The following is a 111,947-nucleotide window of genomic DNA, read 5'->3' as shown; positions in this document are numbered from 1 at the left end:
TGGACGCCGACCCCTCGTATCTCGTCGATCCAGGAGCGAAAGACTTCCTCGCTGGGCGCCCCCCAGTCGAGGCCGCCGTCCGGGTCGGCGATGTAGCCGTCAAGTGAGACGTTCATCGAATAGGTCACGTTGCGCACCAGAAGTCCTCCTCGGTAACGGGTTCGACAGTACGACCGCCGGACGCCGCAGAACTCATCGCGGCTCGCGGGATCTCTCAGTGCGTGTTCGAGAAGGAGCCGCTGCTGCCGGCTGCGAGCACCGGTGGCCGTCCGGAGAAACATCTGCGGCGCGAGATCGTGGACGCGGTGCTGTACGTGGTGCGCACCGGGTGTGCGTGGCGGCAGCTGCCCGCCGATTTCCCGCCGTGGCAGACGGTGTACTGGTACTTCGTGCGGTGGGAGAAGCAGCGGGTCACGCTGCGCATGCTGGATGTCCTGCGCCAGCAGGTGCGGCAGATCGAGGGCCGTGACGCCGAGCCGACCGCAGGCATCATCGCCTCCAGAGCGTGCGAGCCGCCGACACCGTCGGCCGCGACTCGCGCGGGTACGACGCGGGCAAGAAGGTGGCGGGCGGCAAGCGGTTCATCGTCACCGACACGCTCGGCCTGCTCATCACAGTGACGGTGTGTGCGGCCGGTGTCCAGGACCACGACGGCGCCAAGGGTGCGCTGCTAGGCCCGGCGCCCGGCCCGCGATTATGAACGCCACGTCGCCACCAGCGAGGCCATGATCCGCTGGGCCCGCGATCGGCCTCATGACCCGCGGCGGACGCCCTGCCACCCGTCAAGGCGCACGCCCCCTCACCTGCGAATAACCAAGATCGTTCTCAGTCGTACCTGGACTACGCCGAGCTCGGCCTCGTTGGTTAGGCTTCGCCCATGCAGATCATCGAAGGTGCGGGGGTGTGGACGCCGTCGGCCGGGATGGCCGACGACTGGGTAGAGCACCTGAGGACTCCGGACCTGTCGGTGGGCACCTACTGCATCCCGGCTGGCGGGCTCGACAGTCAGAACCCTCACACCGAGGACGAGATCTACGTGGTCACCGCAGGGCGGGCCAAGATCGTAACGCCGGACGGTACGACCGCGGTAGGCCCCGGCTCGGTGATCTTCGTGCCGGCGGGCGAGGAGCACCGGTTCGACGAGGTGACTGAGGACCTGGCGCTGGTGGTGGTGTTCGGCCCGGCGTATGGCTCGCGCAAGGTCACGTAGCACCGACCGAGATCAACTTCTCGAACAAGCACTCAGATTTCCCCGCCCCACGCGAAGATATCTAACACCGCCGGTTCGGGCGGGCTGGGCCGTTTCAGGTGGGGTTGGCCCCAGGGGCGCTGTGCGGGCATCCCGAGCGGGTTCCGGGGTGATCACCTCAGTGCGTCCAGGCCTGGGTGGCTCCTAGTTTCACTGCAATGACCGAGAATGACGCGAAGTGGGGCCGCGGCGTACGCAGGGCGGTCGCGTTGGTCGCGGCGGGGGCCGTGATCGGGGGGACGGCCGCGGTCCCCGCGCGGGCCGCGGGGACGCAGGGCTGCGGTGACCGCGCGGCGACCCGGCAGGTGCTGGATCGCATCACCGGCGTTCACGGGCTGACCGGGGCGGCGGTGCGGGTGGATGATCCGCGGTGCGGGACGTGGACGGCGGCGAGCGGGCTCGCCGACCGGCGGACCGGGCGGCCCATGGGAGTCGGCATGCGGGGCCGGATCGGCAGCATCACCAAGACGTTCACCGCGACGACGGTGCTCGCGCTCGCGGGTGAGGGCCGGATCTCGCTGGACGCGCCGGTCAGCCGGTACCTGCCCGGCCTGATCGGCCGGAACGGCTACGACGGGCGGAAGATCACGGTGCGGAGCCTTCTGCGGCACACCAGCGGGCTTCCCGATCACATGGACACCTTCGCGTCCACCGAGGAGTTCCGGTTCCGCCACTTCGAGCCCGAGGAACTGGTCGAGCGGGCCCTGTCCCTGCCGGCGCCGGAGGCGGACTGGGAGTACTCCACCACCAACTACGTCATCGCGGGGCTCGTCATCGAGAAGGTGACCGGGCACCGCGCGGAGGATGAGATCCGGCGCCGGATCATCGCCCCGCTGCGGCTGCGTGACACCTACTGGCCCGGCGACGAGGTCCGGATCAGAGGCCCGCACCCGCGCGGTTACGTCCGGCAGGGAGACGGCGGAGCCGTTCGGTGGGCCGACTACACGGAGATGAACTCCACGGTGGCCTGGACCGGAGGCGCGCTTATCTCCAGCCCGCGGGACGTGAGCGTGTTCCTCGGCGCGCTGCTCGGTGGGCGCCTGCTGCCGCCGAGGCTGCTGGCGGAGATGAAGCAGACCGTCGCGCTGGACCCCGACCGTGTCTGGGACGGCGCGCGGTACGGACTCGGGCTGATCGGGACGCCGCTGCGCTGCGGCGGAACCTGGTGGGGGCATGCCGGTGACATCGACGGCTTCACCGCGATCGCGGGCGTCGCGCCGTCCGGGCGCCGCGTGTCCATCGCCTTCAACGAGAACCCCTCGACCAAGGAAGCGTTCGACGACGAACTGAACCTCGTCCAGACCGCCCTGTGCGACCGGCGATGAACGGAGCGATCATGAACAGGACCCGAAGGGCGGCGGTGCTGGCGGCCGGTGCCGCGGCTGCCGTCGCGGGGGCGGTGTCGGTGCTGCCTTCATCGGCCGCGGCCACGACATCAGGCGATCTCGGCCGGTTCTACCAGCAGCGTCTTGACTGGAAGGCGTGCACGCTGGGCCCGGGCGACGAGGTCGGCAAGGAGCTGGACGACGCCGGCGCCAGGTGCGCGGACGTGAGCGTGCCGCTGGACTACGCCGACCCGGACGGCCGCACCATCACCGTCGCGATCTCGCGGTTGGAGGCGTCCGGTACCGCGCCGCGGCTCGGCACGATGCTCCTCAACGGCGGCGGGCCCGGCCCGGCCATCGATCTGCCGCCGTACATGCGGCGGCTGATGGGGAAGGCCGGTCAGCGCTACGACCTGGTCGGCATGGACCCGCGGTCGCTGGGGCGCAGCGCCGGCGTCGACTGCGGCTGGCCCAGCGCCACCTGGATCAAGGGCCCGGGTGCGACCCGCAGCTCGTTCGAGAGCTCGGTGCGGTTCGCCAAGCACCTGGCGGACCGGTGCGCGCGGACGAACGCGAGCCTGCTGCCCCACATCAGCACCCGTAACATCGCCCGCGACATGGACGTCATCCGGGGCGCGCTCGGCGAGCGGAAGATGTCCTACAACGGCGCGTCCTACGGCACCTACCTCGGCTCGGTGTACGCGACGATGTTCCCCGGCCGGCTCGACCGCGTCGTCCTGGACAGTTCGCAGGACCCCTACAGCTGGGGGCCGCGCCTGATGGCCGGCACCGAGGACGCCAACGAACGAGCGCTCTCCGACTGGGCCGGATGGGCGGCCGAGCGCGACGACGAGTACGGCCTCGGAGACACCCGGGACGAGGTCCTCGGGCTGGTGGACCGCATCCTCGCGGCGTCCGCCCGCGCACCCCTCGCGATCGGCCCGTACCGGCTGGACACCTCGATGCTGCCGGTCGTGCTGGTCGACAACCTCGGCACCGACGAGGACCCGGCACGCGCCAGCCTCGCCGAGTCCGTGCGGGTGCTGCGGGAGGCGGCGGCAGGGCGTCCCGCCCAGCCGACCCCGGACCTGGCCAGCGAACTGGCCTACCTGCTGACCGGTGCGGATTCGCGTGACGGCAGCGGCCAGGCCGCCCTCATCTGCGGGGACGTGGCCGCACCCCGCGACCCCGAGGGCTACTGGCGCGACGTCCAGGAGCACCGTCGTACCGCACCGGTCTTCGGAGCGCTCGCCCACAACATCGGCCCCTGCGCCTTCTGGCCGGTGCGGCCCGCCGAGCCTCCGACGAAGGTCGGCGCGGACCTGCCCGCGCTGATGGTGGCCGCGACAGGCGACACGCGGACCACCTACCGGCGAAACCAGATCGTCCACCGCCTCTTGCGCGGCACCCGGATGATCACGTTGGACGCCAATGTCCACGCGCCCTACCAGCGCGGATACCCCAACACCTGCGTCCGCGACCGCGTCAACGACTACCTGCTGTCCGGCCAGCTCCCGCCCCGCGACCTCACCTGCCCCCCGGAAGGATGAGAGCACACTTCCGCCGCTCTAGCCTCGCGCTTTCGCCTGGGGCGGGCGGGGACTGACCGTTGACATGAGAAAAGTGCCTCTGGCCTGGAAGGATCGAGATTGCGAAGTCACGATTCAGTCCATGCCGGAAGGCACTTTTCACGTGAACACTACAGGCCGGAAGCCCAAGATCGTTGTTTCATCTGATGGAGCGGGGATCGTCTGTCAGGCCGGTGGCCTGTTGCTGATGGAGACGCTGCGGGTCAGCGGGCTGGGCCGCGGCCTGGCCGGGGCGTTGGCGGGATGGCGGCGGCCTCGTTCGGTTCACGATCCAGCGAAGATCGTGACGGATCTGGCGGTGACACTGGCGTTGGGCGGGGACTGCCTGGCCGACGTGGCGGTGCTGCGGAACTCGCCGGAGCTGTTCGGGCCGGTGGCATCCGATCCGAGCGTGTCTCGGCTGGTCACCGCGCTGGCCGGGGCGGGCCCCAAGGCGTTGCGGTCGATCCGCAAAGCACGCGCGGTGGCGCGTGAGCGGGTGTGGGCCCTGGCCGGTGAGCACGCTCCGGGCGCCGGCGGGCGCCTGATCCCGGTCGACCTGGACGCGACCGTCGTGATCGCGCACTCGGAGAAGGAACATGCCGCCCCGACGTGGAAACGCACCTTCGGGCACCATCCGATGACCGCGTTCATCGACCACGGTGAAGGCGCGGGCGGCGAGGCCGCCGTGCTGCTGCTGCGGCCGGGCAACGCCGGGTCCAACACCGCCGCCGATCACATCACCGCGGGTCGGCTCGCCCTCAACCAGATCCCCGCCCACCTGCACAAGCAAGTGCTGATCCGGACCGATTCGGGCGGCGGCACCCACGGGTTCCTGGACTGGATCGCCGCCCGCCGGCTGAAGTACTCCATCGGGTTTAACCTGACCGACGACATCTGCGCCGCGATCCTCGCGCTGCCCGAGAGCATCTGGGAGGTCGCCTACGACGCCGACCGGCAACCACGGGACGGTGCGTGGGTCGCCGAACTCACCGCAATGCTCGACCTGTCGCCCTGGCCCAAGGGCATGCGCGTCATCGTCCGCCGTGAACGCCCGCACCCCGGTGCGCAGCTGCGGTTCACCGATATCGACGGGCACCGATTCACCTGTTTCGTCACCGGCACCCGGCCCGGCGGCGGCCGTGGCCAACTCGCTGACCTGGAACTACGCCACCGCCGCCGGGCCCGCTGCGAAGACCGCATCCGGTGCGCCAAGGACACCGGCCTGCGCAACCTGCCGCTCCACGGCGCCGCCCAGAACCAGATCTGGCTTGAACTCGTCGCCCTGGCATGCGAGCTGACCGCCTGGACCCAGATGCTCGCCTTCGCCGATCACCCGGCCCGCCGCTGGGAACCCAAACGGCTACGCCTGCGCGTGTTCTCGGTGGCCGGACGCCTGGTCAAAGGCGGCAGACGCCTCCGACTCCGCCTGGCCCACCACTGGCGGTGGGCCGACCTGATCGCCACCGCGATCACCCGCCTGCAGATGCTCCCGGCGCCCTGACCAGCCAGAACCGTCCCGTCAACCCCAGGAAGGAGACCAGCCGGGCCCGTGGAACCCCGCCCACCCGACGCGACAGTCGGGCCCAACGGCTGACCCACCACTCAAAACAAGGAGCCGGTCGGGACACCGAGCACCCCAACAAGCCTCACGAAAGATCGAGGCTAGGGGCGTGAGGTGGCGTTGCTCAACGATTGAAGAATGCGGGCGGCTTCCGTCCAGAGGACGGCGCCGCCGATTCCTTCGACCACGTGGCGCCGGGCGTGGGGGATTCGGGACGCGAGTGTTGCGCCATTGTCTGGTGAATGGCTCGTGTCCAGCTCCCCGTACCAGAGGTCAACGGGAACGTTGATCTGGCCGAGGTCGAAGGACCACCTCCCCATGGCGAGTGTGGTGTCGCGGGCATAGCCGTCCGGTCCCTGCGCGAACGCCTCGTCCAGTGCCCGCCGGTATGCCGCCGCGAACGCCGGGTCTTGGTACACCCGCAGGTCCGGCTTCGGGCTCGCGTCCATGACCATCTTCCTCATCGCCTCGGCGCTGAATCCTGCCAGGCGAGGGGGACGAAACGCCGAGCCCTGGCCGATCCACGGAAACAATGCGCACTCCCAGGGAACGGACGACGTTCTCACCGAAACCGAGCCATCTGCTTATGGCCGCCCCTGGGCAGAGCAGAACCGGCACGCCGTCGTCCGCGCCCCACTCAGCCCAGCCGAGCACCCGGCCGTCGGACAGCGTGGTCTCCCCGAGCCGCTCGGGCTCCGCGACGAACACCATGATCCGAATGATGGTGTCCACGACGTCAGGGCCGCACGCGATCTACCCGGCAGATCGATGATGAGATCGTCACCGACGGCGGACGTATCGATTGGAGCCTCCATGCCGCAAGAACCAGATCCAGCCGCCTTGTACCCGGAAGTCGCTGCGCAGGGCGGCCTGGCCGCAGCGCTCCACACCGCCGCCGCTGATCAAGGCATCTCCCTCACCATGGTGGCCGGCCCCTCCGATCCGCTGCGTTATGCGACGGGGACTACACCATCAGGGAATGGTGGAACGGCCCGGCCCTGACCCAGGTGACCACCCCCGCTGAAGCAGTCGTCATCGCCGTAGGCCGCATCCCGGGCCATCTCCTGCAGCAGTCCCCCGACGCCTGAACCGCTTGGTCTACGAACGATCTGCCGCGGTGTCCGCGTCCGCTCGGGGGACGTCCGCGTGGAAGGGGGTGACCTCGGGCAGGGCGGCCTCCCACCAGGGCACGCCCTCTACCCCTGAGATCCGCCATCCTCGCCGGGTGCGGGCGGCGTTGAGGTGGTAGCGCTCGGCGAACAGCCGTCCCCGCCCTTCGGGCTGGCCGACGAATACGGCGAGCAGGTTGGCGGCGATCGTGGCGGTGTCGCCGTCCACCTCGATGAGGGGGTTGGTGATGAAGCTCTGGGTGAACACGCCGGCCGGGCGGATTCTGCGAGCCTTCTCGACGAGGGCGTCGATTCCCTGCACCAACGTTGGCACCGCCAACATAATGGATCGTGGGTGGCCCCAACAAGTCAGGGGTCAGGTGTGGCAGATGCCGCCGCGGCAGCCGCGGAGTTCGTTGAGCCTGCTTTGCAGTTCTTCAAGGCGCTGCGGGGAGAGCTGCTCGATGGTGTTGTCGAGTTCGGTCGGGTCGTTCTTGAGCGCGTAGTACTCCCGCCGGCCGTCGGCGTACTCGACGTAGAGTTCGCCGGCCGTGCGCAGGGCCTCGTAGCCGGGCGGGTTGCCGGCGGCGCGGCCCTGCCGGTCGGGGTCGTCCGGCCGGTCGTTCGGGCCGTGGTGTTCGATGAGCACCGCCTCGCGCCTCGGCGTCGGGTCGCCCTTCAGGGCTGGGACGAGGGAGCGGCCGTCCACCGACGCGGGTACGGGCACGCCGCCGAGTTCCTCGAAGGTCGGGCAGAGATCGGTGTTCTGCGTCAGCCCGCGGTGGGTGGACCCGGCGGGCACACCCGGCCCGGTCACCATGAGCGGCACCCTGATGTCGGTGTCGAAGGCGGTCTGCTTTCCCTGCGCCAGGCGGTGCTCACCCAGGTGGAACCCGTTGTCGGACGAGAAGACCAGGTAGGTGTCGCGGTCGGTGCCGGTCGCCTTGAGCGTCGCCTGGAGACGTCCGATCAGGTCGTCGACCGCCTGGACGGACCGGGCCCGCTTGCGGTACACCGTGTCGATCTTGCGGATCTGTTCCGGCCGGAGGCGCGGGTGGCCCTGGAGCCAGCCCGGCTTGTCGGAGATGTCGGCCTCGTTGAAGGCGGGTCCGCGCGGGGCGAGGAGGCCGGGGAACAGGCCGGCGTCGCGCGGAGCCGGGGTGGCGGGACCGTGCGGGGCGAAGGTCGCGATCTCCATCATGAACGGCCGGCGGTCCTTGGCCGCCTGGGTGACGAAGCCCGCCCCCTTGCCCGCCAGGACGTCGGTCAGATAGTCCTCCGGCCGGTTCCCGTACCGGACCTGGCGCCCATTCTCGTTCAGCGTGTAATTGAACTCCGGGTAGCCGTTACCGGCGACGTCCCATTCGTCCCAGCCCGGAGGAACCGGATCGTTCGGCTGATAGCCGTTGAGGTATTTCCCCATCATCGCCGTGCGGTATCCGGACTTCCGCAGTGCCGTGGCGAAGGTGGCCTGCTCGTTGCCACGGCCCCTGAACGTCCGATAGCCGCCGTCCGCGCCCTGATTCGTGAACACACCTGTGTTGTGCGGGTACTTGCCGGTGAAGATGGTGGATCGCGAGGGGCAGCACAGCGAGTCGGTGACGTAATAGTCGCTGAACGTCATTCCCCGCTGTTGCATCTGCTTGACATGCGGCATGTACTGCACCAGGTTCGACGCGAGGTCGTCGGTGAGCACGAAGATGATGTTCGGACTTTCAGGTGCCCGCACCTGCGATTCCACCTCCTGGCAGGCGGCCAGGGGCAGCGAGGCGAGGGCCGACAGGGCGGCGGCCGCCGGCGCGATCAGCCGGACCGGTCGTCTCATGGGAGCCTCTTCCGTCGACGGCGAAGACCAGTGGACCATCCTCGGAAAACCCTCTGGGAGATTCCGAGTCACCGCCTGAGAAGGTCCTGGGACCGCCGGAAGAATCCCTTAGCCGAGCGCGTCCTGGGACGCTTGGTCTTCGGGGGGCGTTTCGTCCTTTGCGGGGGCTCCCAGCCAGGCCCTGACGGTGGTGATCTCGTCGTCGGAGAGCCCCTCGTCATCGGCCCGGCCGACGACGTTCTTCGTGAAGGCCATGCCGATCTCCGCCGGGGTGGGCGGCGGCTGCCGGTACAGCGGGCAGCCGCCGTACGAGGTGCCCTGCGCGACGAAGGTGACGCTTCCGCGGCTGATGGGGAACCCCTGCTCACGGAGCCGGTCCCGGGACCACCGCGTGCATTCGGTCAGGTTGAACTCGTTGGTGCGGGCGTAGTCGGAGAGGGTCTGGTAGATCAGCGGCCACCATTCCTGCGGGAGCCGGGGCAGATTGAGCAGGTCCACCATGCGCTCGACGGGCTCCGGGAGGGTGATGCGCGGCGGGGCGGCACCGGTGTCCTCGGGCGGAGCATGACGGCTCTGGTCCCACATCCGATGCTGTGACATCTGCAGATCGGGCAATCTCAAACTGCCCACCGCGCGCGCGAAGCTGCCGAAACCGAACCATCGGGTCCTGCTGATCGCGTCGTCCAGTTCGTCGCGCACCTGCTGCGCCACGGTGGCCATGTTCAGGGGTTCGGACGCGTTCTCGTACTCCGTGACGACCATGGACCGGAACGACTCGTACGCGTTCTTCTGGTCGACCGGGACGACACCGCCGACGGCATCGCCGAACGCGGAGGCCGCGGCGTCGTCGGCGTCATCGTCGACGTCGACCGGCTCGCCCTGGATCAGTGCCAGTAACCCCTGGTTGCCGAGCGTCCGGTCGGCGATCGAGGTGAACGCCTCCGCCGTGTCCGCGGGTGACACGATCATGGTCCGCCGGTCCGCGCGGCGCAGCCGCTGCAGCAGCGGCGTCATGTCGGAGTCGCCGGAGGCGATCACGAACTCCTCGTAGCAGGGGTCGGCCGACAGGGCATCGACGGCGTCCACGACGATCCTGATGTCGGCGCCATTCTTCGTGGCGTTGTAGCGAGGGCAGTCGATCACCTCGAAACCGGCGCGGACGAACGACGTCCGGAACTTGGAGAAGAACAGCCGCGTCGGCTCCCCCGAAGGGTCGCGGTGGCCCACCCATCCGCTCGGATTGAGGTAGCAGCGCAGGATCAGCCAGCGCCGCTCGGCATCGTCCGTCAGCGCCGTCGACAAGTGGCGGAGCCACGTCCCGGGATCGCGCGCGAACCGGATGGCGACCTCCGGGTCCAGCTTGAAAAGCCCGATGAAGACATTGTCGAAGTCGAGATAGAGCGCCGTGCGGACATACCCCATGAGCGCAACGTATCAGCAGATCAACGAACAAAGGCGGGGCTGTGCACAAAACGGCATAAGCGGTCCGGGGAACAGCGCGGCCCGGCCGCCCCGAAGTCCCTGTCCTCCACGGTCGCGCCCGGCGCCGTCCGACCCGGCGGGGACGGCGCCGCCGAGGATGCGGGCCCGCTCCCCCGGGACGACCGCATCCCACACGACCGGCCCCGGCAGCCGCGCCAATCAATGGCGAGAATGAAGCCTTTCTGAATTCGCCGCAACCGCGAGAGGGCGGCGCAATTAATTGCAAAAAATGGACAAGACAGAAAAGACGATCTATGCTCAAAGTCGCAGCAGGATGGGCGGGTGGCGACATGGTGACGACACAAGGCGGCCTGCCCCGGCGCTCATCGGCGCCGCGGGCCTCCGGCGGACGGTGATCGGCGGGATGCTCGCACGCGTCCTCCGCCGGCGGTGGTTCTGGCCGGTGGTCGCGGCGGCGGCGATCCTGCTCATCTCCGGGTTCGTGCTGGCCGAGCCGAAGGCGGACGGCGACGGCACGGTCCGCGTGATGACCTACAACCTCCGCGGCGTCAACGACCCGTCGCCCAGGGACTGGAAGACCCGGTTGCCGCTGGTCGAGCGGCTGCTGAACCGGCACGACCCGGACCTGCTGGGCGTGCAGGAGGCGCGGTGGCACCAGGTCCGCGACCTCGCCCGCGCGCTGCCGGACCACGGCTGGATCGGCCTCGGCAGCCAGGGCGGCACCCGCGACCAATTCCTGGCGATCTTCTACCGCAAGTCACGGTTCGAGGTCCTGGACTTCGATCACTTCTGGCTCTCCGACACCCCCGCCGTGATCGGCTCGGCCACCTGGGGCAACCGGTACGTCCGGATGGTGACGTGGGCCAAGTTCCGCGACCGCCGCACCGGCACCGTGATGTACCAGGCCAACACGCATCTGGACAACATGTCGGCGACCTCCCGGGTGAAGAGCGCCGGGCTGATCCTGGACCGCGTCCGCAAGTTCCAGGCGGGCGTGCCCGTCGTCCTCACCGGGGACTTCAACGCCGCGGCCGGCGCCTCGCCCGCGTACACGATCCTCACCGGGCCCGACGCGTTCCGGGACACGTGGACGACGGCCGACCGGCACGGCCCGCAGTACCGCACCGAGAACCACTGGCTGCCCCCGGAACAGGACGGCAAGCGGATCGACTGGATTCTGGCGCGCGGCGCGGTCCGCACGGTCTGGACCGAGATCGACCCGTACCGCGCCCGCGGGATCTACCCGTCCGACCACGATCCCGTGATCGCTCACGTTAAGATCTCCGGATGATCGGCGAGGAGCGGCTCTGCTGGATGAGAGTGGCGAGCTTCCGGGAGGTGCCCGGCTTCGGTGACCTCCCGCAGGGCTGGGTGCAGGCCGGTCACCTTCCGCGGGGCGCCCGGGCACGGCTGCTGCGCGGCGGGGTCCTGATCGCCGAGGACCTCCGTGCCGGGGCCCTGATCAGGGAGAAGATCATCGGGACGCGACTGGAGCCCAGGGAGAAGATCGGCGAGTTCCGCCGGGTCGCGGTGGCCACCGGGCACGGCGAGGTCCGCACGGACGATCACATCGAGGTCTACACACGAGCGGAGCCCGCGGAAGCCGATCGGCACCGCGCCGAGGAACACCCCCTGGGACGCGCGACCGTGCGCGAGACGACCGAAGATCCGCTGGCGGGGCCGGGCGCGCGGGTCGACGCGGCCGAGGGAAGGCTGCGAGCGGGCGACCGCGTCCGGATCGTGCGCGGCGGCCGGCCGGTGGCCGGGGCGCTGCGGCTGCTGCTCCTGGCCGACGAGGCCGGGGCGCCGGCGGGCGAGCTGGCAGCGGGCGGACGCGGGTCGCTGTACCTGGGCCATCCCGATCTGCGCCCCGGAGACACCGTCCTGGCCTACGGCGTTCCGGCACCGGAGCGGACGGAGGCGCGAACCCCCACGCTCAGCGTCACCGACATCGAGTCCGCAGGTGAGGTGGCCCGCGCCGTCGTCCTCCCGATCAGGAGTTACGTGCTGTCGCCGGACCCGGTCGAAGGGCTGGCGGCCGGGCATCGCGCCCGCGTGCTGCGCGACAAGACCGTCATCGCCGACGGCCTGACCATCGGCGGCGTTTCCGCGATGGGCTTGCTGGAGCAGTCGATCAGAGTCAATGCCGACAACAAGCTGAGAGTCGGCATCGACTTTCCCGACCTGCGGAAAGGCGACTGGATCGAGCCCTACCGGGTTCTGCCCGCGCGGGAGTGACCGCACGCGAAAGCCCGCCGCGAGGAGGGCGGCGGGCTTTCGTGCGGAACGTCAGGCGAGGCCGGACTTCTTGAGCCAGTCCTCGGCGACCTTCTCCTGGTCGTCCTTGTCGATGGAGATGCGCTTCATCATGTCGAGGAGGTCCTGGGTGGTGAGCTTGGCGGAGACCGCGTTCAGGGCCGCCTTCGCCTTGTCGTCCACCGCGGACTTGTTGACGAGCGGCGTGACGTTCTGGGCGCTGAAGACGTGCTCCGGGTCCTCCAGGACGACCAGCTTGTTCTGCTGGATCGTCGGGTCGGTCGTGAACAGGTCCGCCGCCTGGATCTTGTTCTCGGTGAGCAGCTTCACCAGGGTGGCCTGGGCGCCCGCGTCGAACGGCTGGAACTTCTTGAAGTCCAGGCCGTAGACCTTCTTGAGGCCGACGAGCCCCTGCTGGCGGGTCTTGAACTCCGACGGCCCGGCGATCGTGAGGTCCTTGGCGACCGGCTTCAGGTCGGCGATGGACTTCAGGCTGTACTTGGCGGCCGTCTGCGGGTTGACGGTGACGGAGTCCTTGTCCTCGGCCTGCGCGGAGTTCAGGATCTCGACGCCGGCCGGCAGCTTCGCCTTGAGCGCGGCGTTGATCTCATCGGTGGTCGCGGCGGTGCTGGTCTTGTCGACCGACGTGGTGAGCAGTGCGCCGTTGTACTCGGGGATCACGCTGATGCCGCCCTTGACGATCTGGTCGTAGTAGATCTCGCGGGCGCCGATGTTGAACTTGCGGGTGACCTTGATCCCCTTGGCCTCGAGGGCCTGCGCGTACAGCTCGCCGAGCAGGTTGCTCTCGGGGAAGTTGGCGCCGCCGACGGTGACGGTGCCGTTGCCGCCGCCGCCGGAGAGGGGGTTCGAGTCGTCGCCGGAGTCTCCGCTGCCGCAGGCGGACAGCGTCAGGGCGGCCACGAGGCCGACGACCGCGCCACTGATGAGTCTGTTCATTGTCCTTGTCCTTAGTTCAGGAGGATCGGGCGGAGCCGAGGAGGCCCGGTGAGATGACGAGGCGGCGCAGCGCCGCGAAGACCAGCTGGACGATCAGTGCCAGCAGCACCACCAGGACGGTGCCTCCGACGACGAGCTGGTAGTCGTTGCGCGCCAGCCCGTCGATGATGTAGCGGCCGAGGCCGCCGAACCCCGGGTAGGCGGCGATGGTGGCGGTGGCGACGACCTGGATCGCGGACGTGCGGAGCCCGAGCAGGATCAGCGGCAGCGCCATCGGCAGCTCGACCCGCCACAGGACGCCCCAGCCGGTCATCCCCATGCCGCGCGCCGCGTCCTTGGCGTCCGCGTCGACCCCGCGGAGGCCCTCGAAGGTGTTGACGAGGATCGGCGGCACCGCCAGCGCCACCAGCGCGACGATGACCGGGGTGATGCTGTACTCGATCACCACGACGAACAGCACCAGCCCGAAGGTCGGGACGGCGCGCGCGATGTTCGCCAGGCTGATCGCGAGGAAGCCGCCCCGGCCGGTGTGCCCGACGACGAGCCCCAGCGCCAGCCCGATGACCGCGGCGCAGAGCAGGGACACGCCGCTGTAGTAGACGTGCTGGAGCAGCCGGTGCGGGATGCCGTCGCCGCCGTGCCACTGCGACGACGCGGTCAGCCACGTCCAGAACAGGTCGATCTGGTTCCACAGGTCGTTCATGCGGTCCCCCGGGCTCGGGCCCACGGGGTGAGCAGGCGTTGGACGGTGACCAGGATCGCGTCCGTGACCAGGGCCAGCAGGACGATCAGGACGGTGGCGGCGATGATCTGCGTCTGGAACTGCAGCTGGTAGCCGCGGATGATGTCGTACCCGAGCCCGCCCTGCCCGATCAGCTGCCCGACGGCGACGAGGCTGATGGACGAGACGGCGGCGACGCGGGTACCGGCGATGACGATGGGCACGGCGATCGGCAGCTCGACCTGCATGAGCCGCCGCAGCGGCCCGAAGCCCATCGCCGTCGCCGCCTGCCGGACGGGTTCGGACACCGACGCGAGGCCGTCCACCACGTTCGGCACCAGCACCGACAGGCTGTACAGGGTCAGCGGGATCATGACCGTGGACGCCGTCAGCCCGGTGTACTGGATGAAGATCATGAACAGCGCGAGCGACGGGATCGCGTACATGACGTTCGAGATCGTCAGCGTCGGCGGGTAGAGCCAGCCCCAGCGACGGCACAGCACGCCGAGCGGCAGCGAGATGACCAGGCCGGACACCACCGGCAGCAGCGCGAGCCGCAGATGGATGAGGGCGTGCTCGGTGAGGGTGTCGGTGTGTTCGCCGATCCAGCCCCAGTCGATGTCCATCAGCCACCGTCCTTCGAGAGGGACGGGGCGTCGTCTTCCGCGTCCGCGCTCTCCGCGTCCGGGCCGTCTGTGTCCGTGCCGTCCGCGTCCCGGGTGCCGTGGGTGGGGACGGCGAGCAGGTCGGTGCCGGCGGCGGTGCCGACCACGGCGCCGGTGCCGTCGACGCCGACCGCCAGGCCGGACGGGGACAGGACCGCCGCGTCCAGCGCGACCCGCACCGAGTCGGTCCCGACCAGGAAGGTGGGGCCGACCGGGCGGAGGCTCGCCTCCCCCAGCGGCCCGGTGACCTGCGCCGGGCGGGCCCAGCCGAGCGGGTGCCGATCGTCGCCGACGACGAGCACCCACTCCTGTCCGGCGGCGTCCGAGGCGTCGGCGCTCGCCGGGCGGACCGCGTCGTCGCTCAGCCGCAGCCCGCCCGTTCCCGCGAAGGACAGCGTGCGGATTCCGCGGTTCTGCCCGATGAAGCCGGCGACGAAGTCGTCGGCGGGGTGGGCGAGGAGGTTCTCGGGGCTGTCGAGCTGGACGAGCCTGCCGCCGGTCTGGAACACCGCGATCCGGTCGCCGAGCTTGATGGCCTCGTCGATGTCGTGGGTGACGAACACGATCGTCTTGTGCAGCTCGTCCTGGAGGCGGAGGAACTCGTCCTGCAGTTCGGCGCGGACGACGGGGTCGACGGCGCTGAACGGCTCGTCCATCAGCATGACCGGCGGGTCGGCGGCGAGGGCGCGCGCGACGCCGACGCGCTGCTGCTGGCCGCCGGACAGCTGGAACGGGTAGCGCTTCCCCATCGACGGGTCGAGCCCGACCCGTTCCATGAGTTCCGCCGCCCGCTCCCGCGCCTTCTTCTTGTTCCAGGACAGCAGGTACGGGACGGTGGCGATGTTGTCGAGGATGGTGCGGTGCGGGAACAGCCCGGCGTGCTGGATGACGTAGCCGATGCCGCGCCGCAGCTCCGCGGGCTTGCGCTCGCGGACGTCCTGCCCGTCGATGAGCACGCGCCCGGACGTGGGCTCCACCATCCGGTTGATGGTCCGCAGCGCGGTGGTCTTGCCGCCCCCCGAGGTTCCGACGAACACGGTGATGCGGCCTGTGGGGCATTCGAGGCTGACGTCGTCGAGCGCGACGGTGCCTCCGGGATAGCGCTTGGTGACGCCCTCAAAGGTGATCAACGATTCACGTCCTCGCCGGGCGCCCGCGACGCCGATGATCGATTTCGGCCTTCTACCCAACCGTAATAAGTGGGTACCGTCATTTCAGTGCCCCGGCGTGTCCGGAACTTCGGATCTTGAGGATATCTACCGGGAATCTCGGGAAAGTACCGTTGCGGCGTGGAGAACAGCCGAATCGTTATCGATGGGACGAATCTCACCTGCGCGCAGGTGGTCCGCGCCGCCCGCGAGGATGTGACGATCGTCATGGCGCCGGACGGCGTCGAGCGGGCGAGCGACGCGTGGCGGGTCGCCCGCGACGTCGCCGGGTCGCAGCCGGTGTACGGGCGGACGACCGGCGTCGGCGCCAACCGCGTGGTGGACGTCGAGTGGGAGGACGCCGACGCGCACGGCCTGCGGCTGCTCCGCAGCCACGCGGCCGGGGCCGGGCCGCTGGTCGCGGCGGAGATCGTCCGGGCGATGCTGACCGTCCGGCTGAACCAGATCGCGGCGGGCGGATCGGGCGTGGAACCGGGCGCGCTGCAGGCCCTGGCGGACGTTCTCAACCTGGGCCTCCTTCCTCCGGTGCCGGTCTACGGGGCGATCGGCACGGGCGACCTGACGGCGCTGGCGTCGACCGCGCTGTGCCTGCTGGGCGAGCGGTCGTGGCTCGCGGGGCCGGACGGCCTCCAGGAGCGGGGCCCCGGCTACCGGCTCCGCTCCGCCGACGCGCTGGCCTTCATCAGCTCCAACGCGGCCACGCTCGGCGAGGCGGCCCTCGCCGTCGCCGACCTGCGGGAGATGCTCCGCGCGTCGACGGTCGTCGCCGCGCTGTCGCATTTCGCCGTCCGAGGCTCGGAGGAGCCGTACGCGCAGCCGGTGCAGGACGCCTGCCCGCATCCGGGCCAGCAGGAGGCCGCGGCCGCGATGCGCGGACTGCTCGCCTTCGACCAGCCGGCCCCGATGCGCATCCAGGACCCGTACGGGTACCGGGCGTTCCCGCAGGTGCACGGCCCGGCGCTGGAGGCGGCCCGCTATGCCGAGCAGGTCGTCACCCGCGAGATCAACGCCGCCGCCGAGAACCCCCTCGTCGACGTCCCGGCCCGGACGGTCTGGCACAACGGCAACTTCCACACCGCCTACGTCGGGCTCGCCCTGGACGCGGCCCGCGCCGCCCTGTTCCAGACGATGGCGCTCGCCGCCGCCCGCCTCGGAACGCTCGCCGAGCCGTCGTTCACCGGCCTCTACGCGTTCCAGGGCGAGACCGAGGCGTCCTCCGGGATCATGATCCTCGAGTACGTGGCGCATTCGTGCCTCGCGGACGTCCGGCGCCTCGCGACCCCGGCGGCGCTCGGGAGCGCGGTGCTGTCGCGCGGCGTCGAGGAGCACGCGGGCTTCTCCACCCAGTCGGCCCGCGCGACGACCGACGCCGTCGCCGCCTACCGGCTCGGGCTCGGCTGCGAGCTGGTCGCGGCCGTCCGGGCACTGCGGATGCAGGGGCGGGCGCCGTCCGGCGGACCGCTCAGGTCGGCGTCCGACATGACCGCCGCCGTCCTCGACCCGCGCATCGAGGACCGGCCGCTGGACACCGACATCGCCGCCGCCGCGGACCTCCTGCCCGACCTGGCCCGTCTCCACCCCTGACTCCCGGGGGCCCCGCATACGGTCAGCCCGCCGGGACCGTCTCGCCGGTCGAGGCGCGGACGCGCAGGGACGGCTCGCGGACGACGCGGCGCTTGCGGGGCTTGCCGTCGATGACGTCCACGATCAGCCGGACGGCGGAGTGCACGATGCCGTCGATGTCCCAGTCGACGCTGGTGAGCGGAGGGGTGAGCAGCGCCGACATCGGATGGTTGTCGTACCCGCAGACGGCGACGTCGCCGGGAACGGCCAGGCCCAGCTCGCGGGTGGCGGCGTAGACGCCGTAGGCGATCGAGTCGGCGAAGCAGAACACGGCCGAAGGGCGGTCGGGGCCGGCGAGCACCCGCATGGCGACCTCGGTGGACTCGGCGAGCGACTGCGGCACGGCGACCACGTCCACCCGCAGGCCCAGCCGCACGGCCTCGGCGTTGACGTGCACGTCGGCGGGGCGGTCCGGGGTGCTGGAGAGGGTCGGGGTGAACACGGTGACGCGCTGGTGCCCCAGATCGCGTAGATGTTCGAGGGCCAGCGTGACCCCGCGCCGGTTGTCGAACACGACCTCGCCCTGCGCCTGGCCGCCGTGCAGCGCGTCGCCGATGGAGACGACGGGGATCGCCGCGGCCAGCTCCGACCACAGGGCGGCGGACGGGTCGAGCGGCTGGACGATCAGGCCGTCCACCCGCTGGTCGCGCAGCCGGCGGGCGAGGGCCTGCTCCCGCTCGGGATCGCCGCCCGCGTCCACGATCAGGGCGTACCGGTCGCGGGCGAGCAGCGCCCGGCCGATGCCGACCGCCAGGGACTGCTGCCAGTAGTCCTCCAGCGAGCCGCACAGCAGCCCGACCTGGTCGGTGCGGCCGCTGGCGAGCGCGCGGGCGATCGGATGGGCCTCGTAGCCGAGCTCCTCCGCCGCCGCGCGGACCCGTTCCTGGGTCTCCTCGGAGGTCTGGATACCGCGCAGCGCGTACGACACCGCCGCGGGCGACAGCCCCGTCGCCTGCGCCACTTCCCGGATGGTCGCGCGCTTGCGCTTCTCCGACATCCCTCCAACCCTAGAGGCCGCCGCCGACAAAGCACGGACCGAACTTGACGAACCGGCTTCTGAAGCGGTTCACTGAAACGGTTAACTGATGCGGTTCAGTAGCCTGGCCAGTGGATTCACGCCGAGTTCCGGGTTCAGTGGGCCGCGCGCGACGACAGTTTCGGAGAGGAGCGAACCCGTGTCTTCCGAGGTCCTGCCCCGTGCCGCCGGCTTCGAGAGCCTGCCCGGCCATCCCCTCGACAAGCGGGAACTGCGGGAACTGGTCGACGACCTGGCCACGCGGCCGGGACTCTGGCGGCAGCACGTCGCCTTCCCGGAGGGAGAGCGCCACTACGCGTCCCTCTACCGGGACGAGCACGTGGACGTCTGGCTGCTCTGCTGGACGCCCGAGAACGACACCGGCTGGCACGACCACGACGTCTCCTCGGGAGCCGTGCGCGTCGTCGCCGGGTCCATCGAGGAGAACAACCCGCGCATGGGCGGCGAGCCTCTGCGGACCGTCGTCGGGGAGGGGCACTCGTTCTGCTTCGGCCCGGACCACATCCACCGGCTCACCGGGGTGGACGACGCCAGCGTCTCCATCCACGCCTACTCGCCGCCGCTGCAGCGTCTCGGCCAGTACTCCGTCGACGAGTCGGGCCTGATGCGCCGCCTGACGGTCGACTACACCGAGGAGCTCCAGCCGCCGGAGGAGCCGGCCTGAGGGTGGTGCCTCCGGCGGGCCCGCCCGGGGGCGGCGGGCTCGCCGGAGGGGGCGCGTCCGATCGAAGCCCGCTCACATCGACCGGACGCCCACATTTCCTTCAGCGCACCCCACCCCAGATGTGTCACACCGGCCCAAATCCCGTCACTCCGGAAGCCGGCGGTCGGTCACGGCGCACACGGTGATGACGACGGCGAAGCAGGTCGCGGCGCCTCTCAGGAGGCCCGCTTCGTAGTAGGTGTCCGTCACCAGGCTGACCGCGGCGTACCCCGTGACCGCCCCAGCGAGGAGCGCCACCGCCGCTTGGACGGCCCAAAGGCCGATCCGCATCGGTTCCAGACCGGCGAGGACGTCCCGCAGAGCGCACGCGACGGCCACCAGACAGACGAACGATCCGGCGGCCACCGCTATGAGCGGGGTACCGAAATTGACGCCGTACCGGACGGCCAGTGCGGGGACGAAAAAGAGGAGCAAGGCCCAGCGCAACCCACCGGCGACGGACGAGAGCGCCACCCCCGCTTCTCCAGGGCTCAGCCGTCCTGAGAACCAGCGCGCACCCACGAGAGCGCATGCGGCGACGATCGCACCTGGCAGGCGCCCGCTCAGATGACCGAGGTTGTACAGAAGCGCGGTGTCGTACACGGTCAACACCAGTTGCCCCAAGGCCCAGACGGACACGGCGAACAGAAGCATCTGTGTGAACGACAGGCGGTCTGGGGCAGGGCCCTCCTGCCTGGCCAGCCAGCGGAGCAGCAGCGGGGTGACCACAGCCGAGATGGATCGGATCACGATGTCGTCCACTGTGTAGGGGTTGTGCAGGTCCCACTCGACCGTGCAGAAGACGAAGGTGTAGGAGACCGATGCGGCCCACACCAGCCACGAGTTCACGAGACACCGATACAGATCGCGCGCCAACCATCGCAGCACCGTGACATAGGCCAGGAGGACGAGGGGCAGCTCAAGGAACGCCTGCACCCGCAGGACTGACGGCGCGAGCAGCTCCGGCATCGGGAAATGGCTTGCCGCGGCGCGCATCGCTGAGCCGTCCGCCAGTGCGAACCAGCCCTCTGGCAGGTACTTCGCAATGAACGAGGCATCGCCGTCATGTACGCGGAGCACGTACACGGTGAAGAGCACCTGGTTCAGGTATACGAGCCCGACGACCAGTCCCAGGAACACTTCTGGACGCGCCCAGGCCCGCGAAGACCCGGGCAAGGAGTCAGGTGCGCGCCGCCTCAACCGGGGCGCGATCGCGAGGCTCACTGCCGTCGAGGTCAGTACCGCCCCGTCCACCCCGATCGCCATGGGCGACCAACGTAGACGGTTCCGCAGGCTGCCGCATCGGCTTCAACGACGCCTTGAGGCGGGCGCGCAGCCACGCCGCGCCCGGACGTTCGACCAGCCGGTGCACGGCATAGGCGGCGAGCAGCGAGGCTCCGACGACCGCAGCCAGCGCCGCCCACCTGTCGAGCCCCGGGTACACCGCGTCCAGCAGCGGCAGCGCGACCTGAGAGTGGACGAGGTACAGCGGATACGTCAGCGCCCCGAGGACGGTCAGCCCGTGCCAGCGCAGCCGGTGCAGGCGGCCCGTCGCGACGAGGATCATCACCGCGAAGATCCCCGTGATGACGGCGCTGACGACGATCTCGTCGGCACCCCGGAAGACGTGCTCCGCCCGCCAGGCGCCCCAGTGCAGCGCCAGGAGGTACGACGCCGCCACGTATCCCCAGAGCAGCAGCGTCGGCCCGAACCGGTGGATCATGTAGAGCGCCATGCCCGCGATGAAGTAGCAACTCCAGGTCGGGATCAGCATCACCTGGAGCAGGTCGCTGTCCGCCTCGTCGGCGAAGACACCGCCGAGCATCCAGGCCGCCATGAAGATGAGGCAGGACCGATAGGTGATTCCGACACCCGCGAGGACGGCGGCGAGCACGTAGAAGTGCAGTTCGACCCAGAGCGTCCAGTAGACGGCGTCCACGTTCTCCAGGCCGAGCCCGCCCTGCAGCATGGTCAGGTTCGGGATGACCAGGCCGGGAACGCCGTGCCCCATCCGGAACAGCCCGTACACGAAGGCGCCCAGCAGCACGCTTACCCAATACGCGGGCATCAGCCTGACCAGCCGCGAGACTCCGAACTCCCCCGGGCTACGGCCCCACGCGCTCATCAGGATCACGAATCCGCTGATGACGAAGAACAGGTCGACGCCGAGATAGCCGAACCGGGTGACCGGGGCGATCTCGGGGAACACGTCCCTGGAGGGCGCGGGCCACGGCCCGGCCCCGCCGAACCCCGTGAAGTGGTACAGCACCACCGCCGTCGCCGCCGCGAAGCGCAGCAGGTCGAGTTCGCGCAACCGTTCCCGTCGTGTCACCGCGGAACCTTCCCGTCGCGAGGTTTCCCGTCCAGAGCCGCGAGGTGAACGCCGGATGGAGGAAAGGCCGCGATTGAACATTGCGGGGGCCACGTCGAACATTGCCCGGGCACGGTCTCGGAGTGCCCACGGCGGGGGCGGCGGGTCAGTAAGATGCCGGGTGCGTCTCCCGAACAATTGGTGGTTCTCCATGACATCTCGCCGCGCCCGTCGCGGCGCGGCGACTCTGATGCTGTGCCTGAGCCTGGTGGCGGTCGTGACGCTCACCGGTTGTTCCGTGCTCGCGGGTTCGTTGCACAAGCCGGCCGCGGCGGACGGGCCGGCGAAGAACGACGAGCCTCGCGGCGCCCCGCCCGTGGTGATGTTCCTCGGCGACAGCTACACGGTCGGCGACCGGGGCGTCGAGGCGGAGTCCACCTACGCCTCCGCCACCGCACGGCTGCTCGGCTGGCAGGTCGTCGTCGGCGGCCGGTCCGGCACCGGGTACGTCGTGAAGGGCCGCGGGCCGCACGCGTTCCTCGGCCTGTTCGAGAGCCAGCTCGGCTGGCGTCCGGCACCGGACATGCTGATCGTCTCCGGCGGCCACAACGACTTCCGGATTCCGCCGGCGCAGGTCGCGGCGGCGGCGCACGTGCTGCTCGAACGCGCCCGGCAGCGCTGGCCCGGCACCCGCCTCGTGGTGCTCGGCCCGCTCTGGGGGACGGGGACGCCGGTGCCCGGCGTGCTCGCCGTCCGGGACGCGCTGAAGAACCTGGCCGGCCAGCTCGGCATCCCGTTCGTCGACCCGATCGGCGAACAGTGGATCACCGGTGACCTGCTGACCGGCCAGGGCAACGCGCCCCGGCTCATCAAGCAGGACCGCACCCATCCGACGCCGGCGGGCCACCTGTACGTGGCGACCCGCCTGGCGGCGGACCTGAAGCGGCTGGGCCTGTCGCACCCCGTCCGGAAGGCCTGAGCGTCAGCCGGACGAGGGCCGTGCGAGGGTGAGGGAGAAGTCGCCCGCCTCGTCCGTCCAGAACTCGGCGAGCTCCATCCCGGCGGCGCCGAGTTCGGCCTCCAGCCGCTCCCGCCGGAACTTGGCGGAGATCTCGGTGCGCATCTCCTCCCCGGCGGCGAACGACACGTCCAGGTCGAGCCCGCCGACGCGGACGTCCTGGGCGCGGACGGATCGCAGCCGCATCTCGATCCACTCCTCGGCCTCGTTCCAGACCGCGACGTGCTCGAACGCGTCCGGGTCGAAGTCCGCGTCCAGCTCCCGGTCGATGACGCGCAGGACGTTGCGGTTGAATTCGGCGGTGACGCCGGCCGCGTCGTCGTAGGCGTGGACCAGCCGCCCGGCGTCCTTGACGAGGTCGGCGCCGAGCAGCAGGAAGTCGCCATCGGTCATGGTGGCGCGCACGCCGCCGAGGAACCCGATGCGCTCGGCGGGCGGCATGTTGCCGATCGTCCCGCCGAGGAAGGCGATGAGGCGCCGTTCGCCGCCGGGCAGCAGGTGCAGGTGCTGCTCGTAGTCGGCGACGACGGTCCGGACGGTCAGCCCGGGATGGTCGGCGGCGATCCCGGCCGCGGCGTCCTCCAGGAAGTCTCCGCTGACGTCCACCGGCACGTAGGAGCGCAGCGTGCCGGACAGCGCGTCGAGGAGCAGCCTGGTCTTCTCCCCTGACCCGGCGCCGAGTTCGAGCAGGGTCCGGGCGCCGGTGGCGGCGGCGATGTCGGGCGCCCGCGCGGTGAGGATCTCCCGCTCGCGCCGGGTCGGGTAGTACTCCTCCAGTTTGGTGATCTCCTCGAAGAGCGCGCTGCCGCGCTCGTCGTAGAACCACTTGGGCGGCAGGGTCTTGGGCGTGCCGGTGAGCCCCTCCCGGACGTCCCGGCGGAGCGTCTTGGCGAGGTCGTCGGCGGTCAGGAACCGGTCCACGTGGTTCTCCTTCAGAGCGGGTCGATGCGGACGCCGGACGCGAGGCCGGCGGTGACGAGCGAACGGTCCGGGACGCGGCGCCAGCCGGCGTCGTCGTCGAGCGGTTCGGACGCGATCCGGATCGCGTCCCCGTCCTCGCGGACGAACAGGGAGTCGCCCCAGGTCGTTGCGGCCAGGGACGTCCCGTCGGAGGCGAGCAGGTTGTAGCGGCCGGGCGCGAGCGCGGTGATCGCGGCCAGGGCCGCGGCCAGGCCGTCGCCGAGCGGCGCGCCCTCCCGCCAGTGCCGGACCGCGAGGGCGAACAGCGGCGCCGAGTCGACGGGTGCACGGGCGTCGGGCACGTCGGCGACGTCTCCGGCCAGCTCACGGAGCCTGGACTCGACGCCGCCGTAGCCCTCGATCTTCCCGTTGTGGCTGAACAGCCACGGCCCGGCGCGGAACGGCTGGGCGCACGACTCGTCCACGGGGAACCCTGCCGTCGCCGACCGGATCGCCGCGACCGCGCAGGAAGCCCTGACGGCCCCGGCGACCTCGCGGAACGACTGGTCCGTCCAGATGGGCTGGGCGCGGCGGAACCTCACCGGTGCGCCGTCCTGGTACCAGCCGACGCCGTACCCGTCGGCGTTGAGGAGGTTCCCCTGGGTCATGCGCGGCGCGTAGGCCTGGGTCTCCAGGGAGTACTGCCCGTCGTAGACGAGCGAGTGCAACGTCCGCTCCGGCCCCAGGTAGCCGAGATGGCGGCACATTCAGCGAACCTCCCCCGGGGTGCGGGCACAGCGGAACCCGGAGAAGATCTGCCTCCTGATGGGGTAGTCCCAGTTGCGGAACGATCCGCGTATGGCGAGCGGATGCGTCGCCCAGGAGCCGCCCCTCAGCACCTTGTAGTCGGGCCCGAAGAAGACTTCCGAGTACTCCTTGTAGGGGAACGAACGGAAGCCGGGGTATCCGTGGAAGTCCGACGACGTCCACTCCCACACGTCCCCGAGGAGACGCCTCACCCCGTACGCCGAAGCACCGGACGCGTAGGAGCCGGTGTCGGACGGATGGAGCGTCCGCTGGCCGAGGTTGGCGCGTCCCTCTTCGTAAACGTCGCCCCAGGGGTAACGGCGTGACCGCTCGGTGGCCGGGTCCCAGCGGGCGGCCTTCTCCCACTCGGCCTCGGTCGGCAGCCGTTTCCCGGCCCAGCGCGCGTAGGCGTCGGCTTCGTACCAGCACACGTGCTGGACGGGCTCGCCGGGCGGAACGGGTTCGGTCCGCCCGAACCGGCGCCGCACCCACTGTCCGCCTTCCCGGTCCCAGAAGGCAGGGGTGCGCTTGCCACTGCTGTTGCGCCACTTCCATCCGGCGGAGTCCCACCAACGCGGGTCGTCGTATCCACCGGCTTCGATGAACGCGATGTAGGACGCGTTGGTGACCGGTTCCACGTCGATGTAGTAGGCGGGCAGGTCGACGATGTGCACGGGACGTTCGTTGTCGTACGCCCATGGCTCGTCCGAGGTGCCCATCTGGAACGGCCCGGCCTCGATGAGCACCTCGTCCACGCCGGAGCCCTCACCAGGCTTCTGCAGAGGCTCCGCCAAGGGGTCGAGCAGGGCGGGGGTGCCGCGGCGCAACTGGTGCGTGGCCAGCATCGTCTCGTCGTGCATGTGCTCGTGCTGGACGACCATCCCGTACACGAACCCACCCGACGTGAGCGGATCCGGGGTGTCGAACCGCACCGACGACAACGAGTCGAGCACCTTGGACCGGACCGTGCCGATGTAGGCGCGGGCCTCGTCCGGCGACAGGAGCGGCAGGGTCGGCCGTTCGGCACGCGGATGCTCGAACGCGTCGTACAGGTCGTCGATCTCCGGACGCATCGCCTCCTGCCCGCCCGCCGTACGCAGCAGCCACAGTTCCTCGTAGTTGCCGACGTGCGCGAGGTCCCACACGAGCGGCGACATCAGCGGCGACACCTGAGCCGTGAGGCCGTCCCCGGCGAGGACGTCGGTGGTGAGGCCGAAACTGCGGTCCCGCACGGCGCCCAGCTCGTCGGCGATCAGTTCCTTCAGCGCGGCCTCGTCCGCGAACGGGACGCTCATGTCCGATCCTCCAGTGCGAAGTGTGGGGAGTCGTCGGCGGGGCTGCGTCCTCGCTCGACGTACCGGTGGGCGTAGTCCTCGACGAGCGGGACCAGGCAGGACGCGCCGAGCCGCGGCAGCGCGTCCAGCGCCGCCGTGAAGCACGCGCGCGCGGCGGCGGCCAGTGACGCGTCGGACAGCCCGCACCGGGCCGCCTCCGCCCACCGGTGCGCCACCGGTTCGGCCGCGGCCTCGGCGGCGCGCGACGCGGCCGGGTCGTCCAGCAGGGCGGTGGCGACGGCGACGGGGACCGGCCAGTACGGGCCCGGCAGCGCGTCGATCATGCGCAGTTCCAGCCAGCCGCGCGGCCGGACGGGCGGGAACAGCGTGGACAGGTGGTAGGTCAGGTCGTCCTCAGCGGGCTCGCCTTTGTTGAGCCACTCCAGGAACGACATGCCCGGATCGGACACCCACTCGCCCTCCGCCGTGTGGACGAGCATGACCTGGGCGTCGAGCGCGTACCGCGTCCACGCCTCGGCCGGGTCGCCGTCCGCGCCGTCCCGCAGGACGGGCAGGGTGCGGCACGGGTCCAGCTCGGTCCAGATGCCCTGCCGGGACGAGCGCAGCCCGGTGCGGCGGCCGGCCCTCAGCGGCGAGTTGGCGAACGCGGCGACCAGCACCGGCCCGAGCGCGTGCGCGAGCCGCCAGCGGCGGGACGCGTCCGGGGCGTCGGCGCCGATGTCCAGGTTCACCTGGACGGACGCCGTCGAGCACATCATCGCCAGCCCCGCGTCGCGGAAGCCGCCCGCGTGGAAGTAGTCGCGCATGCAGGCGTAGCGGGGATGGTCGGCCTGGAACCGGGGGCGCCGGACGGGGTCGACGCCGTGCCCGTCGAGCGCGAGCCCGTCCGGCGCGAGCACGTCCCGCACGTGGTCGACATCCCGACCGAGCGCTGTGTAAAGGCCGTCCAGCGTGTCGAACGGGGCGGAGCTGAGCTCCAGCTGCCCGCCCGGCTCGTAGGTGACCTTGCTGCCGCCGGGCGGAGGCCCGGCCCGGTCCACGAGGGCGCGCACCCGCTCGCCGGAGACATGCGCCACGGGATCGGCGGCGTCGACGACGAGCCACTCCGTCTCCGCGCCGACCGTCCCGGGCGGGCCGGTCTTGAAGCAGACCCCGCGTATGTGCTGGTAGACGTCGTCCACGGTCAGCCGGGTCACCGTTGACTCCTCAAGTAAGTCGATAACAGGTTCGAATCCTTCCCTGCTGAACCGGATCAGGAATCCGCTAATTTTCGTGAACTTCCTTAAATCTCCGTGAACGTCACTGTCCGCATGCGCACCAGCTACCTTCCGTGCCGTTCGGCGTCACGTGCGGCCCCGGACTTCGCACGGGTTGACAGAAGGCGCTAGAGTCCCGTCAACCAGCGATATGCACGATTTGTCGGAAGTTGGACGACCGGACGGGGAGGTCACATGGGCGGGGACCTGGGCTCTCTCTACGACGTGCACGCCGACCGCCTGTACGCGTACTGCTGGTCGCTCGTCGGCGACCGGCTCGCGGCGGCGGCCCTCGCCGACACCTTCAGCGCGGCCGTGCACCAGCCGCCGCGCGGTGACAGCGTGCTCTGGCTCTACTCGCTCTCCCGGACGGCGTGCGCCGAGCACGGCGCGTTCACCGGCGAGCTCGGCGGGCGGGGCGAGCCCCTGTTCACCGGCTCCGACCCGCTGCTGCGCGCGGCCGCGGGGCTGCGCTCCGACCACCGCGAGGTGCTGCTGCTGTGGGCGGGCGAGTGGCTCGAAACCCACGACATCGCCCGCGTCCTCGGCCTCGCCCCGGACACCGTCGCACAGCTGCTCAACGCGGCGCGGACGCGGCTGGAACGGGGCGTCCTCGACGTGCTGATGCGCGGGAGCACCGAGCCGCAGCTGGAGCTCATCTCGGCGTTCGAGAAGGGGCGGCTGCCGCGGCTCCTCGCCAAGCGGGCGCCCTCGCGCGCACCCCGCGAGCTGCGCGACCCGGTCCTCGCCGCGTGCCAGGAGGAGGCGGACCGGCCGCTGCCGACCGTCGCCGCACCCAGCCCGCTGGTCGTGATCGGCCCGGAGCGGAAGGAACGTCCGAAGCGCGGGCTGTCCGGCGGTGTCTCCAAGGGACTCGGCGCGGCCGCCGGCGTCGCCGCGTCCGCGGCGGCCGTCATCGGGCTGCTGGTGTCCTGGCCGGCGGCCAAGGGCGGCGGCGCCGCCTCGCTGGTCCCGACGGCGAGCAAAGGCCAGACTCACCCGGTGTCCACGACCAGTGGCGGCGCCCCGCGGGATCCGGCGCCCGGCCTGACCGGCTCCGAACGCGTGGACGGGTCGCCCGGCGCGTCGCAGAACCCGGTCACGAGCGCCAACGGCACTCCGCAGCAGGCGGGCGGCGCCCAGGGCGGCGGTACGGCCCCGGCGTCCTCGCCCAGCGGGCCCGCGCGGAAGAAGCCGCCGTCGTCGAGCACCCCGGCGAAACCGGAGCAGCCGTCGACGCCGCCGGACCAGACCACCACTCCCCCGCAGACGCCGTCGGACCCGGCCACCCCGCCGGACGGCGGGTCCACCGACCCGACGACGCCGCCGACGGGCACCCCGTCCGACCCGCCGCCGGACTCGGGGACGCCGAGCCCGACCCCCACGACCAACCCGACCCCGGAGCCGGGGCAGGGCTGACCGGCCTGGTTCAGGCCTACGCGGGCTCGGTGACCGCCGGCTCGGCCCCCGGCGCCGGGACCGGCCCGTCTTCTGTGGAGGGGCGACCCCCCACACCCCCCGGAAGAGCAGGCCTGCGTTCGAGCAGCAGGAGCAGCCCGCCGACCAGCGCGCCGGTGAGCATGGCCACCAGGTGCCCGACGGCGGCGATCTCCAGGGTGAACAGGCCGTCCAGCAGCACCGGCACGAGCGCGCACCACCCGGCGAGCGCGAGCAGGCGGCGGACCCGCCCGCGCCCGTACAGGAAGGCGGCGACGAGCGCCGCGCACAGCACATAGGACGGCCCGACGTCGGGGATCGTGCGGATCGAGTCCGACAGCAGGCCCGCCTCCAGCCTCACCAGCGCGATCCCCTGGCTGACGAGGGTGCCGAGCACGTGCGAGGCGGCGACGAGGACCACGGCCCGCAGGTTGCCGAACCGCCGGGTGATGGGGAACAGCCCGATCGCCGCCGCGACGAGCAGCACGCCCTGCGACCCCTCGGCGACGAACGCCGACGCGATCATCGTCCCGACCGGGTTGACCGCGAGGTTGGCCAGGTTGGTGCTGGCCCACGCGATCACCGCGTGCCGGCCGCCCGGCGGCAGGATCAGGACCTGCACCGCCCACATGGCCGCGAACAGCCCGAGGAACGTCAGCGGCATCGGGTACGACCGGAGGATCCGGCGCAGCCCCGCGGACCACGACCTCGCGCAACCCATCACACCGGCAGCCTAACCGCGGCCCTACGCGGCGGCCGCGCCCTCGACCGGGGAGCTGCCGCGCCGCACCAGCAGCGCCGCGAGGATCGCGACGAGCGCGACCGCCCCGGCCACGGTCAGGGACGTCTGGAAGCCGTCCATGAACGCGAGGTGGCTTCCGGTCGTGATGGCGTCCGCGGCCGGTTTCGGCGTGCCGGGCGGGACGGGCGCCACGCCCTGCGAGACGAGCCCGCCCTGGCCTTCGAGCTGGTGCGCGGCGGTGCCGGGCAGCCCGGCGTCGGTCAGCCGCCCGAACAGCACGTCCCCGACCCTGGTGGACAGCAGCACCCCCAGCACGGACGTGCCGAGCACGCCGCCGACCTGCGCGGCGGTCTGCTGGAGCCCGCCCGCGACACCCGCGAGGTGGGCGGGCGCGTTGCCGACGATCGCCTCCGTGCCGGCGACGATCACCATGCCGAAGGCCAGCCCGACCAGCACGAACCAGGGCCACAGCTGGACGTACGGGGCGTCCACCCCGATTCGCGACAGGCCGAACATCGCGGTCGCGGTGAACGCCATCCCGAGGACGAGCGGCACCCGCGGCCCGAACCGGCTGGTCAGCGCGCCCGCCACCGGGGAGGCGACGATGAACACGGCGGTCATCGGCAGCATCCGGACGCCGGCGTCCACCGGGCTCATGCCGTGCACCTGCTGAAGGTAGAGGGTGATGAAGAAGATCGTCCCGAACATCCCGAAGAAGCCGAGGACGATGAGGCCGGTCGCCGCCGACAGCGACACCGAACGGAACAGGCTCAGCGGCAGGAGCGGACGCTCCACCCGCAGCTCGTTCCAGACGAACGCGGCGAACAGCACGACGGACACGGCGAACGACACGAGCGGCACGGCGTCGCCGAACCCGTTCTCGCCGGCCTTGATGAGCCCCCAGACCAGTGCGAACAGCGCACCGGTGAGCAGCGCGACGCCGGGGAGGTCGAACGAGCCGGTCGCCTCCTCGTCCCGCGACTCGCGGATCACCCACAGACCCACCAGCAGCGCGACCACGCCGAGCGGGGCGTTCAGGAAGAACACCGATTCCCAGTTGACGTTCTCGACGAGCAGGCCGGCCACGATCGGGCCGCCCGCGATGGAGATGCCGACCGTGGAGCCCCAGATGCCGATCGCGGCGTTGAGCCGCTCGGCCGGGAAGGTGTTGCGCAGGATGGCGAGGCTCGCCGGCTGCAGGAGCGCCCCCGCGAAGCCCTGCACGACCCGCCAGAAGATCACCATGCCGAGCCCGCCGGACAACCCGATGAGCAGCGACGACACGGCGAACCCGATGACGCCGGCGAGGAAGGTCCGCTTGCGCCCGAACCGGTCGGCGATCTTCCCGGCCGGGATCAGCGTGACGGCGAGCGCCAGCAGGTAGGCGTTGGTGACCCACTGGAGACCGGACAGGCTCGCGCCGAGGTCCTTGGCGATCGCGGGGTTGGCGATGGACACGACGGTCGCGTCCAGGCCCACCATCATCACGCCCAGCGCGACCGCGACGAGCGTGAGCCAGGGATGCCCGTGTCCCGGTCTTGCGGGACGTCCGCGCGCCTGGCCGCGCGGCGGGATTCGGACGGCGCCGTGTTCGAGCGTCTCGGCGCCCTGGGAATGAGTCATCGTCGACCTCCGGCTTGACATGCCCTCAAAGTGTCACAGCATGACACTTGTCGTCAACTGCCTAGGGTCGCAACGCGACATGTTTCACATTACGCCATCTCCCGCTCGACGGACGATCGCCGGACGATTACACTTCGCCCATGACCGCGACCGCCCCCGAGACCGGCTCGCCCGGCCCCGGATCCCAGCCCCCGGGCAGGCGCGAACGCAAGAAGCAGCGCACCCGCGAGGCGCTCGTCGACGCGGCGTTCACCCTCTTCGCCGAGAAGGGGTTCGACGCCACCACCGTCGAGGAGATCGCCGACGCCGTGGACGTCTCGTCCCGCACGTTCTTCCGCTACTTCTCCTCGAAAGAGGACGTCGCGCTCACCTTCCAGGAGGAGCAGATCCGCGCCGTCGTGGCCGCGCTGGCCGAGCGTCCCCCGGACGAGCCGATCATGACTGCGCTGCGGCGCACCGTGGTGGAGATCGCACGTGCCTGCGAGGCCGGCGAACTGGGATTCGACCCCGACCGCTTCGAGTGCATGCTGACGATGACCAGCGAAAGCCCGGCGCTCCTGGCGGGCAGCCTGGAGCACGCGCAGAAGAAGCAGGCGCTGCTCACCGAGATCGTCGCCGGGCGGATGGGCCTGGACCTGGCCACCGACCTGCGCCCGCACGTCGTCGCCGCCGCGACGAGCTGCGCCTTCCAGGCCGCCGCCGACGTCACCCGCCGCCTCGGCGGGACGTTCGGCACGCTGTCGGAGACGGTCGACCAGGCGTTCGCCATCCTGGAGAGCGGCCTCAACGAACCCGCGCCGCCGGCCGAGTGACCCGGCGCTGACCTGCGCCGGCGCCGCACCCTCCCGGTGTGGGAGGGGGCGCGGCGGGTACTCCGTGCGGAGCCGGGGGGACGTCCCGTCCCCGCGCGGAGGAGGGCGGCGACTTGGCCTTGAAGCATCCCCGCGGCGCCGATCGCGGCCGCCGCGACCTGCGGATCAACCCGATCTTCAGCCGCGAGCCGCTGACCATCCCCCGGTACGCGCTGCCCGCCGGGGAGCTGGACCCGGGCACCGCCTACCAGGTGGTCCACGACGAGCTGATGCTGGACGGCAACGCGCGGCTGAACCTCGCGACGTTCGTGTCCACGTGGGCGGAGCCGGAGGCGCTGCGGCTGATGGCCGAGTGCGCCGAGAAGAACATGATCGACAAGGACGAGTACCCGCGCACCGCCGAGCTGGAGCTGCGCTGCGTGCACATGCTCGCCCGGCTGTGGCACGCCGAGAACCCGCGCCGGACGGTGGGCTGCTCGACCACCGGATCGAGCGAGGCCGCCATGCTCGGCGGGCTCGCGCTCAAGCGCCGCTGGCGGAAACGGCGGCGGGACGCGGGCGAGCCGGCGGACCGGCCGAACGTCGTCATGGGCGTGAACGTGCAGATCTGCTGGGAGAAGTTCGCGGACTACTTCGAGGTCGAGCCCCGGTACGTGCCGATGGAGGCGACCGGTACCACCTCGGCGCCCGGGAGGCGGCCGAGCTGTGCGACGAGAACACCATCGGGGTCGTCGCCGTCCTCGGGTCCACGTTCGACGGAAGCTACGAACCCGTCGCGGAGATCGCGTCCGCGCTCGACGACCTGCAGACCAGGACCGGGCTGGACGTCCCGATCCACGTGGACGGCGCCTCCGGCGCGATGATCGCGCCGTTCCTCGACCCGGACCTGCCATGGGACTTCCGGCTGCCGCGCGTGGCGTCGATCAACACGTCCGGCCACAAGTACGGCCTGGTCATGCCGGGCGTGGGCTGGGCACTGTGGCGGGACGAGGACGCCCTGCCGGACGAGCTGGTCTTCCACGTCAACTACCTCGGCGGGGACATGCCGACGTTCGCGCTGAACTTCTCCAGGCCCGGCGCGCAGGTCGTCGCGCAGTACTACACCTTCCTGCGGCTCGGCTTCGAGGGATACCGCCGCGTCCAGCAGACCTGCCGGGACGTCGCCACCCGGCTGGCCGACGAGATCGGCCGGCTCGGGCAGTTCGAGACGCTCACCGGCGGCGGCGACCTCCCGGTGTTCGCCTTCCGGGTCCGGGAGGACATCGGCAACTTCACGGTCTTCGACGTCTCCGCCGCCCTGCGCGAGTCCGGCTGGCTGGTGCCCGCCTACACCTTCCCCGAGAACCGCACCGACCTCGCCGTCCTGCGCGTCGTCGTGCGCAACGGGTTCGGGCACGACCTCGCCGAGCTGTTCCTGGACGACCTGCGCCGCGTCGTGCCCCGGCTGCGCTCCCAGAGAGAACCCCAGCGCGACCCCGGCGAGGCGACCGGCTTCGCCCACGGCGCCGAACCCAAGAAAGCACGCGCCGGAAAGGTCTGAGGATCCGGACAGGTCACCCGGTACTAGCGCGGGGCCCGGGGCAGGCCGAGGCCGATCATGGCGATGAGTTCCCGCTGGATCTCGTTGACGCCGCCGCCGAAGGTCAGCACGAGCGCGCCCTTCGCCAGCCGGTCGAGCGCCGCCGTGAACCGGGCCGTCTCCGGGTCGCCGGGGTCGCCGTACCGGGCGAGGACGTCGCCGACGATCCGGCCGACCTCCTGCATCCGCTCCGAAGAGTAGATCTTGGTGGCGGACGCGTCCGCCGCGCCGAGCCAGCCGAGGTCCTGGTTCGCGGCGACCTGCCAGTTCAGGATCTCGTTGACGCGCAGGTAGGCGTAGACCTGGGCGAGCGCGCGGCGGACGGCGGGCGCCTCGATGAGCGGACGCCCGTCCGGCCCCGCGGTGGTGCGGGCCCAGCGCTCGAAGCGGATGCAGGTGTGCCCGATGTTGCCGGCCGGGCCGAGCGTGACCCGCTCGTGGTTGAGCTGGTTGACGATGAGGTCCCAGCCCTTGTTCTCCTCGCCGATCAGCATGTCGGCGGGGACGCGGATGTCCTGGAAGTACGTCGAGTTCGTGTGGTGGGCGCCGTCCATCGTGATGATCGGCGTCCAGGAGAAGCCCGGGTCCTTGCAGTCCACGATGAGCATCGAGATGCCCTTGTGCTTCTTGGCGTCCGGGTCGGTGCGGGCCGCGAGCCAGACGTAGTCGGCGTGGTGCGCACCGGAGGTGAAGATCTTCTGGCCGTTGACGACGTAGTGGTCGCCGTCGCGCACGGCGGTGGTGCGCAGGGCCGCGAGGTCGGTGCCCGCGCCCGGTTCGCTGTAGCCGATCGCGAAGTGGCACTCGCCGGCGAGGATGCGCGGGATGAAGAACTCCTTGTGGGCGTCCGACCCGTACTGCAGGATCGTCGGCGCCACGGAGTTCAGCGTGATGAGCGGGTAGGTGACCTCGGCGCGGGCGATCTCGGTGGCGAAGATCGTCTGCTCGACCGGGCCGTAGCCGCGGCCGCCGTACTCCTTCGGCAGCGCGACGCCGAGCATCCCGTCGCGTCCGAGGCGCCTGCAGTGCTCCATGTAGGCGGGGCCGAACGGGTCGGCGAGGATGGCGGCGCGCTGCTCCGCGGTGAGGCAGTTCTCGAAGTACTCGCGCAGTTCGGCGCGGAGCTTCTTCTGCTCGTCGGTCAGGTCGATGAACACTTAAGCCTCCTGTGCGACGAGGGCGCCGAGTGCGTCGAGACGGTCTTCCCCGCCGCCGAGCAGGTGCCCGCAGTGCTTGCCCCAGGCGAAGTAGCGGTGCAGCGGGTAGGTGACGTCCAGGCCGATGCCGCCGTGCAGGTGCTGGCAGGTGTAGAGCGCCTTCATGACGGGATCGCACGTGTTGTAGGCGGCGATGGTCAGGATCTCCTCGGCGTCGGCCGCGCCTTGCGCGAGGCGCCACACGCCCGCCCAGACGGCCACGTCCAGCGCGCGCTTGGCGATGTAGACGTCGCTGATCTGCATCGTGACCGCCTGGAACTGCGCGAGGGCGCGATCGAACTGCTCGCGTGTCCTGGTGTACTCCTTGGTCAGCTCCAGCGCGCCCTCGATGACGCCGGACGCGATGGCGACCGCGCCCGCGACGGCGGATCGGCGCAGGGTGTCCCAGGCGGCGCCGTCCGCGGTGCCGCCGAGGAGGGCGTCCGCGCCGACCCGGGCGTCGTCCAGGGCGACGCGCGAGAGGGGCTCGCTCGTCGCCGACGGCTGCCCGGTGATCGTCACGGCGGAGGGCTCGACGAGGAAGACCCCGACGCCCTCGCCCTCGACGCGCGCCGGTATCAGGATGCGCGCCGCCTCCCGGGCATAGGGGACGAACGTCTTCACGCCGTTGAGGACGTATCCGCCGCCTTCCCTGCGCGCGGTCGTGGCGATCTCTCCTGCCGGACCGACCTCGCGGTACGCGCCTGTCAACACCGTCCCGCCCTCGGTGAGCGGGGTCAGCAGGCCGCGCTGCTCAGCGGTGCCGTGCACCCCGATCGGGACGGCCGCCAGCGCCAGCGACGCGTACACCGGGACGGGCGCGACGCGGACGCCGACCTCCCGCAGGATCACCGCGAGCTCGACCGGGCCGAGCCCGGCGCCGCCCACGTCTTCCGGCAGGACGATCCCGAGCAGTCCCGCCTGCGCGAGCGCCTTCCACGTGACGGCGTCGTAGGGGGCCTCGCTCTTCTCGAACGCCTCCAGCCGCTCCTGTGCGGCCTCACGGGCCAGCACGTCCGCGGCGAGCCCTCTGATCTCTTGCTGGGTCTCGTCGAGGTTGAAGTCCACTCATCCGCTCCCTTCCAGGAGGTGCAGCCGGCCGCACCGCTCGAACTCGGCCCGCAGCCCGGCCGCGTCCCGCTCGGTCATCGGGCGGTAGGCGAGGTCCCGGCCGGGCCGCCACCACACCGGGTCGTCTGTTCGCCAGCCGTCCTCGACCAGCCGGCGTTTGAGGATCTTGTTGGAGGCGGTCGCGGGCAGCTCCCGCGCCACCCGGACGTACCGCGGGATCCATTTCGGGCCCAGGTCGGCCCGTCCGCGCAGGTAGGCGGCGAACGCCTCGGGGTCGAAGGCGTCGGCGGCGACGGCCAGCATCACCTGGTCGCCGGACGCCGCGTCCGGCACCCCGTAGACGGCGAGCTGCCGGACGCCGGTTAGCTCCGCCAGAACGCGTTCCACCTGGACGGCGCCGAAGTTCTCGCCGTCCACGCGGAGTCTGTCGGCGCTGCGCCCGGCGAAGAAGACGTAGCCGTCCGCGTCGGCGTAGGCGAGGTCGCCGCTCCAGAACATGCCGCCGCGCAGCCGGTCCGGGGCGTCCTCCTTGTAGTAGCCGTCGAACAGGCCGAGGTCGCCGGTCTTGACGAGTTCGCCGATGGCCTCGTCACCGTTCACCACGCGTCCGGCGCCGTCGAAGGCGGCGGGCGGGCAGGGCCGGCCGGTCGCCGGGTCGAGGATCGCGACGCCTTCGGCGAGTCTCCCGAGCGCGCCCTGCGGGCCGAACGGGTCGGGCGCCAGCGAGATCGCGGTCTCGGTCGAGCCGTAGCCGTCGATGACGAAGCAGCCGAACCGCTCCCCGAAGGTCTTCTGCTCCAGCGGCGCCGCCTCGTTCCCGAACGCGAACTGCACCGGGTTGTCCGCGTCGTCCACCTTGGCCGGGGTGGCCAGCACATACGACAGCGCCTTTCCGACATAGTGCAGATAGGTGCAGCCGTGGGCGCGCACGTCGGGCAGGACGGCGGACGCCGAGAACCGGCCGCGCAGCACCAGTTCGGCGCCGGCGGCCAGCGCGGGCGCGTAGGCCGCCATGACCGCGCCGGAGTGGAACAGCGGCATCGGGCAGTAGACGACCGACTCCGGGGACAGCATGCGCTCGGCGAGCATCTCCCCCGGCACGACCATCTTCCGGTGGGTGACGCGGACGGCGCGCGGCCGTCCCGACGTCCCGGAAGTGAAGATCAGCATGAGCAGGGTGGCGGGCCCGATGGCCGAGGTGTCCGGAAGTGGGGACCCGTCGAAGGGGGCGAGCGAATCACGGAAGGCGTCCACGTCCTGGACGGGAAGCCCGAGAGCGGCGGCCTGCTCGGCGTGGCGCGGCTGGGTGAGAACGAGATCACAGTCGGCGCGTTCGGCGTCACCCGCCAGCTCGGCCGCGCTCCGGGTGGGGTTCAGCGCGACCACCACCGCACCCGACAGTGCCGCACCGCCGAGGAGGAACACGATCTCAGGGAGGTTGTCGAGCAGCACGCCCACGTGGAGCGGACGTTCCTTGCCCGCCTTGCTCCGCATCCAGGCCGCGCGGACCGCGCATTCGGCGACGACCTCCCGCCACGTCCAGGCCCGGCCGTCGTCGGCGGACCGCAACCCGGGACGGTCGTCGTCCGCCCTCGCCTCCAGCAGTGCCGCGACGCTCACGGGCCCACCTCCCTGCTCCACCCCACGGCGAAAAAGTAGAACAGATTCTAGTCTGTGTCCAGAGGTCTGATCGTCCACGTTCACGCCCCTATTCGCCTGGCATGTCAGCATGGATCGGGTGCGCGGCGACGGCCCGCCAGTGGACGGCGATCGGACGATCAGATAACACGTTCTCGTGAGAGCGGTACGCTGGGCGGGACACGTCGGGCGTCCGAGCCCGCACAGAAGGGATGACGACCGTGACCGCAGAGCCGACAGTGACCGGGGACGAGGCCCGGGGCCAGGCGGCCGGCCAGGGCGCGCGCTCCCGCAGCCAGCACCAGCGGCGCAAGCGTATCGTCCAGGCCGCCGCGGCGCTCGCATCGCGCGGCGGCATCGAGGCGATGCAGATGCGCACCGTCTCCGAACGCGCCGGGGTCGCCCTCGGCACCCTCTACCGCTACTTCCCGTCCAAGATGGACCTGGTCGTCGCCGTCGTCAGCGAGGAGCTCGACCTCCTCGAAGGCAGCATCGAGCGCCGTCCCCCGCGCGCCGGCGCGGCCCCGGAGCGGGCCGTGGAGGTGCTGATGCGCGCCACCCGCGGGCTGATGCGCGAGCCGGAGCTCGCCGAGGCGCTGATCCGGTCGCTGCTGCTGTCGGACGTCAAGACCGACTTCGGCGACCGGATGAGCGAGCTGCTGCTGCGTGCCGCGTCCGGCCCGCCGGAGGACATCCCCGCCGACGACCCGCGCCGTCTCGCGGCCCGTGCACTGTCCGGCATCTGGACGATGGAGATGATCGAGATGCTGCGCGGCAACGCGACCGCCGAGGAGATCCAGGCCCGGCTGGAGATCACCGCCGCCCGCCTGCTCATCGACGGCTGACGAGGGCGGCCGTCCCCGGCCGCCCTCCGCCTCGCGTCAGGGCCGCTGCCCCGCCTTGTCCACGATGCCCGCCCGGAGGCGGACGGTGAGGTTCTGCAGCTCGCCCTTCTTCACCGACACGCTGCCGTCCAGGCCGCGGCTCGTGTGGTCCTTCAGCGCGACCGACCGTTCGCCGAGGTAGGCGTAGGTGGCCGGATCCAGGAGCAGTTCCTCATGGAGCCAGCCCTCGGCGACGCGCCCGAGCCCCAGTGCCGGACGTCCGGCCGCGTCCACCCGTCCCTTGACGAGCGTCACGCCGGGGATCTGCTCGATCGCCCTGAACACGGCCGCCTCTGTCTTCGGCGGCAGGACGTTGTCCCGCAGGATGGCGCCGAGCATCGCGTACGCGGTCGAGTAGCGCCCTTCCGCGGTGCCGCCGAGCCCGCCCATGTCCTTGTAGATCCGCCGCAGCAGCGCGGTCGGGTCGGTCGGCAGCGCGGCCAGGGACGCGTAGTCGGACGGCGGTGTCGTCGGCATCGTTCCGGAGAACACGAGCTTGCCCTTCTCCAGACCCGCGACCTGCGTGCCGTCGGCGCGCTTCCACTCGCGCGTCACCACGGTGTCGCGGGGATCCGTGGACAGCGAGCCGTTCGGATGGGGGCCGGTTCGCATCCGCTTCTCGACGTAGATCCACTGGTCGGGCCGGGGCGGCGTGAACGGCCGCGTCTCCGCGGCGCGGGCGGCCCGTTCGAGCGCCTGCGACGCGTTGGCCACCGGCCCCGCCGGAACCCCCGGCACCACCGGACGGGGCCGCCCGTGCTCGTCGGTGCCGCCACCCGTCTGCACGACGGTCACGCCCACCGCGACGGCGGCGGCGAGCGCGCCCACCACCGCGAGCCGCACACCGAACCGCGGCAGCCGGACGGCCTTCTTCCGCACGGAGCCGCCGCCGGACGCGCGCTCCAGCAGAGCCGTCCGGGCGGCGGCGCGCGACGTGTCCGCGGGCGCCTCGGGCTCGGCCCAGGCGTCGCGCAGGATGTCGAGGTCGTTCATGTGTCGTCTCCCAGGGTGGTCGGGTCGGTCTCGCCCAGCACGGCGCGGATCTTCTTGCGGGCCCGGTGCAGCCGGGACCGCGCCGTCCCGGCCGGTATGCCGAGCGCCGCGGCCGCCTCCTGGAGGCTGAGCTGCGCCCACGCGACGAGCAGCAGGACGTCCCGGTCGCCGCGCGCCAGCCCGCCGAGCGCCGCCGCCAGCGGGCCCCGCGCCGCCTGCGCGTCGATGCGCCCGGCGACGGCGTCGGCGTGCCCTTCGGCGGTCCCGGACGTCCCGGTCCTGGCGAGCGCCCGGTACTGGCGCACCTCGGCGCGGTGATGCCGGGCGATGAGGTTGGACGCGATCCCGTACAGCCAGGGCCGCGCGTCGTCCCGCGACACGTCGTAGCGCTCGCGGCGGTCGAAGGCGATCAGGAACGTCTCGGCGGCGACGTCGTCGGCGAGCCCCCGGCCGAGCCGCCGCGCCGCGTACCCGTGGATCACCGGGTAGTGCCGGTCGAAGAGCGCGGCGAAGCACTCGGGCTCGTACCGGGACCGCCGGACGATCTCGGCGTCCCCGGCGGTCACCGCGACCATGCCGGTCTTTCTCGGGTCATGTCGTGCCTTTCGGAGTGCGGGTCGTCACTCCTGCTTCACCGATCCCCCGCCGCGCGTTCGCGCGGGACGCGTTCCCGTGTGCCGGACGCGGCATCACTACTAGCCTTGGCCTCGACAGGAGCCAGGACGAAGAAGGTGTGCCAGTGACCGAGCAGGAACCGATCCTCAGCGACGGGGTCATCATCGAGTTCATCGATGGAAAGGACGTCCCCGTCCAGCACAAGGACTTCGGTGAGCGGGCCGTCGTCATGCGCGACGCCAAGAACCCCAAGGGCCCGATCCTCTACTTCACCGAGGCCGAGTGGGACGCCTTCATCGCCGGCGTCAAGGACGGCGAGTTCGACGACCTCCTGGAAGACCCCACCGAGGCCCCCTGACCCGAACCACGAACGCCCCCGGCCGCAGCCGGGGGCGTTCGCACGCTCCGCCCCACCCGGACACGGTGGATCGCGGTCCGCTATGGGCGGGCCGGCTGCACTGTCAGCGGGTTCGGACGGTAGCGGAGGAAGGCGGAAGCGTCCAGGGAGAGGGACTCCGCCTTCTCGTTCAGAGCCTTCGCCGTGGTGTCGGGCCAGTGGCCGGTCTTGACGCGCTTTTCCAGGGTCTGGAGGCTGGCCACGTATTCGGATGCCGTGAAGTTGCAGTGGCCGATGCGGTGGACGTAGGCCTGGCGCAGCAGGCGCGTGCGGCCTGCGGCGCGAACCGCCCTGGCGTACTCGTTCTCGTGTTCCACGGGGACGAGCTGGTCGGAGATCGTGTGAATGTTCAGCGTCGGGACGTTGATGCGTCCGGTGGGTTCGGACGTACGGGTCATCCAGGCGAGCGGCGACGGCTCGACCTGCTTGGCGGCCTTCGTGGTGAGGGCGGCGAGGTCGGTCTTCAGGTTCAGTCCGGCGGCGCGGTAGAGGGCCTTCACCTGGCGGACGTTCGCCGACCCGGTGAGCAGGCGTGAGTAGTTCAGGCCCTTGTTCCACGCGCTGTCACCGCCGGCGGCCTGGTCGATGGAGTAGCGGCCGCCGAAGATGAAGGTGAGGACACCCGAGGTGAGCCACTGGTACTGCTGGCGTTCCTGTTCGGCGTAGTCGCGGCGGGGCGGTTCGGTGTCGCCGGAGAACCAGGACGACTGGTTGAGGAACGCGGACGCGAGGGCGATGCGGGCGCGGCCGGCGGGGGTGGCCTGGGCGTCCTTGACGGCCTGGGTGAGCTGGGCTCCGGTCACGGCTCCCTCGACGGGCGAGGTGTAGTCGGTGAGCTTGATCCGCTGGGACGGGGCGAGCAGCGCGGCGATCGTGTGGCCCGCGTTGAGCTGGTAGTTGTTGAGGTCGACGCCGCCGCCGACGATGCCGCAGGTGCTGAGCACCCCGTCCACGGCGCGGGTCTCGGCGATCTTGGCACTGACGAGGCCGCCCATGGACTGGCCGAGGGCGAGGGTGGAGCGGGGACGGCCGATGATCTTCGAGATCGCCTCCTTGGCGGCGACCTGGTCCGCCACCGCGCTGCCGAGCGCCCACAAGGAGCCGTCCGGGTCGTAGGACGAGCCGGCGAGCGCGTAGCCGCGGTCGAGGAGGGCCTTTCCCGCGGCGTCGCTCGGGCGGTCGGCGGCGGTGAGGGGGCCGAATCCGTGGCTGAACAGGACGAGCGTCCCGTTCCAGCCCGCCGGCACGTCGGCGATCCAGGTGGCGCCGTCGGGAAGGGTCCCGGTGTAGTGGGCGGGGTCGGCGGACGCGTGGGCGACGGTCGGCGTCAGGGCCGCGGGCACCGCCAGGACGGCGGCGAGGGCACCTGCCCGTAGTCGTTTCATGGGTGATCCTCTGGACTCGGATGCCACGAACGTCATGATTTTGTCGAATGTTGGTCGCCACGGAGGCCCGGGACCAGCGTGCCGAGTGGTCAGAATGTAGGCAGATTTCTAGCGACCGTCAATACTTTGCCTAATGTTTGGTGTACTCGTCCCAGCGGGCGACGAGGTCCTTCTCGGTGTCCGGGCTCAGGTCGCCGAGGAGGCGGAGGCGCGCGATTCCGCCGTCCGGGTAGATGTCGAGGCGGACGCTGGTGACCTCGGGCGACGAGAGCCGGAAGCGGTGGCGCGTGTCCGGCTGGAGCGGGGTGCGCGGGATGAGGCGCCAGGAGGACGCCCGGTTGTCCGGAGGACGGCGGTCGTCGATGCCGGTCAGCGCGAATTCGGCGGGCGCGTTGAACTTGAGGTTCGTCGTGTCGATCTCGACGAGCCTGATGACGCCGGGGGCGGCGAGGTGGACGAGGGCCCAGTCGTGGCCGTCGTCGCGGCGGCGGGCGGTCTCCCAGCCCTCGGCCTGGGTGCGGGCGGGACCGGGGAACAGCATGTTGTCGGGCGACGAGTAGAACCGGTTGGAGCAGTCGGCGACGCGGCCGCCGTTCTCCAGGGCGGCGAGGTCGACGGTCATGCTGGTGAGGAAGGCCGGGTTGGGGACGACGTGGCCGTGCACGCGGAGCCGCGCGATGCCGCCGTCCGGGAACATGTTGAGCCTGACGTGGGTGAACACGCGGCCCGGCTCGGCGGCGGCGAAGGCGTGCGCGGAGTCGCCCTTGAGCGCGCTCTTCGGGACGATCTCTACCCAGTCGGCGTCCGCCAGCTCGGCGGGCGAGGGGTGGCCGTCCACGAAGCATGCCTCCACGGAGGCGTGCGGCGGGAAGTTGCCCGTGAACCAGGCGGTGTCGATGACGACGCCGAAGATCCGGCCCGGGAGGCCGAGGCGCACCAGCGCCCAGTCGTGGCCGGGTCCCCGGCGGCGGGCGGTCTCCCAGCCGTCGTAGATCTGCCCCTTCGGCCCGAAGGTCTCGGGTGTGAAGGCCGGTTTCCACGGGTTGAGGAGGTTCTCCTTCTCCGCGAACGACTCGTCGCTCGCGGCGATGACCGCGCCGCCGAGCGTTCGGAGGGCCAGGTCCGGCAGCGAGGTGAAGTCGGTCATCGCGTCTCCGATCGGCTGAGCAGGCGTCCGGCCGGAGCGTCCGCGACGAGCGTGCCGCGCAGCCAGGTGGCCTGGACGACACCGGTCAGCGTCCTGCCTTCGTAGGGGGTGACGGGGTGGCGGTGGTGCAGCGCCGCGGGGTCGACCGTGAACGTCTCGTCCGGGGCGAACGCGACGAGGTCGGCGTCGTTGCCGACGACGATGCCGCCCTTACGCGGGACGGCGGCCAGGCCGGCGGGCGCCTCGGACATCCAGCGCACGACGGACGACAGGCCGTGGCCGCGTTCGCGCGCCGCCGTCCAGACGGCGGGCAACCCGAGTTGCAGGGACGAGACGCCGCCCCACGCGGTCGCGAAGTCGCCGCGCTTCAGCTCGGGTGTGCAGGGTGAGTGGTCGGTGACGACGCAGGAGATGACCCCGGAGGCGAGGCCCTGCCAGAGCAGGTCCCGATTGGCCTCGTCGCGGATGGGCGGGCAGCACTTGAAAGCGGTCGCCGGTGAGCGCGGCTCGGTGGCGTCGGCCGCGCACAGCGTCAGGTAGTGGGGGCAGGTCTCGGCGGTCACGGGCAGGCCGTCGGCCTGGGCCTTCACCAGGACGTCCAGGCAGTCCGCGGCGGACAGGTGCAGGATGTGGGCGCGCACCCCCGTCTCCTCCGCCAGCCGGACGACCCGCTCGACCGCCGCGCGTTCGGCGGACGGGGGCCGCGACGCCAGGAAGGCCGGGTAGTCGCCGGCGGACGGCGGGGCCAGCGACGCGGGATCCTCGGCGTGCACGATGACCAGCCCGCCGAACGAGGCGATCTCCCGGAAGGCCGCCCGCATCTCCTCGACCGTCAGCGGCGGGAACTCCGGGACGCCCGAGTCCGACGTGAAGCACTTGAACCCGAAGACGCCGAGGTCGTGCAGTGGGCGCAGCGAAGGCACGTTGCCCGGGACGGCCCCTCCCCAGAACCCGACGTCCACGGCGCACACGCCCTCGGCGGCCCGGCGTTTCGCCGCCAGCGCGGCCGGGTCGACGGTGGGCGGAAGCGAGTTGAGCGGCATGTCGACGAGGGTGGTCACGCCGCCCGCCGCGGCGGCACGGGTCGCGGTGGCGAACCCCTCCCACTCGGCGCGTCCCGGCTCGTTGATGTGGACGTGCGTGTCGACGAGACCGGGCAGCAGGGCGACATCGCCGAGATCCACCGAGGCGGCGGCCCGGGCGGCGGCGTCATGGGCCGAGATCGCGGTGATCCGGCCGTCCCGGACGGAGACGGCCGCGGGGCGCTCACCGTCCGGCAGAACCGCCCGCCGCGACCGGATCAGGAGGTCATCCACCGGAACTCCTCCGGCGAGGGCCCCTGCGGCGCGTACCCCAGCGAGATCCGTCCGGCGTAGCCGATGTCGTCCAGGACGGCGAACACGCGGCCGAAGTCGATCCGGCCGGTGCCGGGACGTCCCCGGCCCGGCGCGTCGGCGATCTGGACATGTCCGATGTCGGCGGCGTGCTCCCGCGCGACCCGCTCAAGGTCGTCGCCGTTCGTCGCCAGATGGAACGTGTCGAACAGGAACCGGACGTTCTCCGCGCCCGCCGCCCGGACGCGCTCCACGACGGCGACGGCGTCCGCCGCCGTCTCCAGCGGGTAGGCGCCGTTGAGCCCGCGCGCCAGCGGCTCGATCAGGAGCGTCCCGCCGAACCCGCCCACCGCGCCGGCGGCGTGGACGAGGTTCCGTGTGGCGGCCCGGTCCTGCTCGGACGCGTCGACGCCGTCGAGCCGCTGCCCGTAGAGCGCGTTGAACGACCGGACGCCCGTCCGCCCGGCGATCCGCTCCACCACCGCCAGGCTCGCCCGGAACTCCTCGGCGCGGGACGGGTCGGACAGCACGCCGCGCTCCCCCGCCGGCATGTCGCCCGCGTACAGGTTGAGCGCGATGAGCCGCACGCCGGCGTCCTCGATCGCCGCGCAGAAGGCGTCCACGTCCGCCGCGGGCGGCACGGGCCGCCCCGGCCACGGCCACCAGAACTCGACCGCGCCGAACCCGGCCGCCCGCTCCGCGGCGGGCCGGCCGAGCGGCGGGAAATCGGTGAACAGGATCGAGCAGTTGACCGCGAACCGCCGCGTCATGGGCCTCCTTGGACGATGTGCTCCGGCCGCACCGGCACCCGCGTGAGCGGCCGGCCCGTCGCGTCCCGGATCGCCGCGACGATGGCGGGCGTGGACGACAGCGTCGGCGGCTCCCCCGCTCCGCGCAACCCGTACGGCGCCTCCGGGTCAGGATTTTCAAGGATCTCCAGCCGCATCGGCGGCATGTCGAGAATGGTGGGGATCAGGTAGTCGGTGAAGGACGGGTTGCGGACCAGCCCGTCCGACACGACGATCTCCTCCATCACGGCGAGGCCGAGGCCCTGCGCGGACCCGCCGTGGATCTGCCCCTCGACCCCGGACCGGTTGATGATCTTCCCGACGTCCTGGACTGCGGCCAGCTCGACGACCTTGACGAGCCCGAGGTCCACGTCCACGTCGACCACGGCGCGGTGCACGCAGAGCGCGAGCTGGGTGTGGCTGCGGCCCTGCCCGGTGACCGGGTCCATCCGGGCCGTGGGCCGGTGGTGGTACTCGCGGGTCTCCTCGATGACGGCGTCCCCGAGGACGTCCTCGATGGTGCCGAGCACGCCGTCCGCCCGCGACATGATCTTCCCGCCGACCACGGCCAGGTCGGCGCGCCCGGTGCGGCGCGCGGCGAGCGCGAGGAGTTCGGCCCGGACCGCCTCGCACGCCGTCTTCACCGCGCCGCCCGACATGTACGACTGGCGGGACGCGCTGGACGACCCGGCGTCGCCGACCTGGTTGTCGGCCGGCGCGATCGTGACCTTCTGGACGCCCAGCTCCGTCCGCGCGATCTGCGCCTGGATCGTGACGAGGCCCTGCCCGACCTCCGCCGCGGCGGTGTGCACGAGCGCGGTCGCCTCCCCGCCGATGACCTCCAGCCGGACACGGGCCGTGGACAGGTCGTCGAAGCCCTCGGAGAAGCAGATGTTCTTGAGCCCGACGCCGTAGCCGACGCCCCGCACAACGCCCTCGCCGTGCGTCGTCTGCGACACCCCGCCCGGCAGGTTCCGGAGGTCGGACCCGTCCGGACCGGCCGGCAGCGGCATGGCCTCCAGCCGCGTGAGCATCTCGGCGAGGGGTGCCGGCGATTCGATGACCTGCCCCGTCGCGAGCTTCGACCCCTGCGTGACGGCGTTGCGGCGGCGGATCTCGACCGGGTCGAGTCCGCACGCGGCGCCGAGCCTGTCCATCATCGACTCGTAGGCGAAGCACGCCTGCACGGCCCCGAATCCGCGCATCGCGCCGCAGGGCGGGTTGTTCGTGTAGACGCCGTACGCGTCGATCCGGATGTTGGGGATCTCGTACGGCCCGACTCCCAGCGAGGCCGCGTTGCCGACCACGTTCGTCGTGGACGAGGTGTACGCGCCGCCGTCCAGCACGATCTCGACGTCGGCGTACAGGAGCCGCCCGTCGGCGGTGGCGCCGTACTCGTACCGCATCTGCGCGGGATGCCGGTGGACGTGCCCGAAGAACGACTCGTAGCGGTTGTACGACATCTTGACGGGCCTGCCGGTGTGCAGGGCGAGCATCCCGGCGTGGATCTGCATCGAGAGGTCCTCGCGCCCGCCGAACGCGCCGCCGACGCCCGCGAGCGTCATGTGGACCTGGTCCTCGCGGAGGCCGAGGCAGGGTGCGATCTGCCTGAGGTCGTTGTGGATCCACTGCGTCGACACGTACAGGTCGATCCCGCCGTCCTCGGACGGGACGGCCAGGCCGGACTCCGGTCCGAGGAACGCCTGGTCCTGGATGCCGACCTCGTACTCGCCCGACACGACGACGCCGGCCCCGGCCTTGGCGGCGTCCACGTCCCCGACCCGGACGGGCTGGTACCGGGTGATGCCGCCGCGCTCCTGGACCTTCTGCCCCTCCGGGTCGGCGATCACGGCGCGCGGATCCGTGATCGGCTCCAGCACCTCGTACCCGACGGCGATCTTCTCCAGCGCGCGCCGGGCCGTCTCCGGGTGGTCGGCGGCGACCAGCGCGACCGGCTCGCCCTGGTGCCTGACCTGGTCGATCGCGAGGACCGGCTGATCATCGGTGTGGTCGATGCCGAACGTCCCGCGGCCCGGCACGTCCTCGTGCGTGAGGACGGCCCGGACGCCGGGCAGCGCGAGCGCCGGCCCGATGTCGAGCGACCGGATCCGCGCCCTGGGATGCGGGCTGCGGAGCGTCGCGCCCCACAGCATCCCGTCCATCCACAGGTCGGACGCGTAGGCGAACTCGCCGGCGACCTTGAGCGTGCCGTCCGGCCGCAGCGGGCTCTCGCCGACCCCGCCGATGCCGGGCGCTGCGACATGACCTGGGCTTTTCACCGGGGACGCCATTCAGAGCACCTCCTCCGCGAGCCGCATGAGACGGCGGTGGGCGTCGGCGCCGCGCCGTCCGGCCTCGTCCTGCGGGACGGTGACGAGCGTGTCGCCGTCCACGACGGTGCGCCCGCCGACGAGGAGACGCCGCAGCGGCGGCGTCGGCCCGAACGCGAACGCGACGACGGGGTCGTCGACCGCCGCCTGGAAGCCGTCCACCCGCCAGAGCGCGATGTCGGCGAGCTTGCCCGGTTCGAGGGAGCCGATCTCGTCGTCGCGGCCGAGGCAGCGGGCCCCGCCGAGCGTCGCCATCTCCAGGGCCTGCCGGGCCGTCAGCGCCGTCGGACCGTACCGGGCGCGCTGCATGTAGATCGCCTGCCGCAGTTCCCCCGCCAGCGGGACGAGTTCCGCCGACGCCGAGCCGTCCACGCCGAGTCCGACCGTCGCGCCCTCTTCCAGCAGATGCGACACGCGGGCGATCCCGGCGCCGAGACGTGCGTTCGAGCTCGGGCAGTGGGCCGTTCCGGTGCCCGTCTCGGCGAGCCGCTTGATGTCGGTGTCGTGCAGGTGGACGCAGTGCGCCAGCCACACATCCGGGCCGAGCCAGTCGATCGAGTTCATGTACTCGGTCGGCGTCATGCCGAACTGTTCGGTCGTGTGCTCTTCCTCGTCCAGCGTCTCGGCGAGGTGCGTGTGCAGCCGGACGCCCTTCTCCCGCGCCAGTCGCGCCGACTCGACCAGCAGTTCCCGGGTGACGGAGAAGGGGGAGCAGGGCGCGACGGCGACGCGCAGCATGGAACCGGGCGACGGGTCGTGGTAGCGGTCGATCGCGGTCTCGGTCTCGGCGAGGATCGTGTCGAGGTCCTCGACGACCTCGTCGGGCGGCAGCCCGCCCTGCGACTCGCCCCGGTCCATCGATCCGCGGCACGGGTGGAACCGGACGCCGATCTCCCGCGCCGCCTCCACCTCGGCCGCGAACAGGTCGCCGCGTCCCTTCGGGAACAGGTAGTGGTGGTCGGTGGACGTCGTGCAACCCGACTTGGCCAGCCAGCCGAGCCCGGCCGTCGCCGCGCCCGCCACGACCTCGGCGTCCATCTTCGACCACGGCTTGTAGAGCGTCGTCAGCCACTCGAACAGGGTGCTGTCGGTGGCCAGTCCCTGGCTCGCCCACTGGTAGAGGTGGTGATGGGTGTTGATCAGGCCGGGCGTTGCGAGGCAGCCCGTTCCGTCAATGCGCTCGGCCTCGCCGCCTGGCCCGGCGCCGGGGCCGACGGCCGTGATCCGGTCGCCGTCGACGACGATGTGGCCGTCCGGGTACTCGTCCCCGGAGACGGTGACGACGTGCGCGTGCTCGATGATGCGCCTCACTTCGCGACCGCCTTCCGCTCCGCCGCGAGGCGCACCGCGTCGAGGATCTTCTCGTAGCCGGTGCAGCGGCACAGGTTCCCCGCGAGCGCCTCGCGGATCTCGGCGTCGGACGGCACGGGGTTCCGCTCGATCAGGTCGTGCGCCTGGACGATCAGCCCCGGCGTGCAGAACCCGCACTGGACCGCGCCCGCCTCCACGAACGCCTCCTGGACGGGGTCGAGCCGCTCGCCGCCGGGCGGGCCCTCCGACAGGCCCTCCACGGTGCGGACCTCCCGTCCCTCCGCCTGCCCCGCCGCGACCAGGCACGCGCAGACCGGCACACCGTCCAGGTAGACCGTGCACGAGCCGCATTCGCCCTGTTCGCAGGCGTTCTTCGAGCCCGGCAGGCCCATCCGCTCGCGGAGCATGTAGAGCAGGCTCTCGCCTTCCCAGACGTCGTCCACGGTCTCTCCCGAGCCGTTGACGGTCAGGTTCACGCGCATCAGGACCCCTCCCTTCCCGTGGTCGCCGTTCGGTGGTCGTTCCATGCCCAGGTCAGCGTCCGGCGTGCCAGCACCGCCAAGGCGTGCCTGCGGTAGTCGCCCGTCCCGCGGACATCGTCGATCGGCGACGCCGCGTCGCGCACCAGCTCACCGAACCGCTGCGCCGCCGCCGCGGGGAGCGGGCCCCGGCCGTCCCAGTCCAGCTCGCGGGAGATGAAGGCCTCCGCCTCGGTGGCGCGGCGGGGCGTCGGCGCGGCCGAGCCGAGCCCCGTCCCGACGCGGCGCTCCCCCGGATGCAGGGCGATCGCGAAGGAGCAGACCGCGATCACCATCGCGTTCCGGGTGCCGATCTTGGAGAAGTACTGCGGGCCGGACGCGGGGGCCGTCCAGAACGCGCGGATCAGCTCGTCCGGCTCCAGCGCGTTCTCCTTCACGCCGGTGAAGAACTCCGCAGCCGGGATCATCCGGGTGCCGCGCGCCGCCGACTCGGCCTCGATGACGGCGTCCCCGGCCAGCAGCGGCGGATGGGCGTCCCCGGCGGGCGAGGCGGCGCCGAGGTTGCCGCCGGCGGTGCCCCGGTTCCGGATCTGCGGCGACCCGACCGTCCGGGACGCCTGCGCGAGGCCGGGCAGCCGGCCGCCCAGCTCGGTGATCAGCCGCGTGTAGGTGACGCCGGCGCCGACGCGGAGCCGCCCGTCCGCCGTGTCCCATTCGGCGAGGTCGCGGACGCGGGTCAGGTCGAGCAGCGCCTCGGGCCGGTGCACGTCGAAGTTGATCTCGACCATCACGTCGGTGCCGCCCTGGACGGGCCGCGCGCCCGGCCGCTCCGCCTTGGCGGCGAGCGCGTCCTCCCAGGTCACCGGTCGCAGGAAGTCCATGTCTCCAGAATCCCTCAGTTCCAGGCGGACGGGGCGTCCGGCGCGTCGTCGGTCAGCACCGTGCCCTCGATGAGCCCGTACGGGCGGTCCGCGGCGAAGTAGACCTCGTTGTCGTTGTCCATGCCGAACGGCTCCAGGTCGACCAGGAAGTGATGCTTGTTGGGCATCGACAGCCTGACCTCGCAGAGCTCCGCGCGCTCGGCCAGGACACGGCGTCCCATCTCGTAGAGCGTCTGCTGGAGCGACAGGCTGTGCGTCTCGGCGAACGCGCGCAGCAGGCGGTCGCGGGCGGCGGCGTGGGAGTCGTCCCAGGAGGCGTCCGTGTCCCGGTGCCGCCATCGGGCGGTCACGGCGGTCGCCAGGATGCGGTCATCGGTCGGCGCGAGCGTCGTGTACTCGTCCTGGACGAAGCCGTGGAACTCGCTGCCCGTCGAGTTGAGGACGACCAGGTCGGTGAGCCCGGAGACCACCGACTCCGTCTCGGCGTCACTGTGGATCAGCGCCGTCCGCACCTCGCCGCCGTCCCGGACGAACGAGTGCCCGCCGGTGATGCGCCGCCACCCGTACTCGTGGATCTCCACCCGGGCGTGCGTGATCGACGGCTGGGAGCCGACGAAGTGGCGCGCGAGCAGCAGGCCGAAGTCCTCGATCGCGTCGATGCCGTGCTTCTTCGCGAACGCGAACACGGTGTTCTTCTGGCTGTCGGTGGGCAGGACGGCCGCGTTGTCGCCGGTCAGGTGGACGTCGTCCATCTCGCCGGAGAGGGCGACGCTGACGTTGAGATCCTTGATCCGGTGCGTGCCGCCGTCCCGCGTCACGCGGACGACGCGCGTCTCCGCCTTGCCGTAGCGGTTGGGCCCGAGCACGATCCCCATCAGAAGCCCCTCATGAGGGCTCCCACGCCCGCGGGTATGGGAGGAGACACTCTCCAGGTGTCGGTGTAAAGCGCCGCCCGGCCCGTCTGAGCACTGTGGTGCATTGTTAGACCTGTCCCACTAGTATATTGATCGTTGTGTCTGTGACGCGGAAGGTTCGACGTTTCTCAGGGGGCGTGTACGACCTGGGGTACCACGTAGTGTGGTGCGCCAAGTACCGCCGCCCGGTTCTTGATGGCCGCGTCGCGATACGACTGGAAGAGCTGATCAGGTCCAAGGCCATCGAGAAGGACTGGGAGATCATCGCCTTGGAGGTGATGCCCGACCACGTCCGCCTGTTCGTCAGAGCTCATCCGAGGGACTCCCCCTCGCACATCGCGAACCAGTTCAAGGGGTTCACCTCCCGTGTCCTGCGCGGTGAGTTCCCGCATCTGCGGTCCCGGCTGCCCACGCTGTGGTCGTCGTCATACCTCGTCTCGTCGGTCGGCGCGGTCTCGGACGACACCGTCCAGCGGTACATCGACACCCAGTGGGAACGGCCCTGGAAGAAGGAGCCCAGGGGTGCGTAGGTCCTACAAGTTCCTCCTGCGCCCGACCTCGCGGCAGGCCGGGTCGCTGGCGGCGATGCTGGCCGACCACTGCACCCTGTACAACGCGGCACTTCAAGAGCGGCGGGACGCCTACGCCCACCCCTCTCAAACGAAGATCCGGTCCCGGTCCCGGTTCGACACCGTGGAGTTCCCCAAGGACGGCGACGGCTGCCGGTGGGAAAGCGTCCCGCACGACCGGCAGACCCGCGTCCGCTTGCAAGGCGTCGGTCACGTGCGTGTGCACCAGCACCGCCCTATCGCCGGGACGGTGAAGACGATCAGCGTCAAGTGGGAAGGTAACCGCTGGTACGTGATCCTCTCGTGCGACGACGTCCCTGCCGAACCACTGCCTGCCACCGGCCGCGTGGTCGGCATCGACATGGGCGTGACCCACTTCCTGGTCACCTCGGCCGACGAGTACGTCACCAACCCGCGTCCCACGCGCAGCACGGCGGACCGATTGGCCGCCGCACAGCGTGCACTTGACGCTTTCCCCAAGAAGGTCAGAGCCACCAACCGGACCAGGAAGCATCGTTTGGCCGCCCGCAAGGTCGCCCGCCTGAATGCCAAGGTGCGCCGTGAGCGACTGGACCACGCGCACAAGGCCGCCAACTTCCTTGTGCGCAGCGCGGACGTGATCGCGCACGAGAACCTTGCCGTGGTCAACATGGTCCGCCGCCCCAAGCCCCGCCAAAGCCTGGACGGTACCTATGCGCCCAACGGCGCCGCCGCCAAAGCCGGGCTGAACCGTTCGATCCTGGATGCGGGCTGGGGGGTGTTCCTGGAAATACTCACGCACAAGGCAGAATGCGCCGGTCGTAAGCTGATCTCGGTGAACCCCGCCCAGACCTCCCGCGCCTGCCCCGCATGCGGGCATGTGGCCAAGGAGAACCGCGATCGAGAGATCTTCGAGTGCACCGCCTGCGGGCACCGCGACCACGCCGATCATGTCGCAGCACTCAACATCGCACAAAGGGCCGGGCTGGCCCTCCGAGCCGTCGCTTAGCCGACGGCGCGGGAAGCCCGCGCGTTCACGCGTGGGTGGAGTCACCTAGCTCCCCCGGTAGGTCGAGTACGCGAACGGGCTGATCAGCAGCGGGACGTGGTAGTGCCGTCCCGGATCGTCGATCGTGAACGCCACCGTGACCTCGGGGTAGAAGTCCGACAGTCCCTCGGTCGCGAACGTCAGCCGGTGCACCCCTTCCTGCGGGTGGACGCCCCACTCCTTGATCCGGCCGTCGGCGTCGGTGCGGGCCTCGGCGAGCGTCGTCCAGCCGCCGTCCGGGTCACGCCGGTCGAGCCGGACCGCCACCCCGGCGGCGGGCAGCCCCTTCGCCGCGTCCAGCACGTGCGTCGACAAGCTCATGTCCGCTCCTCCACCAGCTTGGCCAGCCGGAGATCGACGATCTTCGCGAGTTCCCGGCGGACGACGTCCCGCTCGGTCTCGACGTCATTCCCCAGCCTTTCGAGCAGGTCACCGAGCATCTCCAAGGCCGGGAGCCCGGACGCGCAGATCAGGAACACGTGCCCGAACCGCCGCTCGTAGGCCCGGTTTCCCTCGATCAGGGCGGCCTGAACATCGGCCGCCGCTCCGTCCATCCCGGACTGCTCGCCCCGCGACCAGCCGGCCTCGCGCGTAGCGGCCTCGACCCGCTCCCCGATCCGGGGATGGGCGGCGAGGGCCTCCTCGACGTCGGCCCATTCGAGGTCGTCCAACGCGCGCTCCGAGGCCGCCCGCAGCGCGCCGAGATCCGCGTACGACCGTCCGGCGATCGCCCCGACCCATCGGCGGGACGCGCAGCACGCCGCCAGCTCCTCGCTGCCTGGTTCCAGCACGCTTGCAGTACACACAGCCGCCCCGAGGCGGGTCGAGTGACAGGACGTCCTAACTGTGCGCCCGACAGGACGGCTCCTTTTGTAGGTTGCTACATATGCTGCTGCGTTCCCTGCTCGCCATGGCGGAGCTCCGGTTGGAGCTCGTCACCGGGGAGGACGAGCTGGACCGGCCGATCCGCTGGGTCGTCACCACCGACCTGCTCGACCCCGGCCGCTACCTGCGCGGGCGGGAACTCGTCCTCACCGGGCTCGTCTGGCGCACCGGGCCCGCCGACTCGGAGACCTTCGTCCGCGCTCTCGCCGGCGCGGGCGTCTCCGGCCTGGCCGCCTGGGACCTCAGGCTCGGCACCATCCCCGAGGACCTCGTCGAGGCGTGCCGCAGGCATCGGCTTCCGCTGTTCAAGGTCCCCGAGGACGTCGCGTTCGCGACCGTGACCGAGGAGGTCGTCCGGCACCTGTCCGGCGCCCGCGCCGCCGACCTGACCGCCGTCCTGGACCGGCACCGCCGGCTGGTCGAGGGCACGGGCCTCGGCGCCGTCGTCGACCTGGTCGGCCACTGCCACGTGCTCTCGCCGACCGGGCGCGTCGTCGCGGGGCCGCCGCCGCCCGACCCCGCCGCGCTGGCCCGGGCCTTTCTCACCGCGTCCCGGCTGCCGCACCACGTCCCCGCCCTGGACGCGTCGATCTTCCCGGTCGGCCCGGACGACACGCCCCGCGCCGCCGACTGGTTCATCGCGCTCGACGGCGACTTCGCCGGCTGGCCGCCCGAGCGCCACACACTCGCCGGGGAACTCGCCGCGATCGTCGCCCTCGAACGGGCCCGGCTGCGCGCCGAGGACCGCTCATCGCAGGAGGTCGTCACCGCCGCCTTCGCCGGGGAGGTCGCGGAGCCGGAAGGTCTACCGTTCCCGGTCGTCGCCGTCGCGGCCTCCTCGCAGGGGGCATTGCGTCCGGGCGAGCTGCGCACGGTCCTTTCCGAGGCCGTGGCCGGCGCGCACCCGGTGGTCGGGATGCTGGACGACGAGGCGATCGCGCTCGTCCCGTTCACAGGGCAGGACGTCGCCGCCGCGGTCCAGGACGCCCTCGACTTCCTGTCCCCCGGCCTGCCGGGCGGCCGCATCGCCGTCGGGGTCGGCGACACCGCCATGGCGACCGGGCTGCGCGGCGCCATCGAGGAGGCCCGCTACGCCCGCCGTCTCGCCGCCACCCGCACCGCCCCGGTCTGCGTCGTCCGGCACGACGAACTCGCCACGCACGTGCTGCTGCTCGCCAGCGTCCCCGACGACGTCCGCCAGATGTTCAAGGTGCGCCTGCTGGACCCGCTGCACGCCTACGACGAGGTCCACGGCGCCGACCTCGTCCGCACGCTGGAGACGTTCCTGCACAACTCCGGGTCCTGGACGCGCTGCGCCGAACAACTCCACCTTCACGTCAACTCGGTCCGCTATCGCATTCAGCGCATCCAGGACCTCACCGGCCGCGACCTGTCCCGGCTCGAAGACCGGGTCGACTTCTTCCTGGCCCTCCTGGTCTGAGCCCGCGTCAGGACGTCTGGCGGAGGATCGCGGGGACGACCGTGTCCCAGGTCCGCCGGGGCAGTTCGCTGCCCGTGGCCGGCAGGGTCAGGAGTTCGGCGCCCGGGATCTCGGCGGCCAGCGCCCGGCCGTTGCCCAGCGGGAAGAAGAGGTCGTCCTCGCCGTGGACGACGAGCGTCGGCGCGACGATGCCCGGGAGACGTTCGCGCCAGCGCTCGCCGCAGTCCAGTGCCGCGAAGACGGTCCCCATCTGGTTCGCCCGGTGCGCCTTGCCCGGGTCCGCGCCCGTCGGCGTCCGGTCGTAGATCAGTTCGATGTTCGCGCGGGCCTCGGCCTCGTCGAACGCCGGGCCCGCGAGGTGCCGCGCGTTCTCCACCATGAACGCGACCACGGACTCGCGGTCCGTCCAGTCGACCTTCGGCATGTTCATGAAGTGGGTCATGAGTTCGGGCGCGTGTTCGGGCAGGTCCGGGTCGCTGGGCCCGGGCGCCGTGGGCCTGGTGGCGATCAGGGTGAGGGTCGTGACGCGGCCGGGGTCGTCAAGGGCGAGGAGCTGGGCGATCCAGCCGCCGGGCCCGAAACCGGCGACGTGCGCGGACGGCAGGTCGTGGGCGTCGAGGACGCCCGCCGCGTCGGCGACCAGATCACGCAGCGTGTAGCCGGGGGCCTCCGGGTCGGCGGACGTGGACCGGCCCGTGTCGCGCAGGTCGTAGCGGATGACGAACCTCCGCAGGGCGGCGAGCCGCGCGCAGAGGTCGCCGGGCCATGTGAGCATCGAGTTGCCGATCAGCAGGATCGGCGCGTCGGCGGCGTCGCCGAAGGTCTCGGCGCACAGTTCCACGTCGCCGGCCTTGATGATTCTCTCCATGACGAGGTGGACCGCGCCCGGCCCCGAATCTCATCGGTCAGCCGCCCTCCGGCCGGGCGGTGATGGCGGCCAGGGCCTCGGCGACGGACGCCTCGGCGGCCGCCTTCTGGACGCCGGACTCCGACAGGGCGCCCGTGCCGTTCTCGAATTCCAGGAGGGCGAGGAGGAGGTGCTCGGTGCCGATGTAGTTGTGGCCGAGGCGGAGGGCCTCGCGGAACGTCAGTTCGAAGGCCTTCTTGGCGTCCTGGTCGAAGGGGATGAGCTCGGGGACTTCGTCGGCCGAGGGCGGGAGGGCGGCGGTCGCGGCCTGGCGGACGGTGTCCAGCAGGACGTCCTGGGCGACGATCGCCTTGGCGGCGAGCGCGTCCGGCTGCGCGAGCAGGCCGAGGACGAGGTGGGCAGGCGTGACCTGGGCGTTTCCGGCGGCGCGGGCCTCGCTCATCGACTGCACGACCACCTTGCGCGCGCGCTCGGTGTAGCGGGAGAAGGCCTGGGACGGGTCGATGTCGGATCCCGATCCCTTCGGCACGAACCGCTTCTGGGCCGCCTGCTTGGTGACGCCCATGCTGTTGCCGATGTCGGTCCAGGAGGCGCCTGAGCGCCGGGCCTGGTCGACGAAGTGGCCGATGAGGTGGTCGGCGACCTCGCCGAGGTGCTCGGCGGCGAGGACCGCGCTGGACAGCTGCTCCAGCGCGTCGGTGTGGACGTTCTTGATGGCGGTGATCAGGTCGTCCAGGCGGACCTGGTCGACCGGCTGGGTGGGTTCGGTCATACGTCAACCATAGGTTGACGATCGGAGGTCGTCAACCCTGGGTTGACGATCACCAGTCGGCGGCCCCGGCGAAGGAGGTCGCGGCCGGGTCGTAGCCGAGGACCTCCCGGGCGGCGGTGATGTCGAGGGTGCGTTCCAGCGCGAGGTGACTGATCGCGTAGCGGGTGATGCGCGGGGGTTCGGGGCGGCGGGCCAGGAGGAACAGCCCCTCCGCGAGGGCGGCGAGCGGATGGGCGACGTGAGCCGGGATGTAGACGGGACGCGCCCGGATCCCGCGCTCGCGGAGGATCTCCCGGAACGCGTCGTCGATCGTGACCGGCGCGGCGTCCGCGATGTTGAAGACGCCCGAGGTCACCGGGCCGGTCGCGGCCAGGACACAGGCCCGGACGAGGTTGCCGATCGATGTGAGGCTGACGCGCTGACGCCCCGTCCCGACGGCGGGCAGGACTGGGCCGCGCACAGCCGACAGGATGCGCGGGAGGAGCGTCGTGTCGCCGGGCCCGTAGACGGCGTGCGGTCGCAGGATGATCGCGTCGCGGGCGGCGGCGGCGCGTTCGGCGGCGGCCTTCGAAGCACCGTAGGCGTTCATGTAGCGATCCACCGGGGCCTCGTCCTCGCGGGCCATGACGCTCGGGCGAAACGGGTCGTACACGCTGGCCGTGCTCACGTGCACGAACCGGGCACCACGGAAGGTCGCGAGGGCATTGCGGGTGCCGATGAGGTTGGCGGCGAACAGCTCGGCGGCCGGTCCCCAGTCGGTGACGCTGCCCGCGCAGTGGACGACCGCGTCGACGCCCGGCGGGTCCGGGAGCGGGCCGCACGCGAGATCCCACGGCCGGTAGACCGCGCCGCCCAGGTGCCCAGGAGTCACGGCCCGACGGCGGCCGAACGCGAACGTCGTGACGTCCGCCGCGGTGAGCGCCCGGCACACCGCTCCGCCGACGAACCCCGAGGCGCCCGTCACCGCGATCCTCACGGCATCACCAGTTCGCGGAGCCGGTCGCGGTCGAGCTTGCGCGTGCGGCCGGAGCGCGGCAGTTCGTCCAGGACGACGATGCGATCGGGCAGGGCGTCGTGGTCGATGACGTCCGGAAGCGCGCGGCGGAGCCTGGCAGGAAGATCACCAGGCCCGACGACCGCGAGGACGACCTCCTCGTCGCCGGTGCGCGGGTCGGGGACGCCCACGATGGCGGCTTCGGACACGTCCGGGAGGGCGGCGATCGACGGCTCGTACAAGCCGGGGTAGAGGTTGAACTTGCCGCGGATCAGCATGTCCTTCTTGCGGCCGACGAGGACGAGCCGGCCGTCGTCCAGGCGCGCGAGGTCGCCGGTGGGCAGCTCGGTGAGCGGGTCCGCGCCGAGGTGGCCGCGGCAGAGGTTGGGCCCGGAGAGGAGCAGTTCGCCGTCGTCCGCGATCCGGGTGCCGACGCCGGGCAGCGGCGCGCCGAGCAGGTCGCCGGGCGCGGTGTGCGCGAGCTTCTCCTCCGCCGACGCGATCGCCACCGGCAGGATCTCCGTCATCGCGTACACGGACAGGACCTCGGCGGACGGGGCGGCGTCCACCGCGCGCCGGAGGATCGCCGGGGGCGCCGGCGCGGCTCCGAGCAGCACGTACCGGACGGACGGCGGCAGCTCGCCGCATTCGTCCAGGATCTCGGCCAGGTGGACGGGGACGCAGAACGTGTGCGTGGCCCGGCGCTCCCGCATGAGCCGGGCGAAGTCGGCGGGTGAGCAGAACAGCGGCGGCATCGACCAGCGGGCGCCCGCGATCAGCGTCGGCAGGCCGAGCATGAGCTGGTCGGTGTGGACGACGTCGCCCGGGCCCAGCGGCAGCCGGGATCGGAAGAGATCGAGCGCCGCCGCCAGCGAAGCCTGCGTGTGCACGACCGCACGCGGGTTCGCGGTCGTCCCCGAGGTGAAGATGACGGCGGCGGGAGCGTCCGGGTCGGTGTCGTCGCCGGGTTCCGGGGCGTCCCCGCCGATCAGCCGCGTGAACGACAGCGCGTGCCTCGGCACACCGGGCAGCCGGCGGCCGACGTGGATGTGCCGCATCGGGCCCTCGCCCGGAATCTGCAGGTCGGCGAGGTTCGGCAGAAGCAGCCCGCGCCGCCGCGCATAGGCCCGGACGGGCCGCAGCCGGCTCCCCGCGTACAGGATCGACTCGGCGGCCGACCAGCGCGGACGGGCCAGCCGCAGCCGCGCGGTGAACATCTCCGGCCCGGCCCCCGGATCGGCGAAGACGACCACTCCCCCGGCGGCGACCACGCCCAGCGCGAGCACGAGCGATTCCGGCGACGGCCGCACCGAGAACAGCACGCCGTCACCCACCGCGAGACCGCCGGACAGCAGCCCGTGCCGGACGGCGAGGACCTGCCGCCGCAGCTCGCCGTAGGTGAGTTCCGCCCCGTCCCCGGCGACCAGCGCGACGGCTCCGGGCGTCCGGGCGGCCTGGTCGAGGAGTCGCCGCACGAGCGTCACGACGCCTCCCCCGCGCGGACGGCCAGGTGGCGATACGTCGGGATCAGGACGTTCCGGGCGGCCGCCCGGCGAGTGATCGTCAGGGGCCCGGCGCCGAGGAGCGTCCGGGCGACCAGGCGGATCTGCGCCATGGCCAGCGGATATCCGATGCAGAAATGCGGTCCCGCGCCGAACCAGAGGCGGCGCAGCTCGGGCGGGTGCGCGCGGTCCAGGTCGAACGGGCCGTACGCGCGGCAGCAGTTGTGCGTGGCGATCAGGACCCGCTCCCCGGGGCGGATGCCGACGCCCCCGACCGTGGCCTGACGATGCACGCTGCGCAGCATCACCGGCGTGGGCGTGGTGACCCGCATCGCCTCCTCGACGGCGCGGTCGAGCAGCGGGAGGTCGGCGGCGACGCGGCGGATCTGGCCGTGGTCGGAGAGGAGCGCGATCAGCCGGGGCACCAGGGTGGCGACGGTCTCGGTGCCGGTCAGGAAGAACGCTCCGGCGGCACCCCGCGCCTCGTCCTCGGACAGGCCGAGGGCCCGCATCCGGCCCATGACCGTCGACTCGTCCCCCGCCAGGTAGGACTTCGCCGCGATGTCGCCGAGCGGGTCGAGGACCTCGCGGGCCCACCGCACCTGGGACGGCGACAGCCGCCGCGTCCGCAGCGACACCATCGAGACGATGCGCTCCCCCTGCTCGAACAGGTCCCGGTAGACGGCCTCGGTTCCGCCTTCGAGGCCGATCACCTCGCCGATCACCGTTCCGGCCATGACCCGCGCCGCGTCGACCAGGTCGATCGTCGCACCGCGGCGGAGGCGGCCGGTCAGCCGCTCCAGCGGTCCGGCCAGCACGCGCGCGCACAGCGCCTCGGTATAGGACGGGACGAACAGGTCGGTGAGCCTGCGGCGAAGGGCCCGGTGCGCGTCCCCCTCCATGTTGAGCAGGACGGACGGCCCGAGAACGGGCGTCCAGAGCTCGCCGGGCGAGCCGGGCCCGTCCTTGCGGAACGTCTGCCCGTCCATCAGGACCGCACGCGCCACCGAGGCGTCGTTCACGACCACCCCGACCCCCGGCACCCGCACGACCGGTCCGCGCCGCGCGACCCCGCGCAGAAGCGGGTAGGCGACCGGGTGCGCGGTCAGGTAGAGCCGCTCCTCCCAGTTCACCGGATGTCCACGATGTCGGGCTTGTAGCGGTGGTCGGCGTACCAGCCGAGCGTCCGCACCAGGCCGAACGCGCGCAGCCGCCGCACCGACCCGTACACGACGACGTCCTCGCGCAGCCCGTAGGCGTCGGTGACGTACCGGACGCGGTTGACGAGCGCCCTGTCCTCGTGGACGTCCTCGATGCGCGTGCGCGGGAAGCCGCCCGACCGCTCGTACAGGCCGGCGGTGATCGCGACGTTGCAGCCCGGCATCATCACGTAGGGGCCGAGGAACAGCGGATCCTGGTTGCCGGGACGGAACCGCCCGAACAGCGCGGCGACGTCGATGACGGCCGGCAGCAGGCGCCGCTCCCAGAACTTCAGCGGGAACTCGTCGGTGCGCGGCAGCAGCGGCCCGGACACCATCTCCAGCCCGTCGCCGAACGCGCGCTTCACCGCCGCGACCCAGCCGCGGTGCGGCAGGCAGTCGGCGTCGGTGCGGGCGATGTGCGTGGCGCCCGCGGCGATGGCGTGCCGGACGCCGGTGTCGGCGGCGGCCCCGGTCCCCTTCTCCGGCTCGTGGACGATCCGGACGTCGAACGCCGTCGTCTCCGCGGCGAACTCCTTGACGACCCGCGCCGTCCCGTCCGTGCTCCCGTTGTCCACGACCACCAGCGAGAACGCGGTGTCGGTCTGCTCGGCGAGACGGCGCAGCGTCGCGCCGACCGACCGCTCCTCGTCGAAGGCGGGGATGACGACCCAGAGGCGCATCGTCAAAGCTCCGCGAACATGACGCCGAGGCTGATGCCGCCGGCGAGGCCGATCAGCGCGATGCGGTCGCCGGGGCCGCAGCGTCCCTCGGCGAGGGCGGTGGCGATCTGCAGCGGGAGGCTCGCGGACGCGACGTTGCCGTGGTCCGGCAGCGTGACGACCAGCCGGCCGGGCGGGATGCCGAGGATCGAGCGGAGCACCTCCAGGTACGGCAGCGTCACCTGGTGGACGGCGATGACCGCGAAGTCGTCCCAGGTCAGCCCGGTCTTGGCGAGCGCGGTGGTGAAGATCTCCGGGCCGCCCGCGACGAACGCGTCCTTCAGCCGGCGTCCGTCCCCGCTGAAGTAGGTGAACTCGGGGTCGCGCGGGTGCATCGAGCCGCCGCCCGGGAGCGTCCCGATCCGCCAGGCACTGGAGACGGCGGCGAAGTCCCGGTAGAAGATCCCGCCGTCCGGGTCGGCCTCGACGAGCATCGCGGCGCCGCCGTCGGAGAGCGTGTAGCCGGCGAACGCGTCGACGAACTGGGCGCGGTCGCGGACGCTCCAGCGGATCGCCCGGGACGGGCTCTCCCCCGTGCAGACCAGGACGCGCTCGTGCTGCCCGGTGCGGATCAGCGCGTCCGCCATCTGGAGCCCGTTCAGGAAGCCGTTGCAGGCGTTCTTGACGTCGAAGACCGGGCAGGACGCGCCGAGCTTGGCGGCGACGATGTGCGCGGTCGCCGGCTCGACGAGGTCCTGCGACGCCGACCCGAAGATCAGGAGGTCGACGCCCGCCGGCTCGACGGCGCGGTCGGCGAGGACGCGGCGGGCGGCGGCGACGGCCAGATCGGACGCCTGCTCGTCGTCGCGCATGACGTGCCGGGCGCGGATCCCGGTCATCCGCTCCACGATCGTCGGACGCGGCCGGTATCCGGCGCTCTCGGCGGCGACGCGGGCCTCGACCTCGGCGCTGGTGACCGTCCGCTCCGGCAGGTGCGCGGCGACGGCGGTGATGCGGGCTCTCATGGGCTGGGGTCCCCCGGTTCCTCGGGCTCGGTGTGCGGCCAGCCTCGCCGCCCCCGGGCGCTCCCGGTCAGAGAGACCCTACGCATCCGCAGGTGTGCGTTGTACCCGATTCGCCGTGAGTACCAGCACTTAGCCCATTTGAGCAGTACCGCGTTTTCGTCCGGATTCACCGGCCGTCAGAATCACCGGGTGACCAGCACGAAGACCAACGACGCGGCCCGGCACGAGGCACGGCTGCTGTGGGCCGCGAACCCCGGCCTGTTCGCCCTGCTGGAGGCCGCGCGCCGCACGGGGCCGATCGCGCGCGTCCCCAGGCTCGGGTGGGTGGTGACCGATCCCGTCCTGGCCCGGCACGTCCTCAACGACCACGCCCGGTTCGGCATGAACGGCGAGGGCGGCGTCGGCCACCTGTGGACGCAGCTGTTCGGGGACGAGATGGCGCAGTTCTTCGGCGGCGCGAGGCACGCCGAGATCCGCACCCGCGCCCGCGACCTGTTCACCGAGGACGCCGCCCGGGCCCTTGTGGAGCGTTCCCAGGGACGGACCCATACCGCCCTCGCGGCCCGCCTCGCCGCCGGGGCGGACGTGGACGTCGCCGACGCGGCCCGTGTCCTGAGCGGGCGGATGGTCGCCGATCTGCTGGGACTGCCCGCCGCCCGCTCAGACGGCGACCACCGGGAGCTCTTCGCCGCCGGGGAACGGCTCGCCCGGCTGGCGATGGGCACCACCGCGTCCACCGGCCTCGACCCGGCGGTGATCGCGAAGGCCCGCACGATCGTGGAGGAGATCACGGCCGCCGTCCCGCACGCCTACCGGACCGCCGGCACGGACACCCTCCTCGGCCGGTGCCGCCAGATGGACCTCGGGCTGCCGCTCAGCCGCGGTCTGGCGACCCTGCTCGTGATCGCCGGGACGGAGACGGGCGCCACGGGGACCGTCCGCACCGCGGCGCTGCTGCACGACACCGGCTCCCATCAGGCGCTGCTGGACGACGCGTCCCTCATGGGCAACGCGGTGCGCGAGGGCCTGCGCGTCGCCACCCCGGCGCCGGTGATCGGACGGCACGTGTCGCACGACGCGACGGTCGGCGGGCGGCGGCTGCGCGCGGGAGACCGGGTCCTGCTGCTGACCTACCGCGCCACCAACGACGCCGGGCCGTTCGACGTCCACCGCGACTACGTGCCCGAGACCCGGCAGCTGTGGTTCGGGGGCGGCCGCCACCTCTGCCTCGGCGCCGCCGTCGCGCGGGTCCAGGTGGCCCGGATGCTGGAGACGCTGCTGTCCGGCGGCCGGCCGTACCGGATCGTGTCCCGGCGCGCGGCCCGCCGGGTGCTCGTCCCGGCGTACGCCGAACTGCGGGTCCGGCTCGGCTAGACGGCGCGGCTAGACCTCGGGGACCCCGGTCGGCGGCGCTTGCGTCTTCGGGGTCGCCGGGGTCGGGGCGGGGGCCGGGGAGTTCGTCACGGTCGGGCCGACCGGGCGCGCCGGCTCCCTGTCGCGGGGTGCGGAGTTCCACCACCAGAGCGCGAAGGAGATCGCGAGCAGCAGCAGCACGGCGCCGATCACCTGGAACACCGCCATGCGGTGGCTGGGCTCGCGGTACCGGGCGAACCGGCCGCCTCCGGCCCGCCGGGCCCGGCGGGAGGCACGGCGCGCGTCCCCGCGCGACCGGCGCCGTTCGCGCCGGCTCGGGGGGCGGGCCCGCTCGCGCGCTGACGGCTCGGTGAAGACGGCGCTCTTGACGAAGTCCTCGTCGAAAACGGGTTCGTCGAAATCTGCGGCCATGGGCACTCCGGCGCGGGGGATCGTCGTGCGCCCAGGCTAGTCGACGTACGCCGCCGGGCCCGATCCCTCTCACCGGGACCGCCCGTTTCCGGGAAAGTTAGAACACGTTACAGTCAAAGGCGAATCGTGTTCTAGAAGGAGACCGCATGGGTACCCCGGTGATCGTCGAGGCGGTGCGCACGCCGCTCGGGAAGCGCAACGGCTGGCTGGCCGGCCTGAAGCCGATGGCCGTCCTCGCGCACGCCCTGAACGCCGCCGTCGAACGCTCCGGCATCGACGCCGCCGAGGTGGAACAGGTCTTCGCGGGCTGCGTCACGCAGGCGGGCGAGCAGGGCTCGCACATCGGCCGCTACTCCTGGCTCTACGCCGGGCTGCCCTGGCAGGCCGGCGTCACCACGATCGACGCGCAGTGCGGGTCGTCGCAGCAGGCCGTCCACCTCGCCGCGTCCCAGATCGCCGCCGGCGTCGTGGACGTCGCGGTCGGCTGCGGCGTCGAGGTGATGAGCCGCGCGCCGCTCGGCAGCAACGTGCTGCCCGCCGATCCGCGGCCGGACGACTGGTCGATCGACATGCCGAACCAGTTCGAGGCCGCCGAGCGGATCGCCGCCCGCCGCGGCCTCACCCGCGCCGACCTGGACGCGTTCGGCGCGCGCTCGCAGCAGCTCGCCGCCAAGGCGTGGGCGGACGGCCGCTTCGACCGCGAGATCGCCCCCATTACCGCGCCGGTGCTGGACGCCGAGGGCAACGTCACCGGCGAGACCCGCGAGGTCACGCGCGACCAGGGCCTCCGCGAGACGACGGCCGCCGGGCTCGCCAAGCTCACGCCGGTCCTCGGGCCCGAGGGCCTGCACACCGCGGGCACCTCGTCCCAGATCTCCGACGGCGCCGCCGCCGTGCTGCTGATGTCGGAGGAGAAGGCGAACGCCCTCGGCCTCCGGCCGCGCGCCCGGATCAGGACGCAGGCCCTCGTCGGCGGCGAGCCGTACTACCACCTGGACGGGCCGGTCCAGTCGACCGAGCGCGTCCTGCGGCGGTCCGGCATGACGATGAACGACATCGACATCACCGAGATCAACGAGGCGTTCGCGTCGATCGTGCTGTCCTGGGCGTCGGTCCACAAGCCGGACATGGACCGGGTCAACGTCAACGGCGGCGCCATCGCCGTCGGCCACCCCGTCGGCGCCACCGGCGCGCGGCTGGTCACGACCGCGCTGCACGAGCTGGAGCGCCGCGACGCCGGGACGGCCCTCGTCACGATGTGCGCGGGCGGCGCGCTCTCCACCGCCACGATCCTCGAACGGATCTGACAGGCATCCTGGACACGGGCCCCGGTCGTCCGGCCGGGGCCTCCGACCTTGACAGGCGCGAAAGGCGGTCTCGGTGCAGCCGGAACCTGAGGACCTCGGCGGCGGGCTGTGGAGCGTTCCCGTGCCCATCCCGGACAACCCCCTGGCGTACACGCTCGTCTACGCGCTGGAGAGCCCGCGGGGGCCCGTCCTGATCGACGCGGGCTGGCAGCACGAGGACGCCTGGGCCGCCCTCCGCGACGGCCTCGGCACGTTCGGGATCGACGTGCGGGACGTCCGCGGCGTGGTGGTGACGCACTTCCATCCCGACCACTCGGGCCTCGCCGGCCGCGTCCGCGAGGAGTCCGGCGCCTGGATCGCCATGCACCACGCGGACGCCGACATCGTCCGGCTCTTCCACCAGGTCGGCCACGGCGGCCGCCGTGCGTTCGAGCTGACCGCCCTGCGCCGCGCCGGCGCGGCCGACTCGGACCTGACCGGGCCGGCCCAGCAGACCCGGGTGTCGCCGCCCGCGATCCCGGACCGCGAGCTGTCCGACGGCGACCTCGTCGACCTGCCCGGCCGCCGGCTCCGCGCCGTCTGGACGCCCGGCCACTCCCCGGGCCACATCTGCCTGCACCTGGAGGACGGCGACCGCATCTTCACCGGCGACCACGTCCTGCCCCGCATCACGCCGCACATCGGCCTCTACCCGTACGACACCCCGGACATCGACCCGCTCAGCGACTTCCTCGGCTCCCTCGACAAGGTGTCCGCGATGTCGGCGGACGAGGTCCTGCCGGCGCACCAGTTCCGCTTCAACGGCCTCTCCGCCCGCGCCCGCGAGATCATCGCCCACCACGAGGACCGCCTGGCCGAGGTGGCGGCGCTCCTGTCGTCCAGCCCGATCACCCTGTGGGACCTGACGGCCGGCCTGACCTGGCGGCACCCGTGGGCCGACATGTCCCAGCAGGCCCGCCGTATGGCCGCCGCCGAGGCCGCGGCCCACCTGCGCACCCTCGAAACGCGGGGCACGGCCCGCCGCGACGGCACCGACGACCCCCTCCGCTACGTCCTGCGCTGACGATTCCGGCCTCCCGCCCGGTGTCGTCCGGGAGCGCTAGCCTGTCAGCCTCCGATCGGGAGGGGTGGGCGTTCCAGAGGGGAGGCCGACGGGATCAGGGGGTGTGAATGTCCGAGGCATGGCCCGGGCTGGACGAGGCCGTGGCGCGAGCGGCGGACGACCCGCAGGGTGCGCGCGCGGAGGTGCTCGCCCTGGCGGGGACGCTCGCCGAACCATCGGCGCCGGAGTTCCTGGATCACGCGGCGCGCGTCTTCGCGGCGAACGGCCTGCCGGACGAGGCGGGCCACCTCTTCGGGCGGGCGCGTGAGATGGAGGACGCCCAGGCGCGGTCCCTCGGGCTGCCCGCGGACGCCGCACGGGCGCAGCGGACGCTGGTGGAGCTCGTCCCGTCGGGGGCCATCGGTGAATCGAGGCTGCGCGACCATCTGCAGCGGCTGGTGAAGCATCCGGAACCCGGGGAGGCGCACCGGTGGGCGCGCGAGGCGGTGTGCGCGTTCTTCGACGCGGGCACCGTCCCGGAGTACGTCGTGCCCGAGCTGGTGCGGGTCGCGGTGGCGGCCCGGCTCGGTGCGGACGCCGAGAGACGGTTCGCCGCCGAGCGGCTGCTGCGAGGCGGGCTCCTGCCGCGCGCGCCGATCCCGGTGTGGGGGGACCTGGACATCCCGCTGCGCGAGCTCGCCAAGGACGAGGAACTCCTCGACCTGCTGATAGCGGCGCGTCCCGATCCCGGCCTCTACGACGTCCCGGCGCTACAGGCCGCACATCACCGCCGATGGCGGCTGCTCGTCGGGCGGGCCGACGGGGGGCGGCGGCTGCCGCGTGAGTGGTACCGGAACGTGGGCCCGCTGCAGCTGGACGACATGATGGGGCTGGCGTTCGAGGCCGGCGACCGGATGTTCCCGCCGCCGGGCCCCTGGTTCGAACCGGACACCGACCCGGTCGCCTGCGCCGCGACCGCCCGACCGCACCCGCTGGCGCCGGCCGACGGTCCGGGAACTCCGTCCTGGAGGTCGGACACCGACTTCCTGCGGCTCGCGGCGGAGATAGAGGAAGACCACGAGGCGCGCCGTGACCTTGACGCTTTCGTCCGCGGCTTCGGCAAGGCCGACAACATCGACTATCCCTCCCTCGTACGCATGATGCTGAAGCCCGCGCCGATCCGCAGAGTGCTGGGCGAGCAGTTCGCGGCGTGGCGGGAGGAGTGCGCTGCGGGCGACCTAGAGGGCCTGGAGTCGTCGCTCCCGCGGTTGGTACCGATGGCCGAGGCCGTCGAGGGCTCCCGGCGGCTCCCGATGGCCGCGGACGCCATGGGCGCCGGGCTCGTCGACGGCGTCGGCATCACCGACCCGGTGGACGCGGCGTGGCGGGCGCTGCGCGCCGGGCTCCCCGAGGAGCTGCAGTGCCCGCAGGGCTGGGACGCCGCGACGAGCGCCGTCCTGCACGGCGATCTCCTCACCCTCGGCATGGCCCACAAGCGCGTCGTAGTGCACGGGCCCGGCGGGATCGTGCACGAAGACGATCTGCCCTTCTTCGACACGCAGCACCGCTGGTTCACGGGCCCCGGCAGGCTTCTGCCATGGTTCGACGGCACGAACACCTTCCTGTCGCGTCTTCACGGCGGGCGTCCGGAGACCTATCGTCTCGCCGGCGACGGCGGGCTGGAGGTGCCGGACGGCGAGCAACTGCCCTGGCCGCGGAGCGCGACATCCGTTCCGGTGACGTTTCCCGGCGCCACCGAACCGGTGCGGGTGGTTCTCGACGGGGGCGTCCTCCGCATGATCGCGGACGGGCGGACCGTCGCGCGGCGGCGGCCGTACACGGGCGTCCCGCCCGGCTTCTGGCCGCACCTCGCGCCCGTCGACCCGGACGGCTCGGCGGCGCTGCGCCGACTGGAGCACGGCACCGTCGTAGGTCTTCTCGACGCCGCGCTGCCCGGCGGGCGGGAGCTGCACCGCGAACTCGACCGAGCCCTGCCGGAGATCACCGACGCGGGGCTCCGCGACACAGTCCGGACGCTCCTGGAGCGAGCCGCCGGTCACCTGCAGCACGCGCTGCGGCTGTGCGACGCGCTCGGCCGGAAGCGCCCCTCCAGGCTGCCCGGCCGGATCCGGAGCGTGAGCGGCCTGCGGGCCGGCCGGCACATCGGGCAGGTGCCGGCCGTCCGCAGGCTCGCGGAGGTTCTGGGCGAGGCGGCCGAGTCCGGCCCCGCCGGCGACACCCCGCGTCCGCTCGGCCGCGTCGAGCCGCCTCGGCCGAACCATCTTGAGTTCGGCAAACTGGGCGGCACGGCGCTGCTGGCCGCGCTTGCGTGGACGCCGGAGTACCAGCGCGCGAAGGCCCGCGACTGGCTGGGCGCGCTGGGCGACACGCCGTGGGGCGACGGCAGCGGCCGGTGGCGGCGCCTGCGGTTCGATTCGCCGACCGGACAGTCCCCCGCCGGAGAGATCTGGCGGACCCCGGGCGGGGCGTTGGTGATGCTGTCGGGTGTCGCGATCGAGTACTCCCCGACCGGGGAGTTCCACGACTTCGTCATGCCGGGGCGGGAGAGGAGAGACCCGCCGGGGTCGCAGGGCTGGGGCGGAGCCGACCGCATCGCCCGGTTCCTGCGCCTGCTGGACGAACGCGGCCCCGCCCCCCATGACATCTCGGCGGTCCACCGGCTCGCCGGGCGCACCGGACTGCCGGTGCACACCGCCGCGTCCGCCGCCTACGGATACCCGTTCACGGCGGGGCGTGAGCACGAGGCGGCACTGCTGCCGCCCGAGGTCGCCGCGCTCTACGACGATCCCGATACCGGCGAGCGCGCGCCACACGAGTCGTGGCAGCTCGACGCGGTGCTGCGCGAGCCGCTGATGCCGGACGACCCGGAGGACCTGTGGGTCACGGGCCTCGACGTCGGCAAGGCCGTCGCGTGGTGGGACGCCGTGGGGCGCGATCTGGAGCTCTGACGCCCGGACCGGGGTGCGACGCGGGTCACTCTCACGGGTGGGACTCTTGATGAGACTGGAGTCTCATGTTAGAACGTGTTCTAGGTGCGTGCACCAAGCAAGCGCTCAAACGGCCTGCTCGCCTCGTGTGGTCTCCACCCCGGCACGAAGGATCATCCATGGCACTCGCGACGTCCCCCGTCTCCGCCCACCGGGCCTTCCGAGCTCCCGAGATCGACATCATCGATCCCGGCGTGTACGAGCGCGGGGGCATCCCGCACCGGCAGTTCCAGTGGCTGCGCGACAACGATCCCGTCCACTGGCACCAGGACCCGAACGACGGTGTCCCGGGGTTCTGGGCGGTCACCCGGCACGAGGACGTGGTGGCGGTGTCGCGGCGCGCCGACCCGTACTCCTCGCGCGAGCGGTCGGCGATGTTCGAGGAGTTCTCCGACGAGGACATCGCCCTGTACGGGCAGATGATGCTGTTCCAGGACCCGCCGGATCACACGCGGCTGCGGTCCATGGTGAACAAGGGCTTCACCCCGCGGATGATCGGGCGACTGCAGGACCACATCCGGCGGATCTGCAACGAGCTGATCGACGAGGCCGCGCCGCTGGGCGAGTGCGACTTCGTCGAGAGGTTCGCGGCGCCATTGCCCCTGTACACGATCTGCGAGCTGCTGGGCGCCCCGCTGGAGGACCGGGAGAAGATCTTCCACTGGTCGAACAAGCTCGTCGCGTTCAACGACCCCGAGTTCATCGAGGGCCGTGAGGAGTCGACGCTGTGCGCCGCGGAGTTCGCCGAGTGGGGCGGGCAGCTGGCCGCGGCCCGCCAGTCCACGCCGCGCGACGACATCGTGACGAAGCTCCTGCAGCCCGACGCGGACGGCAGCAGGATCACCCTGGAGGAGTTCCAGCTGTTCGTCATCATGCTGTCGATCGCCGGGAACGAGACGACGCGGACGGCCACCGCCGGCGGCATGATCGCCTTCTTCGAGCGTCCCGACCAGTGGGCCCGGCTGCGGGAGGACCGGAGCCTGGTGCCGAAGGCCGTCGAGGAGATCGTCCGCTGGGTCAGCCCGATCAACCAGTTCCGCCGGACGGCCCTCGTCGACACCGAGCTCGGCGGCAAGGAGATCAAGGCGGGCGACAAGGTCGTGCTGTTCTACGGCTCCGCCAACATGGACGAGCGGGTGTTCGAGAACCCGTTCGCCTTCGACGTGGGACGCGACCCGAACCCGCACATCGGCTTCGGCGGCGGAGGCCCGCACTACTGCCTCGGCACCCACCTCGCCCGGATGAACCTGCGGATCATCTTCGAGACGATCCTGGAGCGGATGCCCGACATCCGCCTGGCCGGCGAGCCGCGCCGGCTGCGGTCCAACTTCGTCAACGGCTACAAGGAGATCCCGGTGAGCTTCACGCCCTCGGCTCCCCTGAGAGGCTGACGGCGCCCATCACTCCGGACGAGGAGGTCCGCGGCGATGACCACCACCCCCGACATCGAACTGGTCGACCCCGGCGCGTACGAGCGCGGCGGCGTCCCGCACGAGCAGCTGGCGTGGCTCCGGGAGCACGAACCCGTGCACCGGCACCACGGCGATCCGGAGCGGGACTACCCGCCCTTCTGGGCGGTCACGCGGCACGAGGACGTCGTGCACGTCTCGCGGCATCCGGAGATCTTCTCGTCCTGGCGGCGGCTCGCCCTGTTCGACGAGCCGCCGGAGGAGCACCTCGTCCTGCAGCGGATGATGATGCTCAACCAGGACCCGCCGGAGCACTCGCGCAAACGGAGCATCGTCAACCGCGGCTTCACGCCGCGGGCGATCGGGGCGCTGGAGGCGCACATCCGCGACATCTGCCGGAAGCTCGTGGACGAGACCCTCCAAAGGGGCGAGGAGGCCGACTTCGTCCGGGATCTGGCGGCGCCGCTGCCGCTGTACGTGATCTGCGAGCTGCTCGGCGCCCCGCCGGAGGACCGCGAGAAGATCTTCACCTGGTCGAACACGCTGATCGGCGGGGACGACCCGGAGTTCCAGCGGACGCCCGAGGAGGGCCAGGCGGCGGCGACGGAGCTGTACGCCTACGCCAACGTCCTGGCCGCCGACCGGCGGGAGAACCCGCGCGAGGACATCGTCACCAAGCTGCTCCAGCCGGACGCCGGCGGCGAGGTCCTGACCGGGGACGAGTTCGAGCTGTTCGTGATGCTGCTGTCGGTCGCCGGCAACGAGACCACCCGGAACGCGGCGACCGGCGGCATGCTGGCGCTGCTGGAGCACCCCGGGCAGTGGGAGCGGCTGAAGGCCGGCCGGTCCGTGGTGCGGACCGCGGCCGACGAGATCGTCCGCTGGGTCACCCCGGTCAACCTGTTCCGCCGGACGGCGGTCCGGGACACCGAGCTCGGCGGCCGGAAGATCAAGGAGGGGGACAAGGTCGTCGTGTTCTACGCGTCCGCGAACCGCGACGAGGCGGTCTTCGCCGACCCGTACGCCTTCGACGTGGGCCGGGACCCGAACCCGCACCTGGGCTTCGGCGGCGGCGGGCCGCACTTCTGCCTGGGCTCCCATCTCGCCCGACTTGAGCTGAGTGTGCTTTTCGAAACACTTTTGGACGCGATGCCCAATATTGAACTCAGCGGTAACGTACGCAGGCTAAGGTCTTGTTTCATCAACGGCATAAAGGAGATGCCGGTGCTCGTGCGGCCGGCGTCCCTCGACTGACGGGAGTGGTGCGTGGGCAGGGAACGGCGTGGGTGAGGCAGGCGAGACGGGCGGCCCGCTGCGGGTGGCCCTGCTCTCGTACCGGAGCAAGCCGCACTGCGGCGGGCAGGGCGTCTACCTCAGGCATCTGAGCCGGGAGCTGGTCGACCTCGGCCACACGGTGGAGGTCATCTCGGGCCAGCCGTACCCGGAGCTGGACCGCGAGGAGATCACCCTCACCAAGCTCCCGAGCCTCGACCTGTACCGGGACGAGGACCCGTTCCGCACCCCCTCCCTCGGCGAGTTCCGCGACTGGCTCGACGTCCTGGAGTTCGCGCACATGAAGACGGGCGGCTTCCCCGAGCCGCTGACGTTCAGCCTGCGCGCGCTGCGGCTGCTGCGCGGGCGCCGCCGCGACTTCGACGTCGTGCACGACAACCAGGTCCTCGGCCTCGGCAACCTCGGCATCTCCCGGCTCGGGCTGCCCCTGGTCACGAGCATCCACCACCCGATCAGCGTCGACCGCCGGATCGACATCGAGGCGGCGCGCGGGATCAAGCAGAAGCTCGGCAAGCACCGCTGGTACGGGTTCGTCGGCATGCAGTCGCAGGTGTCACGGCGGATCGGCCCGGTGCTGACGGTGTCGGAGTCCTCCAAGGTCGACATCGTCAAGGACTTCAAGGTCGACCCGCGCGACATCGAGATCCTTCCGCTCGGCGTCGACACCCGGATCTTCCACCCGCGCGGCGAGCGGGTCCCCGGCCGGATCGTCGCGATGGCCAGCGCGGACGCGCCGATCAAGGGCGTGGACGTGCTGCTGCGCGCGGTCGCCAAGGTGGCCACCGAGCGCGACGTGCACGTGATCGTCGTCAGCAGGCCGCGGAAGGACGGCCCGACCGAGAAGCTCGTGCGCGAGCTGGCCCTCGGCGAGCGCGTCCGGTTCGTCAGCGGCATCGGCGACGAGGAGCTGGGCGAGCTGCTCGCGTCCGCGGAGATCGCCGTCGTGCCCTCCCGCTACGAGGGGTTCTCGCTGCCCGCCGTCGAGCACATGGCGTCCGGGACGCCGCTGGTCGCCAGCCGCGCCGGCGCACTGCCCGAGGTGGCAGGCGACGCCGGGATCCTCGTGCAGCCCGGGGACGTGGAGGAACTCGCCGCGACCCTGCACCGCCTGCACGACTCCGCGGAGGAGCGGGCGAAGGCCGGTGCCGCCGGGCTCGCGCGCGTCCAGGAGCGGTTCGCCTGGCCGGCCGTGGCGCAGGCCACCGTCGCGCACTACAGGGCCGCCATCACCCAGCAGAACTACCGGCGTCTGGCCGCCCGCAAGGGCAAGTGAGGGCACGTCCTCTGGACTCCCCCGTACGGAAGGAGCACGACCCTGCTGACCGTGGATTTCCAGCGGTTCCGCGTCACCCCCGGAGACCGCGTCCTGGACATGGGATGCGGCGCCGGACGGCATGCCTTCGAGCTGTACCGCCGGGGTGCGCACGTCGTGGCCTTCGACCAGGACGCCGGCGAGCTGGCCGGCGTGGAGACGATGTTCGGGGCGATGCGCCTCGAAGGCGAGGTGCCCGCGGACGCGACCGCCGAGACCGTGCAGGGTGACGCGCTCGACCTGCCGTTCCCCGACGACCACTTCGACGCGATCGTCGCGTCCGAGGTGCTGGAGCACATCCCCGACGACATGCGGGCGATGCGCGAGCTGCTGCGCGTCCTCAAGCCGGGCGGGAGGCTGGCGGTCACGGTGCCGAGCTGGCTGCCCGAGCGGGTGTGCTGGGCGCTGTCGGAGGACTACCACACCGCCCCCGGCGGGCACGTGCGCATCTACACCCGCGCCGAGCTGGAGGCCAAGCTGAAGTCGGTCGGCTTCAGGGTGGGCGGCCACCACCACGCGCACGGCCTGCACGCGCCCTACTGGTGGATCAAGTGCGCGGTGGGGGTGGACAACGACGGCAACCCGCTCGCCAAGGCGTACCACCAGATCCTCGTGTGGGACATCATGAAGCGGCCGCTCGCGACCCGGCTGGCGGAGCGCGTGATGAACCCGCTGATCGGCAAGAGCGTCGTCGTCTACTTCGCCAAGCCAGCGGCGCCGGGAACGCCGTCGGCCCCGGCCAAGGAGACGGCGGATGCGGTCTGAGACCGCGCCGCCCGCAGTTCCCGGAGTCCTCACGTCGGACGACATCGTCGCGACGGCGCTGAGCATCGCCGCGCAGCAGGAGTCGTCCGGCGCGATCCCGTGGTTCTCGCCGGTGGCGGGCGTGCCCGGCCACGTGGACGCCTGGAACCACATCGAGGCGGCGATGGCGCTGTCGGTCGCGGGGCTCGGCGAGGAGGCCAGGCGCGCGTACGAATGGCTGCGCGGCGTCCAGCGGCCGGACGGGTCGTGGCCCGCGAAGTGGGTGCTTGGCGAGGTCACCGAGCCGGGCGGCGAGTCCAACCACGCCGCCTACGTCGCGGTGGGCGTCTGGCACGAGCTGCTCACCACCGGGGACGCCGGCTTCGCCCGGCACATGTGGCCGGCGGTCCGGCGGGCGATCGACTTCACGCTCGGGCTGCAGACCCGGCGCGGGGAGATCATCTGGATCCGGCACGAGGGCGGCGAGCCGTCCGACCACGCGCTGCTCACCGGCTGCTCGTCGATCTACCAGTCGCTGCGCTGCGCGGTCGCGCTGGCCGAGCACCTCGGCGAGCACCAGCCGGACTGGGAGCTGGCGGCCGACCAGCTCGGGCACGTGGTGGCCGCGCACCCGGAGGCGTTCGCCGACAAGAGCCGCTGGTCGATGGACTGGTACTACCCGGTGCTCGGCGGCCCGGTCCGCGGCGCGGACGCGGAGCGCCGGTTCGACGCGGGCTGGGACACGTTCGTCGTGCCGGGCCTCGGCTGCCGCTGCGTGTCCGACCAGCCGTGGGTGACGGCGGCGGAGAGCTGCGAGCTCGTGCTGGCGCTGGACGCGGCGGGCGACCGCGACCGCGCGCTGGAGCTGTTCACGACCATCCAGCACCTCCGGCACGAGGACGGCTCGTACTGGACGGGCTGGCAGTTCGAGAACGAGCGGCACTTCCCCGGGGACCGCTCCACCTACACGGCCGCCGCGGTGATCCTGGCGGCGGACGCGCTCGCGGACGCCTCCCCCGGCTCCCGGCTCTTCAAGGAGATCGCCGGACGGCCGCTCGGGCCGTCGGAGGCGTCCGATCCGCTGGCGTGCGGGTGCGCGCTGGTCGGGGTCGCCAACCGCGTGTGAGCGCGGTCAGGCGGGCTTCAGCGGGTCGGTGCCGCTGACGCGCTCCAGGACGCGCAGCGACCCTTCCACCCGGCGTTCCTCGAACGCGCCGCTCGCCAGCGCCCGCAGGTAGACGTGGTAGGGCGGCTGCCCGCCGTCCCGCGGGTCGGGGAAGACGTCGTGGATCACGAGGGCGCCGCCGGTGGCGACGTGCGGCGCCCAGCCCTCGTAGTCGCCCTGCGCGTGCTCCTCGGCGTGACCGCCGTCGATGAACAGCAGTGCCAGCGGCGTCCGCCAGAAGGCCGACACGGTGCGGGACTGCCCGACGATGGCGACGACCTCGTCCTCCAGTCCGGCGGCGCCGATCGTCTTGCGGAACGTGGGCAGCGTGTCCATCCGGCCCGTGCTCGGGTCGACCATGGCCGGGTCGTGGTGCTCCCAGCCCGCCTGGTTCTCCTCCGAGCCGTGGTGGTGGTCGACCGTGACCAGGACCGTTCCCGCCGCCCTGGCCGCGGCCCCCAGGTAGACGGCGGACTTGCCGCAGTAGGTGCCGACCTCGAGCATGGGGCCGACTCCGGCGAGGCGGCTCCCGTAGTCCAGGGCGGTCTCGTACAGCGCGAGGCCCTCGCCTTCCGGCATGAAGCCCTTGGCGGAGCGCGCGGTGCGCAGCAGAGCCGTGGGCATGGGCGTCGCCGCGGCCGAACGGGCGGTCGTCCCCGAGTCGGTGGACGCCTTGGTGTGGGTCATCGATCTCCTCCGATCGGGGCACCATATCCGACATCGCCATACTGAGATGCAAGTCTCGCCCCGAGTCCTGCCCACTGGGACTGGAACTTTCCGGGCGGGCGGAATGGCCCGAACCTTGTTCGGTAGGTTGGCCGGCGAGGTGGCGCGGCCCGCGACCCCGGCGGGCGCCCCGGCCACCGCACGCTCACCGTGATTCGCGAACGGAGCAGACGATGAGAGTACGGGTCGACCCGCTGGTGTGCGAGGCGAACGCCGTGTGCGTCGGGCTCGCGCCCGAGGTCTTCGATCTCAACGACGACGACGAGCTCCAGATCATCGAGCCGGACGTCCCGCCGGAGGAGCAGGACCGCGCCCGGCACGCGGTCCGGTCGTGCCCGAAGGCCGCACTGTCCCTGGAGGAGTGACCCGACTGATCACGCCGCACGCTTCCGCACGCGTATCATCCTTGTCGTTCATTCGGACTCCTAGACGGTGATGGAGCGCGGTTGGTGCACGGTCTGGGGAGGCTCCTGGCCGCGGTGGCGCTCGCCGCGCCCCTTGCCCCGGTCTCCGCGGCGCACGCCGCGCCCCTGTCCACCCGCATCCACGACATCCAGGGCGCCGCACACGTCTCGCGGCTGAACGGCGTCGCGGTCGCCCGGGTGCCGGGCGTCGTGACGGCGCTCACCGCCAACGGGTTCTGGATGCAGGACCCTCGCCCCGACAGGAGCGAGGCCACGTCCGAGGGCGTCTTCGTCTTCACCCGGACCCGGCCGAAGGCGCTGGTCGGCGACGCGGTCCGGGTGGACGGCAAGGTCAGGGAGTTCCGCCCGGGCGGCGCGTCGTCCGGCGGGCTCACCCGTACCGAGATCGACGCCACCGCGACCGCGGTCGACGCGCACGGCACGCCGCTGCCGCCGCCGGCCGTGCTCGGCCCGCGCGGGCGCCGGGCCCCGGGCAGCGTGATCGACCGCGGGCAGGGCGACGTGGAGAGGGGCGGCGCGTTCGATCCCCGCCACGACGCCATCGACTTCTACGAGTCCCTGGAAGGCATGCGGGTCCGGATCGACGACGCCGTCGCGGCCGGACCGTCCCGCGACGGCGAGCTGCCCGTGCTGCCCGCCTGGGGCACCGGCGCCCAGGCGCGGACGGCCCGCGGCGGCATCCTCTTCCGCGACGCCGACCCCAACCCCGAGCGGATCATCCTCGACGACGCGCTCGCGCCGCTGCCCGGCATGAACGTCGGCGACCGGCTCCCCGGCGCGAACCACGGCATCCTCGACTACTCCTACGGCGACTACAAGCTGCTGCTCACCGCGACGCCGCGGCGCACCGCGGGCGCCATCACCCGCGAGACCACCCGCCCGCAGCGTCCCGGCGAGCTCGCCGTCGCCACCGCCGGGCTGGACGGGCTGAACCCCGACGCGCCGGCCGCGCGGTTCGACGCCGTCGCGCACGACGTCGTGGACGGCCTGCGCTCCCCCGATCTGATCGCGGTCGCCGGCCTCGGCGACAACAGCGGCCCGGAGGACGACGGCACCGTCGCCGACGACCAGACCGTCGCACAGCTCATCACGGCGATCAGCGCGGCGGGCGGGCCCGCCTACGACTGGCGTTCGGTGTATCCGCGCGACAACTCCGACGGCGGGCGGAAGGGCGCCAACGACCGGGTCGGGTTCCTGTTCCGCACCGACCGCGGGCTCGCGTTCGTCGACCGTCCCTCGCAGTCCGGGCCGGTCCCGGACGATCCGCCCGCGCGGCCCGACCCGGCCGTCACATCGGTCCGGGCCGTCCCGCGCGGCGGCACGGCCGGGCTCACGCTGAGCCCGGGGCGGATCGCGCCGGGCGACGCCGCGTGGGCCGGCACCCGCAAGGCGCTCGCCGGGGAGCTGACCTGGCGCGGCCGCCGCCTCATCGTCATCGCGAACCAGTGGTTCCCGCGCACCGACGACGACGAGCCCCTGTTCGGACGCCGCCAGCCGCCGTCCCAGCCCACCGAGTGGCGCCGCGACGCGCAGTCCCGCACGGTCGCGACCTTCGTGAACTCGGTCCGGAGGGTGGACGCGAAGGCCCAGGTGATCGTGGCGGGCGACCTCAACGACCGCGGAACGTCGGTCCCCGTCCAGACGCTCGCCCAGAGCGCCGGGCTCACCGACCTGCCCGCGGGGCTCCGCGCGGGCGACCGCTACACGGCGGTCACCGCCGGCAACTCCGAGGACCTCGACCACATCATGCTCAGCGCGTCGCTGAACAGGCGCAGGCACCAGTTCGACGTGGTGCACCGCAGCGCGGAGTTCGCCGACCGCGCCGGCGAGCGGGACCCCACCGTCGTCCGCATCGACATGTCGGGGAAGTAGGCACCGCACCGAATTTGGGCGGTGCCAAAAAGATCGTCGCGGCAGGTCCCTGAACGCCTCCGGTGTTTTCCTCCGGCAGGGCCGGGCAACCACCGATCGTCACACCCCCAGCTGGGAGGAGACGTCCCCCATGGCGACTCGATACCGGCCGCACATCAGTCTGGTCGGCCTCATCTACATCATCATCGGCATATTCATCGCGTGGGACCGCGGCTACATCACCGAGGGCCTGCTCCAACGCGTCGTCAGCGCGTTGCTGGCCATCTTCCTCTGGGTCCTCGTCCTGCTCGGCGTGGACTTCCACATCGATTTCTGAACCCCTCGACCCGGCATGGGCCGTCCCGAACCCCCCGCCCCGGGACGGCCCGTGTCCTGTACGACAGGTCCCCATCGCGCTTCGGCCATAGACCGCACAGCGCCAGAAAAGCTACGTTCCGCCCATGACGAAAAAAGACTGCAGTTGCGGACATGGCGGCGGGTGCTCATGCCCGAAGGGCTGCTCCTGCGGCTGCAACGGCTGACCCTGGGCCGTTCCTGATGCCCTACTCGGGGGCGGGCGCGCGCCAGAAGGTCGGGGTGTCGGAGTCCGCGCCGGTGGCCAGGATGTCGGGGCCCATCGTGGTCAGGGTGGTGATGCGCTGATCGCCGGGGCCGGCCAGGCCCGGGACGTCGAGGCGACGCCAGGCCGCGCCGTCGGAGGAGGTCAGCACGGCGGCGTCCCCGTTCGTCGTGGCGGTCACGACGAAACCCCGCGTGGTCGGCGTGACGGCGGTCGCGATCAGGTCGGGGCCGCCCAGGGCGCGCCGTGTCCAGGTGGCGCCGGCGTCAGCAGAGACCAGTGTGTAGCCGGCGGCGATCGCTACCAGGGTGTCGCCTCTCGCGGCGACCTGGGTGAGGGGGGCGGTGAGGCCGGGCGGGAGCTTGGCGGGCGTCCACCTGAGGCCGTCCCGGGACGTCCAGGCGGCGGGCGCCTTGCCCTTGCCGCCGACCGCCACGTAGCTCGAACCCGTCGCGGTCACGTCGGAGGGAGCGCCGTCGATGCCCGTGCGCCGCCAGGCGCGCAGGTCGGCGGAACGCCAGGCCGCGCCGGTTCCGACCGCGACGTGGCCGGACGGCCCGCTGGTGACGGCCACCGGAGGCGGGCCGCCGGGGAGCGTGGCCTTCCGCCAGACCAGACCGTCCTTGGAGGTCATCGCGAGGGGGCCGGAAGACGCGCCCGAGACGCGGCCCACGGCCAGCCAGCCGGGCTTGCCGTGCGCGACATCGGAGAGCCGGCCGCCGGTCGCGGGGAACCGGGAGCGCGTCCAGGAGCGGCCGTCGGGGGTCGTCCAGATCGCGGCACGGCCGTTGGTGCTGCCGACCGCGACGGAGCGTCCCGGGCCCGCGGCCACCGAGCCGATCGAACGTTCGGGGTGGACGGCGCCCGGGACGGTGCGCAGGTCCACGCCGAGCAGGTAGGCGTCGTCGCCCTGCCGTCCGGACTCGGCGAGCCGCTCGCCGGCGACCGTCAGCCCGCTGCTCCGCACCGGCGCGGCGAGCGTTCCGCCCGGCCGCCAGGTGCGGCCGTCGGCGCTGCGCAGCACGGTGTGCGCGCCCTTCGCCGCCTTGACGATGACGGCGAGGCCGGACGGCGTGCCGTCGAAGCGGTCGATGCCGGCGCCGCCGAACTTGCCGGCGACCCGCCACTTCAGGCCGTCCGGCGAGGTGAACAGGAGGCCGAAGCGCTTCGTCCTGCGGTGCTTCTTCCGGCCGGTCGTCTGCTTGCCCTCGCGCACGGTCGCGAACCCGCCGGGGCCGGTCGTGAGTCCCTTGGTCGAGCCGTACGATCCCTGCGCCTGCGGGATGCCGACGTGCGTCCACGTCCGGCCGCCGTCCGCGGAGCGCCAGAGGCCGTCGGCGCCGACGGTCCGGGTGACCTTCTTCTTGCCCCGCTTCTCGGTGACCTTCTTGGAGTACGTCCCGTGGGCCATCACGACATTCCCCGCGGCCGCCACGCGGTCGAGGCCGGTGATCCCCGGGATGCCGTCGATGCGCTGCCACGCGCGTCCGTCCGCCGAACTCCAGGCGACGGCGCGGCCGCCGGAGGCGCCCACGGCGACGAAGCCCTGGCCGGTGCGGGTCAGGTCGTTCACCCGGTCCGCCGGTGTGAAGCCCGCGGCGGGCGTGCGGCGGGTCCAGGTCCCGGCATCGCCGCTCGTCCACGCCACCACGCCGCCGCCGGACGACCGGCCGAGCGCCACCCAGCGTCCGTTCCCGCCGGACAGGAGCCGCGGGGTGTCGCCGGACGGCGGTGCCGAGCCGTCCGGGCCGCGCAGCTTCGCGAGCGACCAGGCGCGTCCGGTGTCGGCGGAGACGACGAACCGGGTCCGCTCCCGGCCGGGGACGCCGTCGCCCTCGGTGCCCGCGGCGACGATCGTCCCGCCCGCGGAGGCGATGGTCGTGAGGTCCTGGACGAGCCCGTCGGTCGCGGCGGCCGGATCGGGGGCGAACAGCCCGTCCGCGGGGATCGGGCCGGGGATGCCCGGTGTGCCCGGCTCGTCGTCGCCCTGGGCGACCACGAAGATCACCCCGCCGGCGACCACGACGAGCCCGGCCGCGACCGTCCCGCGCACCCGCAGCCGCCGCGTCGGCCCCGTCCGCATCGCCGGCACCGGGTCCGGCTTCGGCGGCCCGGCGACCAGCACGTCATCCGGATCGGGCTTCGCCTTCACGCCCCTCGCCGGCCGGGGCGCGGGCCTGGCGTTCGCGGGCTTGCGCTTGGCGGGCTTCGGCTTGGAGGCCTTCGGCTTCGGGGCCGCTTCCGGCTGGGCATCCGCGCGGACGGCGTTGAGGCTCGTGGCCTTCGGTGTGCGCTCGCGGGGCGGAGCGCCGTGCCCCCAGTTCAGGCCGGCGGCGCGCCAGGCCTCGTAGGCGCGCTGCCAGGGCGACAGGGCGGCGGGCATGTCGGCGAGATCGCCGGCGACCCCGAACGTGAGGCGCCGCCGGACGTCGCGGGAGCCCGCCGGCTCCTCCTCGGCCGTCCGCCGCGCCTCATCCTGCTCCGGGGTCCTCGCCGTCACACGCGCTCCTTCACGGTCCTGTTGGACCACTATCAAATCGCGCCACGGGAGCCCTTGTACGGACATCGCGTGAACGGCGGCCGATGGGGCCGCTGAGCGTTCTATCGCCTCAAGTCCGGCGTATCCGATCTTTTACCTCGATCGCCCCCTTGTAGGCATAACCCCGGATGTGGAGGACCGGTGCGCCCGGCGCCCGGTCGCCGTACACCTCCGCCGACACCCCCACACCGCCGGTCTCCACGCGGACGCCCGGCGGCATGATGATCTGGACGGTGGACTTGTAGGCGAGCACCCACAGGGTCGTGACCTGGCCGTCCAGTTCGGCGTCGCGGAGGTCGAGCAGGCCCGTGCCCTTGTAGACGACCGTCGTGAACCGTTCGGGCGGGCGCCAGCGTCCGGCCCGCTTGACCGAGCCCTTGTAGGCGACCTGGAACCGGCCCGCCGGCCCGTGCCCGGCCGACCCCGGGGCGGCCCGGCCGGACGGCAGGTCGGCGGCCACGGCGTCCAGTTCGCCATGCGTGCGCGCGGCGAGGACCAGGTCGATGCGCTCGTCCAGCTCCGTCTCGCTCAGCCGCCCCTCGGCGAAGGCGGTGTGGAGCCGGACGAGCATCTCGTCGCGGTCGCTGTCCGAAGCGCGCAGCGCGGGCGCGGCCTGGTCGTGCTGCTCGACGCTCATCGCATCTCTCCTTCGAGGCGTTCCGCCTCCGCAGCCTGGTCCCTCCACCGCCTGGAGGGTCAAGACGCGATGTATCTTAACTCCCCGCCGCTCGGCTTTCGAGACATTCGGCCGCATCCCGACGCGCGATCATGGCTGCGCCCTTTCCGGACGTCCGTCCACTAGATTCGGATCAGCCCGTTCATCGAGGTGAGGGGGGACGACTCATGGGCGGGACGCCCGGCCGCGCGCACGGCCCGTACACGCTGTACGACCTGGACGAGCTCCCCGAGGAGGGCCGCCGCTACGAGCTCGCCGACGGCTGGCTGCACGAGCTGCCGGGCGACCTCTGGCACGACCACGCGGCCGAGCAGCTCAAGACGATCCTGAAGGACGCGGCCCGCCAGGCGGACGCCGACGTCCACGTCGCCGGCGCCCCGCAGGACGTCACGACCCCGGCCGGCATCCGCAAACCGGACGTCTTCGCCGTGGCCCGCGACGTCGCCCGCGCCGCGCTCGAACGCCGGACCCGGACCTACTACGGCCCCGACCTCATCCTGGTCGCCGAGGTCGTCACGCCGCGCACGGTCAACGAGCAGATCGACCGCGTCCGCAAGGTGGAGGAGTACGCCGCGACGGGCATCCCGCACTACTGGCTGGTCGACCTGGAGCCCCGTCCCACCATCACCCTGCTGGAACTCCGCGACGACCACTACGAGCTGACCGGCAAGGCCCGCTCCGGTGAGACCGTCACGCTCGACCGCCCCTTCCCCATCGCCTTCGACCCGGCCCGCCTCTCCGAGATGGACTAGGCCCGACCGTCTAGGCTCGGTGCGTGCTGCTGCTCACGACGCTCGACGCCTGGCAGGCCCAGGCCGGCCCCCGTTTCGTCCTGTCCGAGGCAGGGGCCGTGTGGGCACCGGACGACGAGTCCGGGCCGCTCGCCGTCGCCGACGACGTATTCAAGGAGGGCCAGGTCGTCGCCGTCACCCTGGACCCCGCCCCCGGGGCCATGCCTCCGCGCGGGGTGATCGACCGGACGACGGCGTCCCGCGTCCGATATGTCCGGCGCGGCCCGGACGGCCGGCACGTCGCGCTGCTGGACCGGCCCGCGACCGCCGAGGCGCTGGATCTGCTGCCGCATCCGGAGGGCGGCTGGTACCGGGAGACGTGGCGGTCGGACGTCGCGTTCACGCCGGACGGCTACCCGGGCGAGCGGGCCGGCGCGACCGGCATCTACTTCCTGCTGCCGCCCGGCGAGGAGTCCATGTGGCACTCGGTCCGGTCGGCGGAGGTGTGGCTGTGGCACCGGGGCGGGCCGCTGACGCTGCTCCTCGGCGGGGACGGGGACCTTCCGTCCGACACGCCGGAGGCGGTCACGCTCGGTGCGGACCTGGCGGACGGGCAGGTTCCGCAAGCCGTCGTCCCGGCCGGCGTCTGGCAGGCGGCGCGCCCGGCCGGGGGCGAGGAGGTCCTGGTGAGCTGCGTCGTCTCCCCCGGTTTCGACTTCGCCGACTTCCGCGCCCTGCCCTGACCGGTCGGGTCAGCGCTTGCGGCGCGGGCGCACCATCTGCTCGGCCCAGAACGGCTGCATGACCCGGCCGATCGCTTTCACGACCGTGCGCCACTCGTCGTCCGACAGCGGGCCGAACACGTCCGCGCCCACCTCGTCGGCAAGGGCGCGGGCTCGGCGGTGCAGGTCGAGCCCGTCCTCGGTGATGCGGACGGAGTGGCGCCGCCGGTCGCGCGGGTCGCGGGTGCGCTCGCAGAGCCCCCGCGCCTCCAGGTCGTCGACGAGGCCGACCATCAGGGTGGGGTCGAGCAGCAGGTATCCGGCCATCTCCTGCTGCGACAGCGTCTCGGACGTGCTGAGCATCGCCAGCACCAGGAAGTGCCGTACCCGGATGCCGTGCGGTTTCAGGTCCTCCTCCAGCCGCTGCTCCAGCCACCATCCGCACTTGGACAGCTGGAAGCCGGCCAGGGAGGCGAGCCCCTCCGGCAGCCCGTCCCGCATGGAACCCTCCACCATGGCAGCAGGTTATATCCGTTCGATCATCGGTTGACTCGATAGTAGAAGAGTTCGACTATTGAGAAATGCCACCAACTCTTGGACTCTTCGCCCTCAACCTGCACTCCTGCGCCGAGCCGCAGGTCGCCGCACGCGTCGCCAAGCTGGCCGAGGACCTCGGATACGACTCGGTGTGGGTGGGCGACCACGTCGTCCTGCCGAGCCCGCGCGTCGACCCGTCCCCGGCGGAGCCGGACGCACCCTTCCTGGATCCGCTGGTCGCCCTCGCCCACCTCGCCGCCCATACCGAGCGGATCGCGCTCGGCACCGGGGTCGTCGTCCTGCCGCAGCGGAACCCGCTCGTGCTCGCCAAGCAGCTCGCCAGCGTCGACGTGCTCAGCGGAGGACGGCTCATCTTCGGGGCCGCGGCCGGGTACCTGGAGCCGGAGATGCGCGCGGTCGGGGTCCCGCCGGAGGGGCGGGGTGAACGCGCCGACGAGTACCTCGCGGCCATGCGATCGCTCTGGTACGACGACAAGCCCGCCTTCCACGGGCGCCACGTGGACTTCGAGCGCGTGGACGCGCATCCGCGTCCCGTCCAGCGCCCGATCCCCGTCGTGACCGGAGGGCACGGCCCGGCGGCGCTCCGACGGGCCGCGCGGCACGCGGACGGGTGGTACGGGTGGATGGTCGGGCGGCGCGCCGGCGCGGAGCTGATCCCCCGGGTGCGCGCACTCCGCGAAGAGGCGGGCCGGGAGCCCCTGCACATCTCGGTCAGCCCGCCGAGACTCCCGGACGCCGAGTTCGTCCGGGCCTACGCGGACCTGGGGGTGGACCGCTTGATCGTCGTCCCGCCCATGGGCGCCACGGCGTCCGACCTGGAGCGCTTCGTCGAGGACCACGCCCCGCGCAGGCTGGGCGCCCGGCCCGTCGCCTGAAGGAACGGTGCGCCGCCCCCGTGCGTGGCCTCACAGGGGCGGCGCACCGCGGGCTCAGTCGGACGAGAACGCCGCGTCGAAGGAGGCGGTGGGCGGCTCCATCGCGTTGAGGGCGCGGACGAACTCCAGGGCCTCGGGCGCGCCCTGCAGGCGGTCCATGCCGGCGTCCTCCCACTCGACCGAGATCGGACCGGAGTAGCCGATCGAGTTCAGCGCGCGGAAGACGTCCTCCCACGGGACGTCGCCGCGGCCGGTGGAGATGAAGTCCCAGCCGCGCCGCAGGTCGGCCCACGGCAGGTGCGAGGAGAGGCGCCCGCGGCGGCCGTCGCCCGTGCGGACCTTGGTGTCCTTGCAGTCGACGTGGTAGATCCGGTCGCGGAAGTCGAACAGGAAGCCGACCGGGTCGAGCTCCTGCCAGACGAAGTGGGACGGGTCGAAGTTCAGCCCGAACGCGGGACGGTGCCCGATCGCCTCCAGCGTCCGGACGGTCGTCCAGTAGTCGTAGGCGATCTCGCTCGGGTGCACCTCGTGCGCGAACCGGACGCCGACCTCGTCGAACACGTCCAGGATCGGGTTCCAGCGGTGGGCGAAGTCGGCGTAGCCGCGCTCCACCATCGCGTCGGGGGTGGGCGGGAACATCGCGACCGTGTGCCAGATCGAGGAGCCGGTGAAGCCGACGACCGTGTCGACGCCGAGCTTCGCGGCGGCCCGCGCGGTGTCCATGATCTCGGCGGCCGCGCGCCGCCGGACGCCCTCGGGCTCCCCGTCGCCCCAGATCCGCTCGGGCAGGATCGCCTGGTGCCGCTCGTCCGGGTGGTCGCAGACGGCCTGCCCGACGAGATGGTTGGAGATCGCCCACACCTTGAGGTCGTGCTTGGCGAGCGTCTCCAGCCTCCGCGGGACGTAGCCGTCGTCGGCGAGGGCCTTGTCGACCTCGAAGTGGTCGCCCCAGCAGGCGATCTCCAGGCCCTCGTAGCCCCAGCCCGAGGCCAGCCGGCAGACCTCCTCGAACGGCAGGTCCGCCCACTGGCCGGTGAACAGGGTGATCGGTCGTGCCATCATGCGCTCCCTTCGACATCGACCCAGCATCGGGACGCGGCGCTGTCGGCGACCGCGGCGAGGACGCGCTGCACCTGCAGGCCGTCGGCGAACGACGGGCGCGGGTCGGTCCCGTCGGCGATGGCGGTGAGCAGGTCGGCGATCTGGTGGGTGAACGTGTGCTCGTACCCCAGGATGTGACCGGGCGGCCACCACCGTCCGGCGTACGGGTGGACGGGCTCGGTCACCATGATCCGGCGGAAGCCGGCCGTCTCGGCGTCCTCGTTCCGGTCGTAGAACCAGAGTTCGTTGAGCGACTCCAGGTCGAACGACAGCGCCCCGGACGTGCCGCTGACCTCGATCCGCAGCGAGTTCTTGCGTCCCGTCGCGAACCGGGTCGCCTCGAACGTGGCGAGCGCGCCGGCGTCGGTGCGGCCGATGAACAGGGCCGCGTCGTCCACGGTGACCTGGGCCGTGCCGCCGCCCGGCACCGGGCGTTCCGGGACGAACGTGTCCAGCAGCGCCGACACCCCGACGAGCGACTGCCCGGTGATGAACTGCGCGGTGTCGATGATGTGCGCGCCGATGTCGCCGAGCGCCCCCGTCCCGGCCTTGTCACGGTCCATCCGCCAGGTGAACGGGGCCTCCGGGTCGGCCAGCCAGTCCTGGAGGTACTGCGCGCGGATGTGCCGGACGGTGCCGATGCGTCCCTCGTCCACGAACCTGCGCGCGAGGGTGACCGCCGGGACGCGCCGGTAGTTGAACCCGACCATCGACCGGACGCCGCGCCCTTGGGCCCGTTCGGCGGCGGCGGCCATCGCCTCCGCCTCCGCGACGGAGTTGGCGAGGGGCTTCTCGCACAGCACGTGCTTGCCCGCGTCGAGGGCGGCGACCGCGATCTCGGCGTGGCTGTCGCCCGGCGTGCAGATGTCGACGAGCTGGACGTCGTCGCGGCGGAGCAGCTCCTTCCAGTCGGTCTCCACCGACGCCCAGCCGAGCGCCGCGGCGGCGGCGCCGGCGCGCTCGGCGGAACGGCCGGCCAGGGCGGTCATGACGGGTGTCAGCGGCGGCCCGAAGAACGGCCCTACGCTGCGCCACGCCTGGGAGTGGGCGCGCCCCATGAACGCGTGCCCGACCATCCCGACTCCGACGGTCGTCATGTTCTGCTCACCTCTCTGTCGTTGCCGGCGCGCCCGCCTGGGGGAAGGGAGGCGGACGCGCCGGCGCCCCCGTCGCTCAGGACTCGAAGCCGAGCGGCATGTACGTGTCGACGTTGTCCTTGGTGACCGTCTCGGACGCCAGGGTGATCGACTGGGGCACCTGCAGCTCGACCAGGTCGGTCATGCCCTTGCCCTGCGCGATCAGCCGGCCCAGCTTGATCGCGGACGCGGCCATCGTCGGCGGGTAGGTGACGGTCGCCTCCAGCACGCCGCCGCCCGACTTGATCTCGCGCATCGCGTTGGCCGACCCGGCGCCGCCGACCATGAAGAACTCCTTGCGGCCGGACTGCTTGATGGCGGCGAGCACGCCGACGCCCTGGTCGTCGTCGTGGTTCCACATCGCGTCGATCTTCTTGTGCGCCTGGAGCAGGTTCGTCGCGACCTGGTTGCCGGACTCGACGGTGAACTTCGCGTCCTGCTTCGCGGTGACGGAGAACCCGTAGGACTTCAGCGCGTCCGCGAAGCCCTTGCTGCGGTCCTGCGTCAGCGGCAGCGTCGCGATGCCCTGGATCTCCACGATGACCGGGTTCGAGGCGCCCTTGTCCTTCAGCTTCCTGCCGACGTAGTGGCCGGCGGAGACGCCCATGCCGTAGTTGTCGCCGCCGATCCACGTCCTGTACGACAGCTTGTCGGGGAACACGCGGTCGAGGTTGACGACCGGGATGCCGGCGTCCATCGCCTTGCGGGCGACCTGGTTGAGCTGCTCGCCGTCGTTCGGCAGGATCACCAGCACGTTCACCTTCGCCCGGATCAGCGACTCGACCGCGGAGATCTGCTGGTTGATGTCGTTGGTCGGCTCGACCGGCTTGAACGTCACGTCCTTGTACTTCTTCGCCTGGCCCTCGGCGTTCTTGGCGATCGCCGCGATCCAGCCGTGGTCCGCGGCGGGTGCGGAGAACCCGATGGTGACCTGCTTGCCGGGCTTGTCGTTGTCGCCGCCGAGCGAGCCGGACTGCGCGGCCGGCGTGGAGTCGCTCTTCTCGCTGTTGCCGGTGCAGGCCGCGGCGAGGCCGCCGGCCGCGACGACGGCACCGCCGAACAGGACGCCTCTGCGGCTCGGACGAGGGCTCTGATCACGCATGACGTGCTCCTGGTGAAGGGATGGGTCGTCCCCCGCCGCGCGCTCCCCGGGACGCGCGGCGCCGGACGTGTGGGGTGGTGGACGTGCGGGTGGTGGACGTGCGGGTGGTGGATGTGGAGGGGTGGTGGACGCCGGAAGGTCAGGTGGGCGAGCGCAGCCCGCGGCGCTGCAGCAGCACGGCGATCACGATGATCACGCCCTTGGCGATCAGCTGGTCGCTGGTCTGCAGGCCGTTCAGGATGAACAGGTTGGTGATGACGGTGAACACCAGCACGCCGAGGATCGACCCCATGACGGTGCCGCGGCCGCCGGTGAGCAGCGTCCCGCCGATGATCACGGCGGCGATCGCGTCGAGCTCGTACAGGTCGCCGTGGGTGCTGGAGCCGGTGGTGGTCCGCGCCATGATGATGATCGCGGCGATGCCGCAGCAGAAGCCGGACAGCGCGTACAGCAGCAGGGTGTGCCGTCGGACGTTGATGCCGGCCAGCCGGGCCGCCTCCGGGTTGCCGCCGACGGCGAACGTCCGGCGGCCGAACGTGGTGCGGTTGAGCAGCAGCCATCCGGCGACCGCGACCGCCGCGAAGATGTACACGACGAGCGGCAGCCCCAGCACCTTGGTGGTGGACAGCGCCTCGATGGCGTCGTTCTCCGGCCGGACGAGCTGGGTCCTGCGGTCCGACATCCGCTGCGCCAGCCCCCGCGCCGCGACGAGCATCGCGAGCGTGGCGATGAACGGGACCAGCCGGCCGTAGGAGATCAGCAGGCCGGTCACGATGCCCGACCCCGTCCCGACGAGGATCGCGCACATCGCCATCACGGCGGGGCCGTAGGACTGCGTCGCCACCGTGGTCGCCCACACCGACGCCAGCGCCATCACCGACCCGACGGACAGGTCGATCCCGCCGCCGATGATCACGAACGTCTGGCCGACGGTGATCACGCCGATGGTGGCGGCCAGCGCCAGGATCCCGACCACGTTCCCGGACGTGGCGAAGTTGTCCGGCTCGGTCACCAGGCCGACGACCGCGAGCAGCACCAGCGCGGCGACCAGCCCGAGATGGTGGATCTCGCGGCTCCCCGCCCCGCCGCCCCGCGCGAACGGCCGCCACGGCCCCCCGCCCGGGGACTTCCCGATCGCGAGCGCCCCGCCGCTCTCGCCTACCCCTACGTCTTTCCGGGGGGTCTGAGGGGCCGACCCCCCAGAGTGATACGTGTCGGTCACAGGGCACTCCCTTCCATGATCATGTTGAGCACGGCGCCCTCGTCGAGGTCGCGGGCGTCGCCGGTGTGCACGATGCGGCCCTCCCGGACGACGAGGACCCGGTCGGCGAGCCCGAGCACCTCGGGGACCTCGCTGGACACCAGCAGCACCCCGATCCCGCGTCCGGCCAGTTCGCGGATCACCGCGTACAACTCGGCGCGGGCGCCGACGTCGACGCCGCGGGTCGGCTCGTCCAGGATCAGCAGCCGCAGCCCGGCCGCGCCGAGCAGCCAGCGCGCGAGCACGACCTTCTGCTGGTTGCCGCCCGACAGCGTCACCACGGGGCGTCTCGGGTCGGGCGGGCGGATGTCGAGCGCCTGGATCTGGCGGCGCACGTCGGCGAGCTCGCGGCGGCGGCTGAGCCAGCCGAACGACGCGTACCGGGACAGCCCGGCGACGCTGACGTTCCCGGCGACGGTCTCGTTCATCAGCAGCGCCTGGCTCTTGCGCTCCTCCGGCGCCATGCCCATGCCGCGCCGCACCGCCGCGCCCGTGTCGCCGGGACGGACGGGACGCCCGTCCACGAGCACCCGCCCCCGCGCGGGACGCCGCGCGCCGTAGACGGTCTCCAGGATCTCCGAGCGCCCGGAGCCGACGAGCCCGGCGAGGCCGACGATCTCGCCCGCGCGGACGGTGAGCGACACGTCCTCGAACGCGCCGGGCAGCGTGAGGTTCTCGACCCGGAGCACCTCGGGACGGTCGTCGGCGGGCTCCGGCCGCTCCGGGAACACGTACTCCACGTCGCGTCCCGTCATCAGGGACACGATCTGATCCGTCGAGGTGCTCTGCGCGGGCAGCCCGCCCGCGACGGAACGACCGTCCTTGAGCACGGTGACCCGGTCGCCGATCTGGCGGATCTCCTCCAGCCGGTGCGAGATGTAGACGACCGCGACGCCGGCGGCGGTCAGCTCGCGGATGATGCGGAACAGGTTGTCCACCTCGTCGTGGGCGAGCGCGGCGGACGGCTCGTCCATCACGATCAGCCGGGCGTCGTGCGACAGGGCCCGGGCCATGCTGACGACCTGCTTGCCCGCGGCCGGCAGCCGCCCGACCTCGCGCCGCGGCGGGATCTCACCGTGCCCGAGGCGGCCGAGCAGCTCCCGCGCCGCCCGCTCGGCGTCGCCGCGCCGGGTGAAGCCGAAGGTCGCCTTCTCGTGGCCGAGGAAGATGTTCTCGGCGACCGACAGGCCGTCCACCAGGTCGAGCTCCTGGTAGATGGTCGCGATCCCGGCCCGCATGGCGGCGGTGGGACCGGCGAGCCGCACCGGCCGCCCGGCGAAGACGATCTCGCCCGCGTCCGGCTGGTGCGCGCCGGCGAGGACCTTGATCAGCGTCGACTTCCCGGCGCCGTTCTGCCCGAGCAGGCAGTGCACCTCGCCGGGGCGGACGTCGAGGTCGACGCCGTCCAGCGCGCGGACGCCGGGGAACTGCTTGACGATGCCGCGCATCCGCAGCAGCGGTTCGGGTTCGGACGAGCCCATCGGGCCTCCTCGGGGGGCCGAAAAGAGGTCAGGACGCGGAGAAGGAGAAGACGTGGTCGCTGATGAGCCGGGCGCCGCCGACCACGCCGGCCGCGCCGGCGAGCTCGGACAGCACGATCGGGAGGTTGCCGGTCGCGAGCGGCGCGGACCGGCGGTAGACGACGCTGCGGATCTCGGCGAGCAGCGCGTGGCCGAGGCCCGCGACGCCGCCCGCGATGATGACGAGGCCGGGGTTGAAGAAGCTGACCAGCCCGGCGAGCACCTGCCCGACGTGCCGGCCGCCCTCCCGGATGATCTGCACGGCGACGGGGTCGCCCGCGGCGGCCGCCTCGCCGACGTGCTCGGCCGACAGCTCCCCGTGGGTCTCCAGTAGTGCCGCGAGCTGCGCCGACTCCCCGGACCGCGCCGCGGCCTCGGCGTCCCGGGCGAGCGCCGCGCCGCCGAAGTACGCCTCCAGGCACCCCGCGTTGCCGCAGGCGCAGATGGGCCCGTCGTCGTCGACGCGGATGTGCCCGATGTCGCCGGCGCTGCCGGACATGCCCCGGTAGATGGCGCCGTCCACCACGATGCCGCAGCCGATACCGGTGCCGATCTTGACCAGCAGGAAGTCGTCCACCGACCGCGCGAGCCCCGCGTGCAGCTCACCGAGCGCCATGAGGTTCACGTCGTTGTCGACGAGCACCGGGCAGCCGAGCTCCTGCCCGATCGCGTCCCGCACCGGGAACCGGTCCCAGCCCGGCATGATCGGCGGGACGACCGGCATGCCGTCCCGGAAGCTGACCGGCCCGGGGACGCCGATGCCGGTCCCGTGCACCTGCGGGATCAGGCCCTCGTCGCGCAGCTTGCCGAGCAGGTCCAGCGCCCGGTCGAGCACCACGGTCGCCCCCTGCCGGACGTCGCACTGCTCGCTCACATGGCCGAGCACCTCCAGCGCGCCGTCGGTCACCGCGACGTCGATCGAGGTGGCCCCGATGTCGAACGCCACGAACCGCAGGCTCGGCGACAGCCGGACGATCCCGGACCGCCGGCCGCCGCGCGAGGCGGCCAGCCCCGCGCCCTCCACGAGGCGGAGCTCGACCAGCCGGTCGAGCTCGACGGCGAGCTTCGACCGCGACAGCCGGACGACGTCGCCCAGCTCGGCGCGCGAGCGCGGCCCCTCGTCACGCAGCAGCCGCAGCAGGCGTGCCTGATGCACGTTCTGCGGACGAGCCGACATGCGCATCACGCCGTCCTCTCGGGATCGATCCGGAGCCGTGTGACCCCGGTCTCATGCCGAGACCGTAACCGGCTTTCGCCGCCTTGAGAAGACCTTTTCCCTAGATCATTCGAACTTTCTCCACTCAGAGGACAAAGATGGACCGACAACGGCCCCGCGCCGCCGCGCGAGGGGCGCGGCGGCGCGGGGCCGTCGGCGAAGACCGGCGACGCGGGTCCGGTCAGTAACTGACCGGCTGGCGGCCGCTGCTCATGGTTCGCATGATGTGCTCGACCAGGGTGATGAGGACGCGTTTGGCATCCTCGCGGTCGCGCACGTCGCAGGAGATCACCGGGATGTCGGGGGACAGGTCGAGGGCGTCGCGGACCTGCTGGGCCGTGTGCTGCCCGGCGCCGTCGAACCGGTTGACCCCGATGATGAACGGGACGCCGCGGCGTTCGAAGTAGTCGACCGAGGCGAAGCAGTCGGCGAGCCGGCGGGTGTCGACGAGGACGACCGCGCCGAGCGCGCCCTTGGCCAGCTCGTCCCACATGAACCAGAACCGGTCCTGGCCCGGGGTACCGAAGACGAACAGCACCAGGCCGTTGGGCAGGGTGATGCGGCCGAAGTCCATCGCCACGGTCGTCGTCGTCTTGTTCGCGACGGCTGTGGTGTCGTCGATCCCGATGCTCTTCTCGGTCAGTGCCTCCTCGGTGCGCAGCGGGCGGATCTCGCTGACCGCGCTGACCAGGGTGGTCTTGCCGACGCCGAAACCACCGGCCACGAGGATCTTGACCGTCAGCGCCGAGTCGCCCTGGTGGGCGCCCGTGTCAGAGCGCACGGATTCCATCGATCACTTCCTTGAGTACGCGCTCGCTGGGGAACTGCGCCACCGGCGCGGGTCGCCGGACCTGTATCAGCGAGTGGTCGAGCAGGTCACCGAGCAGGACACGGACGACCCCGAGGGGAAGTTCCAGATCCGACGCTATCTCGGCGACCGACAACGGGGTGCGGCAAAGCTCCAGGATCATGTCATGTTCGGGCTCCGGCGCCCACGGGTTCACCGGAAGCGCGTGGGCGTCGTCCGCCGCCTCCGGTGGTTCGGCGACGGCGATCAGCGCGACCAGGTCGAACTCCACGCCGTCGTAGTGCGTACGGCCTCCGGTGAGCGCGTACGGGCGCACGACGGGGCCCGCCGCGTCGTCGTACCAGGCCGTGCCGCCCATGTCACGCTCCGCCGGTCTCGGCCGCGGCCCTCGGGTTCGCCGACAGATGCTGCCCGACCCGGGTGACCAGCATCGCCATCTCGTAGGCGATGATCCCGAGGTCGGCGTCGGCGTCGGCAAGGACCGCCAGGCAGGCGCCCTGCCCGGCGGCGGTGACGAACAGGAACGACGACTCCATCTCCACGATCGTCTGCCGGACGGGGCCGCCGCCGAACGACTCCCCCGCACCGCGCGCGAGGCTCTGGAAGCTCGCGGCCACGGCGGACAGGTGGTCGGACTCCTCGGCGGACAGCCCGCTGGACGCGGCCATCCGCAGCCCGTCGCTCGACAGCACCACCGCGTTCTGCACGGGAGCGACCCGCTGGACGAGGCTGTCCAGCAGCCAGTTCAGCTCACCGCCGGATCCGCCCGGGAACTCCGCGCCGGAGTGCTGGGCATGTGTCATGGGGTGTCGTCCTCCTGGTCACCTGGGTTGCCTGCGGTCTCCACGTCGACGGCGTCCTGCCTGCCGCGCTCCCAGCCGCGCTGCATGGCGGACATCATCGATCGCATCGTCTCGGGCGAGCGGGGCTCGCCGTCCTCCGGTCCCTCGTCCGCCGGAACGGTCCCGGCGTCGCCCTCGGGCAGTGCGGCGTCCGCGGGAACCGAGTCCATCGGGACGGGCGCCGCGAGCGGCGTCCCGGCCGGCTCGGGCGCCGGCGGCGGTTCGGGCGGGGCCTCGGCCTGCGCGGCGAGGTGCGCGTCCACACGCTGCTTGAGCTGGGGCGCCAGATGCGTCTGCCGCCTGCGCTTCGGCAGCTCGCCGTCCTTCAGCGACGGCGGGGGCTCCGGGGGCGTCTCGGCGGACGCGGGTTCGGGCTCCGGCGCGAGCGGCTCGGCGGGTTCGGCGGGACGCGCCGAGCCGGCCGAGAGCGGCTCGGCGACGAGCCGCACGACCCCGCCGGAGTCGGTCCGGTCTCCTGCGGGAGGACGCCCCCCCGCACCCCCCGTAAAAGCCGTCTGGTCCGGCTCGATGGCGGGCCGGGTGAACGCCGACAGCGCCGCGGCCGGGTCGGACACCGTCTGCATCGGCCCGGTGGTGCGGCGCACCGCCGGCGTCTCCGGTTCGGCGTTCTCCACGATGAGCGAGCCCGGGATCAGCGCGATCGCGGTCGTCCCGCCGTACGGGGACGGGCGGAGCGTGACGGTGATGTCGTGCCGCTCGGCGAGCCGCGCGACGACGAACAGCCCGAGCTGGGCACTGTCGGACGGGTCGAACTCGGGAGGGTTGGCGAGCCGCTCGTTGGCGGCGCGCAGCGCCTCCTCGGTCATGCCGAGCCCGCGGTCCTCGACCTCGATCGCGAAGCCGCTGGCGACCGGCTGCCCGCTGACCCGCACCGGCGACTGCGGCGGCGAGAACGTGGTGGCGTTCTCCACCACCTCGGCGAGCAGGTGGATGACGTCGGCGACGGCGGAGCCGAGCAGCGCGAGGCGCGGCAGCGGCTGCACCCGGACGCGCGGGTAGTCCTCGACCTCGGCGACCGCGCCGCGCACCACGTCCACCAGCGGGACGGGGCGCCGCCAGCCGCGGCCCGCCGTCTTCCCGGCGAGGATGACCAGCCCCTCGGCGTGCCGGCGCATGCGGGTCGCGAGGTGGTCGAGGCGGAACAGGTCGGACAGCTCGGACGGGTCCTCGGTGCGGCGCTCCATCGTGTCGAGCAGGCTGAGCTGGCGGTGCAGCAGCGCCTGGTTGCGGCGCGCGAGGTTGACGAACACCTCGCTGATGCCGCGCCGCGCCGCGACCTCGCCCTCCGCGGCCACCAGCACGGCCTCGCGGGCCCGGTCGAACGAGTCGGCGATCTGCCGGATCTCGGTGATCCGGTACTCGACGCCGGGTTCGGGTTCGGGCTCGGCGGGGTCCCCGGCGCGGATCTGCTCGGCGAGCAGCGGCAGCCGCTTCCGGGTGAAGTCCACGACGCCGCCGGCGAGCGTGCGGCACTCGCGCAGCAGCCGCCGGGAGACCCGGACCGCGATCAGCGTGGACAGCACGATCGCGAGCAGGCCGAGGCCGCCCGCCAGGCCGAGCCGCGCGAACGAGCGGATCGCGATGCCCTGGGCGTGGCCGATGACCTCGTCGAGGGTCTCGTTCTCGAAGTCGTACAGGCGGCCGTTGGCGGTGTCGGCGACGGACCGCCACACCGACGGCTCGACGGTCGGGGCGCGGGCACCGCGGGCGGCGCCCTGTCCCGCCCCCGTCTTCGCGCCGGCCGGCCCGCCGGTCTGGCGGGTCGTGCGGGGCGCGTCCGCGCCATGGATCACCTGGTCCTCCAGCTCGCGGAGCTGGATGAACTGCGGCGACGCGATGAGGCGCTGGTAGCTGGCGCGGGACCTGTCCGGCAGGTTCGGCGCGTTGTCGGCGTACAGCATCCGCTGCGCCCCGACGAGCTGCGCGAACTCGCCGCGCTCGGCGGCGGTGATGTGCCCGGCGGCGAGCGCACCGGTCAGCAGGGCGTCCTCGCGGGCCATGAACTCGCGGGCACGGCCGACGGCGATGAGAGTGCGGGTGTCGGCGACGATGAGCCCGTCTCCGGGCGTCGCCGAGGTGTAGACGGCGAAGGCCGCGTCGATGATCTCGTCGTACTGGCGGAGCACATGACTGCGGTCGGCGACCCGCTCGTCCACGCTGCGGCGGATCGCCTCGAGGTTGCCGGTCTTCTGCACGAGCCCGTCGATCCGCCGGACCGTAGCCGGGAGGATCGAGCCGCGCAGCCCCTCGTCCCGGGCGCCCTGGCGGACCGCCTCGGCGGCCTTGTCGGTGGTCTGCCGCTGCGTCCGCATCGTGCCGAGGTCGGTGCCGCGGGTGCCGCCGAGCTCCGCCGTCGACAACCGCCGCTCCTTCTGCACCGCGTCGATGAGCCGCTGCGCGGGCAGCACCGTCTTCTCTTGGAACTTGCGGCTCTGCAGGAGCAGGTGCGCGTCGCCGTAGGTGATGCCGGTGACGAACACCCACAGCGAGGCGATCGCCAGCAGCGGCACGAGGACCAGCAGGGTGATCCTCGCCCGGATGGAGGAGAGACGCGGGCCCATCACGGCTGGCGGACCCTGCTCAATGGCGTCGCCTTCGGCATTGGGGGGCGGTACATGCGGGGGAAACCTCCCGATGCGTGGGAGTACGGGGGTGTGCGGGAGCCTACTACGTCGCGGGTTCACGATGACCGGTCATCTGATCACCGTGCGCCACCTCCTCTTCGTCGGGCCAGGTCAGGACGTGCTCCATCAGTGCGACGAGCACCTCCTTGGACGACTCGCGGCGGCGGACGTCGCACAGCACCACCGGGACGTCCGGATCCAGGTCGAGCGCGATCGCGACGTCCTGCGCCCGGTGGGTCCGGACGCCGTCGAAGCAGTTCACGGCCACCACGAACGGCACGCCGCGGCGCTCGAAGTAGTCGATCGCGGGAAAGCAGCTCTTCAGCCGGCGGGTGTCGGCCAGCACGACGGCGCCGATCGCGCCGGAGGCGAGCTCGTCCCACATGAACCAGAACCGCTCCTGGCCGGGCGTGCCGAACAGGTAGAGCAGCAGCTGGTCCGACAGCGTGATCCGGCCGAAGTCCATGGCGACGGTGGTGGTCTCCTTGGCGCCGATGCCGGACACGTCGTCGACCGCGACGCCGCGTTCGGTCAGCGGCTCCTCGGTGTGCAGCGGCCTGATCTCGCTGATCGAGCCCACCATGGTGGTCTTCCCGGCGCCGAACCCGCCCGCGATGAGGATCTTCGTCGTGACGAGCGGCCGGTCCGCCAGGCCCGGCGGCCGGGCGGGCGGCCCGTCAGAGTGCGCGGAGACCATTGAGCACCTCCCTCAGTACGCCCTTCGGCGGGCGGCGGCCCTCGGCCGGCCGCGCCTCGGCCACCACCGCGACGAGGCCCTCGTCCCGAAGGTCGCCGAGCAGGACCCGGACGACGCCGATGGGCAGGCCGAGGTCCGCCGCGAGGTCGACGACCGGCAGGGGCCGCGCGCAGCCGCGCAGCACCCGCGTGTGGTCCGGGCTGTAGCGCAGCCGGTCGCCCGCCGGGACGCCGGTGGCCGCGACCACCGCGATGAGCTCGAAGCCCGCGCCCTCCGGCCGGGTCCGTCCCCGGGTCATCGCGTACGGGCGCACGACCGGACCGGCGTCCCGGTCCAGCCACCGCTCTGCCGACGGGGTCATCGGTCAGAAGCCCCGCGACCCCGGCCCCCCGGCGCCGCCGAAGCCCTGGCCGCCCGGCTCGGCGCCGAACCGCGGGCTCGCCTGCAGGTGCTGGCCGACCCGCTTGACCAGCACCGCCATCTCGTAGGCGACGAGGCCGGCGTCGGCCTCCGCCTCGGCCAGCACGGCGAGGCAGGTGCCGTCGCCCGCGGCCGTCACGAACAGCAGCAGCGCGTCCATCTCGATGATCGTCTGCCGGACGTTCCCGCCCGCGAAGTGCCGGCCGGCGCCGCGCGCGAGGCTCTGCACGCCGGAGGCCAGCGCGGACAGGTGCTCGGCGTCCTCCCGGGCGAGCTCGTTGGACGCGGCCACCGCCAGCCCGTCGCGCGAGAGGATCACGGCCTGCCGTACCGTCGTGACCCGCTCGGCGAAGTCGTTGAGCAGCCAGTTCAGCTCACCGGTCACGGTGTTGTGCATCATCGGGTTCCCTCATCCCCCACATCGGAGGCGCGTCCGCGCCGCCATCCCTGCTGTATCGAAGCCATCAGAGAGCGTGCCTCTTCGGGCGAGCGTGCGATACCCCCGGCCGTGGCTCCGCCGGCCCGGGGCGGCGGCGGGGGCGTCTTGCGCAGTTGCGGGGCCAGGTTCTTCTGCCGCACGCGGCGGGGCAGCCCCGCGTAGGTTTCCGCGGGCCGCCAGTCCTCGGCCGTGTTGCCGTCGTCGTTCCCACGGGTGTTCTCGTGCTCGTCCATCGCCACCACCTGCTCTTCCGCCGGCTCGTCCTCCAGCGGAGGTACGGCGTCGTCCGACCAGGGGTTCGGTGCGGAGCGCGGCGGCAGGGCGCGCACCGGCTCGTCCGGGACGGGCCACGGCGTGGCGGGTCCGGTGAGCTCCGGCAGCGCGGGCGGCGCCTCCAGGTGGCCGCCGGCCCCCTCCAGGTGCCCTGGAGCGTTCCGCAGTGGAACGACCGCTTCCGGAGCCGGCGCGGGCACCAGCACGGCCTCATGCTCTCCGAACTCGTGCTCTCCGGGGAGGCCGTCGGTCACGGTGTCGAGGGGGGACGCGACGGCGGGCGCGGGGTCCTCGTCCGGTTCGGACGCCGGCGGCAGCATCCCCGCGGCCATCTCCTCGGCCGGCACCACGAGCTCGTGCGGCAGCAGGACGATCGCCGTCACCCCGCCGTACGGGGACCGCTGCAGCGTCACCGAGATGTCGTGCCGGGCGGCCAGCCGCGCGACGACGAACAGGCCGAGCTGGTCGGTGTCGACCAGGTCGTACTCGGGCGGCTCGGCGAGCCGGCGGTTGGCCTCGGCGAGCAGCTCCGGCTTGACGCCGAGGCCGCGGTCCTCGATCTCGACGGCGAAGCCGATGCCGACCCGCTCGGCCATGACCCGCACCTCGGTGTTGGGCGGGGAGAACGCCGCGGCGTTCTCGATCAGCTCGGCCAGCAGGTGGATGACGTCGGCGACGGCCGCGCCGACCAGGCCGTCCTCGGAGTCGCTCAGCACGGTGGCGCGGGTGTAGTCCTCGATCTCCGAGACGGCGGCGCGCAGCACGTCGGTGAACCGCACCGGCCGCCGCCAGCCGCGCCCGGGCGTCGCGCCGGACAGGATGATCAGGCTCTCCGCGTGCCGCCGCATGCGGGTGGTGAGGTGGTCGATCCGGAAGAGGTCCTCCAGGTCGTCGGCCTCGGCGCGGCTCTCCAGGCCGTCCAGCATCGTCAGCTGGCGGTGCAGCAGCGACTGGTTGCGGCGGGCGATGTTGAGGAAGATGCGGCTGACGCCGGCGCGCAGCTCGGCCTGGCCGACGGCGGCGTCGACGGCGGTCCGCTGCACCTGGGCGAACGCCTCGGCGAGCCGGGCGACCTCGGTGGTGCGGCCGGCGTGCAGGGGCGGGGCCTCCGCGGCGACGTCCACGCTCTGGTTGCGGCTCAGCCGGGCGACCACGCCGGGCAGCCGCTCGCCGGCCAGTTCCTCGGCGGCCCCCCGCAGCCCGACCAGCTCGCGGACGAACCCGCGCGCGAAGCGCAGCGTCAGCAGCACCGAGACGAGGACCGCCAGCAGGCCGAGGCCGCCGACGACGCCGAGCCGGACGTAGGCCGCCCGGCCCAGGTCGTCGGCGTGCTCACCGGCGCGCCTGGAGTTGCTCAGCACCATCGCGTTGACCGACATCACGAGCGGCTGCGCCGTCCGCTGCCACTCGCCGGCCTCGACGGGGAGCCGCCTGCGCGGGTCGGCGTCGGCGATCCGGTCCTCCATCGCCTTGAAGCTCTGGTACCGCGCGGACGCGAAGACCTGGACGGTGCCGGTCCGGTAGATCGCGGGGTCGAGCAGCGAGCGCTGTTTGATCCACTGCCAGCGCTGCTCGCCGACCATCTCCACGAACATCCGGTGCTCGGCCGGGGTCATCCGGCCCTTGGTGATGAACGCGCTCGCGACCAGCGCGCTCTCGCGCTGCAGCAGCTCCATGGCGCGGCCGGCGTGCCGGGTGGACAGCGTCCAGTTGTAGAGCGCGGAGTCGTCGATGACCACGAGGCTGTCGTAGAGCCGGTGCATGTCGTCGACCATCGTGCCGTAGCCGTTGATCGCGGTGAGCCGGTCGACGGACCGCGCGTCGACGGCGGCCCGGAGCCCGCCGAGCCCGCCGAGCGCCCGGAGCACCTCGGTGACGCGGCTCTCCATCTCGGCGTTGGTGGCGCTGCGCGCCGCGCTCGATGTCGCCTCGCGGCGGAAGTTCTCGACGGCCGCGTCGACGCGCGACCGCTGTGAGACCAGGGCGGCGGGGGTGCCGCCCGGGGTGGACCGCGGGGTGCTGAGGAACATGGCGGACGCCTGGCGCTCCTTGCCCAGCTCCAGCAGGACGCCCTGGCCGCTCGGCGCGAACTCGCGGTCGAGCGTGTGGTACCGGCGCTGGGCGAGCGCGTCGCGTCCGGTGACGATCGCGGCGTACCCCCAGAGCGCCACGAGCGAGAGCAGCGGCACGAGCAGCAGCGCGGTGACCTTCGAGCGGATCGAGCGCGTACGGGGGGTTCTCATGTGACCTCGAACGTTCCGGCACGGAGGGTCCCTGGGATCATAAAGGCCGTCCGCGACGGGCCCGCAACCCCTTTGGCGGCTTTCGGACGCATTGCCGCTATTCCTGGCCACCTGCGGCGATGTTCGAAGACACGATGATCTTGTCCAATCTGACACAAGGAGATAGCGGCAAATCCGGACAATTTGCTTCAATTCCCCCTGTCCTCGGAGGAGATTGCACCATACTCTGCTTCTTCACCCCACCGCTCACGCCGCGGCCGGCAAGGGAAGGAGATCCGCGATTCCTACAGGCAACGACGACGGCCGGGCCGGGAGGACGGTTCCCGGGCCGGAGGGCGTTACGATGCCCGCCGTGAGTCCCGAAAGCCAGGCATCCGAGGCACTGCCGTCCCGACGGCGCCGCACCCCCCGCGGCGGCCGGCACCGCGGCGACGAGTCCTTCCTGCTGCCTCCCGGATCCCCCACGCTGGTCCTCGCCGTCCCCGGGTCCGCCCGGCAGGCCGGCACCGAGATCGCCGCCGAACTCGCCCGGCTCGTCGAGATCGAGCACACCGGCCAGCCCGCGTACGTCGGGCACCTGCAGGGCGACGAGGCGAGCCTGGGCGGCGTGCTCGCCGGGCTGAGCCGGGAGGAGGACGAGCCCACGGCCGTGGTGGTGCCGCTGTCCACCGGCCCCGACCCGGCGCTGGACGCCGCCGTCCGGGCCGCGGTCGAGGCCGCGCCCGTGCGCGCCGTCGCCGCCGAGCCGCTCGGCCCGCACCCGCTCATCGCCGAGGCGCTGCACGACCGCCTCGCCGACGCGGGCCTCGCCCGCGCCGACCGCATCCGGCTGATGACGATGGTGACCGCCGCGTCCGGCGTCATCGTGGCCACCCCCGGTGACGCGACGGCCGTCCGACAGGCCGAGGTCACCGGCGTGCTCCTCGCCTCCCGTCTCGCGGCCCCCGTCTTCACCGCGTCGCTGAACGACGAGGCGTCCGTCAAGGCGGCGGCCGAGCAGCTGCGCGCTACCGGTGCCACCTCCATCGCGATCGCCCCGCACCTGATCGGCCCGGAGCCGGAGGCCGCGCTGGTCGCGACGGCCGCCGCCACCGTGGGCGCCTCCCACTCGGCCCCACTGAACGTCCACCCGGCCCTGGCCCGCCTCGCCGCCCTCCGCTACGTCGAGGCCCTGCTTCCCCAGGCGTAGCGGTGCCGGACCGGGGACGCCCCCGGGATCAGCGGTTCTTGAAGTCGGGGGGGCGTTTCTGCAGGGTGGCCGTCATGCCTTCGGCCAGGTCCTCGCTGAAGAAGGCGAGGGTCTGGACGGCCGTCTCGGCGATGAGCTGGCGGCGCAGGCCGGGGACGTCCAGGGACGCGTTGAGCAGCTCCTTGGTGCGGCGCAGCCCGTACGGGGACTTGGTGAGCAGCTCGTCGGCGAGGGACCGGGCGGCCGCCCCGTCCCCTCCCTCGGCGGTCATCTCGGTGATGAGCCCGAGGGCGTCGGCGCGCGCCGCGTCCAGCCGCTGGGCCCGGTAGGAGATCTCGGCCGCCCTGGCCGGGCCGACCAGCCGGGGCAGCAGCCAGGACAGGCCGCAGTCCCCGGCCGACAGGCCGAGATCGGTGAACGGCACCACGAACCGGGTGGTCGGGTCGGCGACCCGCAGGTCGCAGGCCAGCGCCCAGGACACGCCCATGCCCGCGACGGGTCCGTGCAGCGCCGCGATCACCGGCTGCGGGATCTCCCGCAGCCGCGCGGTGACCTCGCCGCCGCGGGCGATGCCCCGGTAGAGCCGCTGGACGCGGCCCTCGCCGCTCTCGCCGTCCGGGTCGCCCGCCTGGAGGTCCATGCCCGAGCAGAACCCGCGGCCCGCGCCGGTCAGCACGACCACCCGGGTGGACGGGTCGCCCATCAGCCCGTTGAGGACGTCCAGCATCTCCTCGGTCAGGGCGCCGTCGACGGCGTTCAGTCGCTCCGGACGGGACAGGGTGATCGTGAGCACCCCGTCCCGCCGGTCGAGCTCGATCCCGGCCAACGGCTCAGGAGGTGAGCTGCTGGATCAGGGGGCCCATCTGCTCGCCCACGTTCCTGAAAACGGTCAGCGGCTCGGCCGCGTTGATGGCCGCCCAGTTGTCCCGCACGTCCTCGACCGACAGCGTCTTCTGCTGCCCGTAGCCCGGCCCCTCCGCCACGAGGATCTTCGCGATGCGGCCGCCGCCGACGGTGTAGACCTCGCCGGAGTCCTCGTTGGACTCGTGCACGAGGTAGGCGACGAGCGGCGTGACCTGGTCGACGCCGAGCCTGCCGGCGAAGTCGGCGGGAAGCAGGTCCTCGGTCATGCGGGTCCACGCGACAGGGGCGATCGCGTTGGCCCTGATGTTGTACTTGGCGCCCTCATGGGCGAGGGTCTTGGTGAACCCGACCAGGCCCATCTTGGCCGTGGCGTAGTTGGCCTGGCCGAAGTTGCCGAACAGGCCCGCCGGCGACGAGGTGTTCACGATCCGGCCGTAGCCCTGCTCGCGCAGGTGCGCCCACGCGGCGCTGGACACCAGGAACGAACCGCGCAGGTGGACGGCGATGACGGCGTCGAACTCGTCCGTGCTCATGTTCTTGAACGACTTGTCGCGCAGGATGCCCGCGTTGTTGATGACGATGTCGACCTTGCCGAACGCGTCCAGCGCGGTCTCGATGATCGCCTGCGCGCCCTCGGGGGTCGCCACGTTGTCGGGGTTCGCGACGGCCTCGCCGCCGTTCTTCTTGATCTCGTCCACGACCTCCTGCGCGGGGCCCGCCGAGGCGCCGACCCCGGACCGGTCGCCGCCGAGGTCGTTCACGACGACCTTGGCGCCGCGCGCGGCGAGCTCCAGCGCGTGCTGCCGGCCGAGGCCGTGGCCCGCCCCGGTCACGACCGCCACGCGGCCGTCGTAGCGCAGTTCCGACATCTGCTGTCTCCTCACATCGCACCGACTACGTCCCCAGGTAATCATCCGGGGGTTACCCAGTGGTACCACTGAACCGAATCACGCTCGGCCGCGACCCCCGGGGTTTCCCGGACTGGACCCCCGAGCGGTCCTGCGTACGATGGGACGTGGGGGGAAGTTGCGTTGAATGCCCCATTTCACCGGGGGTTACCGCGTAGTCTCCTCACTCATCGACGCCGTGAGAGCAACGGAGGTCCCGTCTCGATGAGTCCCGCCGACGCGTCCACGCCGAGCCCTCGCCGCTACCGCGTGGTGCAATGGGCGACGGGCGCGATGGGCCGCAGCGTGATCCGCGGCGTCCTGGACCGGGACGACATGGAGCTCGCCGGCGTGTGGGTGCACAGCCCGGCCAAGGTGGGCGCGGACGCCGGGACGATCGCCGGCCGCGACCCGATCGGGATCACCGCGACCGGCGACATCGACGAGATCCTCGACCTGGACGCCGACTGCGTCGTCTACGCCCCGAGCCCGGTCCACGACCGGTTCTCCGAGCTGGACACGCTCTGCGCCCTGCTGTCGTCCGGCAAGAACCTGGTCTCCCTGAGCGGGCTGGTCTACCCGCGGGCGCACGGCCCGTTCTTCGTGAACGAGCTGGAACAGGCCTGCAAGCGGGGCGGCGTCTCGGTGCACGGCAGCGGCGTCAGCCACGGCTTCATGGCGGACGTGATGCCGCTGGTGCTGTCGCGGCTGTCCCGCCGGATCACCCACGTCTACGCCCGGGAGTGCACGGACTTCGCCCGGCACCCGTCGTGGGCGATGATCCACTACATGATCGGCTTCGGGAAGGACGAGGAGGCGTACCTGCGCGCCCTGCGGCCGGCCCGGGCCGCGATGCGGACGCTCTACACCGAGAGCCTGCATCTGATCGCCGCCGGTCTCGGCGTCGACCTCGACGAGATCGACATGGACGTCGACCACCGGCTGGCGGGCACCGACCTCGTCACCGCCGCCGGGCCCATCCCGCGCGGCACCGTCGCCGCCTCCCGCTGGACGTTCAGCGGCATCGCCGCCGGCCGCCCCGTGATCACCGTCGAGCTCGTGCACAAGGCGAACGCCGCGCGGATGTCCGACGACTGGGGGCGGCCCGGGTACTCGCTCCGCGTGGACGGCCGCCCGTCCCTCACCCTCTACGCGGACGAGGAATGGGTGTCCGATGAGATCTCCGCGGCGTCCGCGCACGCGCTGAACTCCGTCCCGGCCGTGTGCGCCGCCGACCCCGGCATCCGCACGTACCTGGACCTGCCGATGATCTGCGGCCGCATGCACCTCTGAACCCGCGTGCTCACGAACCGGGCGGGTCTCCTCTGGGGGGACGACCCCCAGACCCCCCGGAAGGGCTCGCCGACCCGGCTCCCTGCGCTCCGCTCCGGGAACCGGGTCGGCGTCACGGGGTGGTGCGCGCCGGCTCGCCCTCGGGTTCGGCCTCCGCCTCCGCCTCGGCCTCCTCGCGGGCCTCCCGGCGGTGCTTGCGGACGGTCCACACCGCCAGCCCCACCACGGCCGCCGCCGCGAGCCCGATCGCCAGGCCCCGACCCGCCAGCTTCGCCGCGTGCTCGAACGCCGTGCCCGCGAAGTAGCCGCCGAGCGTGAACGTGACCACCCACGTCACGCCGCCGATCACGTTGAACACCAGGAACTTCGGATACGGCAGCCGGGAGCTGCCCGCGAGCGCCGGCATGAGCGCCCGCAGCAGCGCGGTGAACCGGCCGATGAACACCGCGAACGCGCCGCGGCGGCGGATCAGGTCCTGCGCGCTCGCGACCTTGGCCCGGTGTTTTCGCATCATCCCGACGTCCAGCAGCCGCGGCCCGTACTTGCGGCCGATCTCGTAGCCGACCGAGTCACCGGCGACCGCGGCGACCACCGCGATGACGAGCAGCAGCGGCAGCGACAGCACGTGCTGGCTGGCGAGGACGCCGCCGACCACGATCGCGGTCTCGCCGGGGAACACGAACCCGACGAACAGCGCCGCCTCGGCGAACACCAGCGCCGCGATGATCAGGTAGATCATCGCGGGCGGGAGGCCGTCCACCAGGGCGTTGAATTGTTCGAGCATGGTCCCCCGACATCTCGTCCGGTCGTGGCCCGGCCGTGGGCCGTTTGACACTAGCTACCGACGGTTATGGTAGCCGCGAGGTTCCCGGCCCCGGATCGGTCTCAGGGACCGGAATCCGGGTGGCCCCATCGACTTTCTGGAGGAGTCCACCATGAGCGTGCAGGAGGTCGAGGGCGGCCGGTTCGTGCGGCAGGCCAACCGGTTCACCGAGCGGATCACGGCCGACGGGTCGAGCGGCCTGCCCGCCGAGCCCGGCAGGTACCGGCTCTTCGTCTCCTACGCCTGCCCCTGGGCGCACCGGACCCTGATCGTCCGGCGGCTGCTCGGCCTGGAGGACGTGATCGGCGTCGCGGTCGTCGACCCCATCCGGGACGAGCGCGGCTGGCGGTTCCCCGACCACGACCCCGTCACCGGCGCCGTCTTCCTCTCCGAGCTGTATCTGGGCAGCGATCCCTCCTTCCAGGGCCGCTACACGGTTCCGTGCATTTGGGACACCCGGACGAAACGCCTCGTCACCAACGACTTCCCGAACATCACCACGATGTTCGAGACGGAGTTCACAGCGCATCACCGCCCCGGCGCGCCCGATCTGTACCCCGAGGCGCTCCGCCCGGAGATCGACGAGCTGAACGCCCTCGTCTACACGACGGTCAACAACGGGGTCTACAAGGCCGGGTTCGCCACGTCGCAGGACGCCTACGAGGAGGCGTTCGACGCCCTCTTCGACACGTTCGGCCAGCTTGAGGAGCGCCTCTCGTCGCGCCGCTATCTGTTCGGCGACGAGATCACCGAGGCCGACGTCCGGCTCTACCCGACGCTCGCCCGCTTCGATGCCGTGTACTACTCGCACTTCAAGTGCAACCTGCGCCGCCTGACCGACTACCCGAACCTGTGGGGCTACGCCCGCGACCTGTACTCGATCCCCGCGTTCGGAGAGACGACGAACTTCGACCACATCAAGCGGCACTACTACGTGACGCAGCGGAACATCAACCCTTCCGGCGTCGTCCCCAAGGGGCCGATCATGGACTGGACGACCCGGCATGACCGGGGACGTTGACGGCTTCTCCCTCGTTATGCTGGCGCATCCTTGGTAATCCGCACGAGAGGCACGACCGCACCATGCGCAGCCAGTTCTTCAACAACCTCGAACAGGGCCAGCAGCTTCCCGGCCACTTCGCCCTCCAGAACTCCAAGATGCTCAGGGTCCACCTGAACGGAGACGTCCTCGCCCGGCAGGGCTCCATGGTCGCCTTCCAGGGCCAGATGGAGTTCGACTACGAGGGCGCCGGCGGCATCGGCAAGTTCATGAAGAAGGCCCTGACCGGTGAGGGCGTCCCCCTCATGCGCGTCAAGGGCCAGGGCCTGCTGTTCGCCGCCAACGACGCCGACGACATCCACCTCTTCTACCTGGAGAACGAGGGGATCACCGTCAACGGCAAGAACATCCTCGCCTACGACTCGCACCTGCAGTCCGACATCCAGCGCGTCCAGGGCGCGGGCATCGCCGCGGGCGGCCTGTTCAACACCACCCTCCAGGGCACCGGGTGGGTGGCGCTCACCACACATGGCACGCCGGTCATGCTCGACTGCGGCCGCGCCCCGACGTTCGCCGACGGCCAGTCCGCCGTCGCGTGGAGCACCAGCCTGCAGGTCGGCGTCAACCGCACCTTCAAGGCCAGTGCCCTCATCGGACGCGGCAGCGGCGAGGCGATGCAGCTGGCCTACCAGGGGCAGGGCTTCGTCCTCATCCAGGCCAGCGAGGGCCCGACGGTCGCCCCGCACACGCACTGACGGTCGTTGGCCAACACTGCCGAAGCCACGGTCCGGGCTTCGGCAGGTTCGGCCAATCGAGGAGGCCGAAGGCGGCGGGTCCTACCGTGCTGGCTTGGGCGAAGGGCAAGTGCGAGTAGCCTTGACCTCGTCTAAAAACTCACCTGCGAGCTGCGGAAGAGGGCGATCTCCGCCGTGTCGACAGAGTCGTCGCAAACAAGTGCCGACCCCAAGATCACAGATTTCGGTGCCAACGAGTGGCTGGTCGACGAGCTGTACCAGAAGTACCTCGACGACCCGAACTCCGTTGACGAAGCCTGGTGGAACTTCTTCGCGGACTACCAGCCGGACAGCCGGCCGGCGACCGTGACCCCCACCTCCACCCAGGCGCCCACCGATGGCGCGGCCGGGAAGACCGCGAACGGCACCGCGGCCGCTCCGCCGACACCGCAACGCCCGGCGCCACCGCCGAAGGCGCCCGCGAAGCCTGCGACCCCTGCGCCGCAGGCGGGCAGGCCGGCCCCGCCGCCGGTGCCGGCGGGCGCCGAGGAGGTCCGGCTGCGCGGCGTCGCCGCCCGGACGGCCACCAACATGGAGGCCAGCCTCGCCGTGCCGACGGCGACCAGCGTGCGCGCCGTCCCGGCGAAGCTGCTGATCGACAACCGCATCGTCATCAACAACCACCTGAAGCGCGGGCGCGGCGGCAAGGTCTCGTTCACGCACCTGATCGGGTACGCGATCGTCAAGGCGCTCGCGGCGATGCCGGAGATGAACGCCGCCTTCACCGAGGTCGACGGCAAGCCGGTGCTGATCAAGCCGGAGCACGTCAACTTCGGGCTGGCCATCGACCTGCCCAAGGGCGACGGCACGCGGCAGCTGGTGGTGCCGAGCATCAAGGCCGCCGAGACGCTGGACTTCCGCCAGTTCTGGGCCGCCTACGAGGAGATCGTCCGCAAGGCCCGGGGCGGCAAGCTCACCCTCGAGGACTTCCAGGGCACCACGATCAGCCTGACGAACCCGGGCACGATCGGGACCGTCCACTCGGTGCCGCGGCTGATGCCCGGCCAGGGGACGATCATCGGCGTCGGCGCGATGGAGTACCCGGCCGAGTTCGCGGGCGCGTCCGGCGAGACGCTGTCGCGCATGGGGATCAGCAAGGTGATGACGCTGACCTCCACCTACGACCACCGGATCATCCAGGGCGCGCAGTCCGGCGACTTCCTGCGCCGCATCCACGAGCTGCTCCTCGGCGAGGACGGCTTCTACGACGAGATCTTCGAGGCGCTGCGCATCCCGTACGAGCCGGTGCGCTGGGTCAAGGACATCTCCGCCACCCACGAGGACGACGTCGCCAAGGTCGCCCGCGTGCACGAGCTGATCCACGCCTACCGGGTCCGCGGCCACCTGATGGCCGACACCGACCCGCTGGAGTACAAGCAGCGCCGCCACCCCGACCTCGACATCCTCAAGCACGGCCTCACCCTGTGGGACCTGGAGCGCGAGTTCGCGACCGGCGGGTTCGGCGGCAAGCCGACCATGAAGCTGCGCGACATCCTCGGCGTGCTGCGGATGGCGTACTGCCGGACGGTCGGCATCGAGTACATGCACATGCAGGACCCGGAGGAGCGCGCCTGGATCCAGAAGCGCGTGGAGGTCCCGCACGACAAGCCGTCGCGCGAGGAGCAGCTGCACGTGCTGCGCCGGCTGAACAGCGCCGAGGCGTTCGAGACGTTCCTGCAGACGAAGTTCGTCGGGCAGAAGCGGTTCTCGCTGGAGGGCGGCGAGTCCGTCATCCCGCTGCTGGACGCGGTGATCTCGGCCGCGGCGATGGAAAGCCTGGACGAGGTCGTCATCGGCATGGCGCACCGCGGCCGGCTGAACGTGCTCGCCAACATCGTCGGCAAGTCCTACGGGCAGATCTTCGGCGAGTTCGAGGGCAATCTCGACCCGCGCAGCGCGCAGGGCTCCGGCGACGTGAAGTACCACCTCGGCGCGTCCGGCGACTTCGTCGCGAGCGACGGCTCCAAGATCCACACCGAGCTGGTCGCGAACCCGTCCCACCTGGAGACGGTCGACCCGGTGCTGGAGGGCGTCGTCCGCGCCAAGCAGGACCTGCTGGACGTGGGCGAGGCCGGCTTCAGCGTGCTGCCCGTGCTGCTGCACGGCGACGCCGCGTTCGCCGGGCAGGGCGTGGTGGCCGAGACCCTGAACCTGTCGCAGCTGCGCGGCTACCGCACCGGCGGCACCGTGCACGTGATCATCAACAACCAGGTGGGCTTCACCACCGCCCCCGAGTACTCGCGGTCCAGCGTCTACTCGACGGACGTGGCCCGGATGATCCAGGCGCCGATCTTCCACGTGAACGGCGACGACCCGGAAGCGTGCTATCGGGTGGCGCAGCTCGCGTTCGAGTACCGGCAGACGTTCAAGAAGGACGTCGTCATCGACATGGTCTGCTACCGGCGGCGGGGCCACAACGAGGGCGAGAACCCGTCGTTCACCCAGCCGCTGATGTACGACCTGATCGACGCCAAGCGGTCCGTCCGCAAGCTGTACACCGAGGCGCTGATCGGCCGCGGCGACATCACGGTGGAGGAGGCCGAGCAGGCGCTCCGCGACTACCAGGAGCAGCTGGAGCGGGCCTTCACCGAGACCCGCGAGGCCGTGAAGAAGCCCCTGGAGCCGGGCTCGGTCGTGAAGCCGGACGTCGAGGAGCGCATCCCGATCGACCACGGCAGGGCCGGCTCGGCCGGGTCGGCGATCCCGCAGGAGACCGTCAAGCGGCTCATCGAGTCCCAGGTCAGCCTGCCGGAGGGCTTCACCCCGCACCCGCGGCTCCAGCCGATCCTGCAGCGCCGCGCCCAGATGATCGAGGACGACGCGATCGACTGGGCGACCGGCGAGCTGCTGGCGATGGGCTCGCTGCTGATCGACGGCCACCCGGTGCGGCTCGTCGGGCAGGACACCCGGCGCGGCACGTTCGGCCAGCGGCACGCGGTGCTCGTCGACCGCAGGACCGGTGAGGAGTACACGCCGCTCAAGCAGTTCGGGCAGGGCGTGTCGAAGTTCTACGTGCACGACTCGCTGCTCAGCGAGTACGCGGCGATGGGCTTCGAGTACGGCTACTCGATGACCCGCCCGGACGCGCTGGTCTGCTGGGAGGCCCAGTTCGGCGACTTCGCCAACGGCGCCCAGTCGATCGTGGACGAGTACATCTCGTCCGGCGAGCAGAAGTGGGGCCAGCACTCCGGCGTCGTGCTGCTGCTTCCGCACGGCTACGAGGGCCAGGGGCCCGACCACTCGTCCGCCCGGATCGAGCGGTACCTGCAGCTGTGCGCGCAGGACAACATGACCGTGGTCTACCCGACCACCCCGGCGAACTACTTCCACCTGCTGCGCTGGCAGGTGCTGTCGGGCCGGAACAAGCCGCTGGTCGTGTTCACGCCGAAGTCGCTGCTGCGGCTGAAGGCGGCCACGTCCCCGGTCGAGGAGATCACCGGCGGCGCGTTCCAGCCGGTCATCCCGGAGAGCGACCCGGCGATCGACCCGGCGGGCGTGCGGCGGGTGCTGCTCACCACCGGCAAGATCTACTACGACGTGGTGAAGGCCCGGCAGGCGGCGGGCGCGACCGACACCGCGGTCGTCCGGGTCGAGCGGCTGTACCCGCCGCCGGTCGACGAGATCAAGGCGGAGCTGGCCAAGTACCCGGCGGACGCCGAGGTCGTGTTCGTGCAGGACGAGCCCGCCAACATGGGCGCGTGGCCGTTCATGGCCCTGAAGCTGCCCCACCACATCGAGGGCCTGAGGATGTCGCGGGTGTCGCGCCCGGCGTCCTCGTCCCCGGCGGTGGGCTCGGCGAAGCTGCACCAGGCCGAGACGGAGGCGCTCCTCGCGCGTCTGTTCGGCGAACAGAAATAGGTACTGGTAAGACCGAGGGCTCCGGTGTGCGCTGCGCGCCGGGGCCCTCGGCGTTCATGGAGAGAGCACGCCATGTACTTCACCGATCGGGGCATCGAGGAGCTGGCGGACCGGCGCGGCGCCGAGGAGGTCAGCCTCACCTGGCTGGCGGACCGGCTGCGCGAGTTCGTCGATCTGAACCCGGAGTTCGAGACCCCCGTCGAGCGCCTCGCCACCTGGCTCGCCCGCCTCGACGACGAGGAGGACGAGTGACCGGCCGGCCGGGCGCGCCACGCCCCGCCTTCCCAGGAACGCGACATATCGTGTTTACTGGATGAGGAGCCGGACGAAGGGCATGCCGCGATGTCGCGCTGGACGATCGACGAACCCACCACACTCGACTTCGACGGCGTGGTGGCGCTGCGGGTCACGCTGATCGCGGGCAGTGTGTCGGTGCTCGCCTCCGACGAGCGCCCGTCCATGATGATCGGCGACGTCCAGGGGCCGCCGCTGACCATCACGCACGAGGCGGGCATGCTGACCGTCACCCACGAGAAGCTGTGGGAGGGCATGCTGAGCTGGCTGCGCACCCACAACGTCCGCGCGGCGATCACGGTGACCGTCCCGCGCGACTGCCCGGTCACGCTGAACCTGGTGTCGGCGGACGCGGTCGTGACCGGCATGACGTCCCGCACGTCCATCAAGAGCGCCTCGGGCGCCGTGACGCTCGACGCGGTGGCGGGCGCGATCGACGCCAACACCGTGACCGGCGCCATCGAGGCGCAGGGCCTCGACGGGACGGTGTCGTTCACGTCCGTGTCCGGCGACCTGTCGCTGGCCGGCGCGTCCATCGACCGGCTCGCCGCCCGGGCGGTCAGCGGCCGCATCGCCGCCGACATCGACCTTGCCGGCGAGGGCGGCGTCGACGTCAACACGGTCTCGGGCGAGGTGGCGCTGCGCGTCCCCGGGTCCACCGGCGCGGAGGTCACGCTGAACTCGGCGGCCGGGCGGATCGAGACGTCGTTCCCCGAGCTCGGCCGGCAGGAGCGGGCCGTCTCGCGCAGCGTCACCGGCAAGATCGGGGACGGCTCGGGCCGGCTCGCGGTCAACACGGTGTCCGGCACGATCACCCTCCTCGGCCGCGACGACGACGCACCGGAGATCACCACCAACCCCCGCATGGAGAAGTGAGGACTACGTGAGCCCCGTTTTCGGGCACGGTCGCCTGCGGCTGTACCTGCTGAAGCTGCTGGAGGAGAGCCCGCGGCACGGCTACGAGGTGATCCGGCTGCTGCAGGACCGGTTCCTCGGGGTCTACTCGCCCTCCCCCGGCACGATCTACCCGCGGCTGGCCCGGCTGGAGTCCGAGGGCCTGGTCACCCACGAGGTGATCAAGGGCAAGAAGGTGTACTCGCTGACCGACAAGGGCCGCGAGGAGCTGGAGCGCCGGATGGACGAGCTGGCCGAGCTGGAGGAGGACCTCTCCGCCTCGGCGCAGGAGTTCGCGCG

At 72.0% G+C, this 111,947-nt stretch carries 105 protein-coding genes and 1 pseudogene (2 of these 106 cut by a window edge); 43 read left to right on the top strand and 63 right to left on the bottom strand.

Going from position 1 to position 111,947, the window contains the following annotated elements:
* Nucleotides 1–137: the 5' end (the start) of a dihydrofolate reductase family protein gene (locus tag ACQPXG_RS12500; RefSeq protein ID WP_433467824.1), read on the bottom strand. 439 nt of this gene lie to the left of the window's left edge; the window shows 137 of its 576 coding nt (coding positions 1–137); the start codon lies at nt 135–137; its stop codon lies off the left edge, out of view.
* An 84-nt stretch (nt 138–221) separates the two neighbouring features.
* Between ACQPXG_RS12500 and ACQPXG_RS12495 the strand changes: the two genes are divergently transcribed.
* The 6 genes from ACQPXG_RS12495 (at nt 222) to ACQPXG_RS12470 (ending at nt 5,646) form a co-directional block, all read left to right on the top strand.
* Complete coding sequence (locus ACQPXG_RS12495; RefSeq protein WP_433467823.1) at nt 222–620, top strand: transposase; 399 nt, start codon at nt 222–224, stop codon at nt 618–620.
* Nucleotides 563–700 (top strand): hypothetical protein, encoded by a 138-nt coding sequence (locus ACQPXG_RS12490; RefSeq protein WP_433467822.1) that lies wholly within the window; start codon nt 563–565, stop codon nt 698–700. Before ACQPXG_RS12495 ends, ACQPXG_RS12490 begins: the two co-directional genes overlap by 58 nt.
* 177 nt (nt 701–877) lie before the next feature.
* Nucleotides 878–1,210, top strand: a complete 333-nt coding sequence (locus tag ACQPXG_RS12485; RefSeq protein WP_433467821.1) for a cupin domain-containing protein — start codon at nt 878–880, stop codon at nt 1,208–1,210.
* Between the two features lie 197 nt (nt 1,211–1,407).
* Nucleotides 1,408–2,574 (top strand): serine hydrolase domain-containing protein, encoded by a 1,167-nt coding sequence (locus ACQPXG_RS12480; RefSeq protein ID WP_433467820.1) that lies wholly within the window; start codon nt 1,408–1,410, stop codon nt 2,572–2,574.
* Between the two features lie 11 nt (nt 2,575–2,585).
* On the top strand, nt 2,586–4,124 hold the full coding sequence (locus tag ACQPXG_RS12475; RefSeq protein ID WP_433467819.1) for an alpha/beta hydrolase: 1,539 nt from the start codon (nt 2,586–2,588) through the stop codon (nt 4,122–4,124).
* A gap of 121 nt (nt 4,125–4,245) precedes the next feature.
* Nucleotides 4,246–5,646 (top strand): IS1380 family transposase, encoded by a 1,401-nt coding sequence (locus tag ACQPXG_RS12470; protein WP_433467818.1) that lies wholly within the window; start codon nt 4,246–4,248, stop codon nt 5,644–5,646.
* A 161-nt stretch (nt 5,647–5,807) separates the two neighbouring features.
* Here the strand turns inward: ACQPXG_RS12470 and ACQPXG_RS12465 are convergent, their stop codons facing one another.
* The 4 genes from ACQPXG_RS12465 to ACQPXG_RS12450 all read right to left on the bottom strand — a co-directional run bounded on the left by ACQPXG_RS12465 (nt 5,808) and on the right by ACQPXG_RS12450 (nt 10,062).
* The gene (locus ACQPXG_RS12465; protein ID WP_433467817.1) at nt 5,808–6,155 is read right to left on the bottom strand and encodes an alpha/beta fold hydrolase; all 348 of its coding nucleotides are present in this window, start codon (nt 6,153–6,155) and stop codon (nt 5,808–5,810) included.
* 649 nt (nt 6,156–6,804) lie between these two features.
* The gene (locus tag ACQPXG_RS12460; protein WP_433467816.1) at nt 6,805–7,149 is read right to left on the bottom strand and encodes a nuclear transport factor 2 family protein; all 345 of its coding nucleotides are present in this window, start codon (nt 7,147–7,149) and stop codon (nt 6,805–6,807) included.
* Between the two features lie 42 nt (nt 7,150–7,191).
* The gene (locus ACQPXG_RS12455; RefSeq protein WP_433467815.1) at nt 7,192–8,640 is read right to left on the bottom strand and encodes a sulfatase family protein; all 1,449 of its coding nucleotides are present in this window, start codon (nt 8,638–8,640) and stop codon (nt 7,192–7,194) included.
* Nucleotides 8,641–8,748: 108 nt separating this feature from the next.
* A complete protein-coding gene (locus ACQPXG_RS12450) occupies nt 8,749–10,062 on the bottom strand; it encodes an NYN domain-containing protein (RefSeq protein WP_433467814.1) in 1,314 nt (437 codons plus the stop codon).
* A 334-nt stretch (nt 10,063–10,396) separates the two neighbouring features.
* Between ACQPXG_RS12450 and ACQPXG_RS12445 the strand changes: the two genes are divergently transcribed.
* The gene (locus ACQPXG_RS12445) at nt 10,397–11,374 is read left to right on the top strand and encodes an endonuclease/exonuclease/phosphatase family protein (RefSeq protein WP_433467813.1); all 978 of its coding nucleotides are present in this window, start codon (nt 10,397–10,399) and stop codon (nt 11,372–11,374) included.
* On the top strand, nt 11,371–12,321 hold the full coding sequence (locus tag ACQPXG_RS12440; RefSeq protein WP_433467812.1) for a hypothetical protein: 951 nt from the start codon (nt 11,371–11,373) through the stop codon (nt 12,319–12,321). Before ACQPXG_RS12445 ends, ACQPXG_RS12440 begins: the two co-directional genes overlap by 4 nt.
* 51 nt (nt 12,322–12,372) lie before the next feature.
* On the opposite strand, the gene ACQPXG_RS12435 is transcribed toward ACQPXG_RS12440, so the two are convergent.
* From ACQPXG_RS12435 to ACQPXG_RS12420, 4 genes are read right to left on the bottom strand one after another with little or no spacing between them, the layout of a single operon-like run.
* Nucleotides 12,373–13,296: an ABC transporter substrate-binding protein gene (locus ACQPXG_RS12435; protein ID WP_433467811.1), complete on the bottom strand. Its 924-nt coding sequence runs from the start codon at nt 13,294–13,296 to the stop codon at nt 12,373–12,375.
* Between the two features lie 16 nt (nt 13,297–13,312).
* Nucleotides 13,313–13,999 carry an ABC transporter permease gene (locus tag ACQPXG_RS12430; protein ID WP_433467810.1) on the bottom strand — a complete coding sequence of 229 codons (687 nt, stop codon included), beginning with the start codon at nt 13,997–13,999 and terminating at the stop codon, nt 13,313–13,315.
* Nucleotides 13,996–14,643: an ABC transporter permease gene (locus ACQPXG_RS12425; protein WP_433467809.1), complete on the bottom strand. Its 648-nt coding sequence runs from the start codon at nt 14,641–14,643 to the stop codon at nt 13,996–13,998. The genes ACQPXG_RS12430 and ACQPXG_RS12425 overlap by 4 nt, the downstream gene beginning before the upstream one ends.
* Nucleotides 14,643–15,812 (bottom strand): ABC transporter ATP-binding protein, encoded by a 1,170-nt coding sequence (locus tag ACQPXG_RS12420; protein WP_433467808.1) that lies wholly within the window; start codon nt 15,810–15,812, stop codon nt 14,643–14,645. Before ACQPXG_RS12420 ends, ACQPXG_RS12425 begins: the two co-directional genes overlap by 1 nt.
* 159 nt (nt 15,813–15,971) lie before the next feature.
* Here ACQPXG_RS12420 and ACQPXG_RS12415 point away from each other — a divergent pair, with 159 nt between their 5' ends.
* Entirely contained in the window at nt 15,972–17,435 is a 1,464-nt protein-coding gene (locus ACQPXG_RS12415; RefSeq protein WP_433467807.1) for an aromatic amino acid ammonia-lyase, read from the top strand.
* Between the two features lie 22 nt (nt 17,436–17,457).
* Here ACQPXG_RS12415 and ACQPXG_RS12410 read toward each other — a convergent pair whose 3' ends face one another.
* Complete coding sequence (locus tag ACQPXG_RS12410) at nt 17,458–18,471, bottom strand: LacI family DNA-binding transcriptional regulator (RefSeq protein WP_433467806.1); 1,014 nt, start codon at nt 18,469–18,471, stop codon at nt 17,458–17,460.
* A 178-nt stretch (nt 18,472–18,649) separates the two neighbouring features.
* On the opposite strand from ACQPXG_RS12410, the gene ACQPXG_RS12405 reads away from it, so the two are divergent.
* On the top strand, nt 18,650–19,174 hold the full coding sequence (locus tag ACQPXG_RS12405) for a cysteine dioxygenase (RefSeq protein WP_433467805.1): 525 nt from the start codon (nt 18,650–18,652) through the stop codon (nt 19,172–19,174).
* Nucleotides 19,175–19,318: 144 nt separating this feature from the next.
* On the opposite strand, the gene ACQPXG_RS12400 is transcribed toward ACQPXG_RS12405, so the two are convergent.
* Both ACQPXG_RS12400 and ACQPXG_RS12395 read right to left on the bottom strand, forming a co-directional pair.
* On the bottom strand, nt 19,319–20,479 hold the full coding sequence (locus ACQPXG_RS12400; protein ID WP_433467804.1) for a hypothetical protein: 1,161 nt from the start codon (nt 20,477–20,479) through the stop codon (nt 19,319–19,321).
* Nucleotides 20,394–21,545, bottom strand: a complete 1,152-nt coding sequence (locus ACQPXG_RS12395) for an acyltransferase family protein (protein WP_433467803.1) — start codon at nt 21,543–21,545, stop codon at nt 20,394–20,396. Before ACQPXG_RS12395 ends, ACQPXG_RS12400 begins: the two co-directional genes overlap by 86 nt.
* 190 nt (nt 21,546–21,735) lie before the next feature.
* Between ACQPXG_RS12395 and ACQPXG_RS12390 the strand changes: the two genes are divergently transcribed.
* Nucleotides 21,736–22,503, top strand: coding sequence for an SGNH/GDSL hydrolase family protein (locus ACQPXG_RS12390; RefSeq protein WP_433467802.1), 768 nt, complete (start codon nt 21,736–21,738; stop codon nt 22,501–22,503).
* Nucleotides 22,504–22,506: 3 nt separating this feature from the next.
* On the opposite strand, the gene egtD is transcribed toward ACQPXG_RS12390, so the two are convergent.
* From egtD to egtA, 4 genes are read right to left on the bottom strand one after another with little or no spacing between them, the layout of a single operon-like run.
* A complete protein-coding gene (gene egtD / locus ACQPXG_RS12385; protein ID WP_433467801.1) occupies nt 22,507–23,463 on the bottom strand; it encodes an L-histidine N(alpha)-methyltransferase in 957 nt (318 codons plus the stop codon).
* An 11-nt stretch (nt 23,464–23,474) separates the two neighbouring features.
* Nucleotides 23,475–24,209 carry an ergothioneine biosynthesis protein EgtC gene (gene egtC, locus ACQPXG_RS12380; RefSeq protein ID WP_433467800.1) on the bottom strand — a complete coding sequence of 245 codons (735 nt, stop codon included), beginning with the start codon at nt 24,207–24,209 and terminating at the stop codon, nt 23,475–23,477.
* A complete protein-coding gene (gene egtB, locus ACQPXG_RS12375) occupies nt 24,210–25,544 on the bottom strand; it encodes an ergothioneine biosynthesis protein EgtB (protein ID WP_433467799.1) in 1,335 nt (444 codons plus the stop codon). It lies immediately after the preceding gene.
* The gene (egtA, locus tag ACQPXG_RS12370; RefSeq protein ID WP_433467798.1) at nt 25,541–26,740 is read right to left on the bottom strand and encodes an ergothioneine biosynthesis glutamate--cysteine ligase EgtA; all 1,200 of its coding nucleotides are present in this window, start codon (nt 26,738–26,740) and stop codon (nt 25,541–25,543) included. Before egtA ends, egtB begins: the two co-directional genes overlap by 4 nt.
* Nucleotides 26,741–26,995: 255 nt before the next feature.
* On the opposite strand from egtA, the gene ACQPXG_RS12365 reads away from it, so the two are divergent.
* A complete protein-coding gene (locus ACQPXG_RS12365; RefSeq protein WP_433467797.1) occupies nt 26,996–28,219 on the top strand; it encodes an RNA polymerase sigma factor in 1,224 nt (407 codons plus the stop codon).
* 16 nt (nt 28,220–28,235) lie between these two features.
* Here the strand turns inward: ACQPXG_RS12365 and ACQPXG_RS12360 are convergent, their stop codons facing one another.
* Entirely contained in the window at nt 28,236–28,958 is a 723-nt protein-coding gene (locus ACQPXG_RS12360; protein WP_433467796.1) for a rhomboid-like protein, read from the bottom strand.
* A 24-nt stretch (nt 28,959–28,982) separates the two neighbouring features.
* Complete coding sequence (locus ACQPXG_RS12355; protein ID WP_433467795.1) at nt 28,983–30,602, bottom strand: MFS transporter; 1,620 nt, start codon at nt 30,600–30,602, stop codon at nt 28,983–28,985.
* Nucleotides 30,603–30,742: 140 nt separating this feature from the next.
* On the opposite strand from ACQPXG_RS12355, the gene ACQPXG_RS12350 reads away from it, so the two are divergent.
* The 3 genes and pseudogenes from ACQPXG_RS12350 to ACQPXG_RS12340 all read left to right on the top strand — a co-directional run bounded on the left by ACQPXG_RS12350 (nt 30,743) and on the right by ACQPXG_RS12340 (nt 32,954).
* Complete coding sequence (locus tag ACQPXG_RS12350) at nt 30,743–31,414, top strand: TetR family transcriptional regulator (RefSeq protein ID WP_433467794.1); 672 nt, start codon at nt 30,743–30,745, stop codon at nt 31,412–31,414.
* A gap of 269 nt (nt 31,415–31,683) precedes the next feature.
* Nucleotides 31,684–32,028, top strand: a pseudogene (locus ACQPXG_RS12345) (pyridoxal-dependent decarboxylase); the annotation flags it as partial.
* Nucleotides 31,947–32,954, top strand: coding sequence for a pyridoxal-dependent decarboxylase (locus ACQPXG_RS12340; protein ID WP_433469950.1), 1,008 nt, complete (start codon nt 31,947–31,949; stop codon nt 32,952–32,954). The pseudogene ACQPXG_RS12345 and the gene ACQPXG_RS12340, both read left to right, overlap by 82 nt.
* A 23-nt stretch (nt 32,955–32,977) precedes the next feature.
* Here ACQPXG_RS12340 and ACQPXG_RS12335 read toward each other — a convergent pair whose 3' ends face one another.
* The 3 genes from ACQPXG_RS12335 to ACQPXG_RS12325 are packed head-to-tail and all read right to left on the bottom strand — an operon-like array spanning nt 32,978 to nt 36,880.
* The gene (locus ACQPXG_RS12335; RefSeq protein ID WP_433467793.1) at nt 32,978–34,150 is read right to left on the bottom strand and encodes an acyl-CoA dehydrogenase family protein; all 1,173 of its coding nucleotides are present in this window, start codon (nt 34,148–34,150) and stop codon (nt 32,978–32,980) included.
* Nucleotides 34,151–35,257, bottom strand: a complete 1,107-nt coding sequence (locus tag ACQPXG_RS12330; protein ID WP_433467792.1) for an acyl-CoA dehydrogenase family protein — start codon at nt 35,255–35,257, stop codon at nt 34,151–34,153.
* Nucleotides 35,258–36,880 carry an AMP-binding protein gene (locus ACQPXG_RS12325; protein ID WP_433467791.1) on the bottom strand — a complete coding sequence of 541 codons (1,623 nt, stop codon included), beginning with the start codon at nt 36,878–36,880 and terminating at the stop codon, nt 35,258–35,260.
* Nucleotides 36,881–37,110: 230 nt separating this feature from the next.
* On the opposite strand from ACQPXG_RS12325, the gene ACQPXG_RS12320 reads away from it, so the two are divergent.
* Entirely contained in the window at nt 37,111–37,743 is a 633-nt protein-coding gene (locus ACQPXG_RS12320; RefSeq protein WP_433467790.1) for a TetR family transcriptional regulator, read from the top strand.
* A 36-nt stretch (nt 37,744–37,779) separates the two neighbouring features.
* On the opposite strand, the gene ACQPXG_RS12315 is transcribed toward ACQPXG_RS12320, so the two are convergent.
* Together ACQPXG_RS12315 and ACQPXG_RS12310 are read right to left on the bottom strand one after the other, a co-directional pair.
* A complete protein-coding gene (locus ACQPXG_RS12315; RefSeq protein WP_433467789.1) occupies nt 37,780–38,775 on the bottom strand; it encodes a CU044_5270 family protein in 996 nt (331 codons plus the stop codon).
* Entirely contained in the window at nt 38,772–39,350 is a 579-nt protein-coding gene (locus ACQPXG_RS12310; RefSeq protein ID WP_433467788.1) for an RNA polymerase sigma factor, read from the bottom strand. The genes ACQPXG_RS12315 and ACQPXG_RS12310 overlap by 4 nt, the downstream gene beginning before the upstream one ends.
* 164 nt (nt 39,351–39,514) lie before the next feature.
* On the opposite strand from ACQPXG_RS12310, the gene ACQPXG_RS12305 reads away from it, so the two are divergent.
* Entirely contained in the window at nt 39,515–39,748 is a 234-nt protein-coding gene (locus ACQPXG_RS12305; protein WP_433467787.1) for a DUF397 domain-containing protein, read from the top strand.
* Between the two features lie 80 nt (nt 39,749–39,828).
* Here ACQPXG_RS12305 and ACQPXG_RS12300 read toward each other — a convergent pair whose 3' ends face one another.
* The 9 genes from ACQPXG_RS12300 to pucL all read right to left on the bottom strand — a co-directional run bounded on the left by ACQPXG_RS12300 (nt 39,829) and on the right by pucL (nt 50,317).
* Nucleotides 39,829–41,172 (bottom strand): hypothetical protein, encoded by a 1,344-nt coding sequence (locus tag ACQPXG_RS12300; RefSeq protein ID WP_433467786.1) that lies wholly within the window; start codon nt 41,170–41,172, stop codon nt 39,829–39,831.
* Between the two features lie 130 nt (nt 41,173–41,302).
* Nucleotides 41,303–42,319, bottom strand: a complete 1,017-nt coding sequence (gene alc, locus ACQPXG_RS12295) for an allantoicase (protein ID WP_433467785.1) — start codon at nt 42,317–42,319, stop codon at nt 41,303–41,305.
* Nucleotides 42,316–43,635, bottom strand: a complete 1,320-nt coding sequence (gene allB / locus ACQPXG_RS12290) for an allantoinase AllB (protein ID WP_433467784.1) — start codon at nt 43,633–43,635, stop codon at nt 42,316–42,318. Before allB ends, alc begins: the two co-directional genes overlap by 4 nt.
* Nucleotides 43,620–44,423 carry a hydroxypyruvate isomerase family protein gene (locus ACQPXG_RS12285; RefSeq protein ID WP_433467783.1) on the bottom strand — a complete coding sequence of 268 codons (804 nt, stop codon included), beginning with the start codon at nt 44,421–44,423 and terminating at the stop codon, nt 43,620–43,622. Before ACQPXG_RS12285 ends, allB begins: the two co-directional genes overlap by 16 nt.
* Nucleotides 44,420–46,732 carry a xanthine dehydrogenase subunit D gene (gene pucD / locus ACQPXG_RS12280; RefSeq protein WP_433467782.1) on the bottom strand — a complete coding sequence of 771 codons (2,313 nt, stop codon included), beginning with the start codon at nt 46,730–46,732 and terminating at the stop codon, nt 44,420–44,422. Before pucD ends, ACQPXG_RS12285 begins: the two co-directional genes overlap by 4 nt.
* Nucleotides 46,733–48,082 (bottom strand): 8-oxoguanine deaminase, encoded by a 1,350-nt coding sequence (locus ACQPXG_RS12275; RefSeq protein ID WP_433467781.1) that lies wholly within the window; start codon nt 48,080–48,082, stop codon nt 46,733–46,735.
* Nucleotides 48,079–48,564: a (2Fe-2S)-binding protein gene (locus ACQPXG_RS12270; protein WP_433467780.1), complete on the bottom strand. Its 486-nt coding sequence runs from the start codon at nt 48,562–48,564 to the stop codon at nt 48,079–48,081. The genes ACQPXG_RS12275 and ACQPXG_RS12270 overlap by 4 nt, the downstream gene beginning before the upstream one ends.
* Nucleotides 48,564–49,442: an FAD binding domain-containing protein gene (locus ACQPXG_RS12265; RefSeq protein WP_433467779.1), complete on the bottom strand. Its 879-nt coding sequence runs from the start codon at nt 49,440–49,442 to the stop codon at nt 48,564–48,566. Before ACQPXG_RS12265 ends, ACQPXG_RS12270 begins: the two co-directional genes overlap by 1 nt.
* A 14-nt stretch (nt 49,443–49,456) precedes the next feature.
* Nucleotides 49,457–50,317 carry a factor-independent urate hydroxylase gene (gene pucL / locus ACQPXG_RS12260; RefSeq protein ID WP_433467778.1) on the bottom strand — a complete coding sequence of 287 codons (861 nt, stop codon included), beginning with the start codon at nt 50,315–50,317 and terminating at the stop codon, nt 49,457–49,459.
* A gap of 143 nt (nt 50,318–50,460) precedes the next feature.
* Between pucL and tnpA the strand changes: the two genes are divergently transcribed.
* Both tnpA and ACQPXG_RS12250 read left to right on the top strand, forming a co-directional pair.
* Complete coding sequence (gene tnpA, locus ACQPXG_RS12255) at nt 50,461–50,886, top strand: IS200/IS605 family transposase (RefSeq protein ID WP_433467777.1); 426 nt, start codon at nt 50,461–50,463, stop codon at nt 50,884–50,886.
* Nucleotides 50,887–50,941: 55 nt separating this feature from the next.
* Nucleotides 50,942–51,913 (top strand): RNA-guided endonuclease InsQ/TnpB family protein, encoded by a 972-nt coding sequence (locus ACQPXG_RS12250; protein ID WP_433467776.1) that lies wholly within the window; start codon nt 50,942–50,944, stop codon nt 51,911–51,913.
* A 45-nt stretch (nt 51,914–51,958) separates the two neighbouring features.
* On the opposite strand, the gene uraH is transcribed toward ACQPXG_RS12250, so the two are convergent.
* Both uraH and uraD read right to left on the bottom strand, forming a co-directional pair.
* Nucleotides 51,959–52,273 (bottom strand): hydroxyisourate hydrolase, encoded by a 315-nt coding sequence (uraH, locus tag ACQPXG_RS12245; protein ID WP_433467775.1) that lies wholly within the window; start codon nt 52,271–52,273, stop codon nt 51,959–51,961.
* Nucleotides 52,270–52,743: a 2-oxo-4-hydroxy-4-carboxy-5-ureidoimidazoline decarboxylase gene (uraD, locus tag ACQPXG_RS12240; protein WP_433467774.1), complete on the bottom strand. Its 474-nt coding sequence runs from the start codon at nt 52,741–52,743 to the stop codon at nt 52,270–52,272. The genes uraH and uraD overlap by 4 nt, the downstream gene beginning before the upstream one ends.
* Before the next feature lie 95 nt (nt 52,744–52,838).
* Between uraD and ACQPXG_RS12235 the strand changes: the two genes are divergently transcribed.
* On the top strand, nt 52,839–54,278 hold the full coding sequence (locus ACQPXG_RS12235) for a PucR family transcriptional regulator (protein WP_433467773.1): 1,440 nt from the start codon (nt 52,839–52,841) through the stop codon (nt 54,276–54,278).
* Nucleotides 54,279–54,285: 7 nt separating this feature from the next.
* Here ACQPXG_RS12235 and ACQPXG_RS12230 read toward each other — a convergent pair whose 3' ends face one another.
* The 7 genes from ACQPXG_RS12230 to ACQPXG_RS12200 are packed head-to-tail and all read right to left on the bottom strand — an operon-like array spanning nt 54,286 to nt 61,300.
* Nucleotides 54,286–55,146: an alpha/beta fold hydrolase gene (locus ACQPXG_RS12230; protein WP_433467772.1), complete on the bottom strand. Its 861-nt coding sequence runs from the start codon at nt 55,144–55,146 to the stop codon at nt 54,286–54,288.
* 37 nt (nt 55,147–55,183) lie between these two features.
* Nucleotides 55,184–55,918 carry a Clp protease N-terminal domain-containing protein gene (locus tag ACQPXG_RS12225; RefSeq protein ID WP_433467771.1) on the bottom strand — a complete coding sequence of 245 codons (735 nt, stop codon included), beginning with the start codon at nt 55,916–55,918 and terminating at the stop codon, nt 55,184–55,186.
* 49 nt (nt 55,919–55,967) lie between these two features.
* Nucleotides 55,968–56,894 (bottom strand): NAD-dependent epimerase/dehydratase family protein, encoded by a 927-nt coding sequence (locus ACQPXG_RS12220; protein ID WP_433467770.1) that lies wholly within the window; start codon nt 56,892–56,894, stop codon nt 55,968–55,970.
* Entirely contained in the window at nt 56,891–58,396 is a 1,506-nt protein-coding gene (locus tag ACQPXG_RS12215) for a class I adenylate-forming enzyme family protein (RefSeq protein WP_433467769.1), read from the bottom strand. The genes ACQPXG_RS12220 and ACQPXG_RS12215 overlap by 4 nt, the downstream gene beginning before the upstream one ends.
* Nucleotides 58,393–59,547 carry a cytochrome P450 gene (locus ACQPXG_RS12210; RefSeq protein ID WP_433467768.1) on the bottom strand — a complete coding sequence of 385 codons (1,155 nt, stop codon included), beginning with the start codon at nt 59,545–59,547 and terminating at the stop codon, nt 58,393–58,395. The genes ACQPXG_RS12215 and ACQPXG_RS12210 overlap by 4 nt, the downstream gene beginning before the upstream one ends.
* Nucleotides 59,544–60,296: a glycosyltransferase family 2 protein gene (locus tag ACQPXG_RS12205; protein WP_433467767.1), complete on the bottom strand. Its 753-nt coding sequence runs from the start codon at nt 60,294–60,296 to the stop codon at nt 59,544–59,546. Before ACQPXG_RS12205 ends, ACQPXG_RS12210 begins: the two co-directional genes overlap by 4 nt.
* Before the next feature lie 2 nt (nt 60,297–60,298).
* Nucleotides 60,299–61,300: a 3-oxoacyl-ACP synthase III family protein gene (locus tag ACQPXG_RS12200; protein WP_433467766.1), complete on the bottom strand. Its 1,002-nt coding sequence runs from the start codon at nt 61,298–61,300 to the stop codon at nt 60,299–60,301.
* 189 nt (nt 61,301–61,489) lie between these two features.
* On the opposite strand from ACQPXG_RS12200, the gene ACQPXG_RS12195 reads away from it, so the two are divergent.
* Entirely contained in the window at nt 61,490–62,674 is a 1,185-nt protein-coding gene (locus tag ACQPXG_RS12195; RefSeq protein ID WP_433467765.1) for a cytochrome P450, read from the top strand.
* 9 nt (nt 62,675–62,683) lie between these two features.
* On the opposite strand, the gene ACQPXG_RS12190 is transcribed toward ACQPXG_RS12195, so the two are convergent.
* Nucleotides 62,684–63,085 carry a hypothetical protein gene (locus ACQPXG_RS12190; RefSeq protein ID WP_433467764.1) on the bottom strand — a complete coding sequence of 134 codons (402 nt, stop codon included), beginning with the start codon at nt 63,083–63,085 and terminating at the stop codon, nt 62,684–62,686.
* A 146-nt stretch (nt 63,086–63,231) separates the two neighbouring features.
* Here ACQPXG_RS12190 and ACQPXG_RS12185 point away from each other — a divergent pair, with 146 nt between their 5' ends.
* From ACQPXG_RS12185 to ACQPXG_RS12150, 8 genes are all read left to right on the top strand, one after another.
* Nucleotides 63,232–64,392 (top strand): steroid 3-ketoacyl-CoA thiolase, encoded by a 1,161-nt coding sequence (locus tag ACQPXG_RS12185; protein ID WP_433467763.1) that lies wholly within the window; start codon nt 63,232–63,234, stop codon nt 64,390–64,392.
* A 73-nt stretch (nt 64,393–64,465) separates the two neighbouring features.
* Nucleotides 64,466–65,455 carry an MBL fold metallo-hydrolase gene (locus ACQPXG_RS12180; protein ID WP_433467762.1) on the top strand — a complete coding sequence of 330 codons (990 nt, stop codon included), beginning with the start codon at nt 64,466–64,468 and terminating at the stop codon, nt 65,453–65,455.
* Nucleotides 65,456–65,562: 107 nt separating this feature from the next.
* On the top strand, nt 65,563–68,403 hold the full coding sequence (locus ACQPXG_RS12175) for a hypothetical protein (RefSeq protein ID WP_433467761.1): 2,841 nt from the start codon (nt 65,563–65,565) through the stop codon (nt 68,401–68,403).
* Between the two features lie 158 nt (nt 68,404–68,561).
* A complete protein-coding gene (locus ACQPXG_RS12170; RefSeq protein WP_433467760.1) occupies nt 68,562–69,833 on the top strand; it encodes a cytochrome P450 in 1,272 nt (423 codons plus the stop codon).
* A gap of 36 nt (nt 69,834–69,869) precedes the next feature.
* A complete protein-coding gene (locus ACQPXG_RS12165) occupies nt 69,870–71,105 on the top strand; it encodes a cytochrome P450 (protein ID WP_433467759.1) in 1,236 nt (411 codons plus the stop codon).
* A 28-nt stretch (nt 71,106–71,133) separates the two neighbouring features.
* Nucleotides 71,134–72,417: a glycosyltransferase family 4 protein gene (locus tag ACQPXG_RS12160; protein ID WP_433467758.1), complete on the top strand. Its 1,284-nt coding sequence runs from the start codon at nt 71,134–71,136 to the stop codon at nt 72,415–72,417.
* Between the two features lie 42 nt (nt 72,418–72,459).
* Nucleotides 72,460–73,221, top strand: coding sequence for a class I SAM-dependent methyltransferase (locus tag ACQPXG_RS12155; protein ID WP_433469949.1), 762 nt, complete (start codon nt 72,460–72,462; stop codon nt 73,219–73,221).
* Nucleotides 73,211–74,326, top strand: coding sequence for a prenyltransferase (locus ACQPXG_RS12150; protein ID WP_433467757.1), 1,116 nt, complete (start codon nt 73,211–73,213; stop codon nt 74,324–74,326). Before ACQPXG_RS12155 ends, ACQPXG_RS12150 begins: the two co-directional genes overlap by 11 nt.
* 6 nt (nt 74,327–74,332) lie before the next feature.
* On the opposite strand, the gene ACQPXG_RS12145 is transcribed toward ACQPXG_RS12150, so the two are convergent.
* Complete coding sequence (locus ACQPXG_RS12145; protein WP_433469948.1) at nt 74,333–74,989, bottom strand: class I SAM-dependent methyltransferase; 657 nt, start codon at nt 74,987–74,989, stop codon at nt 74,333–74,335.
* Between the two features lie 275 nt (nt 74,990–75,264).
* Between ACQPXG_RS12145 and ACQPXG_RS12140 the strand changes: the two genes are divergently transcribed.
* The 3 genes from ACQPXG_RS12140 (at nt 75,265) to ACQPXG_RS12130 (ending at nt 77,704) form a co-directional block, all read left to right on the top strand.
* Nucleotides 75,265–75,456: a ferredoxin gene (locus ACQPXG_RS12140; RefSeq protein ID WP_433467756.1), complete on the top strand. Its 192-nt coding sequence runs from the start codon at nt 75,265–75,267 to the stop codon at nt 75,454–75,456.
* Nucleotides 75,457–75,540: 84 nt separating this feature from the next.
* Nucleotides 75,541–77,388: an endonuclease/exonuclease/phosphatase family protein gene (locus ACQPXG_RS12135; RefSeq protein ID WP_433467755.1), complete on the top strand. Its 1,848-nt coding sequence runs from the start codon at nt 75,541–75,543 to the stop codon at nt 77,386–77,388.
* A gap of 130 nt (nt 77,389–77,518) precedes the next feature.
* A complete protein-coding gene (locus tag ACQPXG_RS12130; protein WP_433467754.1) occupies nt 77,519–77,704 on the top strand; it encodes a hypothetical protein in 186 nt (61 codons plus the stop codon).
* 226 nt (nt 77,705–77,930) lie between these two features.
* Here the strand turns inward: ACQPXG_RS12130 and ACQPXG_RS12125 are convergent, their stop codons facing one another.
* Together ACQPXG_RS12125 and ACQPXG_RS12120 are read right to left on the bottom strand one after the other, a co-directional pair.
* Complete coding sequence (locus tag ACQPXG_RS12125) at nt 77,931–80,447, bottom strand: hypothetical protein (RefSeq protein ID WP_433467753.1); 2,517 nt, start codon at nt 80,445–80,447, stop codon at nt 77,931–77,933.
* A 109-nt stretch (nt 80,448–80,556) separates the two neighbouring features.
* Complete coding sequence (locus ACQPXG_RS12120) at nt 80,557–81,123, bottom strand: DUF1707 SHOCT-like domain-containing protein (RefSeq protein WP_433467752.1); 567 nt, start codon at nt 81,121–81,123, stop codon at nt 80,557–80,559.
* Nucleotides 81,124–81,329: 206 nt separating this feature from the next.
* On the opposite strand from ACQPXG_RS12120, the gene ACQPXG_RS12115 reads away from it, so the two are divergent.
* Nucleotides 81,330–81,914 carry a Uma2 family endonuclease gene (locus ACQPXG_RS12115; RefSeq protein WP_433467751.1) on the top strand — a complete coding sequence of 195 codons (585 nt, stop codon included), beginning with the start codon at nt 81,330–81,332 and terminating at the stop codon, nt 81,912–81,914.
* A 23-nt stretch (nt 81,915–81,937) separates the two neighbouring features.
* Nucleotides 81,938–82,636: a cupin domain-containing protein gene (locus ACQPXG_RS12110; protein ID WP_433467750.1), complete on the top strand. Its 699-nt coding sequence runs from the start codon at nt 81,938–81,940 to the stop codon at nt 82,634–82,636.
* A 9-nt stretch (nt 82,637–82,645) separates the two neighbouring features.
* On the opposite strand, the gene ACQPXG_RS12105 is transcribed toward ACQPXG_RS12110, so the two are convergent.
* Nucleotides 82,646–83,131, bottom strand: coding sequence for a MarR family winged helix-turn-helix transcriptional regulator (locus tag ACQPXG_RS12105; RefSeq protein WP_433467749.1), 486 nt, complete (start codon nt 83,129–83,131; stop codon nt 82,646–82,648).
* A gap of 65 nt (nt 83,132–83,196) precedes the next feature.
* On the opposite strand from ACQPXG_RS12105, the gene ACQPXG_RS12100 reads away from it, so the two are divergent.
* Complete coding sequence (locus ACQPXG_RS12100) at nt 83,197–84,048, top strand: LLM class F420-dependent oxidoreductase (RefSeq protein WP_433467748.1); 852 nt, start codon at nt 83,197–83,199, stop codon at nt 84,046–84,048.
* 54 nt (nt 84,049–84,102) lie between these two features.
* On the opposite strand, the gene ACQPXG_RS12095 is transcribed toward ACQPXG_RS12100, so the two are convergent.
* The 14 genes from ACQPXG_RS12095 to ACQPXG_RS12030 all read right to left on the bottom strand — a co-directional run bounded on the left by ACQPXG_RS12095 (nt 84,103) and on the right by ACQPXG_RS12030 (nt 99,751).
* Nucleotides 84,103–85,107: a sugar phosphate isomerase/epimerase family protein gene (locus ACQPXG_RS12095; protein WP_433469947.1), complete on the bottom strand. Its 1,005-nt coding sequence runs from the start codon at nt 85,105–85,107 to the stop codon at nt 84,103–84,105.
* Nucleotides 85,107–86,246: a Gfo/Idh/MocA family protein gene (locus tag ACQPXG_RS12090; RefSeq protein ID WP_433467747.1), complete on the bottom strand. Its 1,140-nt coding sequence runs from the start codon at nt 86,244–86,246 to the stop codon at nt 85,107–85,109. The genes ACQPXG_RS12095 and ACQPXG_RS12090 overlap by 1 nt, the downstream gene beginning before the upstream one ends.
* Before the next feature lie 76 nt (nt 86,247–86,322).
* A complete protein-coding gene (locus tag ACQPXG_RS12085) occupies nt 86,323–87,387 on the bottom strand; it encodes an ABC transporter substrate-binding protein (RefSeq protein ID WP_433467746.1) in 1,065 nt (354 codons plus the stop codon).
* 139 nt (nt 87,388–87,526) lie between these two features.
* On the bottom strand, nt 87,527–88,609 hold the full coding sequence (locus ACQPXG_RS12080) for an ABC transporter permease (RefSeq protein ID WP_433467745.1): 1,083 nt from the start codon (nt 88,607–88,609) through the stop codon (nt 87,527–87,529).
* Entirely contained in the window at nt 88,606–90,129 is a 1,524-nt protein-coding gene (locus tag ACQPXG_RS12075) for a sugar ABC transporter ATP-binding protein (protein WP_433467744.1), read from the bottom strand. The genes ACQPXG_RS12080 and ACQPXG_RS12075 overlap by 4 nt, the downstream gene beginning before the upstream one ends.
* A 28-nt stretch (nt 90,130–90,157) precedes the next feature.
* Complete coding sequence (locus tag ACQPXG_RS12070; protein ID WP_433467743.1) at nt 90,158–91,351, bottom strand: ROK family transcriptional regulator; 1,194 nt, start codon at nt 91,349–91,351, stop codon at nt 90,158–90,160.
* Between the two features lie 214 nt (nt 91,352–91,565).
* Entirely contained in the window at nt 91,566–92,174 is a 609-nt protein-coding gene (locus ACQPXG_RS12065; protein WP_433467742.1) for a GTP-binding protein, read from the bottom strand.
* Nucleotides 92,155–92,550: a DUF742 domain-containing protein gene (locus tag ACQPXG_RS12060; RefSeq protein ID WP_433467741.1), complete on the bottom strand. Its 396-nt coding sequence runs from the start codon at nt 92,548–92,550 to the stop codon at nt 92,155–92,157. Before ACQPXG_RS12060 ends, ACQPXG_RS12065 begins: the two co-directional genes overlap by 20 nt.
* Before the next feature lies 1 nt (nt 92,551).
* Complete coding sequence (locus tag ACQPXG_RS12055; protein ID WP_433467740.1) at nt 92,552–92,995, bottom strand: roadblock/LC7 domain-containing protein; 444 nt, start codon at nt 92,993–92,995, stop codon at nt 92,552–92,554.
* The gene (locus tag ACQPXG_RS12050; protein WP_433469946.1) at nt 92,992–95,616 is read right to left on the bottom strand and encodes a nitrate- and nitrite sensing domain-containing protein; all 2,625 of its coding nucleotides are present in this window, start codon (nt 95,614–95,616) and stop codon (nt 92,992–92,994) included. The genes ACQPXG_RS12055 and ACQPXG_RS12050 overlap by 4 nt, the downstream gene beginning before the upstream one ends.
* A 106-nt stretch (nt 95,617–95,722) precedes the next feature.
* Nucleotides 95,723–96,376: a GTP-binding protein gene (locus ACQPXG_RS12045; protein ID WP_433467739.1), complete on the bottom strand. Its 654-nt coding sequence runs from the start codon at nt 96,374–96,376 to the stop codon at nt 95,723–95,725.
* The gene (locus tag ACQPXG_RS12040; RefSeq protein ID WP_433467738.1) at nt 96,357–96,737 is read right to left on the bottom strand and encodes a DUF742 domain-containing protein; all 381 of its coding nucleotides are present in this window, start codon (nt 96,735–96,737) and stop codon (nt 96,357–96,359) included. Before ACQPXG_RS12040 ends, ACQPXG_RS12045 begins: the two co-directional genes overlap by 20 nt.
* A gap of 3 nt (nt 96,738–96,740) precedes the next feature.
* A complete protein-coding gene (locus tag ACQPXG_RS12035; protein WP_433467737.1) occupies nt 96,741–97,196 on the bottom strand; it encodes a roadblock/LC7 domain-containing protein in 456 nt (151 codons plus the stop codon).
* Nucleotides 97,193–99,751, bottom strand: coding sequence for a sensor histidine kinase (locus ACQPXG_RS12030; protein ID WP_433467736.1), 2,559 nt, complete (start codon nt 99,749–99,751; stop codon nt 97,193–97,195). The genes ACQPXG_RS12035 and ACQPXG_RS12030 overlap by 4 nt, the downstream gene beginning before the upstream one ends.
* Before the next feature lie 352 nt (nt 99,752–100,103).
* On the opposite strand from ACQPXG_RS12030, the gene ACQPXG_RS12025 reads away from it, so the two are divergent.
* A complete protein-coding gene (locus ACQPXG_RS12025; protein ID WP_433467735.1) occupies nt 100,104–100,940 on the top strand; it encodes a sirohydrochlorin chelatase in 837 nt (278 codons plus the stop codon).
* 28 nt (nt 100,941–100,968) lie between these two features.
* On the opposite strand, the gene ACQPXG_RS12020 is transcribed toward ACQPXG_RS12025, so the two are convergent.
* Both ACQPXG_RS12020 and ACQPXG_RS12015 read right to left on the bottom strand, forming a co-directional pair.
* Nucleotides 100,969–101,766, bottom strand: a complete 798-nt coding sequence (locus tag ACQPXG_RS12020; RefSeq protein ID WP_433467734.1) for an enoyl-CoA hydratase/isomerase family protein — start codon at nt 101,764–101,766, stop codon at nt 100,969–100,971.
* Nucleotides 101,767–101,770: 4 nt separating this feature from the next.
* Entirely contained in the window at nt 101,771–102,673 is a 903-nt protein-coding gene (locus ACQPXG_RS12015) for an SDR family oxidoreductase (protein ID WP_433467733.1), read from the bottom strand.
* Nucleotides 102,674–102,916: 243 nt separating this feature from the next.
* Here ACQPXG_RS12015 and ACQPXG_RS12010 point away from each other — a divergent pair, with 243 nt between their 5' ends.
* On the top strand, nt 102,917–103,984 hold the full coding sequence (locus ACQPXG_RS12010; RefSeq protein ID WP_433467732.1) for an NAD(P)H-dependent amine dehydrogenase family protein: 1,068 nt from the start codon (nt 102,917–102,919) through the stop codon (nt 103,982–103,984).
* Between the two features lie 112 nt (nt 103,985–104,096).
* Here the strand turns inward: ACQPXG_RS12010 and ACQPXG_RS12005 are convergent, their stop codons facing one another.
* A complete protein-coding gene (locus ACQPXG_RS12005; RefSeq protein ID WP_433467731.1) occupies nt 104,097–104,768 on the bottom strand; it encodes a DedA family protein in 672 nt (223 codons plus the stop codon).
* Nucleotides 104,769–104,919: 151 nt separating this feature from the next.
* Between ACQPXG_RS12005 and ACQPXG_RS12000 the strand changes: the two genes are divergently transcribed.
* The 6 genes from ACQPXG_RS12000 to ACQPXG_RS11975 form a co-directional block, all read left to right on the top strand.
* A complete protein-coding gene (locus tag ACQPXG_RS12000) occupies nt 104,920–105,828 on the top strand; it encodes a glutathione S-transferase family protein (protein WP_433467730.1) in 909 nt (302 codons plus the stop codon).
* Nucleotides 105,829–105,890: 62 nt separating this feature from the next.
* Nucleotides 105,891–106,562, top strand: a complete 672-nt coding sequence (locus tag ACQPXG_RS11995; protein ID WP_433467729.1) for an AIM24 family protein — start codon at nt 105,891–105,893, stop codon at nt 106,560–106,562.
* 174 nt (nt 106,563–106,736) lie between these two features.
* On the top strand, nt 106,737–110,459 hold the full coding sequence (locus ACQPXG_RS11990; protein WP_433467728.1) for a multifunctional oxoglutarate decarboxylase/oxoglutarate dehydrogenase thiamine pyrophosphate-binding subunit/dihydrolipoyllysine-residue succinyltransferase subunit: 3,723 nt from the start codon (nt 106,737–106,739) through the stop codon (nt 110,457–110,459).
* 72 nt (nt 110,460–110,531) lie between these two features.
* Nucleotides 110,532–110,711 (top strand): DUF6104 family protein, encoded by a 180-nt coding sequence (locus tag ACQPXG_RS11985; protein ID WP_433467727.1) that lies wholly within the window; start codon nt 110,532–110,534, stop codon nt 110,709–110,711.
* 90 nt (nt 110,712–110,801) lie between these two features.
* Entirely contained in the window at nt 110,802–111,629 is an 828-nt protein-coding gene (locus tag ACQPXG_RS11980; protein ID WP_433467726.1) for a DUF4097 family beta strand repeat-containing protein, read from the top strand.
* Between the two features lie 7 nt (nt 111,630–111,636).
* Nucleotides 111,637–111,947, top strand: the 5' end (the start) of a protein-coding gene (locus ACQPXG_RS11975; protein ID WP_433467725.1) for a PadR family transcriptional regulator. Its footprint extends 415 nt past the window's final position; only the first 311 of its 726 coding nucleotides appear in the window; its start codon is at nt 111,637–111,639; the stop codon falls past the right edge of the window.

This window comes from Spirillospora sp. CA-128828, assembly GCF_050945415.1.
Taxonomy (GTDB): Bacteria; Actinomycetota; Actinomycetes; order Streptosporangiales; family Streptosporangiaceae; genus Spirillospora.
Note: the sequence above shows the minus strand (reverse complement) of the source record. Positions and strands in the feature narration are given on the sequence as shown.

Excerpts from the sequence above, each read along its gene's own strand:
- ACQPXG_RS12485 (WP_433467821.1), top strand. The coding sequence starts at position 878 with ATGCAGATCATCGAAGGTGCGGGGGTGTGGACGCCGTCGGCCGGGATG.
- ACQPXG_RS12480 (WP_433467820.1), top strand. The coding sequence starts at position 1,408 with ATGACCGAGAATGACGCGAAGTGGGGCCGCGGCGTACGCAGGGCGGTC.
- ACQPXG_RS12475 (WP_433467819.1), top strand. The coding sequence starts at position 2,586 with ATGAACAGGACCCGAAGGGCGGCGGTGCTGGCGGCCGGTGCCGCGGCT.
- ACQPXG_RS12470 (WP_433467818.1), top strand. The coding sequence starts at position 4,246 with ATGCCGGAAGGCACTTTTCACGTGAACACTACAGGCCGGAAGCCCAAG.
- ACQPXG_RS12465 (WP_433467817.1), bottom strand. The coding sequence starts at position 6,155 with ATGGACGCGAGCCCGAAGCCGGACCTGCGGGTGTACCAAGACCCGGCG.
- ACQPXG_RS12455 (WP_433467815.1), bottom strand. The coding sequence starts at position 8,640 with ATGAGACGACCGGTCCGGCTGATCGCGCCGGCGGCCGCCGCCCTGTCG.
- ACQPXG_RS12450 (WP_433467814.1), bottom strand. The coding sequence starts at position 10,062 with ATGGGGTATGTCCGCACGGCGCTCTATCTCGACTTCGACAATGTCTTC.
- ACQPXG_RS12445 (WP_433467813.1), top strand. The coding sequence starts at position 10,397 with ATGGGCGGGTGGCGACATGGTGACGACACAAGGCGGCCTGCCCCGGCG.
- ACQPXG_RS12440 (WP_433467812.1), top strand. The coding sequence starts at position 11,371 with ATGATCGGCGAGGAGCGGCTCTGCTGGATGAGAGTGGCGAGCTTCCGG.
- ACQPXG_RS12435 (WP_433467811.1), bottom strand. The coding sequence starts at position 13,296 with ATGAACAGACTCATCAGTGGCGCGGTCGTCGGCCTCGTGGCCGCCCTG.
- ACQPXG_RS12430 (WP_433467810.1), bottom strand. The coding sequence starts at position 13,999 with ATGAACGACCTGTGGAACCAGATCGACCTGTTCTGGACGTGGCTGACC.
- ACQPXG_RS12425 (WP_433467809.1), bottom strand. The coding sequence starts at position 14,643 with ATGGACATCGACTGGGGCTGGATCGGCGAACACACCGACACCCTCACC.
- ACQPXG_RS12410 (WP_433467806.1), bottom strand. The coding sequence starts at position 18,471 with ATGTCGGAGAAGCGCAAGCGCGCGACCATCCGGGAAGTGGCGCAGGCG.
- ACQPXG_RS12400 (WP_433467804.1), bottom strand. The coding sequence starts at position 20,479 with ATGGCGATCGGGGTGGACGGGGCGGTACTGACCTCGACGGCAGTGAGC.
- ACQPXG_RS12390 (WP_433467802.1), top strand. The coding sequence starts at position 21,736 with ATGACATCTCGCCGCGCCCGTCGCGGCGCGGCGACTCTGATGCTGTGC.
- egtC (WP_433467800.1), bottom strand. The coding sequence starts at position 24,209 with ATGTGCCGCCATCTCGGCTACCTGGGGCCGGAGCGGACGTTGCACTCG.
- egtB (WP_433467799.1), bottom strand. The coding sequence starts at position 25,544 with ATGAGCGTCCCGTTCGCGGACGAGGCCGCGCTGAAGGAACTGATCGCC.
- ACQPXG_RS12365 (WP_433467797.1), top strand. The coding sequence starts at position 26,996 with ATGGGCGGGGACCTGGGCTCTCTCTACGACGTGCACGCCGACCGCCTG.
- ACQPXG_RS12360 (WP_433467796.1), bottom strand. The coding sequence starts at position 28,958 with ATGGGTTGCGCGAGGTCGTGGTCCGCGGGGCTGCGCCGGATCCTCCGG.
- ACQPXG_RS12355 (WP_433467795.1), bottom strand. The coding sequence starts at position 30,602 with ATGACTCATTCCCAGGGCGCCGAGACGCTCGAACACGGCGCCGTCCGA.
- ACQPXG_RS12350 (WP_433467794.1), top strand. The coding sequence starts at position 30,743 with ATGACCGCGACCGCCCCCGAGACCGGCTCGCCCGGCCCCGGATCCCAG.
- ACQPXG_RS12320 (WP_433467790.1), top strand. The coding sequence starts at position 37,111 with ATGACGACCGTGACCGCAGAGCCGACAGTGACCGGGGACGAGGCCCGG.
- ACQPXG_RS12315 (WP_433467789.1), bottom strand. The coding sequence starts at position 38,775 with ATGAACGACCTCGACATCCTGCGCGACGCCTGGGCCGAGCCCGAGGCG.
- ACQPXG_RS12310 (WP_433467788.1), bottom strand. The coding sequence starts at position 39,350 with ATGGTCGCGGTGACCGCCGGGGACGCCGAGATCGTCCGGCGGTCCCGG.
- ACQPXG_RS12300 (WP_433467786.1), bottom strand. The coding sequence starts at position 41,172 with ATGAAACGACTACGGGCAGGTGCCCTCGCCGCCGTCCTGGCGGTGCCC.
- alc (WP_433467785.1), bottom strand. The coding sequence starts at position 42,319 with ATGACCGACTTCACCTCGCTGCCGGACCTGGCCCTCCGAACGCTCGGC.
- ACQPXG_RS12285 (WP_433467783.1), bottom strand. The coding sequence starts at position 44,423 with ATGACGCGGCGGTTCGCGGTCAACTGCTCGATCCTGTTCACCGATTTC.
- pucD (WP_433467782.1), bottom strand. The coding sequence starts at position 46,732 with ATGGCGTCCCCGGTGAAAAGCCCAGGTCATGTCGCAGCGCCCGGCATC.
- ACQPXG_RS12270 (WP_433467780.1), bottom strand. The coding sequence starts at position 48,564 with ATGCGCGTGAACCTGACCGTCAACGGCTCGGGAGAGACCGTGGACGAC.
- ACQPXG_RS12265 (WP_433467779.1), bottom strand. The coding sequence starts at position 49,442 with ATGGACTTCCTGCGACCGGTGACCTGGGAGGACGCGCTCGCCGCCAAG.
- pucL (WP_433467778.1), bottom strand. The coding sequence starts at position 50,317 with ATGGGGATCGTGCTCGGGCCCAACCGCTACGGCAAGGCGGAGACGCGC.
- ACQPXG_RS12250 (WP_433467776.1), top strand. The coding sequence starts at position 50,942 with ATGCTGGCCGACCACTGCACCCTGTACAACGCGGCACTTCAAGAGCGG.
- uraH (WP_433467775.1), bottom strand. The coding sequence starts at position 52,273 with ATGAGCTTGTCGACGCACGTGCTGGACGCGGCGAAGGGGCTGCCCGCC.
- ACQPXG_RS12235 (WP_433467773.1), top strand. The coding sequence starts at position 52,839 with ATGCTGCTGCGTTCCCTGCTCGCCATGGCGGAGCTCCGGTTGGAGCTC.
- ACQPXG_RS12230 (WP_433467772.1), bottom strand. The coding sequence starts at position 55,146 with ATGGAGAGAATCATCAAGGCCGGCGACGTGGAACTGTGCGCCGAGACC.
- ACQPXG_RS12225 (WP_433467771.1), bottom strand. The coding sequence starts at position 55,918 with ATGACCGAACCCACCCAGCCGGTCGACCAGGTCCGCCTGGACGACCTG.
- ACQPXG_RS12205 (WP_433467767.1), bottom strand. The coding sequence starts at position 60,296 with ATGCGCCTCTGGGTCGTCATCCCCGCCTTCGACGAGGAGCGGTCGGTC.
- ACQPXG_RS12200 (WP_433467766.1), bottom strand. The coding sequence starts at position 61,300 with ATGAGAGCCCGCATCACCGCCGTCGCCGCGCACCTGCCGGAGCGGACG.
- ACQPXG_RS12190 (WP_433467764.1), bottom strand. The coding sequence starts at position 63,085 with ATGGCCGCAGATTTCGACGAACCCGTTTTCGACGAGGACTTCGTCAAG.
- ACQPXG_RS12185 (WP_433467763.1), top strand. The coding sequence starts at position 63,232 with ATGGGTACCCCGGTGATCGTCGAGGCGGTGCGCACGCCGCTCGGGAAG.
- ACQPXG_RS12175 (WP_433467761.1), top strand. The coding sequence starts at position 65,563 with ATGTCCGAGGCATGGCCCGGGCTGGACGAGGCCGTGGCGCGAGCGGCG.
- ACQPXG_RS12170 (WP_433467760.1), top strand. The coding sequence starts at position 68,562 with ATGGCACTCGCGACGTCCCCCGTCTCCGCCCACCGGGCCTTCCGAGCT.
- ACQPXG_RS12165 (WP_433467759.1), top strand. The coding sequence starts at position 69,870 with ATGACCACCACCCCCGACATCGAACTGGTCGACCCCGGCGCGTACGAG.
- ACQPXG_RS12150 (WP_433467757.1), top strand. The coding sequence starts at position 73,211 with ATGCGGTCTGAGACCGCGCCGCCCGCAGTTCCCGGAGTCCTCACGTCG.
- ACQPXG_RS12145 (WP_433469948.1), bottom strand. The coding sequence starts at position 74,989 with ATGCCCACGGCTCTGCTGCGCACCGCGCGCTCCGCCAAGGGCTTCATG.
- ACQPXG_RS12140 (WP_433467756.1), top strand. The coding sequence starts at position 75,265 with ATGAGAGTACGGGTCGACCCGCTGGTGTGCGAGGCGAACGCCGTGTGC.
- ACQPXG_RS12130 (WP_433467754.1), top strand. The coding sequence starts at position 77,519 with ATGGCGACTCGATACCGGCCGCACATCAGTCTGGTCGGCCTCATCTAC.
- ACQPXG_RS12120 (WP_433467752.1), bottom strand. The coding sequence starts at position 81,123 with ATGAGCGTCGAGCAGCACGACCAGGCCGCGCCCGCGCTGCGCGCTTCG.
- ACQPXG_RS12115 (WP_433467751.1), top strand. The coding sequence starts at position 81,330 with ATGGGCGGGACGCCCGGCCGCGCGCACGGCCCGTACACGCTGTACGAC.
- ACQPXG_RS12105 (WP_433467749.1), bottom strand. The coding sequence starts at position 83,131 with ATGGTGGAGGGTTCCATGCGGGACGGGCTGCCGGAGGGGCTCGCCTCC.
- ACQPXG_RS12100 (WP_433467748.1), top strand. The coding sequence starts at position 83,197 with ATGCCACCAACTCTTGGACTCTTCGCCCTCAACCTGCACTCCTGCGCC.
- ACQPXG_RS12095 (WP_433469947.1), bottom strand. The coding sequence starts at position 85,107 with ATGGCACGACCGATCACCCTGTTCACCGGCCAGTGGGCGGACCTGCCG.
- ACQPXG_RS12090 (WP_433467747.1), bottom strand. The coding sequence starts at position 86,246 with ATGACGACCGTCGGAGTCGGGATGGTCGGGCACGCGTTCATGGGGCGC.
- ACQPXG_RS12085 (WP_433467746.1), bottom strand. The coding sequence starts at position 87,387 with ATGCGTGATCAGAGCCCTCGTCCGAGCCGCAGAGGCGTCCTGTTCGGC.
- ACQPXG_RS12075 (WP_433467744.1), bottom strand. The coding sequence starts at position 90,129 with ATGGGCTCGTCCGAACCCGAACCGCTGCTGCGGATGCGCGGCATCGTC.
- ACQPXG_RS12070 (WP_433467743.1), bottom strand. The coding sequence starts at position 91,351 with ATGCGCATGTCGGCTCGTCCGCAGAACGTGCATCAGGCACGCCTGCTG.
- ACQPXG_RS12065 (WP_433467742.1), bottom strand. The coding sequence starts at position 92,174 with ATGGAATCCGTGCGCTCTGACACGGGCGCCCACCAGGGCGACTCGGCG.
- ACQPXG_RS12060 (WP_433467741.1), bottom strand. The coding sequence starts at position 92,550 with ATGGGCGGCACGGCCTGGTACGACGACGCGGCGGGCCCCGTCGTGCGC.
- ACQPXG_RS12055 (WP_433467740.1), bottom strand. The coding sequence starts at position 92,995 with ATGACACATGCCCAGCACTCCGGCGCGGAGTTCCCGGGCGGATCCGGC.
- ACQPXG_RS12050 (WP_433469946.1), bottom strand. The coding sequence starts at position 95,616 with ATGGGCCCGCGTCTCTCCTCCATCCGGGCGAGGATCACCCTGCTGGTC.
- ACQPXG_RS12045 (WP_433467739.1), bottom strand. The coding sequence starts at position 96,376 with ATGGTCTCCGCGCACTCTGACGGGCCGCCCGCCCGGCCGCCGGGCCTG.
- ACQPXG_RS12040 (WP_433467738.1), bottom strand. The coding sequence starts at position 96,737 with ATGACCCCGTCGGCAGAGCGGTGGCTGGACCGGGACGCCGGTCCGGTC.
- ACQPXG_RS12035 (WP_433467737.1), bottom strand. The coding sequence starts at position 97,196 with ATGATGCACAACACCGTGACCGGTGAGCTGAACTGGCTGCTCAACGAC.
- ACQPXG_RS12030 (WP_433467736.1), bottom strand. The coding sequence starts at position 99,751 with ATGAGAACCCCCCGTACGCGCTCGATCCGCTCGAAGGTCACCGCGCTG.
- ACQPXG_RS12015 (WP_433467733.1), bottom strand. The coding sequence starts at position 102,673 with ATGTCGGAACTGCGCTACGACGGCCGCGTGGCGGTCGTGACCGGGGCG.
- ACQPXG_RS12010 (WP_433467732.1), top strand. The coding sequence starts at position 102,917 with ATGAGTCCCGCCGACGCGTCCACGCCGAGCCCTCGCCGCTACCGCGTG.
- ACQPXG_RS12005 (WP_433467731.1), bottom strand. The coding sequence starts at position 104,768 with ATGCTCGAACAATTCAACGCCCTGGTGGACGGCCTCCCGCCCGCGATG.
- ACQPXG_RS12000 (WP_433467730.1), top strand. The coding sequence starts at position 104,920 with ATGAGCGTGCAGGAGGTCGAGGGCGGCCGGTTCGTGCGGCAGGCCAAC.
- ACQPXG_RS11995 (WP_433467729.1), top strand. The coding sequence starts at position 105,891 with ATGCGCAGCCAGTTCTTCAACAACCTCGAACAGGGCCAGCAGCTTCCC.
- ACQPXG_RS11985 (WP_433467727.1), top strand. The coding sequence starts at position 110,532 with ATGTACTTCACCGATCGGGGCATCGAGGAGCTGGCGGACCGGCGCGGC.
- ACQPXG_RS11980 (WP_433467726.1), top strand. The coding sequence starts at position 110,802 with ATGTCGCGCTGGACGATCGACGAACCCACCACACTCGACTTCGACGGC.